This is a genomic window from Bacillus sp. FSL R9-9410 (assembly GCF_038050385.1).
GTDB classification, from domain to species: domain Bacteria; phylum Bacillota; class Bacilli; order Bacillales; family Bacillaceae_G; genus Bacillus_A; species Bacillus_A cereus_U.
The window spans coordinates 288,039-403,381 of the sequence record NZ_JBBOTV010000001.1; the positions used below are offsets into that span (position 1 = coordinate 288,039).

Genomic DNA, 115,343 nt, shown 5'->3' on the forward strand with positions numbered 1-115,343 from the left:
GAATTACCAGAGGTTGAAAATGTTAGACGGACACTTGAAAATCTTGTAACGGGAAAAGTGATTGAAGATGTAATTATCACTTATCCAAAAATAGTGAAACGACCGGACGATGCAGAAATCTTTAAAGATATGTTAAGAGGCGAGATGATCGAGAATATAAAGCGAAGAGGTAAGTTTTTGCTTTTGTATGTAACAAACTATGTAATTGTTTCACATTTGCGTATGGAAGGTAAGTTTTTACTTCATCAAGAGGATGAGCCAATTGATAAACATACACACGTACGTTTCTTATTTACAGATGGAACTGAATTGCATTATAAAGATGTGAGAAAGTTTGGTACGATGCATCTCTTTAAGAAAGGTGAAGAGTTTGCTCAAATGCCTCTTGCTGATTTAGGACCAGAGCCATTTGATGCTGAATTGACACCGCAGTACTTACAAGAAAGATTGCAAAAGACAAATCGCAAAATAAAAGTTGTATTATTAGATCAGCGTCTTTTAGTGGGGCTTGGAAATATATATGTAGATGAAGTATTATTCCGTTCGCAAATTCATCCAGAACGAGAAGCTGCATCTTTAACAGAAGAAGAAGTAGAAAGAATTTATGAGGCGATTGTTACAACGCTGGGCGAAGCGGTTAAGCGTGGCGGAAGTACAATTAGAACGTATATTAATTCGCAAGGACAAATTGGTTCGTTCCAGGAACTTCTAAATGTATATGGAAAAAAAGGAGAACCGTGTGTGACTTGCGGTACGCTATTAGAAAAAACAGTTGTTGGCGGAAGGGGAACACATTACTGCCCAATTTGTCAGCCTAGAATATAGAAAAGGGATAACATCGGATAGGCATTTGTCATATACATAGAGCAGAGCTATGTATAAGGGAGGAGCTTACCGATGTATCTTTATTTATCTCTTATTTTATTAGCTTTTACATTAAGCTTAGATAGCTGTAGTGTGGGGCTAACATACGGATTAAGAAGTGTAAGAATTCCACTAAAATCAATTATAATTATCGGAATCTGTTCAGCGGCTGTCATGCTCGTTTCCATGGGAATTGGACATATGATTGCGAAAATATTTTCACCTGTTATCGCAACGCGTATCGGTGGGTTTGTTCTTATTGGAATCGGGATTTGGGTATTATACCAATTTTTTCGAAGTGATAAAAAAGAAGAACCGAAGCAAGAAGAGAAGGTTTGGAAGTTAGAAATTGCTTCTCTAGGGTTAGTGATTCAAATTTTGCGGAAGCCGACTGTTGCCGATTTTGATAAATCAGGAACTATCTCTGCAGGAGAAGCGTTACTTCTCGGCATCGCTCTTTCTGTAGATTCGTTTGGTGCTGGAATTGGTGCATCTTTATTAGGTTATGCACCGGCGATGATGGCGGTATTAGTCGCGGTTATGAGTTCTTTATTTTTATTTATTGGAATGAAGCTTGGTACGATTTTATCGAATATGAAATGGTTACAAAAATTCACATTCCTGCCTGGGGTATTACTCATTATTATTGGGATTTGGAAAATGTAAGTAGGGGCGTGGAACATTAGTTTCGCGCCTTTGATATTATGAGGAGGATTATTATGACAGTAATAATTGGATTAACAGGAGGCATTGCAAGCGGAAAAAGTACGGTATCAGAAATGTTTCGTGAAATGAGTATACCGGTTATTGATGCAGATATTATTGCGCGAGAAGTTGTAGAACGAGGAAAACCAGCATATAACAAAATTGTAGAGGTGTTTGGAACGGAAGTGTTACAAGAAAATGGGGAGCTGGATCGCCCGAAGCTTGGAAGTGTCGTTTTCTATAATGAAGAAAAACGATTGCAGTTAAACAAAATTGTTCACCCTGCAGTGCGTGAAGAAATGAATGCACAAAAGGAGATGTACATAAAAGAAGGTATGCAAGCGGTTGTGTTAGATATCCCTCTTTTGTTTGAAAGTAAATTAACAAATCTTGTTGATCGTGTTGTAGTTGTAGCAGTCACACCGAATACGCAATTGGAACGTTTAATGAAACGAAATAACTTTTCAGAAGAAGAAGCAACAGCGCGTATTCAATCTCAAATGCCACTAGAAGAAAAAGTAAAGAAGGCAGATGAAGTAATTTATAATGATGGCACAATTATTGAAGCGAAAACACAATTAGCGGCTATTTTGAAAGAATGGAACATTATTGATTAAAAAATTGCGAAATTAATGAAAATGCTTAGTGACATATCTCCTTTTTGTGTTATACTATTATTGGGATTGGAGATAAATAGTATAACGCATTCAAGGGGGACAACATATTATGACTCGTGTGGCAATTAATGGATTTGGACGTATTGGGAGAATGGTATTTCGTCAAGCAATAAAAGAAAGCGCATTCGAAATTGTAGCAATCAATGCAAGCTATCCATCAGAAACGTTAGCACATTTAATTAAATATGATACAGTTCATGGAAAGTTTGACGGAACAGTGGAAGCATTTGAAGATCACCTACTAGTTGATGGGAAAATGATTCGCCTTTTAAACAACCGCGATCCAAAGGAATTGCCTTGGAAAGATCTGGGTGTTGAAGTTGTAATTGAAGCAACTGGTAAATTCAACTCGAAAGAAAAAGCAATTCTTCATGTTGAAGCTGGAGCGAAAAAAGTTATTTTAACAGCTCCTGGTAAAAATGAAGATGTAACAATTGTAGTTGGTGTGAACGAAGACCAATTAGATATTACAAAACATACCGTTATTTCAAATGCATCTTGTACAACAAATTGTTTAGCGCCTGTTGTAAAGGTGTTAGATGAGCAGTTCGGAATTGAAAACGGTTTAATGACAACTGTTCACGCTTATACAAATGACCAAAATAATATTGATAACCCACATAAAGATTTAAGAAGAGCGCGTGCTTGCGGACAGTCTATCATTCCGACAACGACGGGCGCTGCGAAAGCGCTTGCAAAAGTTCTTCCACACTTAAACGGAAAACTCCATGGTATGGCACTTCGTGTACCAACACCAAACGTGTCTCTTGTTGATTTAGTAGTAGACGTAAAACGTGATGTAACAGTTGAAGATATTAATGAAGCATTCAAAACTGTTGCAAACGGTGCGTTAAAAGGAATTGTAGAATTCAGCGAAGAGCCTTTAGTGTCTATCGACTTTAATACAAATACACACTCAGCTATTATTGATGGTTTATCTACAATGGTAATGGGTGAGCGTAAAGTGAAAGTACTTGCTTGGTATGATAACGAGTGGGGCTACTCTCGTCGTGTTGTAGATCTTGTAACGTTAGTTGTTGATGAATTAGCAAAACAAGAAAATGTACAACATATTTAAGTGAAATAGAGGGAGGGCAAGTGAATATTTGCTCTCTTTTTTTATTTTTTTCTGAAAAGAAAAAAATTATATGGGTATATTTTCAAATAGTGGACAGACCAAAAAACGTTGTGATTACTGTATTTGTGAATCGTTTATTTTTTTTAGGGAAAAGTAAAGAGGAAATTATGACAGAAAATCGAAAAAACTGTTGTTGCAAAATGAAAATAAACAAAGTATACTAACACTCGTAAACTTAAGAGCTGAGGTACGTAGTCACTACTTAAAGGGTTAGGACCTCTCTGGACTAACTTTCCCCCGTGGTAGTGGAGCAAGCCAAATTGCAAATTAGTTTTCAATTCGAACAGTTAGAATAAATTTACAAGGGGGAACTGTAGAATGGATACTATGGATACGATGGGTCGTCACGTAATCGCTGAACTTTGGGATTGCGATTTCGACAAGCTTAATGACATGCCGTATATTGAACAATTATTTGTGGATGCAGCACTAAGAGCTGGTGCTGAAGTACGTGAGGTTGCTTTTCATAAATTTGCACCACAAGGTGTAAGTGGAGTAGTAATTATTTCGGAATCACATTTAACAATTCATAGCTTTCCGGAGCACGGTTACGCAAGTATTGATGTTTATACTTGTGGGGATCGTATTGATCCAAATGTTGCTGCAGAATATATTGCAGAAGGTTTAAACGCGAAAACGCGTGAGAGCATCGAGCTTCCTCGAGGCACTGGTAGCTTCGAAATTAAGCAGAGAGAAACAAAAGCTCTTTAAAAAAGAACATAATTGATTTAAAATGTAAAGAGGTGTATAATGCACCTCTTTTTTAGTTTATATAAAATAGGATCACGATATGTAATAACTTAGAGTGGTCATTATAGAAGAATGAGTTATATAATATTGTATATATATTGTCACATGTAGGTGAGTAGCGAAAGAATAAAGATTATAGTGTAAAGGAGTGAATGAATTGCGTTGTCCATCCTGTTTTCATAATGGCACAAGAGTGTTAGATTCGCGTCCGGTAGACGAGGGGCGCTCTATTCGAAGAAGAAGAGAGTGTGAAAGTTGTTTAAGTCGCTTTACGACATTTGAAAGAGTAGAAGAATCACCTCTTATCGTTGTTAAAAAAGAAGGAACACGAGAAGAGTTTAATAAAGAGAAAATTTTACGCGGTTTAATTAAAGCGTGTGAAAAAAGACCTGTATCTTTAAGGCAGTTAGAGGAAGTAACACAAAGTGTGGAGCGTGAACTTCGTAACTTAGGTATATCAGAAGTGAAAAGTGATATGATTGGTGAAATTGTTATGGAAGAACTTCGTGATATTGATGATGTTGCTTACGTACGTTTTGCTTCTGTGTATCGTCAATTTAAAGATTTAAATGTATTTATTGAAGAATTAAAAGATATACTGCAAAAAGAGAGAGAGTAGAAGGAATCCCTTTATATATTGTAAGTAAACGAGATAAGAGAGCTAGAAGCGGAAGCTAATAGCTCTTTTTCGCTAATAAATTATATAATAAAGATAGAACGAGTGAAATGTAGGTTAGATTGGATGAGAGAAAGGAAAAGCAAGAATGGAAAAACAGTCATGGATGGAGCTATTGCCGATTGATCGTTATAAAGTAAGTGCGAAAGGGTTGTTACATAATTACGACCGGAAAGTATTAACGATGTTGTATCAGCCGTTAATAGGTAGTAGAGCTTTTAGCTTATACATGACACTATGGGGAGAGTTAGAGCAAGATCGTGTGTTTGGAAAAGAGAATACACATCACTCCCTTATGGTGACTATGCAAATGCAACTTCCTGAAATATATGGGGAACGAGTAAAGTTAGAAGCGATTGGTCTTTTAAATGTATATATTAAGAAAGAAAAAGATATTCGAATGTTTATATATGAATTGCAACCACCTTTATCTCCGAAGCAGTTTTTTGATGATATTGTTTTAAGTATCTTTTTATATAATCGCTTGAGTCGGACAAAATACAACCAAGTAAAGCAATATTTCTTAGAAGAAGAATTCGATTTTGCTTCTTATGAAAATGTTACGCGCTCCTTCAACGATATATTTGATTCGTTTAACCCAGGTCAGTTTGAATATGCGCAAGAAGAATTGCGTATTCCGAAAACGACAATTATGCCAAGTAACGAGAATGGGGATGCTCCGAAAGTTTGGAATGATTTCTTTGATTTCTCTTTATTTGTAGACGGACTATCAGCGCTTGTTCCTAAAAAGGCGATTACAGATCAAGTGAGAGAATGTGTCATTACACTCGCGTATGTGTACGGTGTAGATGTGTTATCGATGCAAAATATCGTTCTTGGCGCAGTGACAGAGATACAAACAATTGATATCGAAAGGCTTCGGAAGGGAGCACGCGATTGGTATCAATTCGAAAATGGTCAAGCGTTACCTGTATTAAGTGAAAGAGTGCAACCTCATGCTGCTCGTACAATGAAAGAGAAAGAGCCATCTACGCAAGAAGAGATGCTAATGAAGCAGTTAGAGGAAATCTCGCCAAAACAACTATTGAAAGAGATTTCAGGCGGTGCAGAGGCGACGAAAGCGGACTTGCAAATCGTTGAGGATGTAATGATAAACCAAAAGTTAACGCCAGGGGTTGTGAATGTACTTATATATTACGTTATGCTACGCTCAGATATGAAGCTTGCTAAAACGTATGTCGAGAAGATTGCTGGACATTGGGCGCGAAAAAAGGTTGGTACAGTAGGCGAGGCGATGGCGCTAGCGAAAGAAGAGAATCGTCAATATCAAGAGTGGGCTGAGACGAAGAAAAAAGGTCGTACAGCGAAGAAAACAGTGAGAAAAGAAATGGTACCAGATTGGCTTAAAGAAGAGTCGAAAGAAGAAGAGAAAGAACCTGTAAAAAATGACGTAAGTGCGAAAAAAGATGCAAGTACGTTAGAAGATGAACGGAAACGATTAGAAGAAGTATTGAAAAAATATAAGCGTGATTAATAAAAGAAAATGAACGCTCTTTGAGGTGAGAAAATGGAGCATATTCAAAATTCATTTACGAAATTAATGGAAAATAAAAACTTTAAAAATAGATATGAAGTCTTAAAGGCAGAAGTGATGGCGCACCCTCGTGTGAAAGAATTTATAGACGAACATAAAGGTGAAGTAACGACTTCTATGATTGAACGAAGTCTTGTGAAGTTATATGAATATATTGGACAAAGTGTAGGGTGTGCGGATTGTCCAGATTTAGGGTCATGTAAAAATATGCTACAAGGATATGAGCCGAAGCTCGTCATCCAAGGTAAGATGATTGATATTCAATACGATCGTTGTATTAGAAAAGTAGCATATGATGAGAGAAAAAAATATGAAAAACTTGTTCAAAGTGTATATATGCCAGTTGACATTTTGCAGGCAACTATGGAAAATTTAGACCCTTCAGATTTAGATGCACGTATTGATGCAATAGGTGCAACGAATGAATTTTTAAACACATACGAACCAGGTAAAAAAGCACAAGGTTTATATTTGTACGGTAAATTTGGTGTAGGGAAAACGTATCTTTTAGGGGCAATTGCAAATGAGCTTGCGCGAAAGAAAATTAGTTCGATGCTCGTATACTTCCCTGAATTTTTACGTGAAATCAAAAGTTCGATTCAAGATAATTCGATTAGCGGAAAGATTGATGCTGTCAAACGTGTACAAGTATTAATGTTAGATGATATCGGGGCAGAAGCGATGTCAAGTTTTGTACGTGATGATGTACTCGGTGCAATCTTACAGTTCCGTATGTTGGAAAACTTACCGACGTTCTTTACATCTAACTTTGATTTCAAACAGTTGGAACATCATTTAACGTATACACAGCGCGGTGAAGCAGAAGAGATGAAAGCGGCCCGTATTATGGAACGAATTAAATATTTAGCGAAGCCAATCCCAATTGGCGGGAAGAACCGTCGTAATAAGTAAAGAGCGAGCTGAGAAGCTTGCTCTTTTTTATTTTAATCATTTTTTCAGAGTAGCTTGTATCATTTTTTTCTCCCTCCCTTAATATATATAAAATTAGCAAGCCATATCGAGTGGATGTTCTAACAATGGGAGATAGGTTTCTACTAAGAGTGAACTTCCATAGATCGGACTCTTATAGGATTTGTAACGTATAGATGCAATCCTTTAGAGCGGGGATAAAGGGGGGGGACAAAAGTGATTGAAATTTGCTTCGAAGAAAAAAATGATGCTGTGCACGTATACAGACAACTAACGAAAAGAACGGAATCCTTATATAAGGAAACAAGTGTATATTTAAACGAACAAAAGGTTGTTATCCATATACCATTATGTGAATCGAATTATATTGAAAAGATTTTATTGCCAGTATTACTATATTTCATTATGAATGTGAAACAAAATGAATGGATTCACACCATTTTAAAGGAAAAGTTTTTTTATGAAGAACAAGAAGAGTGTCATCAAATATTGCATATGGCACATGAGATTTTAAAGGAAAGAAGAAAAGGAGTAGCTCGTGATTTAACACGTCAAAAATTTGAATCTTATATTGCGTCGTCTTTGAATGATTGGCTTTGTGATCCGCTCTCATTCTCGTTTTCATCATACGTTCGTTTTCGTCTTCGTACATATAGGGAAATGATAGCTAGGCTTGCTGAAGTTGCAATTGATGAGTATAAGATGGAGCAGGAATATCAAATGTTCATTGAGACACTTCGCCAACAAGTAAGTAGCCGGAAATCACGTTTGTCCTGTGTGCATCTTATTTTTGATGAAAGTTTTATTTTCTATGATGATAAAGGTAGACGTTTAAAACAGGATAAATTGGTTCAATATATAGATGAAGAATTATTAAAGAAACAGGATGTATATATTGATACGAAAGTAATTGCACCACTTCTTTCTATTTCGCCGAAAAAGATTTATTTATATACGAAAGAACAAGATCATAATATGATTATTACTTTGCGAAATGTATTTCAGGAACGAGTGCAACTACATGGATTACATGAATTTGAGCGCAACGTGAAAAATTTAAAAAATAAAGGTAACGCCCTTGATTTTCTAAGTTTTTGAGCATATAATTACCTACATAAATGAAATATATCGAAATGTTATGATGAGGACATGGGTAGTTTTCTACGATTTTCAGAGAGGGAAGCCTTAGGGTGCGAGCTTCCTATTACGGGATTATTACTTACCACCTCTAAACTTTAGCAGTGAACGTTTTTCTAGTAATTGCTAACGGACAACACCGTTATGTTGAACTTGAGCAATTAACAATAAGGTTAATTGGAACAAGGGTGGAACCACGAATTCAACACTCGTCCCTTTTTATGGGATGAGTGTTTTTTATTTTGAAAAAAAAGAGGAGTGACCAGTGATGGCAGATGTAGTTAAAATTACTTTCCCTGATGGAGCTGTGAAGGAGTTTCCAAAAGGAGTAACAACTGAAGAAATCGCAGCTTCTATTAGCCCAGGCTTAAAGAAAAAAGCTGTGGCTGGAAAATTAAACGATGAGATGATCGACCTTGTTACACCAATCGAAGAAGATGGTGCAGTTTCTATTATTACATTAGACTCTGAAGATGGCTTATATATTTTACGCCATTCAACAGCTCACCTTTTAGCACAAGCGTTAAAACGTATATATAAAGATGTTAAGCTTGAGCTTGGCATTGGTCCAGTAATCGAAAATGGCTTCTACTACGATATTGATATGGAAGAAGCAATTACAGTTGAAGACTTCAAAAAAATCGAAAAAGAAATGCAAAAAATCGTGAACGAAAACTTAGAAATCGTTCGTCATGAAGTACCACGTGCAGAAGCACTTCGTCGCTTTGAAGAAATCGGCGATGAGTTAAAATTAGATTTAATTAACGATCTTCCAGAAGATGCAGTTATTTCAATCTATGAGCAAGGCGAATTCTTCGACCTTTGTCGTGGTGTTCACCTTCCATCTACAGGGAAAATTAAAGTGTTTAAATTATTAAGTGTTGCTGGTGCTTACTGGCGCGGCGATAGCAATAATAAAATGTTACAACGTATTTACGGTACTGGATTCGTTAAGAAAGCAGAATTAGATGAGCACTTACGTATGCTTGAAGAAGCGAAAGAGCGCGATCACCGTAAATTAGGTAAAGAGTTAAAACTATTTACTAATAGCCAAAAAGTAGGACAAGGTTTACCACTTTGGTTACCAAAAGGTGCAACAATTCGCCGTATTATCGAGCGTTATATCGTTGATAAAGAAGCAAGCTTAGGCTATGATCACGTATACACTCCAGTATTAGGAAGTAGAGAGCTTTATGAAACTTCTGGTCACTGGAACCATTACCGTGATGGCATGTTCCCATCAATGGAAATGGATAATGAAGAGTTAGTTCTTCGTCCAATGAACTGCCCTCACCATATGATGGTTTATAAAAATGATATTCACAGCTACCGTGAATTACCAATCCGTATTGCGGAACTTGGAACAATGCACCGCTATGAAATGTCTGGAGCATTATCTGGATTACAACGTGTACGCGGAATGACTTTAAATGATGCGCACATTTTCGTTCGTCCAGATCAAATTAAAGAAGAATTAAAACGTGTTGTAAACTTAACGTTAGAAGTGTACAAAGATTTCGGTTTAGAAAACTATTCATTCCGTCTATCTTATCGTGACCCAGCAGATACTAAAAAGTATTATGCTGATGATGAGATGTGGGAAAAAGCACAAGGTATGTTAAAAGAAGCTATGGATGAAATGGGTCTTGATTACTATGAAGCTGAAGGTGAAGCGGCATTCTATGGTCCAAAACTTGATGTTCAAGTTCGTACTGCTCTTGGAAAAGACGAAACACTTTCAACTGTACAATTAGACTTCTTACTTCCAGAACGCTTTGAATTAACTTACGTTGGTGAAGACGGTAAACAACATCGTCCAGTTGTAATTCACCGTGGTGTTGTATCAACTATGGAACGTTTCGTAGCCTTCTTAATTGAAGAATACAAAGGCGCATTCCCAACTTGGTTAGCTCCAGTTCAGGCGCAAGTAATTCCAGTTTCTCCGCAAGTACATTTAGACTATGCGAAGAAAGTACAAGATGAATTACGACGTGCTGGTATCCGTGTTGAAGTAGACACTCGTGAAGAGAAAATTGGTTACAAAATCCGTGAAGCACAAATGCAAAAGATTCCGTACATGCTTGTAGTAGGTGACAATGAAGTTACTGAAAATGGCGTTAACGTACGTAAATATGGTGAACAAAAATCAGAAACAATCGCATTAGATGCGTTTGTTGACATGATTAAAGTAGAAGGAAAACGATAAGAAAGAGCCGCGGTATACCGCGGCTCTTTTATATATTATAAAAAAGAAAATCTAGAAAAAATAACCAAACAATACTTATCATAAAAAAGTATTGCAAGTATGCTGGTTGTTTGTTACAATATTTCTTGTTGTTAGTAAAACACATCGCGTCTTCTTGACAGACGTCATGTCCTATGATAAACTCATCAAGGATAATAGAATATGGTTTTGACAAGTAGAAGCACCCGCTTCTCACCTGATGGACGCATTCGCAGTTAGCAGGTAAATGTATTTCTTACTAGAGATATTACAAGTGTGGGTGCCGTGTGCCCGCACTTTTTTTGTTCGGGTTCTACAATTGCAAAACGTATTCTAAGAAAACCTTGGAGGTGGCTTACTATTAGCAAGGATATGATGATTAACGAGCAAATTCGTGCACGTGAAGTACGCTTAGTTGGCGCAAACGGCGATCAACTTGGAATCAAGTCTCGTAATGACGCTTTAGACTTAGCTGCAGGTCTTAATCTTGATTTAGTATTGGTTGCTCCAAATGCGAAACCGCCAGTATGCCGCATTATGGACTACGGTAAATTCCGCTTTGAGCAACAGAAGAAAGAAAAAGAACAGCGCAAAAATCAAAAAGTAATTAGCATGAAAGAAGTTCGTTTAAGTCCAACAATTGATGAACATGACTTTAACACAAAACTTCGTAATGCTGTCAAGTTTTTAGAGAAAGGCGACAAGGTTAAAGCGTCAATTCGCTTTAAAGGACGTGCCATTACTCATAAAGAAATCGGTCAACGTGTTTTAGATCGCTTCTCAGAAGCTTGTGCTGAAGTTAGTACAATTGAATCTAAGCCTAAAATGGAAGGACGTAGTATGTTCTTAGTTTTAGCACCGAAAAACGATAAGTAATAGATAGAGGAGGAAATACCTATGCCTAAACAAAAAACTCATCGCGGCGCTGCAAAGCGTTTCAAAAAGACTGGATCTGGTAAACTGAAGCGTTCTCACGCATACACAAGCCATTTATTCGCTAACAAATCTACAAAAGCTAAACGTAAACTACGTAAAGCTGGTGTAGTTAGCGCTGGTGACTTCAAACGCATTCGTCAAATGCTTGACAACTTAAAATAAGTTCGGCTGATATATAGAACAAACTAGGAGGTAATATTATGCCAAGAGTAAAAGGTGGTACAGTTACTCGTCAACGTCGTAAAAAAGTTATAAAATTAGCAAAAGGTTACTACGGTTCTAAGAGTACATTATTTAAGGTTGCTAACCAACAGGTTATGAAATCTCTAATGTATGCATTCCGTGACCGTCGTCAAAAGAAACGTGACTTCCGTAAATTATGGATTACACGTATCAACGCAGCAGCTCGTATGAATGGTCTTTCTTACAGCCGCTTAATGCACGGTTTAAAAAATGCTGGCATCGAAGTTAACCGCAAGATGCTTGCTGACTTAGCTGTTCATGACGAAAAAGCTTTCGCTGAATTAGCAACAGTTGCAAAAAACAACATTAACTAATTGTTTAAAACCTTAGAAGATCTTTCTTCTAAGGTTTTTTTATTTGTATTCATCATAACCATTCAATAACTTGTAAAATTTCCTGCTTAGTGTCGTCACGATTAAATGAGTTATTTCTCTCTAGTATATTAAGATGTGCTTGTAAGAACTTTTGTAACGATAACAGGGAAGCGTTTACATGGAAGTAGGAAAGATTAACGGATGTGTCGTTATCGATATGACAAAATCAATATAAAAGCTATAGCGATATAAAAGAATATGCATATAAAGTCAGGAGAATCCTCCTGACTTTTTTTATTTGAACTCATTCGTGAGGAAGTGCATCTTTCCTAGCAGAAACGACACTGCTATAATGGAAGGATGATATGGAACTTTCATCAAGTGAACAATCTGTGAGTGATGATTGAAACGTATTTGCAAATTAAGGACAAGCTATCTTTATAAAGATGTAGGTAGCTGACTTGTTAATAAGAAACGAAAAATAATAATGAACTTTGAGATGAAACAACATTGTTGCGGAAAATGCGATGTTGGAGGAGGACAATAGAATGGACTTACTACAACTATTTAAATTACAAAAAGAGTTAGATGACCGTATTGTGAAAGAGCATGACTTACAACCGAAGAAATTGTTAAAAGAAAAAATGTTAGCTCTTCTTGTAGAAATTGGAGAACTTGCAAATGAAACACGTTGTTTTAAATATTGGAGCAATAAACCAGCGTCAGAACGTGAAGTAATATTAGAAGAATACGTAGATGGTTTGCATTTTATTTTATCAATCGGAATCGATTTAGGAATTGATAAAAACTTCTTATTCTATAAATGTGCGCAAACGAATAAAACACAAGTGGAAATTTTCTTAGACACATATGCGAAAGTGATTCGTTTTACAGATCAACCTTCTATCACGAACTATATTGAACTATTTACAAGCTATCTTCGCCTTGGACAAGCGCTTGAATTTGAACAAGAAGAAATTGAAAAAGCATATTTAGATAAAAATGAAGTAAATCATCAGCGTCAAACACAAGGATACTAATTTAATTTTTGAATATTTCAATTTCCTTTTGTATAATAAAGTGACTGAAGAAAAAGGAGGGTGTTGGCAATGATAAAATTAGACGAGACATTGACAATGCTAAAAGAATTAACAGACGCACGCGGTATTGCGGGTAACGAGCGTGAACCACGTGAAGTAATGAAGAAATATATTGAGCCGTTTGCAGATGAACTTTCTACTGATAATTTAGGAAGTTTAGTTGCGAAAAAAGTTGGGGAAGAAAACGGCCCAAAGATTATGGTTGCAGGTCATTTAGATGAAGTTGGCTTTATGATTACGCAAATTGATGACAAAGGCTTCCTTCGTTTCCAAACGGTTGGTGGCTGGTGGTCGCAAGTTATGCTTGCACAGCGCGTAACGATTGTAACGCGTAAAGGAGATGTAACAGGTGTAATTGGTTCAAAACCACCGCACATTTTACCTCCAGAAGCTCGTAAAAAACCAGTTGACATTAAAGATATGTTCATCGATATTGGTGCTTCTAGCCAAGAAGAAGTGATGGAGTGGGGCGTAAGACCAGGAGATCAAGTTGTACCGTACTTCGAATTTCAAGTGATGAAGAATGAAAAGATGTTACTTGCAAAAGCATGGGATAACCGAATTGGTTGTGCAATTGCAATTGACGTATTAAAACAATTAAAAGATGAAAAGCATCCAAACGTTGTATACGGCGTTGGGACTGTACAAGAAGAAGTTGGTCTTCGTGGTGCGAAAACGTCTGCAAACTATATTAAGCCAGATATCGCATTCGCTGTAGATGTTGGTATTGCTGGGGATACACCAGGTGTAACAGCAAAAGAAGCACAAAGTAAAATGGGTGATGGCCCACAGATCATTCTATATGATGCTTCTGTTATTGGTCATACAGGTTTACGTGATTTCGTTGTTGATGTTGCTGATGAATTACAAATTCCATATCAGTATGATTCTGTAGCGGGCGGGGGAACGGATGCAGGAGCAATTCATATTTCTGTAAATGGTATTCCGTCTATGGCAATTACGATTGCGACACGCTACATTCATTCTCATGCAGCGATGTTACATCGTGATGATTATGAAAACGCAGTGAAGTTAATTGTAGAAGTTATTAAACGTCTTGATAAAGAGGCTGTACATAACATTACATTTAATTAATAGAAAAAAGCGAAGGGTAATTTCCTTCGCTTTTTTCATTTTTAAAATGGCCTTTCTAATCCTGCTGCAGTATGAGCGCCTAAAATAATTAAGCGAGTTAATTGCATTGCCATGAAATGCGGGGTATAAATCATGCCTCTTTTTAACCATGACATAATCATTCCGATATGAGCCCCTGTAACATAACTAATAAGAATGTCACGAGGAACCATGAGTTCTTCATCATCAGGCTGTGAAATAGATAAGCTTAATGTTAAATGTGTTTGGACTGTTTTCATCATTTTATAAGAGTAATTTCCAGCGGCTTTATCACCAAGCATAACGTTATAGAAGTTCACATTTTCTGCTATATGTTCAAATAAAGCTAAAAAGGTTGGATGTGGTGAGTCAAATGTGAGCTGAAAATCTTCTTTATTTCGTTTTTGTGGTTTAATTACTTCAGCTAGTTTTTCTAACATTTCTTCTATGCTTTTTTCTAATAAATCATATTTATCATGGTAATGGCTATAAAATGTAGCACGATTTACAGGAGCACGTTCCGCGATATGTTGCACAGTTACATTTTCAAAGCCCTTTTCGCCTACTAAAGCGACAAAAGCATCCTGTATGAGTTGTCTCGTTCGTTTTACACGTGGATCATTTGTATTTTTAATAGACATTTTTACTTCACCTCGTTTAATTTTTTTAACTTAAACAACACACGCGTAGTGTAATGTTGTTTAACCAACATATATGTTTAAATTGTTGGTTGTAGATTTGGGATAATTATTTATAATTATAAACGATAGTCCTTTAGAAATCAGCACCGCTAGGATGCAGACAAAACATAGTTTGCGTCGTAAAAGGTGTGCTTTTTTTGTTTAAAGGTTAATATAATTAACAATTAAACAATATAAACACTAAGGATGTAAATAGTTTAGAAAAAAATTATATGCGATATAAGGAGAGGAATGCAATGAATCAGTTTCGAAGAATGGTAATTATCAACATTATCACATTAATTGTATTAGTTGGCGGCGGTATTGGCGGTTATTACTATTACAATCAAGCGGAAAACTATTTAAAAACAGAAAATGCAAAGATTGACGGGAAAGTAATCCCAATTGTATCACCAGTAGCAGGTAAGTTAACGGACTGGAAAGCTGAAGTCGGAAAAAACTACAATGAGAACGATAAATTAGGTGCGGTTACTGTAGCAGGAGCAAATGGTGAGCAAACAGTAGATGTAACGATTCCGCAAAATGCAACAGTTGTACAATCAAATGCAACAACTAATGCATTCGTTGGAGCAGGTAGCCCGATTGCTTATGCATTTGATATGAGCAATTTATGGGTAACAGCAAATATTGAAGAAACAAATATTGATGATGTTCAAAAAGGCCAAACAGTAGATGTGTATGTAGATGCATATCCAGATACAACATTGACAGGAAAAGTAGAACAAGTTGGATTAACAACAGCGAATACATTCTCGATGTTACCATCAAGTAACGCAACAGCGAACTATACGAAAGTAAAGCAAGTTGTACCAGTTAAAATTTCTTTAGATCATAGTAAATCAGTAAATATTGTTCCTGGAATGAATGTGTCAGTTCGTATTCATAAGTAAGGGGGAGATGAGATGTCCTCAATTGCAATTGTAGGATATGCACTATTTTGTATAATCGTCTTCTTCCTTATAAATCGTCTTTTACGAAAGAAAAAAACGAATGTGGGAGAAGAACAAGTCCCAGCCGTAAGTAAGATAGAAGTAAGTCAAGCAGAAACAGTAGAGAAAGAACTTGAACAAAAACAAGAAACAGAAGCTTCTAACGTAGTGGAATTAGAAACAGGGAAGCAAGAGCAAGTAAAACAGGAAAAAGAAATGCTGAAGAGACAATTGCCGGTAGAGAATGTGAATGTAAAGGCAGTTGTAGCTGTATTAATTCTCGGTATGTTCGTTTCTATTTTAAACCAAACGATCATTAATGTTGCACTGCCTCCATTAATGAATGAATTTAACGTATCAACTTCAACAGCACAATGGTTAATTACAGGCTTCATGCTTGTAAACGGAATTTTAGTACCGATTAGTGCATTTTTAGTTTCACGGTTTACGTATCGTAAATTATTCATAGCAGCAATGTTATTCTTCACTGTAGGATCTATCATTTGTGCTATATCAGGAAACTTCACAATGATGATGACAGGCCGCGTTATTCAAGCGGTTGGTGCAGGTATTTTAATGCCAGTTGGTATGAATATCTTCATGACATTATTCCCTCCTCATAAGCGCGGAGCAGCTATGGGATTACTAGGGGTAGCGATGATTTTAGCACCAGCTATCGGACCAACTGTAACAGGTTGGGTAATTGAAAACTATAGCTGGAACTTAATGTTCTATGGGATGTTTGTTATCGGTTTAATTATTACGTTCTTATCTTTAAAATTCTTTACACTAGCCCAGCCAGTGTCTAAAACTAAGTTAGATGTATTCGGTGTTATTAGTTCAAGTATTGGACTAGGTAGCTTACTTTACGGATTTAGTGAAGCTGGAAATAATGGTTGGACTAGTGCAGAAGTTGTTATAACACTTATCATTGGTGTCATTGGTTTAGCGGTATTTATTTGGAGAGAGTTAACAACAGACAATAAAATGCTTGATTTACAAGTATTTAAATATCCGACGTTCACTTTCACATTAGTAATTAACGCGATTGTAACGATGGCCTTATTCGGAGGTATGTTATTACTTCCAGTATACTTGCAAAACATTCGCGGTTTTACACCGATGGAATCAGGTTTATTATTACTTCCAGGATCATTAATTATGGGAATTATGGGACCAGTTGCAGGTAAACTATTTGATAAGTATGGTATTCGTCCGTTAGCAATTGTCGGATTAGCCATTACAACATTTGCGACATACAAATTTACAACGTTATCGATGGATACACCGTATAGCGTTATTATGACGGATTATATTATACGCTCAATTGGTATGTCATTCATTATGATGCCAATTATGACAGCTGGTATGAATGCACTGCCGATGAAATTAATTTCTCACGGTACAGCAACGCAAAATACGTCAAGACAAGTAGCTGGTTCAATTGGAACAGCGATATTAATCACGCTTATGACGCAACAAACTACTGCTCACGTAGCGGATTACGGCAATATGTTAACAACGTCAAACCCAATTTTAGTTGATAAAGTACACGGCATGGGCCAAAGCCTAGCTGCAGTTGCTGGATCAGCTCAAGCAGGAGATGCGATGAGCACGCAACTATTATTCGGACAAATTTCAAAGCTATCTGCAATTAATGGTATTAATGATGCCTTCTTAATTGCAACAATATTAGCAGGGATTGCTTGGGTGTTATCGTTCTTCTTACCATCCGGCAATAAAACAAATAGAAAAGCAGGGAATTAATTTCCCTGCTTTTTTATTTTGGATATTATTAATAAATATATATAATTTGATAGAAATAAGTAGTAACGATACGAATTAATAGATGTAGAGCACGTTAGAGAGGAGGGGGCATATGAAAATTACAGAAGATAACGTTGCTAATCAGCTAAGGAAAAGGAACGAAAAAGCATTATACTTTATTATCGACCAGTACGGGGGACTTATAAAAAGTATTATTCAGAGGCATTTAGCTGCTTTTCAAGATGTGCAAGAGGAATGTATGGATGATGTGTTATTCGCGATTTGGAATCATATTGAAAAGTATGATGAAGAGAAAAATACATTAAAAAATTGGATTGCAGCCATTACAAAATATAAATCTATCGATTATGCGAGGAAATATGCGAAGGCAGTAAATGAAAAAGGATTAGACCAAATAGGTGAAATAGCGATGCATACCGATACTACTAAAAATGAAATTAGTAATGATATGGAACAGATATTAGATCATTTAAAGAAGAACGATAAAGACATCTTTATGAAGCATTACGTGGAAGAAGATAGTGTAGAAGACATTGCAGAAAAGATGGGGGTGAAAACTTCTTTTGTATACAATCGTTTATCGAGAGGTCGAAAGAAGTTAAGGGCTTTATTTTTACATAACCGAATGAAATAAATAAGAAAAGAGGTGAAGAAAATGAAAGATCCATATGAAATGTTAAATGATATAAAAATGGACGAGAATGAATATGAAGCAGTTAACTTAACTCACATAGAGAAAAAGAAAATAAAAAAGCGAATTCGTAAAAAAATAAAAAAGAATAAAGTTCATACGAAACGGAATGTAGCTATTCTAACATCGGCTGCGGCATTATTTATCATGATGATGACTGTAGATATGAGAAGGATGATTGCGGATATACCGTTAATCGGAAGCAAAATGGAAGACTACGTAAACAGTAGAGGAGAACCTTTAAAAGAGTATAAAACGACAATAGGACAAACAGTTTATGATAACGGTGTAGAAGTACGATTAGATGAGGTGATCATAGATGAGGGACAGATTATTGTTAATAGTACGTTTAAGTCTAGTCGTATCAATTTAGATGGTTCTTATCCTAGCCCTGATATTTATATAAACGGAAAACTGTTAAATGGTAGCGGTAGTGGCGGGGAAAAGAAAATAAATGAGTACACGTATACATTTTTCTCAAATATAGATTTAAAAGATGATGAAATGAATCCTCTAGAAATTCGAGGAGAATGTGATATACAAGTTGTATATAGAGATATTTCTTTAAAAGAGGAAAATTCAACATGGAAAGGAGAATGGGGCTTTTCCTTCAAAGCATCTGGAGATAAATTAAAAGCTGAAACGAAAACAATCCCAATCCATAAACATTTTAAATTGGAAAATGGTCAAAAAATAGAAGTGGAAGATTTAAAAGTTTCTCCTATATCTATGAAGTTGAATTATAAAATGTTGAATGGAACAAAATTAGAGGTGAAATTTATCGCAAAAGATCAAGATGGAAAAGAGTTAATACCACATTCAGGCCTTACATTATCGAAAAATAGTTATTGGCGATTTGAAAAACTAGAAGATAGTGTAACGAAAATTATCCTAACGCCTGTCCTAACTTCTGGTGAAGAGGGAGAAAAGAAAACGAATTATCGAAAAGTGTTAACAGAAGAAGAGTTTGAAGTTGTGATAAAAGAGTAAAAAGAGGTATCACAATGATACCTCTTTTTAACTCAAGAATGCCAACATATTATTCATAATATGAAGTAACATAGCTGGAATAATGGAATTTGTTTTTTTACATAAAATAGCCATCAATAACCCCGTGAAGAAAGTAATTACCATTACTCCGAGTGAGTATGTATGAGCAATACCAAAGAAGAAACTGGTTACAACTGCTGCAATCCAAAATGGAAAGCGTTCAGAGAAGAAGCGAAGTAAAAAACCACGGAAAATAAGTTCTTCGAAAATTGGGGTGAGTATCGCAAAGCTGATAAGTAGTAATATTTGATACTGTTCAAAAACGTCTAAATTTAGTGCGGAAGCTTGTTGCTTTGTTGCGTCTTGGAACACATATTTCAACAAGATATGATTGAGCGCGATGTTTATAGTGAAGAAAAGAAGTAAGTATGCGTATGTGCGCCATTTTTTAAGTGGTGTAAAGTTAAAGGATTGTAGTAATAATTTTTTTGCGGGTTCAAATTTAAAAATGAAGAATAACAACACGGCTAGTTGTAATACGATACTTGCAGTATTTGCAATAGATTCATACAGGGCAATTTGTTTTTTATTTGTAAGACCGGCTGTATAAATTGTTAAGGGCATTGCGAGGAACACAGTAATAAGTCCGGTTCCGAAAAAAGCGAATAAAACGGAGCTAATAAATTGTCCCCATGACATAGAGTATTTCTGTTCATTAGAAAGTTGTGTAGCGGATTGCATTTGTAAAATCACCTCTTTATATTTGTATATTTAATTATAAAGTATTTTGTTTTCGGATGTAATATTTAAATATTACATATAAAGGTGTATTTTTCGTAAAATAATAAAAGAGGTATCACTCTGTAGTGATGCCTCTTTTTCATTGATAACTATGTTCTGCCTTGTCATTCGATTTCTTTTGCTCTATTTGTAATTCACGCTCTACCAATCGGTCTAATTGCTGAATTGCTTTCAATGCTTTTTCATAAGAAATCGTTCTATAATGATGTGCGCCGCCTGGCTCTTCATCGGCTTCATCCGCCCACTTAATAACGTTTTGTAGAGGTGTTCTTTCAAGTGTTTGTTCTAGTAGGAAAGAATCAGTGTGCAGAAGAATTGCAACAGAAATTTCTTTTGCTAGTTTCGGATGTTCTCCTAATCTAATAAGCAATTTATGAGATCTTTCTGCCCCTTTAATCGCATGTATATCATTCTTTTTATACAAGTCATAGTCCCATTCGCCGCCTGTGTACCACGTATGATGTCCGATATCATGAAGGAAGCCAGCCTTTGTCGCAGCATCGACTGAGGCGTGATGCTTTTTGGCTAAGTGAAACGCATGGTAAGCGACAGCAATCGCGTGGACCATTCCAGAACGGTTTACATATTTTTGTGTAATGTGATGTTTAAAAATTTGTTCAAGCGTAATACGGTGCATAAAACATTCACTCCTTTTATCCAATGATGTATATGAAGAAAAATCGATCGGTTTAAATGTATTTTGAACATTGTACTCCATCAATCAGCGTTAGTAAAGTAGAAATGTTTAGGAGAAGAAAAAATTTATAGACATAAAAGGTCACCTTAGTTTTTTTTCTAAGGTGACCTTTTATTGCTTATTTTTTTAAACCTTGCTCCAGTGTTCCTAACATTTCGTGTTTTTCATTTTCATCAGCATTTTTCCAAATGACTTCGAATAAAACGCCAAGACCTGGAAGCATTTTTTCTTCACCGCTTTGAATTGCATCGACAATCGTTTCTTGTAATTGGTCTTGTGAATTTCCAGATACATTCGCTAATACAGCGCCGCGTAAATTAAAACTCATTATCTTCACCTCTTCTTCAGAATTGAAACTGACGTTAGTTTTTGTTCTTTTTTATGTAAATATGTATGAAAAATAGGCTATAATGATAAGACAAGAAGAGAGGGAAATACATATTATGAAAAACATTGATTCAGTACAAAACCCGCGTGTGAAGCAGTGGAAAAAGCTGCAGACGAAAAAAGAGCGCGATAACAAAGGGTTATTTTTTGTAGAAGGATTCCATTTAGTAGAGGAAGCGTTAAAGGCAGGAGTTGTAACAGAACTTATCGTTTCAGATCAGACAGATCTTCCGAAAGATTGGACAGTTAATGATGTTGAAATGTATATTGTGCCTGAAGCAATTGTAAAAATACTTCGCGAAACAGAAACAACGCAAGGCGTATTTGCTGTTTGTGAGAAACATGAGAAAGAAGTAGCTCTTACGGATGGGAAATTTCTTTTATTAGACGGCCTTCAAGACCCAGGTAATTTGGGAACGATTATTCGTACAGCTGATGCAGCTGGTATTCATGCCGTTGTGCTTGGAGAAGGGTGCGTTGATGTTTATAATAGTAAAGTACTACGATCTACACAAGGTTCTATTTTCCACTTACCGGTTGTAAAAGGGAACTTAGAAGAGTGGGTAGACAAGTTAAAAGAAAATAACGTCCCTGTATATGGAACAGCTCTTGAAAATGGAGTTCCATTTGGTGAAGTAACACCGGCCGGAAGTTTTGCATTAATTGTAGGAAATGAAGGAAGCGGCGTACGCCAAGAAATTCTTGCGAAAAGTGATCAAAACTTGTATATTCCGATTTACGGCGGGGCAGAATCATTAAATGTTGCGGTCGCAGCAGGGATTTTAACGTATTATTTACAAAGCCCAGTTGCGAACAAATAAAAAACTTCTTATAATAAGTTGAAGTATATGTTCGTAATGAACATACAATAAAAGTTAAATAACGAAAAACGTTGATAGAGAAGAGTAGCTTGCAAAATCGCCATATAGGGAGAGAGTGCCGTAGACTGAAAGCATTCTTATGGTAGATGGAAGTGAATTCACCTCTGGAGTTGACGCCAGGACCATTTATATGTAAAGGCGTTCCGGTCAGAATTGATCGTTATAACTAATGAGTGGGCAGACTTGTTCTGTCAATTTAGGGTGGTACCGCGAATTTACCTCGTCCCTTTTTGGGAGCGGGGTTTTTTTATTTTTAAAATTAGGAGGGTTCCAAATGGAAGCACGTTTAAAAGAGCTAAAGCAAAAAGCGTTAGAGCTTATTGAAGAAGCGAAAGAGCTAAAGGGCTTAAACGACGTACGCGTAGCGTATTTAGGGAAAAAAGGTCCAATTACAGAAGTATTACGCGGCATGGGAAAATTATCAGCAGAAGAGCGTCCACGTATGGGAGCATTAGTAAATGAAGTACGTGAAGCGATTCAAACGCGTTTAGAAGACAAAATTGGCAACTTAGAAAAAGCAGTAATTGAGGCGAAATTAGCTACTGAAACAATTGATGTTACACTGCCAGGTCGTCCTGTTGAAACAGGTTGTCACCATCCGTTAACAGCAGTTGTTGAACAAATTGAAGATGTATTCATCGGTATGGGTTATGAAGTAGCTGAAGGAACAGAAGTAGAAAAAGACTACTACAACTTCGAAGCATTGAACTTACCGAAAGATCACCCAGCGCGTGATATGCAAGATACATTCTACATTACAGAAGAAACGTTACTACGTACACATACATCTTCTGTGCAAGCACGTACGATGGAAAAGAATAAAGAAAAAGGACCAATTAAAATTATTTGTCCTGGTAAAGTGTATCGCCGCGATGACGATGATGCGACGCATTCACACCAATTCATGCAAATTGAAGGTCTTGTAATTGATAAAAACATTCGCATGAGTGACTTAAAAGGTACACTGCAAGTATTCGTGAAAAAGATGTTCGGTGAAGATCGTGAAATCCGTCTTCGTCCAAGTTTCTTCCCATTCACAGAGCCATCTGTAGAGATGGATATTTCTTGTATGATGTGTCACGGTAAAGGTTGTGGCACTTGTAAAGGGACTGGCTGGATCGAAATTTTAGGAGCAGGTATGGTTCACCCGAACGTACTTGAAATGGCTGGTTATGATTCAACAGAATATCAAGGTTTCGCATTCGGTATGGGCGCAGAGCGTATCGCAATGTTGAAATACGGCGTAGATGACATTCGTCATTTCTATACAAATGATGTACGTTTCTTACAACAATTCAAACGAGCGTAAGGGAAGGAGAGGATAAATATGTTCGTATCATATCGTTGGTTACAAGAGTATGTAGATATTAAAGATGTAACAGCACAAGAACTAGCAGACAAAATCACGAAAAGTGGTATTGAAGTAGAGGGTGTTGAAGTATTAAATAAAGGTGTAAAAGGTGTTGTAGTTGGTCACGTATTAGAATGTGAAAAACACCCGGAAGCTGATAAATTAAGCAAATGCTTAATCGATATTGGTGAAGAAGAGCCAGTTCAAATTATTTGTGGAGCTGCTAATATTGCAAAAGGTTTAAAAGTACCAGTTGCAAAAGTTGGCGCTGTACTTCCTGGTAACTTCAAAATTAAAAAAGCAAAACTACGCGGGGAAGCTTCTCACGGTATGGTTTGTGCTCTTCAAGAGCTTGGTATTGATGGGAAATTCGTTGCGAAAGAATATGCAGACGGTATCTTCATCTTCCCAAGTGATGCTGAAGTTGGTGCAGATGCACTTGAAATTTTAAACTTACATGATGAAGTGCTTGAGCTTGGTTTAACACCAAACCGTGCAGATTGCTTAAACATGTTAGGTGTTGCATATGAAGTAGCTGCTATTTACGGCCGTGAAGTGAAGCTTCCAGCTATCAGCTTACAAGAATCAGCAGAAAAAACAGCTGATTACATTTCTGTAAGTGTAGAAGCGAAAGAAGAAAACCCGTTATACATTGCAAAAATGGTGAAGAACGTAAAGATTGGTCCATCACCAATGTGGATGCAAACTCGCCTTATGGCAGCTGGCATTCGTCCAATTAGTAATGTAGTTGATATTACAAACTACATTTTAATGGAATACGGTCAACCGTTACATGCATTCGATTACGATAAATTAGGTTCAAAAGAAATCGTTGTTCGTCTAGCTAAAGAAGACGAAAAGATTCAAACATTAGATGATCAAGAGCGTAAATTACAAAGCCACCACCTTGTTATTACAAACGGTGAAAAAGCTTTAGCTGTTGCTGGTGTAATGGGCGGGGCGGATTCTGAAGTTGATAGCGAGACAGTAAACGTTCTAATTGAGTCTGCATACTTTGCAGGTCAAACCGTGCGCCGTACATCAAAAGATTTAGGTCTTCGTAGCGAATCAAGTGCACGTTTTGAAAAAGGAATCGATCCAACACGTACATTTGAAGCGATTCAACATGCAGCTGCTTTAATGGGAAAATACGCTGGCGGAGAAGCACTTGAAGGTGTAGTAGAAGCTGATAACTTACAAGTACAAGAACGTACAGTATCTGTTACTGCTGAAAAAGTAAACCGTGTATTAGGTACAGATATTTCTGCGAGTGAAATGGGTACAATGTTCACAAACTTAAAATTCCCATTCACAGAAGTAGAAGGAACATTCCATGTGAATGTACCGGCACGTCGTCCTGACATTACAATTTCAGAAGACTTAGTAGAAGAAGTAGGTCGTCTGTATGGTTATGATCACATTCCAGTTACATTACCATCTGGAACGATGACACGTGGTAAATTAACATCAGCACAAACGAAACGTCGTATAGTACGCCGCTTCCTAGAAGGTGCTGGTTTATATGAAGCAATCACATATTCATTAACAAGCGCTGACAAAGCGAAACAATATATGGTTGAGCCGAACGAAAAAGCTCCTGTCAATCTTGCGCTTCCAATGAGCGAAGAGCGTAGCCAACTTCGTTTAAGCTTAGTGCCACAATTGTTAGAAGCAGTTTCATACAATGTTGCACGCAAAAACGACAGCGTTGCTTTATATGAAGTAGGTTCTATCTTCTTACCAACAGAAGCAGGTCAACTTCCGAAAGAAGAACAACATCTTGCAGGTGTTATGACAGGTCTTGCTCTTCACCATGCATGGCAAGGTGAGAAGAAAGTTGTAGACTTCTTCGTTGTTAAAGGTGTGTTAGAAGGATTATTCGATGTACTTGGCGTTGCAAACCAAATCACTTATGCACCAGCAAAACGTGAAGGTATGCACCCAGGCCGTACAGCTGACGTCGTATTAGATGGTGAAGCAATCGGGTTCATCGGTCAATTGCATCCGGAAACAGAAAAACAATTAGATGTGAAAAATACATTCGTATTTGAATTATCTCTTGCAAAAGTATTCGGTACAGACGCTGAAGAAACTTACTACTCAGCAATTCCACGTTTCCCATCTATGACACGTGATATGGCTGTTGTAGTAACAACAGAAACAAAAGCTGGTGAAATGAAGCAAGTCATTGCTGAAGCTGGCGGAGAACTTCTAAAAGAAGTAACACTATTCGACTTATACGAAGGTGAAAAAATGGAAGAAGGCAAGAAATCACTTGCATTCTCTATGAACTACTTCGATGCAGAACGTACATTAACAGACGAAGAAGTAACAGAAGCACATAGCCGTGTATTAACAGCGGTAGAAGAGAAATTTGGTGCGGAGTTACGTAAGTAATGAGAAATTGCCGGATTAAGTCCGGCAATTTTTTATGGCACGATTGTCGGAAAATGTCGGTAAGTCGATATATTACAAAAATCGCCGATATATTTGGAGTTACGGTCGATATATTGCGAAAATCGCTGATATATTTTTTGGCATCTTGCATCTTTCCCTCGAATGTAGTACATTAATTTTAGTTTAACAAAATGAAAGACGATGATAAGGAAAAGTAGTATATACTATAATCCAAAGCGAGTCAGGGGCGGTGAGAGCCTGATGAGGCGGTATATGTGAAGAACACCTTGGAGTTGCTAACCGAAATTGAAACTTGTATTCAAGAGTAGACTTAGACGGGAATCCGGCCTGTTACAAACCGGGAAGTATGTATTACATACGAGTTAAAGTTGGTCTTTATGACAAATTGGGTGGTACCGCGAAGTTTAACCTTTCGTCCCTTTATGGATGAAAGGTTTTTTTGTATTTAAATATATGAGTAAAGGAGAATTTTACTATGGAAAACACATTAGTAAAAAGTCTGTATAGAGATACAGATAAATACGCAGATCAAACAGTACAAGTATCAGGTTGGATTCGTAACTTACGTGATTCAAAAGCATTTGGTTTCATCGAATTAAACGACGGTAGCTTCTTCAAAGGTGTTCAAATCGTTTTCGATACAGAATTAGAGAACTTCAAAGAAATTGCAAAGCTTCCACTAAGCTCTTCAGTTAAAGTAGAAGGTAAAGTAATTGCAACACCTGGAGCGAAGCAACCATTTGAAATTAAAGCAGAAAAAATTGATATCGAGGGCTTATCAGATTCTGATTACCCACTTCAAAAGAAGCGTCACACGTTTGAATACTTACGTACAATCGCTCACTTACGTCCAAGAACAAATGCATTCTCTGCAACATTCCGCGTGCGTTCTATCGCAGCATTTGCAATTCACCAATTCTTCCAAGAGCGTGGATTTGTACATGTTCACACACCAATTATCACTGGTAGTGATACAGAAGGTGCAGGCGAAATGTTCCGCGTAACAACGCAAGATTTAAATAACGTACCTAAAGGTGAAGACGGACAAGTTGACGAATCAAAAGACTTCTTCGGCAAAGAAACAAACTTAACAGTAAGTGGACAGCTGAATGCTGAAGCTTATGCGTTAGCGTTCCGTGATGTGTACACATTCGGACCTACATTCCGTGCAGAAAACTCAAACACAACTCGCCACGCAGCGGAGTTCTGGATGGTTGAGCCTGAGATTGCATTCGCTGAATTAGGTGATGTAATGGATCTTACAGAAGATATGCTGAAATATGCAATGAAATACGTACTAGAGCATGCACCAGAAGAAATGGACTTCTTCAACAGCTTCGTTGATAAAACAGTTCTAGAGCGCATGAACAACGTGATCAACTCTGACTTCGGTCGCATCACTTATACAGAAGCAATTAAAGTACTTCAAGAATCAGGTGCTGAATTCAAATACCCAGTAGAATGGGGTATTGACTTACAAACAGAGCACGAAAGATACTTATCAGAAGAAATCTTCAAACGCCCTGTATTCGTAACTGACTATCCGAAAGACATTAAAGCATTCTACATGCGTATGAACGAAGATGGTAAAACAGTAGCAGCTACTGACCTTCTAGTTCCTGGCATCGGCGAATTAATCGGCGGTAGCCAACGTGAAGAAAGAATGGACGTTTTAGTAGACAGAATTAAAGAATTAGGTATGAACGAAGAGGACTACTGGTGGTACTTAGAACTTAGAAAATACGGCGGTACAAAACACGCTGGATTCGGTCTAGGTTTCGAGCGCTTCCTAATGTACATCACTGGTATGGCTAACATCCGTGACGTAATTCCATTCCCAAGAACTCCAGGTTCTTCAGAGTTTTAAGATGAAAAAAGCGAGAGCAACTGCTCTCGCTTTTTTTGTTTGGAAAAATGTTGTTCATAGGTTCGTTCATATCTCACATATAGTAAAACGAATGAAATATTTATGGGCAAGGGAAGGGGTTTTTGTACAATGGGGGAGATTCCAAGTCATACAAAGTGGACACTGCATGACAAGTATGTGGTGATTACTGGTGCAACAAGTGGTATTGGATTAGCGGCAGCTAAGGCATTTGCAGAGCGCGGTGCCAAACTAGGAATCATTGCACGTAACGAGGAAAAAGCGAATGCTGCTATTGCTCAAATTAAGGATGTAACGAATGGGGATGTGATGATAGATCTATTTTTAGCTGATATGGCTTCCCAACAATCTATACGCCGGGTAGCTACTGATATTTTGGAAAGGTGTCCGAGAATAGATATATTAGTGAATAATGCTGGTGCTTTATTTCAAACAAGGCAGCTTACAGAGGACGATTTGGAGATGACTTGGGCGGTTAACCATTTAGGTCCATTCCTAATCACTAATTTGCTGTTGGAGCGTTTAAAAGAAAGTGCTCCTGCTCGTGTTATCACCACCGCATCTCACGGTCACAAAATGGCTAAAAAGGGAATTGATTTCGGTGATTTAGATGCAGAACAACTTTATCGTGGTGTTAAGAAATTCATGGGTGGTCCTACAATGCGTTATGCTCAATCAAAACTAGCAAATATTTTATTTACCGCTGAATTGGCAAAGCGGTTGGAGGGGACGGGTGTTAGTGCATACAGCTTCGATCCAGGGCTAGTGGCTACGAATTTCAACCAGGACAATGGTCTAGTTGCTCGCTTAACTATGGCAGCAATGAAACCTTTCTCTCGTACACCCGAGAAAGGTGCTGAAACTCTAATATGGCTAGCAGAATCAACTGAATTTACTGATCATAGTGGTTATTACTATGCCGATAAGCAAATAGGAAAAATGTCTGAAGCTGCCTTGGATAAGGATGCCGCAAAACGTCTATGGGACATTAGTGAAAAACAGACAGGAGGATAAAAGAGTAGCCAGTATATGTTCAGATGGTTATGCTGAATAGTTTTTTACTCTTAAGTGAAAAGTAATCTTGGGGGTGATTGTAATGAGTAAGAAAGTGAAAACAGACCATTCTAGATCAAGCTTAGGTTCTCCGGAAGTGGAAGGACAAGGAACGACTACGCATGAAACGGGTTCTTATAAAGTACCTTCATCAAATAAGAAGCAGAAACGAAGTTAAACATAAAAAGGGAGTCATGGAGACTCTCTTTTTTAGGTGAATAGTAAATGAATATATATCAGATTAAATTTAAATATATAGATATACAGAAGAAGTGCGGCGAAAATAGGAACGTGTGAGATCCTATTTATCCATTTTTCATTCATAAAAGGCGAAAAGAATTCAATTCTTTTCGCCTTGTTTAGTTCATCCATATCCTGTCGATACTAAAAAGTAGTTATTTTTTCAGTAACCGAAACGCCTTCTCTGTATTAGCAAAATGCACTTTCACAAACTCAGGTAGTCTTTCTTTACCGACTTTTTGAATTAATTTAGCAGCGGCAATATCAACTTGTTTACCAGCACCTTTTGGAAGTGGCATACCAGCTTTTTTGCTTAGTTCATCAAATTGTTTTACGAATGAGTAACGAGCTAAAATGGAAGCAGCAGCTACTGCTAAATGGACACTTTCTCCTTTTGTAGCGAAGTAAACATCTTCACGTTGTACCTGTTTTTGTTTCGCTAAATATTTATAGTATGTATCAGGCTGTGTAAATTGGTCGATTAAGATGCCTTCTGGTTTGGTAGGTGCTATTTTCGCTAGTAAGTTTGTAATTGCTTTGTTATGTAGTAAAGCTTTTAGTTTACCTTGGTTGTTTCCTTTATCAAATAGCTCGTTATATTTTTCATTATGAAGAACGAGGGAGCTGTAAGGAACAACGTGAAGGAGTTGTTTTGCAATCTCAGCAATTTGAGCATCATTTAAGTTTTTGGAGTCTTTTACACCGAGTTCTTTTAAAAGTGGAATTTGCTTCGCATCCACATATACAGCAACTACTGTCATCGGTCCGAAATAATCACCAGTACCTACTTCGTCTGATCCTAAAATAGACATTGTGCCGATGGAAGCGGGCGGCGCATAACGATGTGAATTGACCGATTTTTTTACAGCTGATTTTGGTGTTTGAGAGACGGTTTGCCAACGAGAAGCTTCTGCTTCAGCACGTCCACCTTGAAACATCACTTTCCCTGATTTATAAGCTGTAATTGTGCAAGATGGAACCTTTGCCATAAAGATACCGCCTTGCGGAATTTTGGGGCTAAGTGCTTGTTTGTATTGTTGTTTCATGTCTTCAATTACTGTAGAACTTGTTTGTATTACGATAGAATTTGACAAAATGGTCGCTCCTTTTTTATGTTGTTATTTTTATGATATCGGATTGTTCTTTCTGTTTCCATATTATGATGGTTCATGGTATGATAAACTTTAGGATTCTGTACGTGATTGGAGGCCGGTGAGTTGTCACAACAAAAGGGAAATAAAAGTCGAATTAATGTAGAAATATATGGTCAACAATATTCAGTTGTTGGCGATGAAAGTACAAGTCATATCCGCATGGTAGCAGCGATTGTGGATGATAAAATGCGCGAACTCAATGCCAAGAATCCTTCGCTTGATACGAGTAGACTAGCGGTATTGACGGCGGTAAACGTCATACACGATTACATAAAATTAAAAGAAGAACATGAGAAATTGAAAGAAAGTATGACACAAAAAGGAATTGAATAAACATGATTGATATTATTATCATTTTATTGCTTGTTATGGGATTCTTCCTCGGTTTACGCAGAGGATTTATTTTGCAACTTGTAAAGTTAACAAGCTTTATTATCGCATACCTCGTTGCATACTGGTATTGTAAAGATTTAGCGCCAGCACTTGCGAAAATTATTCCGTATCCATTTGATAAGAATGTTTCTGTTCCAGAATGGATAGATGCGAATAATATTGAGGGTGTCTTCTATCAAGCAATTGCGTTTATCGTATTATTTATTATTACAAAAATCGCACTTTCACTACTTGGTAATTTACTGAATATGTTTGCAGAAATCCCAGTTTTAAAGCAAGTCAATGCGGTTGCTGGGGCACTTCTTGGCTTTTTAGAAGTGTATATCATTCTGTTTGTCTTAATTATTGTTGGATCAATTCTTCCAATTGAACAAATACAAACACCATTACAAAAATCATCAATTAGCAAAATAATTGTAGACGATACACCGATTCTTTCTGAAAAGGTGAAGGAACTATGGCAGACAGGTAGCAGAGTGTAACTTCTCTTTTTTCGGAAAGAGAAGTTTTTTTCTATGAAAGAAAGGCGGGGCAATGATGAAAGTGAATAAAAAACAAGTTATCAAATTACTAGAGACAATCGGCCTGTTTATGGAACTAAAGGGCGCAAATCCATTTAAAATATCTGCATTCCGTAAAGCGGCGGCAGCGCTAGAAAGTGATGACCGTAGTCTTTCTGAAATTGAAGATTTCACAAAGATTCCAGGTATCGGAAAAGGAACGGCAGCAGTTATTCAAGAATATATAGAATCGGGAACATCTGAAGTACTACAAGAACTTGAAAAAGAAGTGCCAAGCAGTTTATTACCACTATTAAAATTACCAGGGCTTGGTGGCAAAAAAGTAGCGAAGTTGTATAAAGAGCTTGGTGTTATTGATATGGAAACATTGCAAAAGGCCTGTGAAGAAAATAAAGTACAAGCTTTAGCGGGATTCGGTAAGAAAACAGAAGAGAAAATATTAGAAGCAATTGATCAAGTAGGCTCTCGTCCAGAGCGTTTACCAATTGCGATGGTATTGCCTATTGCCGGGGAAATAGAGGAGAAATTGTCGAATGTTGCTGAAGTAATTCGCTTCTCACGCGCTGGTAGTTTGCGCCGTGTTCGTGAGACAGTGAAGGACTTAGATTTCATCATTGCAACGACAGAGCCAGCAGTAGTACGTGAACATTTACTACAATTTGATAATATGATTGAAGTGATTGCAAGTGGAGATACGAAAGTATCTGTTCGTCTTCAATATGAATATGATATTTCAATTGACTTTCGCTTAGTAAAACCAGAAGAATTTATTACAACTCTTCACCATTTCACAGGATCAAAAGATCATAATGTGAAAATGCGCCAAATCGCGAAAGATAGAGGCGAGAAAATTAGTGAATACGGTGTGGAAATCTTAGAGACAGGTGAAGTGAAAACATTCGAAACAGAAGAAGCATTCTTCGCCCACTTTGGCCTTCCATTCATCCCACCAGAAGTGCGTGAAGATGGAAAAGAAATTGAATTAATTAAAGAGTATCCGAACTTAATTCAGTTCTCTCATATACAGGGTGATTTACATATGCATACAACGTGGAGTGACGGTGCTTTTTCAATTGAGGAAATGGTACAAGCATGTCGTGCTCGTGGGTATAAATTTATGGCAATTACTGATCACTCGCAATACTTGAAAGTAGCGAACGGTTTAACGAAAGAGCGTCTTCGCGAGCAAGCGACAGAAATTGAACGTATGAATGAAAAGTATCCAGACATTACAATTTTGCGCGGAATCGAAATGGACATTTTACCAGATGCAACACTTGATTTTGACGATGAAGTATTAGCAGAACTAGATTATGTCATTGGAGCTATTCACTCTAGCTTCTCACAAGACCGTGAAACGATTATGAAACGACTTCGTACTGCACTTGAGAATAAGCATGTCACAATGATTGCCCATCCGACAGGACGTCTTCTTGGGCGCCGTGAGGGTTACGATGTAGATACAGATTTATTAATCCAGCTCGCAAAAGAAACAAATACAGTTTTAGAATTAAATGCAAATCCAAACCGTTTAGATTTAAGTGCGAAATTATTAAAACAAGCACAAGATGCTGGTGTAAAAGTAGCGATTAATACGGATGCCCATACACTTGAAATGTTAGAAGATATGGAAACAGGTGTAGCAGCAGCGCGTAAAGGTTGGATTCAAAAAGATAACGTGATTAACACATGGGATATTGAACGTTTATTAGACTATATTAAACGTAATAAGTAATACAGGGGGGACCTGCAACATGTTAGAACGAACGTTGCGTGTATTAGAATACAATAAAGTAAAAGAACAATTACTTGAACATACAGCATCTTCACTTGGTCGTGATAAAGTGAAGAATTTAGTGCCAAGCACAGATTTTGAAGAAATTGTGGAACTGCAAGAAACAACGGATGAGGCAGCGAAAGTTATCCGTTTAAAAGGACATGTACCACTTGGAGGGATTTCTGATATTCGCTCCAATATTAAGCGTGCGAAAATTGGAAGTATGTTAAGTCCTCATGAATTAATTGAAATCGCAAGTACGATGTACGGTAGTCGCCAAATGAAACGTTTCATTGACGATATGATTGACAACGGTGTTGAGCTTCCAATTTTAGAAACACATGTCGCGCAAATTGTGTCTTTATATGATTTAGAAAAGAAGATTACAAATTGTATTGGTGACGGCGGTGAAGTAGTCGATAGCGCAAGTGACAAATTGCGTGGTATTCGTAACCAAATTCGTACTGCGGAAAGCCGTATTCGTGAGAAATTAGAAAACATGACGCGTTCTTCAAACGCGCAAAAAATGTTATCAGATGCAATTGTAACGATTCGTAACGAACGCTACGTAATCCCGGTAAAACAAGAATACCGCGGCGTATATGGTGGTATTGTTCACGATCAATCTGCTTCTGGACAAACATTATTTATCGAACCGCAAGTAATCGTGGAATTAAATAACGCACTTCAAGAAGCGCGTGTGAAAGAAAAACAAGAAGTAGAACGCATTTTAATGATGTTAACGGAAGAAGTAGCAGTGGAAGCTGATATCGTTCTATCAAACGTAGAAGTAGTTGCAAATCTTGATTTCATTTTTGCAAAAGCTCTTTATGCGAAGCGAATTAAAGCGACGAAGCCAATCGTAAATAATGAACGCTACATGGATTTAAAACAAGCACGCCATCCGCTTATTGATCCGGAAATTATCGTGCCAAATAACATTATGCTTGGTAAAGACTTCACAACAATCGTTATTACAGGACCGAATACTGGTGGTAAAACAGTTACACTTAAAACAGTCGGTATTTGTGTCTTAATGGCGCAATCTGGTCTTCATATTCCGGTAATGGATGAATCAGAGATATGTGTATTTAAAAACATCTTTGCTGATATCGGTGATGAGCAATCGATTGAACAAAATTTAAGTACATTCTCTTCTCATATGGTAAACATTGTAGATATTTTAGAAAAAGCTGATTTTGAAAGTTTAGTCCTATTTGATGAATTAGGTGCTGGGACAGATCCGCAAGAAGGGGCTGCACTAGCGATTTCTATTTTAGATGAAGTATGTAACCGTGGTGCTCGCGTTGTTGCAACGACGCATTACCCAGAATTAAAAGCATATGGATACAATCGTGAGCAAGTTATTAATGCGAGCGTTGAGTTCGATGTGAATACATTAAGCCCAACGTACAAATTATTAATCGGTGTACCAGGACGTAGTAACGCCTTTGAAATTTCGAAGCGTCTTGGTTTGTCTGATCGCGTTATTGATCGCGCTCGTAACCATATTAGTACAGATACGAACAAAATCGAAAATATGATTGTAAAGCTAGAAGAAAGCCAAAAAAATGCAGAGCGCGAACGAAAAGAAGCGGAAGAACATCGTAAGCAATCTGAAAAACTTCATCGTGAATTACAGCGTCAAATTATTGAATTTAACGATGAGCGTGATGGGAAATTATTAAAAGCGCAAAAAGAAGGGGAAGAAAAAGTCGAAGCTGCGAAGAAAGAAGCAGAAGGCATTATTCATGAACTTCGTCAATTGCGTAAAGCACAGCTTGTAAATGTGAAAGACCATGAGCTTATTGAAGCAAAGAGCCGTCTAGAAGGGGCAGCGCCAGAGCTTGTGAAGAAACAAAAAGTAAATGTGAAAAATACAGCGCCGAAACAACAATTACGATCAGGTGATGAAGTAAAAGTGTTAACGTTCGGTCAAAAAGGTCAATTGCTTGAAAAAGTAAGTGACACAGAGTGGAGCGTACAAATTGGTATTCTGAAGATGAAAGTGAAAGAATCCAATATGGAATACATTAATACACCGAAGCAAACTGAGAAAAAAGCAGTCGCAAGTGTGAAGGGTAGAGATTATCACGTGTCGTTAGAGCTAGACCTTCGCGGCGAACGTTATGAAGATGCAATGATGCGCGTTGAAAAATATTTAGACGATGCACAGCTTGCAAGCTATCCTCGTGTGTCAATTATTCACGGTAAAGGAACAGGAGCGCTTCGCCAAGGTGTACAAGATTACTTGAAGAAACATCGCGGCGTGAAAACATACCGCTACGGTGACATGGGCGAGGGAGGCTTAGGCGTAACAGTTGTCGAATTAAAATAGCAAACAACCAAACAAAAGGGGAAACCATTATATGTTTATGGACAAACTTGCAAAAGTATTGTTAGCTTGTTGCGGAATATTTTTGGTAATTGGGGTTATTTATTTAGTTGTTTTTGCGAAGTAAAGGAGCGTCAATCTTGGCATAATGATATTGCCATGGATTGACGCTTTTAATCTATAAGAAAAGGAAAAAAACATGAAAATCAACCAATACATAAGCGAAGCAAAATCATGCTCTAGACGCGAAACAGACCGTCTTATTAAAGCAGGACGTATCGCGATTAACGGTGAAATTTGTACACACGGTACAATCGTGAGCGATGGTGATGTTGTAACGATTGATGGACAGGTTATTGCAAAGGAAGAGAAAGAAAAGGTGTATATCGTCTTTCATAAACCAGTTGGCATTACTTGTACAGCAGCCGAACATATTGAAGGAAACATTATTGATTATATCGATTATCCAGAACGAATCTTTCCTGTTGGACGATTAGATAGAGCATCGGAAGGACTCATCTTATTAACGAATGACGGTGCGATTGCGAATCAAATTTTGCACGGTGATCATGAGCATGAGAAAGAATATGTTGTCACTGTTGATAAGCCGTTTACAGATTGGTTTATTGATGAGATGTCCAGCGGTGTAAAGATTAAAGATGGAATGACGAAGCCATGTAAAGTGACGAGAGTTAATCAGTCTACATTCCGCATCGTTTTAACGCAAGGAATGAATAGGCAAATTCGTAGAATGAGTCGTGCTTTCGGATTTACTGTAACAAAGTTAAAGCGAGAGCGCATTATGAATATAGAGTTAAATGAACTGGAAGTAGGGAAATGGAGAGATATTACAGCTGAGGAATTAGAAATATTAATAGGGCGGTTATAGGGAGAAAAGTTTTCTTCCTATATTTTTTTGTCAGAAAAAATAAAACTATTGATTTTTTAAAAAATAGCCCATATAATAAAAAACAACAAGTTTCGACAACATATTTTATAAAAGTAATGATGAGGACATGAGTTGTTTTTGACGATTTTCAGAGAGGGAAGCCTTAGGCTGTGAGCTTCCTAATACGGAAAGACAAACTTACCACCTCTAAACTTCAAGAGTGAACTGCAGATGCATTGTAATTCTTGGCGGATAAAACCGTTATCAATTTACACGAGCTATAAAATGAGCTTATTTCGTTATAAATTCATTTTATTAGAATAAGGGTGGAACCACGATTTCAACACTCGTCCCTTTGTTAGGGACGGGTGTTTTTTGCGTTCTTTTACGGGGAAGTATGCTTGAAAGAGGATATGTGACGGATTTTAATTCAGAATATTTTGTCAATAAAATAATTAGGAGGTAGTAGAAATGAAATCATCTTTAAAGTTTTCTGAGATGTTTGCAATAAGCTTAATGTTATTTGCACTGTTTTTCGGTGCCGGTAATATGATTTTCCCACCAGCGTTAGGACAAGGTGCTGGAACAGATGTATGGATCGCATTATTTGGCTTTATCGTAACAGGTGTAGGACTGCCTTTATTAGGAGTTATTGTTATAGCTCTAAAGGGAGATATTAATGAATTAGCAAGACGTGTACATCCTGTATTCGCGCTACTTTTCATTACTGCAATTTATTTATGTTTAGGCGTATTTGTTAGTGTGCCACGTACAGGGACTGTTGCTTATGAAATGAGTGTTGCACCGTTTTTACCAAGTGAGATAGTTGGTCAATCCTATCCACTTGTTATCTTTACATTTATTTTCTTTGCAGTAACTTTCTATTTAGCATTAAACCCATCGAAATTAGTGGGGCGCATTGGTAAAGTGTTAACTCCAATTTTATTAGCTGTTATTGCAATTATTGTAGCGAAAGCAATTATGACTCCAATGGGAGAGTTTGGTGCCCCTACAGAAGCGTATAGTGCCCCGCTCTTTAAAGGTTTTATTGATGGATATTTAACTTTAGATGGATTAGCAGCACTTGTTTTCGGAAATGTTGTGATCAATGCTTTAAAAGCAAAAGGCATTACAAATAAGAACAGTATTGCGAAAGTAACAATCTTTGCAGGATTTATTGCAGCACTTGGCTTACTTCTTGTTTATTTAGCACTTGCTTACCTTGGAGCTTCAAGTGTTTCACTTGGAATGGGAGCAAACGGTGGAATTATTTTAACAAACGTCGTGAATCATTTATTTGGTAGTTACGGAACATTATTACTAGGTATCGCAATTACAGCAGCATGCTTAACAACTTCTGTCGGTATTGTAGCAGCTTGTGGAGAATATTTTTCTTCGTTATTACCAAAGCTTTCTTATCAAAAAGTCATTTTCATTTTCTCTGTATTAGCATTTATGGTAGCAAATCTTGGTTTAACTCAGTTAAACGCATTAGCATTGCCGATTTTAATTGCAATTTACCCAATTGGTATCGTACTGATCGTATTATCGCTTGTTGAAAACTATATTCGTCTTCCATTAGCTATGTATGTAGGCGGTATTGTAGGCGCATTTGCAATTAGCTTCTTTGATGGATTGCATAATGCAAATCTTCAAGTAGCGGCCCTTGCTCCTATTTTAGATAAAATTCCATTATATAGTGTAGGGATTGGTTGGCTAGTTCCGGGTATCATTGGAATTGCAATTGGATATGTAGTTTCTTTATTTCAAAAGCAAGAAATTGCTGTAGAAAAATAAGGGAAAGAGGCTTTCTTTAAAAGAAAGCCTCTTTTTTTGTAGAAAAATTATATATAGAAGAATTCAGATATTAAAAATTTTATACGTAATATAGTTGACAAAAAAATTACCAGTAGGCTAAGATTGACTTAGTTGTGGAAATATTGGAAGGGAAGAGGTTTTCTATGACTATATCATTTTTGTAAGAAGAGGTGATAGAACGATAGAATTAGGCGGTTTATTTTTTTTGAAATTCGTTGAGAATGATAATCAATAAAATGATGAAAGAGTTTTATGTTTATTCTTATAGGAAAAATTGGTGGGATTATTTTTTTGTCTATCAATGAGAATGATAATCAATATATTTCTAACTACATAGTGTTACTCGTTATAAAATAGAGATAGAAAGATTATTTTTTTTCTTATATATTGAGAATAATTATCATTTTCAAAAAAGAAAAACAAGGAGGCAGTAAGGTAAATGAGAAAGTTTTCGGTATTACCCGCTTTTATTATGACATTCGTATGTATGCTAGCTTTTCTCGTAGTGCCATTCGGACAAGCTTCGGCAAATGTAGCTGACGGTACTTACGATATTAACTATGTCATACAAAAAGCAGAAAATGATTCAGCTTCAATGGCAAATGATTATTTTGAAAAACCAGCTAAGTTAATTGTAAAAAATGGTGAGATGAGAGTACAAATTCCTATGAATCATAGTGCTTGGATTACAGAATTTAAAGCACCAGAGAACGGGAACTTTGTTGATGCAAAAGTTGTTAGTAAAGATGAATCTGCAGATAAAAGAACTGTAGAGTTTAAAATAGACGACTTATCTAAACCAGCAGCTGTAAAAATTCATGTTGTTGTACCGAACGTAAATTATGACCATAACTACACAATTCGCTTTGCGTTTGATGCAAATGTAAAAGCAGTAGGTGGAGAGAATAAGGCAACTGCTGCAACAAAAAATGAAGATCAAACTCAAAAAAATACACAAGTAAAAGAAGAAGTGAAGAAAGAAGAGAGCAAAGAAACAAACAAAGATGTAAATAAAGGAACAAATGAAAGTGGGAAAGCTGAAAAAACAGATAACCCAAAAACAAGTGATGAAGCACGTATCGGATTATTTGCAGCATTACTTCTTATTTCAGGTGTTTTCTTAGTTCGTAAAGTGAAGTTAGGTAAATAAATCTTTGGAAGGGCGATGAATATATGTTTAAACAATTTAAAATGATTATTGCCGTATTTGCTGTCTTATTTACGTTTATAGCAACACTAGGGTTACAAGATGCAAAAGCTGCTACACAACTAGCTGATGGAAAATATAATATTGCTTTTACTGTATGGAAAGGCGATAAAGATGAATCATCTAGAATGAATAGTTATTTTGAAAGTCCAGCAACATTAACAGTTAAAAATGGAAAACAATACGTTTCATTGAAAGTGAAAGATAGTGTTTCTATTAAAAGTTTCCAAGTAGAAAAAGATGGTCAATTTTTAGAAACAACAGTCTTAAGTGAAAACAAAAAAGAGAATACTAGAGTAGTAGAATTTGAAGTAGCTGACTTGTCAGAAAAACTAAAAGGAAAGGTGAAAATTAACATCCCAATTATTAATTATAACGCTTCATATGATATTCGTTTTGTATTTGATGGGAACAGCATTAAATAATTGGAAATTTTTTAAAAAGGAGAGTCATTCTATTGAACAGGTATTTTAAAATTGTTGTTGCAATGTTTCTAACGATTTTCACATTCGTATCAACGCTACAACCCCTTGCAGTTCAAGCTGCTAGTCAACTAGCTGACGGTGAATATTCAATCGGTTTCAAAGTTCTTAAAGACACATCAGATGAAGAATCCATGATGAATCAATACTCTGTAAGTCCAGGAACTTTAAAAGTGAAGAATGGGAAAAAGAAAGTATCCTTTACGTTAGAACATAGTTCATGGATTACAAAGTTTGAAACGGAAAAAAGTGGTCAGTTTGTTGCGACAAATGTAATTAGTGAAGATCAAGAAAAAGATACAAGAGTCGTAGAATTTGATGTGGACGATGTAGAGAAGGTATTAAATGCGAAAGTAAAAGTAGACATTGATTTTTTAAATTATCATCATGACTATGATGTGCGTATTGCATTTGATCAAAATAGTATTACACCGATTCATGTAGAACAACCAAATGAAAAAGAGGACCCAGCTAATAAGCCAGATCCAAATGAAAATCCGGATCCGAGTCAGAAGCCCGACCAAAAGCCTGACCCAGATCAACAACCAAATTCTAACACAATTAAAGATGGAGAGTACAGCATTCCATTTAAAGTGTTAAAAGATCAAACAGATGAAGAATCTAAAATGAATACTTACATGGTAAATCCAGGGGTATTAAAAGTAGAAAACGGTAAGAAAAAAGCAATTGTAACGTTAAAAAATAGCTCATTAATTAAAAATTTCCAAACGGAAAAAGATGGCGCATTTGCTGATGCAAAAGTAGTGAGTGAAGATAAAGAAAAAGATACAAGAGTAGTAGAATTTGAAGTAGACGATTTATCTAAAAAACTAAATACAAAAGTATTTATTGAAGTGGCATCACAAGGTTACAAGCAAACACATAATGTACAACTTTTATTTGAACAAGATAAACTTGAACAAATTAAAAATGAAGAGAAACAACCGGAAGTAGAAAAACCAGATACTGAAACAATTAAAGATGGTGAGTACAGCGTTCCGTTTAAAGTGTTAAAAGATCAAACAGATGAAGAATCTAAGATGAATACTTACATGGTAAATCCAGGGGTATTAAAAGTAGAAAATGGTAAGAAAAAAGCAATTGTAACACTAAAAAGTAGCTCATTAATTAAAAATTTCCAAACGGAAAAAGATGGTGCGTTTGTTGATGCAAAAGTAGTGAGTGAAGATAAAGAAAAAGATACAAGAGTAGTAGAGTTTGAAGTAAACGATTTATCTAAAAAACTAAATACAAAAGTATTTATCGAAATGGCATCAAGAAACTATAAGCAAACACATGATGTGCAACTTTTATTTGAACAAGATAAGCTTGAACAAATTAAACATGAAGAGAAACCAGAAGTAGAGAAACCAGAAGTAGAGAAACCAGAAGTAGAGAAACCAGAAGTAGAGAAACCAGAAGTAGAGAAACCAGAAGTAGAGAAACCAGAAGTAGAGAAACCAGAAGTAGAGAAACCAGAAGTAGAGAAACCAGAAGTAGAGAAACCAGAAGTAGAGAAACCAGAAGTAGAGAAACCAGAAGTAGAGAAACCAGAAGTAGAGAAACCAGAAGTAGAGAAACCAGAAGTAGAGAAACCAGAAGTAGAGAAGCCAGAAGTAGAGAAACCGGAAGTAGAAAAACCAGATGGAAACAAAAATCCAGATGCTGAAACCATTAAAGATGGTGAATACAGTATCAATTTCAAAGCTTTAAAAGATCAAACAGAAGAAATTTCAATGATGAACACGTATACAAAGAGTCCAGGCGTGTTAAAAGTGAAAGATGGTAAAAAATATGTATCATTCACATTAACGAATAGCGCTTGGATTACAAAGTTTGAATTTGATAAAAATGGTTCGTTTGTTGATGCGAGTGTATTGAGTGAAGATACGAAAGCTGATACGCGTGTAGTGGAAGTGGAAGTAGCAGATTTATCGAAAAAATTAAACGCAAAAGTAAAAGTCGACATCGATTCAATGAATTATCATCATTTCTATGATATTCAATTTGCATTTGATAAAGATAGCATTAAACCGTTAGATAACCAAGGCGGAAATGATAACCAAGGCGGAAATGATAACCAAGGCGGAAACGACAACCAAGGCGGAAATGATAACCAAGGTGGAAACGACAACCAAGGCGGAAACGACAACCAAGGCGGAAACGACAACCAAGGTGGAAACAACAACCAAGGTGGAAACAACAACCAAGGCGGAAACGACAACCAAGGTGGAAACAACAACCAAGGCGGAAACGACAACCAAGGCAATAATACAACAATTGATCCAAACGCTCTTAAAGACGGTGAATACAGCATTGGCTTTAAAGTATTAAAAGATCAAACAGATGAAATATCAATGATGAATACATACACAAAAAGCCCAGGTGTATTGAAAGTAAAAGATGGTAAGAAATATGTATCGTTTACATTAACAAATAGTACATGGATTACAAAGTTTGATTTTGAGAAGAATGGCTCGTTTGTTAATGCAAAAGTATTAAGTGAAAATAAAGAGCAAAATACAAGAGTAGTAGAAGTAGAAGTAAATGATTTGTCTAAAAAATTAAATGCAAAAGTAAAAGTAGATATTGATTCAATGAATTATCACCATTTCTACGATGTTCAATTTGTATTTGATCAAGATAGTATCAAAGCTTTAGGGAACCAAGGTGGAAACGATAACCAAGGCGGAAACGACAACCAAGGCGGAAATGATAACCAAGGTGGAAACGACAACCAAGGTGGAAGCGACAACCAAGGCGGAAATGACAATCAAGGTGGAAATAATACACCGAAAGTAATAGTTGATCCGAAAAATTTAGTGGATGGTCAATATGATATTACATTTAAAGTGTTAAAAGACAAAACAGAAGAACTTTCAAAGATGCATGACTATACTGTAAATCCAGCAAAATTAATCGTTAAAGATGGTAAAAAGTACATTGAGATGACGCTGAAAAATAGTGCGTGGATTACGAAATTCCAAACAGAAAACAATAGTCTTTTTGCTGATGCAAAAGTAGTAAGTGAAGATAAAAATACAAATACGCGAGTAGTACAATTTGAAGTAGAAGATTTATTTAAAAAATTAAATGCAAAAGTGAAAGTAGACATTGATGAGATGAACTACCACCACTTCTACGATGTACAAATTCAATTTGATACAAATAATATCGGCGCGGTAGGAACTATTAAAGAGGATCCAAAAAATGATCCGAAAAATCCAGTGACTACACCGAAAGTAGATAATGTAAAAACAGTAGGTACTCCTGATTTTAACCGAAATGCAGATGATAAGAAGAAAAAAGAAGATACAAAGAATGATGCGAAAAAAGAGAAAAACTCAAAAACAGCAGATACAGCACAACTTGGTTTATACATGGTGCTACTGCTCGGTTCACTTGCTTTACTAGTTCGAAAATATAGAGCAGGTAGATTGTAATTTTTGGAGTCTTGATGCATGTTTGCATGCATCAAGACTTGTTTCATATTGTTTGGAAAGGAGTGGTGATTAAGAGTGAAGAAAATTGTAAGTGTACTAATGGCTATCATTTTATTAGTGAGTATAGCTGGATGCCAGGCGCCCAAAAAAGAAACAGCGAAGCAGGTAAAGAGTGAGGGTAAAGAGAGGATTGTCGCAACGACAGTTGCTGTTACTGAAATTATGGATGCATTAGAAGTAGATTTAATTGGTGTACCAACAAGTACTAAAGATTTACCAAAGAGATATAAAGGTTTACCTGAAGTTGGGAATCCGATGAGTCCTGATATGGAAAAGGTAAAATCATTAAAGCCGTCAGAAGTATTATCCGTGACAACACTTGAATATGAATTAAAGCCAGTTTTTGATGGTGTAGGTATGAAAGCAAACTTTTTAGATCTAACAAGTTTAAAAAATATGCAAAATTCCATTATTAATTTAGGTAAGCAATATGGACGTGAAAAGCAGGCTGAAGCAGTTGTAACTAAGTTAGATAACAAGGTTGCAGAGATTCAAAAAGCAGTAAAGGGAAAGAAAGAACCGACAGTGCTTATTTTATTAGGTGTACCGGGGAGTTATTTAGTAGCAACAGAGCATTCTTATATTGGAGATTTAGTGAAACAATTAGGTGGTAAAAACATTGTACAAGGTGAACAAGTAGAGTATTTAGCTTCTAATACAGAGTATTTAAAAAAAGCTGATCCAGACATTATTTTACGAGCAGCACATGGTATGCCTGATGAAGTTGTAAAAATGTTTGATAAAGAATTTAAAACAAATGATATTTGGAAACACTTCGCTGCAGTTAAAAATAATCGTGTTTACGATTTAGAAGAGCGTTTATTTGGAACGACAGGAAATTTAGCAGCGACTGAAGCTTTAGATGAATTGAAAAAAATGATGTATCCGTGATGCATTTTAATATAAAGGAAGATTAGCATGAATAAAAAATTTTGGAGTTTCTTTATTGTTACTGTATTACTCATCGTTATGACTTTGTTGTCAGCGACGAAAGGTAGTTTAGAAGTAGGTATTGTTGACCTTGTACAAGGAATATTTACAGGGGCAAATGAAGATGTTGAAGTTATTAAAGATTTACGTTTCCCACGTATTATCATTGCACTATTCACTGGGGCGGCACTTGCTGTTTCTGGTGTGCTCTTCCAAGCTGTCATGAAAAATCCACTTGCGGATGCTGGGGTAATTGGGATATCTTCAGGGGCAAGTTTTATGACACTTGTAATTATTACATTATTTCCACAGTTTTTCTTCTGGACACCGGTATTTGCCTTTTTAGGCGGAGCTTTTGCGTGTTACTTAGTTTATTCATTTTCATGGAAATCTGGATTGAGTCCGTTACGCATCATTTTAATTGGTATTGCCATTAACGCGATGTTTACTGGATTAAATGAATCGTTCATTACGATCTGCGGATACTTCATTAAGAGTATTAAACAAACGACGACTTCAAATATAACAATGAAGACATGGGGAGATGTGGAAATCATCGTCACATACGGAACAATTGGACTTGTTCTTGCGCTGTTTGTAGGAGCGTGGTGTAACTTATTATCATTACAAGATAAGACTGCAAAGAACTTAGGTCTTCATGTGACGAGAGTTCGCCTTATTATTTCCGCAATTGCAGTGTTGCTAGCGGCTGTATCAACCGCCATTGCAGGAGTTATTGCTTTCGTAGGTTTGCTTGTTCCTCATATTTCAAGACAATTTGTCGGTTCAGATCACAAAGTGTTAATTCCATTTTCTGCGCTAGCAGGGGCATTGTTAATTTTGACGGCGGATACGATTGGAAGATTGCTTGTGCCACCTAATGAAATTCCAGCAGCGACAATTATGGCGGTTATTGGCGGCCCATTCTTAATATTCTTGCTGAGAAAGAGTGATAAAGTTCATGGAAATTAAAAATGTAACCTTTTCGTATGACAATGTAACAGATCGTTTAAAGTCTGTTAGTAGTGAAATAGAAATGGGGAAAATCACAACCATTATTGGCCCAAACGGTTGTGGGAAATCAACATTACTTGGTGTTATGTCAAGAAATCACACTCCCCGTAGTGGGGAAGTAATACTTGATGGAAAAGCAATTAGTATGTATAAGCCGAAAGAGTTTGCTAGAAAACTAGCGGTTGTTCATCAACAAAATGAGGCGCCGGCAGATATTACTGTAGAAAAATTAACGAGTTTTGGTCGTATGCCATATAAAAATATTTTTTCTTCACACAATGAGGAAGATAGTGAAGCTATTGAAAGGGCACTTACTTGTACGAATTTACAGAGTAAGCGAGATAAGCCAATTCATGCTTTATCTGGCGGTGAGAGACAAAGGGTATGGATTGCGATGACTTTAGCACAAAAAACACCGATGCTCTTTTTAGATGAGCCAACAACGTATTTAGATATTTATTATCAGCTTGAAATATTAGAGTTAGTGAAAGAATTAAATGAAGTATATGGATTGACGATTGTAATGGTACTGCATGATATTAATCAAGCGATTCGATATAGTGATCACATTATTGTTATGAAAGATGGTGAAATCGTTACGAAAGGTAACCCGAATGATGTAGTAACAGAGGATATGATTAAAACGATATACGGTGTAGATGTCGTTGTAAAGCATGATGAAGATACAGGGTTGTATATGGTACCGATGGGAATTTAAGCACTGATCGCAATCCGTTTTGAGGTGATAATTTGAGTAGTACAGAAAAACAGAAAAAGAATCCTTTTTTTAAACGAATACTTACGGTTGTTTTTTTAGGTATCTTTTTCTACTCAATGTATGAATTAGGCGGCATTTTTATGGACTACTATGAAAATCGTAAAGTAATGGCTGAGGCACAAGGAATTTATGAGCGGAGTCCGGTAGAGGAAAAGGCAAAAGACGGAGAGATACGAAAACAGTTTCAAGATTTACAAAAAATTAACCAAGAAATAGTTGGATGGATTACGATGGATGATACACAAATTAATTATCCAATTGTTCAAGCTAAAGATAATGATTACTATTTATACCGTAATTATAAAGGAGAAGATATGCGAGCAGGCAGTATCTTTATGGACTATCGTAATGATGTGAAGTCGCAAAATCGAAATACAATTTTATACGGTCACCGTATGAAAGATGGTTCTATGTTTGCAAGTTTAAAGAAAATGTTAGATGAAGATTTCTTCATGTCGCATCGTAAATTATATTACGATACATTATTTGAAGGATATGATCTTGAAGTGTTTTCGGTGTATACAACAACAACTGATTTTTATTACATTGAAACGGATTTTAGCAGTAATACGGAATACACATCATTTTTGGAGAAAATTCAAGAAAAATCGCTGTACAAAACGGATACAAAAGTGACAGAAAGTGATCAAATCGTAACACTTTCGACGTGTGACTATGCACTTGATCCGGAAGCGGGAAGATTAGTAGTGCATGCGAAACTAGTAAAAAGACAGTAAATAAAAAAAGTATAGAATATGAGAAGTGATAACGCTCCTCATATTCTATACTTTAAAAAAGAAATATGCTTACTGTGCTGCTGCCATTGGCATACGTACAACCTCAACATTATAGTAAGTGATTTTATTGTCGAGAATATACTCTGGTAGCCCACCTTGATGTGAGTGAGCATCTTTAAATGCTGAGCTCTTCGTCCAACCTTGAAAATCTTCTTTTGAATTCCAGCGAGTGCTAATTGTTACTTCATCGTAATCAACTGTATTTTGTGTTAAAAGAACTTCTAATCCTAAAAAACCAGGCATTGTTTCAACTTTTCCAACTTTATTAAAACGCTCGATTAATTTATGACCATTATCTTTCGTAATTTTAGTTATATTTGCAACAATAATCATGTTTATTCCTCCTATAAAGTTACTTTTAATTTCATGAATTCATATACATTAAATGATAATGAAATTCATTATCATTGTCAATAGTAATAATGAAATATATAAGTTTTTTTTCGATTATGGGGGAGGATGAGCTGGTTGTACTAGCAAAGCGATAATATGGTATAGTGAAACGGGGCTGTTTTTTCAGCCTCGTTTTTTACATTGCTTCCTACTAATTAGAAAGCATTTAAATGGAAAGGAAGACATTACATGCGATCTGAAGTAACTATAAAAATAAAACCGAAGTTTATAAAAGAAATTAAAAGTGGGTATCCACTTATTTTAAAAGATGCGATTCAAAATTTAAATGATGTACGTGAAGAAGGGACAATCATCAACGTAGTGGATGAGAAGAACCAATTCATCGGAAAAGGCTATTATGGAAAACAAAATAAAGGATATGGATGGATTTTAACGAGAAAAGAGAAGGAGGAAGTGAATCAATCTTTCTTTGAAAGTAAAATCAAATCTGCTTTACATAAACGAAAAGATTTTTATAAATCAAATGATACAACAGCGTTTCGTGCCCTGAATGGTGAGGGTGATGGCCTTGGTGGGTTAATCATCGATTATTATGACGGTTATTACGTAATAAGTTGGTATAGTGAAGGTATTTATACTTTCCGCGATGAAATCGTAGCAGCACTTCAAAAAGTAGCAAACTTCAAAGGGATTTATGAGAAAAAACGTTTTGATACGAAAGGAAAGTACATTGAAGGTGATGATTTCGTAACAGGAGAGCACGGTGAGTTCCCACTTATCGTAAAAGAAAACGGTGTAAATTTTGCTGTATATTTAAATGACGGGGCGATGGTTGGTGTATTTTTAGATCAACGTAACGTTCGAAAACAAATTCGTGATAAATATGCAAAAGGAAGAACAGTTTTAAATATGTTCTCTTATACTGGAGCTTTCTCTGTATTTGCAGCACTTGGCGGCGCAAGTAAAACAACAAGTGTTGACCTTGCAAATCGTAGCTTAAGTAAAACGATTGAGCAGTTTAGTGTAAATGAAATTGATTACGAAGCACAAGATATTATTGTAGAAGATGTATTTCTATATTTCAAATATGCTGCTAAGAAAAAGATGAAATTTGATATGGTTGTACTTGACCCTCCAAGTTTTGCACGCTCAAAAAAATATACGTTCAGTGCGGCGAAAGATTATAAAAACTTATTAAAAGAAACAATTGCGATTACAGAAAATAACGGTATTATCGTAGCTTCTACAAATTGTAGCGCATTCGATATGAAAAAGTTTAATGGCTTTATCGATACAGCATTCAAAGAAATGAACGGTAAATATAAAATATTAGAAGAACATTCTTTACCAGAAGATTTCCGTACAATTGATCAATTTAAAGAAGGAGACTATTTAAAAGTGGTTTTCATCGAGAAAATTAAAGGTTAATAAAGAAAAAGGAGCTCAAGTTTAAATGAGCTCCTTTTCTTATTGAATGATATTTTGGACTCTGCCAACTTGCCCGTCCTGCAATCGTACTTTAATGCCATGCGGATGAGAGGGTGAGTTAGTTAAAATATCTTTTACAATTCCTCTTGTTAGCTTGCCTGTACGTTGATCTTGTTTTAACACAATATCAACCGCAAGACCTGGCGCGACGTTAGATCGTTTTTGCCCGCTCATTTATACACCTGTACGTCTACGTTGGTTGTTTGTTTTCTTCGTTTGTTGGTTTTGTAATTTTTTCGTTTCTTGACTTTGACTTCCATTATTTGAGCCGTTTCCATTTCCTTGCTTTTTCTTTGCAAGTTGTTCGCGCATTAAATCAGCTAAGCTTACTTTTTTGTTTTCTGACATGATAAGTCTCCTTTATATAAAGTTAATTATGAACAATAGTAGTGAATTTCATCATATCATTGTTAAGGAAGGAAGGGAAGTTGGTTTAAAAATTCACATAATTGTACCAACTAATTTGCAGTTGCGATACAATTGAATTGTTAATGTTTGTGAAAAGGGGATAGAAATATGTCATATCATATTTTATTAGTTGAAGATGATATCTCAATTCAAGAGATGGTTGAAAAGTACTTGGTAAAAGAAGGCTTTCAAATTACAATCGCATCTGATGGTGAAGAAGGCGTATTATCCTTTTTAAAATCATCATTTGATTTAATTATTCTTGATATTATGATGCCGAAGTTAGATGGATTAGAGGTTGTAAGAATTATCCGTGAGAAGAGTGCTGTTCCGATTTTAATGATGTCAGCAAAAGATACGGATGTTGATAAAGCGATTGGCTTAGGGCTTGGAGCAGATGATTACATTTGTAAACCATTTTCTATGATTGAATTAGCAGCACGTGTCAAAGCTGCAATTCGAAGATCTACAAAGTATTCAGCTACGGAACTGAAAGAGGAGACCATTCAGATTGGGGACTTAATAATTGACCCAATTAATTTTACGGTGGAGAAAAAGGGAAAACAGCTTAAACTTACTTTCAAAGAGTTTGAGATTTTAAAACTATTCGTGAAGAATCAAAAACGTGTATTTACAAAAGCACAAATATATACGCTAGTTTGGAATGAAGAATATTATGGTGATGATAATGTTATTAATGTTCATATGAGGAGATTACGCGAGAAGATTGAAACGGACCCATCTAACCCGGAATATATAAAAACACTGTGGGGAATTGGCTATAAATTGGAAGTGATGTAGTATGGTTATATTTTTAACAGTGGTGATTATTATATTGCTTATCGTTATTTACGTGCAATATAAAATTAGGAAAAATAGTAGTAGGAATTTACGCTACACGTATGAGAAGTTAAATCGAATTGTAAAAGAACAAACTGGTGAGAAGCTATTAATTATGACAGATGATCTAGAATTGCAAAAGTTATTAGTGGCGATTAATCATTTATTAGATGCAAAACAGAAAACGAATGCAGATCATGCGAAAGTGGAAATTTCGATGAGAAAAATGCTTTCAAATATTTCACATGATTTGAAAACACCACTAACAGTTATTCTTGGATATACCGAAATGTTAAATAAGGATAAAACGATAAATGAGAAAGAGCAGCAAATATTACTCGAAAAGGTGCATGTAAAAACACTAGAAGTGATGGAACTGATTCATAAGTTTTTTGATTTAGCAAAATTAGAATCCGGTGACAAAGCAATCGAGATGACAAAAGTAAATATGAATGAAGTTTGCCGAGAGAAGATTTTATCTTTTTATGATTTAGTGACGACGAAAGGTTTTCATGTCCATATTGATATAGCAGAAAGAAATATATATGCACTTGGAAATGTAGAAGTATTAGGCAGGGTATTGAATAATTTAATATCAAATGCGATTACATATGGGGACGATGGAAAGACAATTGGTATGACTTTAAGAGATGATGAAACGAGTGTGTATATAGACGTATGGGATAAAGGAAAAGGAATTGATGAATCTCATATTGATAAAGTGTTTGAGCGTATGTACACACTTGAAGATTCAAGAAATAGATTGTACCAAGGAAGTGGTCTAGGGTTAACGATTACGAAAAGGCTTGTGGAAGCGATGGATGGAGAAATTTATCTTTCTAGTAAGCCGTATGAAAAAACGGTTTTTACAGTTGTATTAACAAAGATGCAGTTTTAGCTTGTAGAGAAGTAGATTCTACAAGCTTTTTTGAACGTAAGGAATTTGTAAGGAACGGGTAAGAAAAAAGAGATTTCCGTTGTCTATTATAGAAATATAGAGCAGTGCGAAAGGGGAAAGTGACATGACATATATATTAAAAACGAACCAGTTAACGAAAGTGTTTAAAGGGAAAGAAGTTATTTCTAGTGTTAATATGCATGTGAAAAAAGGAGAGATTTACGGCTTTTTAGGACCGAACGGCGCGGGTAAAACAACGATTATGAAAATGATTACAAATTTAATAAAACCGACGAGCGGTGATATTGAAATTTTCGGTGAGAAGTTAACAGACACATCTTATGAAGTATTAAAAAGAATGGGGACAATTATTGAATATCCAATCTTTTATGATAAATTAACGGCGAAGGAAAACTTAGAATTACATTGTGAATATATGGGATATTACGATAAAAACGCAATTGATCATGCTTTAAATTTAGTGAAACTGCACGGTATAGATAATAAAAAAGTAAAAGATTTTTCATTAGGAATGAAACAACGACTTGGTATTGCAAGGGCGATCATGACAAAGCCAGAATTACTCATTTTAGATGAACCGATTAATGGTTTAGATCCAATTGGTATTAAAGAGTTACGAGACTTATTTAAAATGCTTTGCAAAGAATATGGCATTACGTTATTAGTTTCTAGTCACATTTTAGGTGAGATGGAACAAATGGCAGATACAATCGGTGTGATTCAAAATGGAAAACTAATAAAAGAAGTTTCAATGAAGAGTATTAACGGAAAACAAACAGAGTACATTGAAATCACTGTTCCTGACGTAAAACGTGCAGCTTATATTTTAGAAGATAAACTTGGTATAAAAAACTACAAAATAATGAGTGGAAACATGATTCGTGTTTATGAAGTGGCGGTGACGCAGCAGGCAATTTCAAAAGCACTTATTATGAACGATGTAGAAATTGAAAGTATTAATAAGAAACATAGTTCTTTAGAAGAGTATTTCTTAAATGTAATGGATGGAGAAGGTATTCATGCTTAATGGACTGTGGCTGAACCTGGTAAGTGGATTAATCGTAATGTTTATAAGTGGAATTCTCTATTATAGGAAACCAGAGCGGAAATGGTTGTTAATTCTACCAGTGATAGGAATGTTAAGCGTAGTTACTGCTGGAATTAGAATGTTAGCAGCGTAGAGAGAGTTATATAAAGAATGGAGGCGTGGTTTGTATGCTTAGATTAATGAAGCTAGAGTGGAAAAAACATCAATTATCTAGTTACTTTAAAAGTGTAGCAATTTGTATTATAGCAATTTTTATTGTAGTAAATCTTATGGCGTTGGGAGTGAAAGGCGAGGTAGATTTGCTACTCTCTGACTTCACACAACAAATGGCTTTAATAAACATTTTTATTAGGATAACATTCATTACTTTTAGTTCAGTCCTTTTATCACGTTTAGTAATTGATGAGTATAAGAACAAAACGATGCAACTATCGTTTATGTACCCGCTACAAAGGAAAATGCTAATGAGGGCGAAATTAACAATTGTTTTTTGTTTTTGTTTTGTGAGCACGATTATTGCTACTTTCATTATTAGTTTGCTCGTATATTTTGTGAGTCCAATGATCGGACTGATTGAAACGCCTGCTACGATAGGCGAATTAATAGCTAGCGTTCCAACTACTATTATAAGTGCATTTATGATATCTGGTATAAGTTTAATTCCTTTATTTTTTGGGATGAGAAAAAAATCGACACCGACAACAATTACTTCTGCAGTAATAATTGGGATGCTAATTAATGGTAACGTTGGTTCTGGAAACGGTCAAGTAAGTATGTTTAATTTTATCGCTATTCCAATAGTGCTCTGTTTATTAGGGATTTTTATTAGTTATCTTTCATATCGTAAAATCGACAAAATTGATGTGGCGTGAAGTAAGCTTAAAACAACAACGAACTGGGGTATGAATAGTGAAAAAAATAATAGTAATTGCAAGTTTACTTATTACAATTGCTAGTGTGGTTTTTGGTTTTAAGGTGTTTCAGGGGAAAGATTTTAAGAAAGAAAAGTCTTTTGAGATAAATAATATAAAAGAAATAGAAATAGACAATGAAAACTGGGATATTGAATTTAAAAGTACAGACTCTAATAAAATAGTAGTTTCCGCCCAAGGTCAACAAGTAGATAAAGAGATAGATCCCGTCAAAATAGAAAATGACGGTAATAAAGTTGTGATTAAGCAAAAACAAAAGGTGACCAAATTTTTTAATGGTTTTACATTTAGGAAGAAAAATAGTATATCTATAGCTGTTCCGAAGAAAGAAATAGATAAAATTGTATTAAATAATAAATCGGGTGATGTGAAAATAAGCGATATAGTAGTAAAAAGTATCGTGACAAAAGGCAAGTCTGGAGATGAAATGATTGTAGGACTATCGGCAGATAAGGGTGAGTTCACATCCGAAAGTGGAGATTTAATGTTAAAAGATAGTTCATTACAAGAAGTAAATATAACTTCTACTACTGGCGATAATTATGTGAAAAATATAAAAAACGAAAATATGAACATCACTTCAACATCCGGGGAAGTATTACTGAAAGATATGACAGAAGGAAAATCATTATTTGTAGAAACAAAATCAGGTGATATTGGCGTAAGGTACAAAGATGTCCCAGCTTCATTGAAGCTTACGGCTAAAAGTAATTCGACTGACATAATGATAGATTTAAAAGGACTTAAGAAAGATAAAAATACAGAAAAGATAAAAGAAGGAACCATCGGTGATGCAAAAAATGATGTGAAGATTTTAAGTAAAACAGGAGGAATTTATATCGATTAAAATTTAAATAAAAGGAGGACTATCATGCTACGTCTTATGAAGCTAGAACTGAAGAAGTTTAAGCTCGGATGGTATGTGAAGAGAGCAGTTATTGCAAATATCATTATACTGGCACTACTAATTTTCGTTAGTTTCGTTGCTCAAATAGAAGGAGATCCTGAAATAAAAGATCCACAGAAAATTTTGTTGATGGCTAGCACATTAGTAAGAGCAACATTTATTATTTTTGGTGGCGTACTAATAGCCAAGTTAATAATTGATGAATATAAAAACAAAACAATATTACTCATGTTTTCTTATCCAATTAACCGAAAGAAAATGATGGTTAGTAAGTTGGCCATTACAGCAACATTAACATTTATAACAGTTATTTTATCGAACATTTTAGTAGTAGGAATTTTCTTTGGGATAGATAGTTATTTTTCAATTCTTCCTAATCCATTTACAGTAGATCAATTGATGCAAGAAGGAATAAAACTGGTTCCTTTAGCCATTGCAACTGCGGGAATGAGTTTAATCCCATTATATTTCGGAATGCGTAAACGTTCAGTGCCAACTACAATTGTTTCATCCCTTATCGTTGTATCAATTGCAATGAATAGCAACCCAACGTTTCCTACAGCAACTTTTCTTCCCCTTCAACTAGCATTGGCAGCAATTGGAGTTGCGATTGCATATTACGGAATTAAAAATATAGAGAAGGAAGATATAACAGTATGACAAGAATACGTAAAAAAGAGTTGGCGTTATACCAACTTTTTTTTGTATATGTATGCTTCGTTACTACTCTGTAAATTTATAGTGTTTGCTTAAATACTCTTGCACTCCTGGAGAAATGTTAAAGTTATTAGGACTTTTATATTCGATAGTAAACTCTCCGTCTGTATTTGTTTCAAAAGAGATCGCATAGCTATTCATTTTAGAATCATAAGAAGTATCTTTGACTTTTGTATTTAAATTGAAGTATTTTGTAATATAACTTTTTGATTCGGCAATTGCTGTTTGTTTTCCCCATGGTGTGCCATAACATGTGAAGTAAATAGATACACCGATAACTCCAATGATTGAAGTTAGTAAAAGAGTTCCCAATGTTATTTTTTTATTCTTTGTATTCAATACGGTTCCCCTTTCCTAATAATATGAATTTATTTTAACGTATTTTCCTCATAAAACAACTATTTAGTAGAAAATAGTTTCACATGAAACAAGTTACAGAAAAAGACAAGGTGATAGGACACCTTGTCTTTTTCTGTCATTACATTTTTGGAGCTTCCATTCCAGCTGCAGCCCATTCTTCTTTCGAAGGGCCGTATACGCCAGGGACTTTTAATCCAGCTTGACGCATTAAAACAGTCATCTGCCCGCGGTGGTGATTTTGATGATTAATGAGTGTTATTAAAAATATAGAATTCGGCATAGGACGACCAAAGAAGTCATTAATAGTAGCTAAGTCTTTATCAGTCCATTCGCTTTGAAGTGCTTCAACAAAAGCTACATTTACTTTACGGTACTCATCTGTAATTGTTTTTGCTGAAGTTGGTACAGGATAATCCTTTGTTTCACCTTCAAACTTTAACCCTGTCCCTGATAGAATAACAGGAATTGCAGTAACGATATGCCAAGCAACTCTTCCTAACGTCCAGTGTTCAGGTGCAATTTCTTGTGACAAAGATTCATCTGTTAATGCATCGAGCATCTTTTGAGTAGACTCAGCCTCGTATTTCCATGATTGTAAAAAGCCTTCAATTGTTTGGTACATGTTATCCCTCCTAGTTATGTTCATGGGTTAAATTCGTGAAAAACAGTTAGTTTCCTGTTAGGCTATGAAAATGAATAATAAAAAAAGAGGCTTCCAATACAAGAAGCCTCCTTTTTAATTAACTTTCTTCCCACTTTTCCTCATTAACCATAAGAAATACGGAGCTCCAAGTACAGCAACAACAAGCCCAGAAGGTATTTCTTTCGGATATGCAATTGTTCGTCCGAGTAAGTCAGCAACGGAAAGAAGGATTGCTCCAAACAGTGCTGAACAAACGAATAGTCTTTGATGATTCATGCCAACAACGATCCGCGCTAAGTGCGGTGCAACAAGGCCTAAAAAGGCGATAGTACCGACAGCAGCGATATTGACTGATGCAAGTAGTGTCGCTAAAACAATTAGAGCAAGACGCGTTTTATTTACAGGCTGCCCGAGTCCGGTTGCTAAATCATCGCCAAGCACAAGAACGTCAAGTTGTTTCATTAAGAAAAAGATAATTAGCACAAGAATCAGCGATGGATATAGAATGATATTTTCTAAGTGATTCCATCCCCTTGCATAAGTACTACCTGACAACCATGTTAAAGCAGCAGCCACATTCAAATTCGCTTTAACGATAAAGATTTGAATAATCGCTGAACCGAGCGCCGAAATGCCAATTCCTATTAAAGCGAGAGCTGTTGGACTAAATCCTGATTTCCATGAGAAGAAAAGGACAATTCCAACTGCAAGCAGTCCACCAATAAATGCACCAATTGGTAGGAAGAAACCAGGAAGTGCAGGGAAGACATACATAATGGTTAAAGCACCTACACCGGCTCCAGACGAAATTCCGATAATAGATGGATCAGCCAGTGGATTTCGTAATATGCCTTGGAAAACAAGTCCGCTTATCGCAAGACAGGCTCCAGCAATAGCGGCAACGAGCATTCTTGGTAAACGAAGATTCATCATCATATTTTTATCAAATTGTGTTAATTGTCCTGTTATGACATTTGTAATGTTTTCGATATAAGAGTTGCTACCGATTGCAACGCCAAGAGAAATCGTCACAATACAAAGCATGATAGATATAATGATTACCTTTTTATAAGAGTAATAGCGAGAACTAGCTCCAGCTGCATTAGCTCCATTATCATTCATATATTGTTTCGATTTCATCATGCGATACACTAAATAAATAAGCCAAGGTGATCCAATCATTGCTGTAACTGCCCCGACAGGTAATTCTGCGCCAGTTGGATCTATTAATCTACCGACAACATCTGCTCCTAGTAATAATATTGCTCCCCATAAGAATGAGGAGAGAAGGAGGGTAAAGTGTTGACGATAACCAATAAGGCGCATTAAGTGTGGTGCAACTAAGCCGACAAACCCAATCGGTCCAACAACAGTTACAATTACTGCTGTTAAAAAGATTGCAGCGATGAATGCAATAAACCGTGTTACTGCGGTTTTCTCTCCAAGTGAAACAGCTACATCATCGCCGAGTAAGAGGATATTAAGCTTACGTGACATGAATAGTAAAACTAGGAAAGAAATAATGATAAATGGAAAAGCAAATTGAACGCCATCCCAGTTATTTTGAATAAGAGATCCAGCTCCCCATAAAAATAAACCTGCTGTTTCATTTTCATAGAAAAGCTGCATCGTTCCAGTAAAGGCAGAAAGCATTAATGTAACGACCATCCCAGCTAGCGCCATTCTAAGTGGGGTTCCCTTTTTCCCACCAGAAATACGGTATACAAATAAAGCAGTAATTGCACCACCGATAAATGTGAAAAGAAGTGAGTTAATTTGCAAACCTTTCGGTAAAAAAATAGTAGCTGTTACTAAAAAGAAATATGCTCCAGAGTGAATTCCCATTGTACTGGCTTCAGCAAGTGGATTTTTCGTTAAAGTTTGTAAAATGACCCCAGATGCAGCAAGAGCCCCTCCAGCTAAAATAGCAATTACAGCTCTAGGTAATCGAAGCATGATTAAAGTTTGATGCTCTAGAGATTGGTTCGGTGAGATAAGAGCGTCGATAATCATACTATAGGAAATATTTGCTTGTCCCTGACCAATATGAATAAAGAAAAGGAGGAGCAAGAGAGCTGCTCCTCCTCCGAATACAAGACTTGCTCGAAGTGTATGTTGAAAGCTATTCATCGTTCAATCACTTCTTCGCAGTCATTACATCTGCTACTTGTTTTGCTAATGATTTTGCAGATTCAGGACCACCGAAAATCCAAGTGTCGCCTTTTAATTTATACATTTTGTTTTCTTTTTTGAACTTTAACTCTTCCCAAGCAGGGTTCCCTTTTAATTGAGTATCAAAAATGTTATCTTCATCAGCTACAATGTAAATGAAGTTTGAATCTTGTACACTTTGTAATGATTCTACAGTTGTTTGTTTAAAACCATCTGCCTCAGATTTACCTGGTTCAAAAGTATTTGTTAAACCTAATTTTTTTGTAACCTGTAAAGCTGTAGAATTGTCAGTTAAAATACGGAATGTTGGCACATTTTTAGCTGTAAATGCTTGTGCCATTGCAATATTTTTATCTTTTAAGCCTGCTTTGTCAATTTTTGCTTTTGCATCAGCAAATGTTTTATCCATATCAGCTAATACTTTTTTACCTTCTTCTTCTTTTCCAACTGCTTTTGCAATTTGTTTAAATGTTTCTGTCATTTCTGCAAAGTGATCGTTATTGCTTGTTGATGGATCAAACATAACTGTTGGTGCAATTTGTTCTAATTCGTTTTTAATAGCTTTACTACGGAATGAAGCTGTGATAATTAAATCTGGTTTTAGACGGCTAATTTCTTCTAAGTTTGGTTGTTGACGTGTCCCTACGTCTACAACATCTTTACCTGGTTTTGTTTCTGTATTTACCCATTTATTATAATTCTTAATGTCTGCCATCCCTACTGGCTGAACACCAAGTGCTAATAAGTCTTCTGAATATACCCACTCAAGTACAACAACTTTTTTCGCTGGTTTATCTAACTTTGTTTCCCCTTCAGCATGTTTAATTGTTATAGCTTGATTTTTATTGTCCGCTTTTGTTTCTTTTTTCTCTTCTTTCTGTTGTCCGCATCCGACAACGAATAGAAGAACTACCATGAAAATGCTAAGAATTTTCTTCATCTTCTGCCCCCAAATGAATTATTTTATATGCAATGCACGATATTGAAAATCGTTATCAATTACAACAACCAAATCATACTATGAGGATATTTTAAGTGTCAATATTTTTTTAAAATTTCGACGAAAAATAACGAATTATACGAATTTTGATATATGAGATTGAAATCCATATGTGTATGAAAAATGCAGAAAAGGAATTTCGTTTAAGCAGGAAGGCGAATGTACAAGCAAAAAGAGAGAGTGTCGCATGTAATAATTACTAGAATATAGGGAATAAACCTGTGTTTATCTCCATTGATGAAAGTTTCTCTTTATTATTCGATAGATGTATTTTAATTCGTTGCTTATATTTAAAAGATTGAATTTGAAGGAAGGGATCAACATGTCTTCATGGCGCAATGATACAAATGGATATTGTGGGTGTAATCAAAACGGTGTACATGTTGATTCATGCTGTTTTAGTTGCGATGGGACAGTTCCTAAGCTTGGTCCAACAGGTCCAACGGGGGCGACAGGAGCAACAGGCCCAACAGGTGACACAGGTCCAACAGGAGCGACAGGAATAACGGGAGCAACAGGAATAACGGGAGCGACAGGAATAACGGGAGCAACAGGAGCAACAGGTCCAACGGGAGCGACAGGAATAACGGGGGCAACGGGGGCAACGGGAGCAACGGGAGCAACGGGAGCAACGGGAGCAACGGGAGCAACGGGAGCAACGGGAGCAACAGGAGCAACGGGAGCAACGGGAGCGACGGGAGCGACGGGAGCAACAGGATCAACGGGAGTAACGGGAGCAACAGGAGCAACAGGAGCAACGGGAGTAACGGGAGCAACGGGAGCAACAGGAGTAACGGGAGCAACGGGAGCAACGGGAGCAACGGGAGCAACAGGAGCAACGGGAGCAACGGGAGCAACAGGATCAACGGGAGCAACAGGAGCAACAGGAGTAACAGGAGTAACGGGAGCAACAGGAGCAACGGGAGCAACAGGAGCAACGGGAGCAACGGGAGTAACAGGTGAAACGGGAGCAACAGGATCAACGGGAGTAACGGGTACAAGTATAACTGCGACGTATGCATTTGCGAATAATACATCAGGAGCGGCAATATCAGTGCTTCTTGGTGGAACAAATGTCCCACTTCCAAATAATCAAAATATCGGTCCAGGAATTACAGTATCGGGGGGGAACACAGTATTTACGGCCGCAAATGCGGGGAATTATTATATTTCATATACAGTTAATATAACGGCTTCATTATTAGTTAGTTCGCGAATTACAATTAACGGTGCACCGCTTGCGGGGACTATCAATTCCCCTGCATTAGCAACGACATCATTTAGTGCAACAATTATTACGACTCTTGCAGCGGGGAGTGCAATTAGTTTGCAGTTGTTTGGATTGTTAGCTATTGCAACATTATCAACGACTACACCTGGTGCAGTTTTAACGATTATAAGATTAAGCTAATTAACGATAACTCTCTTATTCTTTTAAAATTAAGAGAGTTTCTACATATAATAAGAAGTTAACGAAGTAAAGCATAGTTATAAAGAAGTCAGAATATTATGATTGTAACGATGTTCTGACTGTAATATAATGAAAACAATCATCATGAATGAACATTCATTTATTTTCACAAGTATTGGAAGGGGGAATGAGAGTGGAAAAACCTTGGCTGCAGAGTTATCCGGATGAAATTCCAGGGACAATTTCTTATGATATTCAGCCACTTCATGGATATTTAGAGAAAATGGCTTCTCGTTATCCAGAAAAGAAAGCGCTTCACTTTTTAGGGAAAGATGTTACATTTTCAGATTTCCATGACAAGGTAAAAAAATTTGCGAATTACCTTCAAAGGCTTGGTATTGAAAAAGGCGATAGAGTTGCGATTATGTTACCGAATTGTCCGCAATCTGTAATTGGTTATTATGGTACTTTGCTTGCGGGGGGGATTGTCGTACAAACGAATCCTCTTTATACAGAAAGAGAGCTTGAGTACCAACTTCATGACTCAGGGGCAAAAGTTATTCTTTGCCTTGATTTAGTGTTTCCGAGAGTTACTAACGTTCAAACTGCAACAAAGCTTGAGCACATTATCGTAACCCGTATTGCAGATTTTTTACCATTTCCTAAAAATTTACTTTATCCATTTGTACAAAAAAAGCAGGCAAATCTTGTTGTGAATGTGTCGGAAAGCGAAACGATTCATCTTTGGAAATCGGTAGAAAGGGAAAGTAGTGCTAATGTTGAAGTTCCATGTGATCCTGAAAATGATCTAGCCCTTTTGCAGTATACAGGGGGAACGACAGGGTTTCCAAAAGGGGTTATGTTAACGCATAAAAACCTCGTTTCGAACACTTTAATGGGAGCGCATTGGTTATATAATTGTAAAGAAGGAGAAGAGGTAATTCTTGGTGTTCTTCCATTTTTTCATGTGTACGGGATGACAGCTGTAATGAATTTAAGTATTATGCAAGGATATAAAATGGTGCTTATTCCGAAGTTTGATATGAAAATGGTTTTTGAAGCAATTAAGAAACATAAAGTTACACTATTTCCAGGAGCACCAACCATTTATATTGCTCTATTAAATAGTCCTCTTTTAAAAGAATATGATATTTCTTCAATTCAGGCTTGTATTAGTGGTTCTGCACCGCTTCCTGTAGAAGTGCAGGAGGAGTTTGAGAGAGTTACAGGTGGTAAATTAGTAGAAGGTTATGGATTAACAGAGTCATCACCAGTTACACATGGGAATTTTTTGTGGGAAAAGCGTGTACCGGGAAGTATTGGGGTACCGTGGCCGGATACAGAGGCAATCATCATGTCACTTGAAACAGGAGAGTCATTACCTCCAGGTGAAATTGGTGAAATTGTTGTAAAGGGCCCACAAATTATGAAAGGGTATTGGAATAAGCCAGAAGAAACGGCAGCTGTACTGCAAGATGGCTGGCTCCATACAGGTGATGTAGGATACATGGATGAGGATGGCTTTTTCTATGTGAAAGATCGTAAGAAAGATATGATCGTTGCTAGTGGTTTTAACGTATATCCTCGTGAAGTAGAAGAAGTGTTATATGAACACGAAAAGGTGCAAGAAGTGGTAACAATCGGTGTTCCTGATCCGTATCGAGGGGAAACTGTAAAAGCGTTTGTTGTTTTGAAAGAAGGCGCTGAGTGTTCTGAAGAAGAATTAGATCAGTTTGCACGTAAATATTTAGCAGCTTACAAAGTTCCGAAGGTATATGAGTTTAGAAGTGAGTTGCCGAAGACGACAGTCGGAAAAATTTTACGCCGTGTCCTAATAGATGAAGAGAAGAGAAAGAATGAGGATGAGCAAACGGGCTAAGGCCCTTTCTTTTTGAAAAAATAGGATTGACACTTTTCTAAATAGTCAGTATTATAAGAATATGAATGACTATTCATTCAGTCATCTTCTTGAAGGGGACAGTAAAGTGAAGAAAAACAGACCGAAATACAATCAGATTATTGATGCAGCAGTCATTGTGATTGCGGAGAATGGATACCATCAAGCGCAAGTTTCTAAAATTGCAAAGCAAGCTGGAGTAGCTGATGGCACGATTTATTTATATTTTAAAAATAAAGAAGATATATTAATATCCTTATTCCAAGAGAAGATGGGAGAATTTGTTGAAACAATTCGTCAAAAAATAGCAGGAATTGAAAGCGCTGTAGCGAAGTTATTCATGTTGGTAGAAACGCACTTCTTGCTGTTGTCACAAAATGATCCTCTTGCTATCGTTACGCAATTAGAACTAAGGCAGTCCAATCAAGACTTGCGCCTTAAAATAAATGAAGTATTAAAAGGCTACTTACAAGTTATGGATGAGATTTTAGAGACAGGTATAAAGCAAGGTGAGTTTCAGGCGGATTTAAATGTTCGCGTGGCAAGACAAATGATCTTTGGAACAGTAGATGAAGTTGTGACCAATTGGGTAATGAGCGATCATAAGTATGATCTGGTCGCACTTTCAAAAACGGTACACGGGCTACTTATTGCAGCTTGTGGTTATCGTCAATAATGGGAGGGATCATGTTGAAATTCCTATCTGTAAAAGTTGAAGATTATATCGCGGTGGCGACGTTAAATCATGCTCCAGCTAATGCGATGTCTTCACAAGTTATGCATGACGTTACTGAATTAATCGATCAAGTGGAAAAGGATGATAACATTCGTGTTGTTGTTCTACATGGTGAAGGACGCTTCTTCTCAGCGGGGGCAGATATTAAAGAATTTACATCTGTTACTGAAGCGAAGCAAGCAACAGAGTTAGCACAGCTTGGACAAGTTACGTTTGAGCGTGTTGAAAAATGTTCAAAACCAGTTATTGCGGCAATTCATGGAGCGGCACTTGGCGGTGGCCTTGAGTTTGCTATGTCTTGCCACATGCGCTTTGTAACTGAAAGTACAAAGCTTGGTTTACCTGAATTAACACTTGGATTAATTCCTGGTTTTGCAGGTACACAACGCTTACCACGTTATGTTGGTAAAGCGAAAGCTTGTGAAATGATGTTAACAAGCACACCAATTACTGGTGCAGAAGCATTGCAATGGGGACTTGTTAACGGAGTGTTTTCTGAAGAATCCATTTTAGAAGATACGCTTAAAATTGCAAAACAGATTGCTGGAAAAAGCCCAGCAACAACTCGTGCTGTGCTAGAGTTATTACAGACGACAAAATCGTCTCATTATTATGAAGGTGTACAGCGTGAATCACAGATTTTTGGTGAAGTATTTACGAGTGAAGATGGAAGAGAAGGTGTAGCAGCGTTTTTAGAAAAACGTAAGCCTTCATTTAGTGGTAGGTAGTCCAATTATTTTTTTAATAAAAATTAACAGAATTTTAAAATTGATAGAATCTTTCTGAAAAATAAGGGGGTAAATGGAATGAACATCTACGTACTCATGAAACGAACATTTGATACAGAAGAAAAAATCGTAATTAAAAACGGTGCAATTTACGATGGCGAAGCGGAATTCATCATCAACCCTTACGATGAATATGCGATTGAAGAAGCGATTCAAGTAAGAGATGCACAAGGTGGAGAAGTTACTGTTATAACAGTTGGTGGCGAGGATAGTGAAAAAGAACTTCGCACAGCATTAGCGATGGGTTGCGATAAAGCGGTACTAATTAACATTGAAGATGATGTTGAGAATGGTGACCAATTTACAACAGCAAAAGTGCTTGCTGAATATTTAAAAGATAAAGAAATTGACTTAATTTTAGGCGGGAACGTTGCGATTGACGGTGCATCTGGACAAGTTGGTCCACGAGTAGCTGAAGCGTTAAATATCCCATACGTAACGACGATTACGAAGCTTGAAATTGATGGTACAAATGTGAAGATTGAGCGTGATGTTGAAGGGGATACAGAAGTAATTGAATCATCATTACCTCTTCTAGTAACAGCGCAACAAGGTTTAAATGAACCGCGTTACCCATCACTTCCAGGTATTATGAAAGCGAAGAAGAAGCCATTAGAAGAAGTAGAATTAGATGATTTAGATTTAGAAGAAGAAGATGTGGAAGCAAAAACAAAAACAATTGAAATCTATTTGCCTCCTAAGAAAGATGCAGGAAAAGTGTTACAAGGCCAGCTGCAAGATCAAGTAAAAGAACTTGTATCGTTGCTCCACACAGAAGCGAAAGTAATCTAATAAAATACGAAATTATATATGCAGGAGGGAAAATCTATGGCTCGTAAAGTATTAGTAATGGGTGAAGTTCGTGATGGATCGCTACGTAACGTTTCGTTTGAAGCGGTAGCAGCAGCAAAAACAATTGCAGAAGGCGGTGAAGTGGTAGGTCTTCTAGTTGGAGACAGCGTTGCCTCTTTTGCAAATGAATTGATTCATTACGGTGCAGATCGCGTTGTGACAGTTGAAAATGATAAATTAAAATCATATACATCTGATGGTTATGCACAAGCATTTTTAGCTGTATATGCTGAAGAAAATCCAGAAGGCATTGTATTTGGACATACAGCACTTGGTAAAGATTTATCACCAAAATTAGCAGCGAAGCTCGAAGCTGGTTTAATTTCTGACGTAACTGCTTTAGAAATTGAAGGTGGCAATGTTATCTTTACTCGTCCAATCTATTCTGGTAAAGCATTTGAGAAGAAGATTGTAACAGATGGTATATTATTTGCGACAGTGCGCCCAAATAATATCGCAACTCTTGAAAAAGACGAGTCTCGCACAGCTGACGTGTCTTCTATTACAGTAGATGTGAAAGATTTACGTACAATCATTCAAGATGTTGTCCGTAAAACTGCAGAAGGTGTTGATCTTTCTGAAGCGAAAGTTATTATCGCTGGTGGACGCGGTGTGAAGAGTGAAGAAGGATTTAAACCGTTAAAAGAATTAGCTGACGTACTCGGCGGCGCAGTTGGAGCATCACGTGGTGCTTGTGATGCAGAGTACTGTGATTATTCATTACAAATTGGTCAAACGGGTAAAGTTGTTACACCAGACCTATACATTGCATGCGGGATTTCTGGTGCGATTCAGCATTTAGCTGGTATGTCTAATTCAAAAATAATTGTTGCGATTAATAAAGATCCAGAAGCTAGTATCTTCAAAGTAGCTGACTATGGTATCGTCGGTGATCTATTTGAAGTATTACCTCTTTTAACAGAAGAGTTTAAAAAGTTAAAAGTACATTCATGATTTGAGTACCCTTGAGTTCCAAGTGAAGTACCCCTATATATAGAAAAAGGTGAGAGATCCCCTGTCTCTCATCTTTTTAGTATTTCATCCATATTTTTATATAGTATAAAGGAACATTTTTTTGTTACAATACATAACGATACATAATATTCGCCACGTATAAAAGTTAATGATATACTCTTGGTAGAATATACTTGAAGGAGGAAATAAAATGGCAATTATAAATGCAAATGACCAAAGCTTCGCAGCTGAAACTAGCGAAGGTGTTGTATTATTAGATTTCTGGGCGCCTTGGTGCGGACCTTGTAAAATGATCGCTCCTGTATTAGAGGAAATCGATTCAGAGTTAGGCGAGAAAGTAAAAGTAGTAAAAGTGGACGTTGATGAAAACCAAGAAACTGCTCGTCAATTCGAAGTAATGAGCATTCCAGCTCTTTTCGTATTAAAAGACGGTAAAGTGGTTGATCAAGCGTTAGGATATAAACCGAAAGAAGCGTTAGTAGAATTAGTTTCTAAACACTTCTAAAATAAAGAAGCTGCCATTTGGTAGCTTTTTTTATTTTCTTTTTTACAACCTTTCCGTTACAATAAAAGAACGTATGTTGGGTGTTTTGGCATAGTATGTTTTTATGTAAAAATAAAAATGATAAGCATGTTGAAATGGAGGGAGACGAGTGCACGAGCATTTAAAAGAGAAGTTAGCAATTTTGCCCGATCAACCTGGTTGTTATTTAATGAAGGATAAGCAGGGAACGGTTATATACGTCGGAAAAGCAAAGGTACTCAAAAATCGTGTGCGCTCGTACTTTACTGGTTCACATGATGGGAAAACACTCCGGCTTGTTGGAGAAATTGTTGATTTTGAATATATTGTGACTTCCTCAAATTTGGAGGCTCTTATTTTAGAGTTAAATTTAATAAAAAAATATGATCCAAAATATAATATTCAATTAAAAGATGATAAAACATATCCTTTCATTAAAATTACAGCTGAAAAACAGCCGCGCTTACTCATTACGCGAAATGTAAAAAAGGATAAAGGAAAGTACTTTGGGCCTTATCCAAATGCGCAATCGGCACATGAAACAAAGAAATTATTAGATCGTATGTATCCACTTCGTAAATGTTCAAATATGCCAGATAAAGTTTGCTTGTATTATCATATGGGTCAATGTTTAGCACCTTGTGTGAAAGAAGTAACGGATGAGCAAAATAAAGAAATTGTTGATGAAATTATTAAATTCTTAAACGGTGGGCATAAAGAAATTCGTTCAGAATTAGAAACGAAGATGTATGAGGCCTCAGAGAAACTAGAATTTGAACGGGCGAAAGAGTTGCGAGATCAAATTGCTCATATTGATGCAATTATGGAAAAGCAAAAGATGATTATGAGTGACTTAGTGGATCGTGATGTGTTTGGATATGCAGTTGATAAAGGGTGGATGTGTGTTCAAGTTTTCTTCGTTCGAAAAGGAAAGTTAATTGAGCGCGATGTTTCCATGTTCCCGATATATGATGAACCTGAAGAGGGTTTTTTAACTTTTATCGGTCAATTTTATGAAAACAGTAGTCATTTCAAGCCGAAGGAAATTGTTGTTCCAGGAAGTATCGATTCAGAATTAGTAGAGTGCTTTTTAGAAGTTGAAGCGACACAGCCGAAGCGTGGGAAGAAAAAGGATCTTGTGGAATTAGCAAATAAAAATGCAAAAATTGCACTAGAAGAGAAATTTCACTTAATTGAACGTGATGAAGAGCGAACGATTAAAGCTGTAGATCATTTAGGAAAGCAGCTCGGTATTGAAACACCTTATCGTATTGAAGCGTTTGATAATTCAAATATTCAAGGGACAAATCCTGTTTCAGCAATGATTGCTTTTATCGATGGGAAACCAGCGAAGAAAGAATATCGGAAATATAAAATTAAAACAGTCCAAGGGCCAGATGATTACGAGTCTATGAGGGAAGTTGTGAGACGTCGTTATACGAGAGCATTGAAGGAAAATTTACCTTTGCCAGATTTAATAATTATCGATGGGGGAAAAGGACATCTCGGGGCTACAAGTGATGTTCTTGAAAACGAGCTTGGATTATATATTCCAATGGCAGGGCTTGTAAAAGATGAAAAACATAAAACATCACATTTAATCATTGGAGATCCGCCTGAACCTGTGATGCTTGAGAGGAATAGCCAAGAATTTTATTTATTGCAGCGCATTCAAGATGAAGTGCATCGATTTGCAATTACATTCCATCGTCAATTACATGGGAAATCTGTTATTCAATCCGCGTTGGATGAAATTCCGGGAATCGGTGATAAACGAAAAAAGGTATTGCTAAAACATTTTGGTTCATTAAAAAAGATGAAAGAAGCTTCCATATCGGAATTTGTCGAAGCGGGTATGCCGAAAAATGTAGCGGAGACAATTTATACTTATTTAACAGATAAGAAGACGTTGTAGTTTACAACGTCTTCTGTTTTTTGGTATAATTTCTGAAGATTTAAAATAAACACACCTGAATGAATATACAAAAAAGTCAACTAAACTTATATGTCTAGTTGACTGTAGGTAGATGCTACACTTCAATGAGATCTTTTATATCCCATTTAACAAGAAATGTAATAGAGTCTGAACGTTTTTTCTGTTCTTCGTAGGACTCTGCAACGACGTTTCTTTGTCTTTGAATTTGCTCGGCGATAAATCCAGCTTCTAATTGATAAGATGAATGTCTTTTTTGTTTTTGACGCTCAGTAATAAGTGTACCTTTAAGTTGAAATTGCATTTCACGACGTTTATGTTCAATGATGCTTAAAGTACCCCAACCAGCCTTTTCAAAAAACTGAATGACTTCTTCAATTGTTTCTAGTGGATATTTTCTCGCAAGGTTTCTACCGGCCCAGTATAAAATACCATCTAAATCGTTACCAATTAAATCAGGTAGTAATTCTTCACGTAGCAATTCATAAGCGAAGGCGTTCAATGAAACATCTTCTAAAGATGTTATATCGATTGTATTTTTGCTCACAATATTCCCCTCTTTCTATAGGGCTTATTATATAACATTTTTCATTTATAAAAACAGATTTTTCTTAGGGGAAATCTGAATATATAAGAAGAAAAAAAGAATTGGCAAATTATATGCAAATTATGTATACGTTTTCTTGACGCTTCGACAAAAATAGGGGTAAAATGAACTTGGAATCAAATTATGCTGAAATATTTTGAATAATTTTTTCAGTTTTTCTTATGCCAATAGTGAAAAAACATTATTGTTGTAAATTAATCTGAAAACAGCAGTCAAACATTCAAGGGGGTAATGGGGACATGAAAGGCCGCGAGTATACGTTTCGTAAGTGGCACTCATTAATGGGGGTCATCCCGGTTGGTGTCTTTTTGACGCAACATTTAATTGTAAACAACTTTGCAACAAGAGGAGCAGAGGCTTTTAACAAAGCTGCAGGCTTTATGGAGCTCCTTCCATTCCGGTATGCGCTAGAAATCTTTATCATCTTTTTACCTATACTGTACCATGCTATATATGGCTTATATATTGCATTTACAGCTAAGAACAATGCGGTATCTTACGGCTATTTCCGTAACTGGATGTTCGTCTTCCAACGAATTTCAGGTATCGTTACGCTGATCTTCATTTCTTGGCACGTCTGGGAAACTCGTATTCAAGCATTGTTAGGTAAAGAGGTAAACTATGATATGATGGCAGATATTTTAAACAACCCATTTATGTTTGGTTTCTATTTAGTTGGTGTTGTTTCAACAATTTTCCACTTTGCAAATGGACTATGGACATTCTGCATAAGCTGGGGAATTACAGTATCTCCACGTTCACAAAGAATCTCTACTTATGTAACATTAGCTATTTTCTTAGGTCTATCTTATGTAGGTGTGAGTGCATTATTAGCGTTCATCGATCCACAGCTAGCAAACCAGTAAGGAGTGGGAGAGCATGAAAGGGAAACTTATAGTAGTCGGCGGTGGCTTGGCCGGCTTAATGGCAACGATTAAAGCGGCAGAAGCAGGAGTAAATGTGGAACTATTTTCTTTAGTACCAGTAAAACGTTCACATTCTGTATGTGCCCAAGGTGGAATTAACGGTGCCGTAAATACAAAAGGTGAAGGGGATTCTCCATGGATCCACTTTGACGATACAATTTATGGTGGGGACTTCTTAGCGAACCAACCACCAGTTAAAGCGATGTGTGATGCAGCACCTGGTATTATTCATTTAATGGACCGCATGGGTGTTATGTTCAACCGTACGGAAGAAGGACTTCTTGATTTCCGTCGTTTCGGTGGAACACAACATCATCGTACAGCATTTGCTGGCGCAACAACTGGTCAACAATTACTATATGCATTAGATGAGCAAGTACGTCGTCATGAAGTAGCAGGACTTGTAACGAAATATGAAGGTTGGGATTTCTTACGAGCTGTTGTGGATGATGAAGGTGTGTGCCGAGGAATCGTCGCGCAAGACTTACAAACTATGGAGATAAAAAGTTTCCAAGCTGATGCCGTGATTATGGCAACAGGGGGCCCTGGTATCATCTTTGGAAAATCAACAAACTCTATTATTAATACAGGTACAGCAGCGTCTGCTGTATATCAACAAGGTGCATATTATGCGAACGGTGAGTTCATTCAAATCCATCCAACGGCAATTCCTGGAGACGATAAGTTACGTCTTATGAGTGAATCTGCACGTGGTGAAGGTGGACGTGTTTGGACGTATAAAGATGGTAAGCCATGGTACTTCTTAGAAGAAAAATATCCAGCTTACGGAAACCTTGTACCTCGTGATATTGCAACGCGTGAAATCTTTGATGTTTGCGTAGAGCAAAAACTAGGTATTAACGGTGAAAACATGGTGTACTTAGATCTTTCTCATAAAGATCCGAAAGAACTAGATATTAAACTTGGTGGAATTATTGAAATCTATGAGAAATTTACGGGTGATGATCCTCGTAAACTACCAATGAAAATCTTCCCAGCGGTTCACTATTCAATGGGCGGATTATGGGTTGATTATAAACAAATGACAAGTATTCCAGGTTTATTTGCAGCAGGTGAGTGTGATTATTCTATGCACGGTGGTAACCGTCTAGGTGCGAACTCACTATTATCAGCAATTTACGGTGGTATGGTAGCAGGACCGAACGCGATTGAGTATATGAAAGGTCTTTCTAAATCATCTGATGCTGTTTCATCTACTGTATATGAGCAAAATGAATTAATTGAAACAGAGAAATTTAACAATATTTTAACGCTTGATGGTAACGAAAATGCATATGTTCTTCATAAAGAGCTTGGAGAATGGATGACAGATAACGTTACAGTAGTTCGTGAAAATAAAAAGTTACTAGAAACTGATGCGAAAATTGAAGAGTTAATGGGGCGTTACAAACGTATTAACATTAACGATACAGCGAGATGGAGTAACCAAGGTGCTTCATTTACACGCCAACTTGCAAATATGTTCGAGTTAGCACGTGTTATTACAATTGGCGCATATAACCGTAATGAAAGCCGCGGAGCGCATTACAAACCAGAATTCCCAAATCGTGATGATGCAAACTTCTTAAAAACTACGATGGCGAAATTTGAGGGAGAAGGAAATGCACCAGCATTCCATTACGAAGAAGTGGATGTTTCATTAATTAAACCACGTAAACGTGATTATTCCTCAAAACATGATGTAGCTGCTAAGGGTAAAGAGAAGGGGGATAAGCAACATGTCTGAGAAAACAATCCGCCTCATCATTACGAGACAAGATGGACCAGATGCACAAGAGTTTGACCAAGAGTTTGAAATTCCATATCGTCCAAATATGAATATTATTTCGGCACTGATGGAAATTCGTCGTAATCCTGTTGATTCAAAAGGAAACCAGACTACTCCGATTGCATGGGATATGAACTGTTTAGAAGAAGTATGTGGTGCTTGTTCGATGGTGATTAACGGAAAACCACGTCAATCATGTACAGCTCTTATTGACCAGTTAGAACAACCAATTCGCTTAAAGCCGATGAAGACATTCCCGATTGTACGTGACTTACAAGTTGACCGTAGCCGTATGTTTAATGCGTTAAAACGTGTTAAAGCTTGGATTCCAATCGACGGTACGTACGACCTAGGACCAGGTCCAAGAATGCCAGAGAAAAAGCGTCAATGGGCATATGAACTTTCGAAATGTATGACATGTGGTGTTTGCTTAGAGTCATGTCCGAACGTAAACAGTAAGTCTGACTTTATTGGCCCAGCACCGCTTTCACAAGCACGTTTATTCAACTCGCATCCAACTGGTGAAATGCATAAAGCAGATCGCTTGCGTGCAATTATGGGTGATGGAGGACTTGCAAACTGTGGTAACTCTCAAAACTGTGTGCAATCATGTCCGAAAGGTATTCCATTAACAACTTCAATTGCAGCATTAAACCGTGATACAACAATTCAATCGTTCAAAGATTTCTTTGGTAGCGACAATAACTATTAATAAATATTGCCTCTTCATGTTGAAGAGGCAATATTTATAACTTTATATTTCTGTTTATTCTGTTTATTTTAAAGGCGAAAAGGAGAGGGAACGATGAAGAGAATTTCTTATATTGAAGACTTTGAGCAATGGGAAAGTGGTTTTTCATTTTATAATCCTGTCAAAGTTCGTTTTGGTGAAGTAGATATGTTTGGACATGTAAATAATGTCGTTGCTTTTACATATTTTGAAGAAGCTCGTATCGCATTATTTAAAGAACTTGGATTTATGCAAGAATGGACACATGAATCATCAGAAACGATGATCGTTGTTGCAGATTTACAATGCAATTTTATTAAACAAATTTATTTTGATGAGCAGTTGAAAATATATGTAAAGGCAGGAACAGTTGGGAACTCCTCTTTAGATTTACACTATATGGTCAAAAATGCAGAAGGAGAAGTTTGTTTAGTTGGACGCGGTATGATGGTCCAAGCATCGAAAAAAACTGGAAGAGGCGAACCGTGGCCTGAGGAATGGAAGAAATTATTACAATAATAGAATAAAAGAAAAATAAGAGAGCGATTCGCTCTCTTATTTTTTGTCCTTCGTTGCCTCTTCTAATGTTAGATGGTGCTTATATATGTATGCGGCATATGGATTGCCAACGTAGCGTAAGTGCCACGGTTCGTATGAATACTCTGTTGTCTCTGTTTTATCCTCTAAATAACGAATGACAAATCCGAACTCATGGGCATGTTCTGCAACCCATTTTCCTTCTGCTGTCTCTCCGAAGATTGGTTCTAATTGGAATTTAGCAGATTTTGAGCTAATATCCATTGCTAGACCAGTTTGATGCTCGCTTGTTCCAGGAATTGCACTTACCGAATCAGCCTCAGCTTTTCCTTGGCGTTTAATATATGTATTATGTAATGACTGTTGGCGTTTGTAAGAACGGTAACCTGAAACTGCTGTAAGTTTTAAACCTTCTTCTTTCGCTGCTTGGAACATTTTTTCAAGAGCGTCTGCAGCATCTTTGCGAAGTAATGTTTTCTCTTTATCTTTTGGACTAGTAAATGGTACGTTTGGTTTCGTCAAATCTTCTGGAATGTACCCATCTGGTAATTTACGATGTTTATTGACTAATACAAGAGCAGAATCTGGATTTGTTACAACGGAAAAATTATCATCTAGTTTCTTTGCATTATGATCAGCTTTTTGAAAAGCAGGAATCTCTTCTTTTTGGTGGTTATTATGTTTTTGACTTTCGACAGCTTTCGCTTCGTTTTGTAGTGGTGATTTAGAACCAAAGTAAACGAAAGATGTGATACCGATTACAATAGTAGCGGCAGAAATAATTATTATTTTTTTCATGATGCCCTGTAATCACAGTCCTCTCTTAATAAAATATGTATCGTTTTTATTATAGGTCTAGTTTGTTGAAAAAGAAATATAAGAGTCGTAACGTAATAGAAATGCAAAGAAAATGTCAGAAAATGTGTGAAAATGTAGTATTTTTTCATATAATTCATTTCTTATCTTTCATGAAGTTCATTTTTTATGTAATATATGTATATAAGAAGATGTAGCGATTATCAAGAATAAAAGACTTCTTGTATAGACTAGGAGTGAATGGGAATGGATTTTGCAACAATTATTGGAATCATTTTAGGAGTATTAGCGGTAGTCGTAGGGATGGTCGTCAAGGGCGCTGACATAACAGCCTTACTAAATCCTGCCGCAGCACTAATTATTTTCGTCGGTACATTTGCTGCAGTGTGTATTGCATTTCCGATGAATCAACTAAAAAAAGTTCCAAAATTATTTAAAGTTCTTTTTGGTTCAAATAAAAAAGATTTAAGTTATGAACAATTGCTAGAATTATTTGTTCATTGGACATCTGAGAGTAGAAAATACGGTATTTTGTCTTTAGAGCAACAATTAGATAAAATTCAAGATGAATTTCTTTTGCGTGGTATGAAATTTGTTATTGATGGCGTATCTGCGGAAGATTTAGAACAAATTTTAGAAGCCGAATTAGAAGCAATTGAAGAGAGGCATGCAAAAGGAGCTGCTATTTTCTCACAAGCTGGTACATATGCACCTACATTAGGGGTTTTAGGTGCTGTTATTGGTCTTGTAGCTGCTCTTGGTAATTTAACTGATATTGACAAGTTAGGACATGCTATTTCAGGTGCGTTTATTGCAACGATTTTTGGTATTTTTTCAGGTTACGTATTATGGCATCCATTTGCAAATAAGTTAAAGCAAAAATCTGCAGCTGAAATCGAGAAAAAGCGTTTAATTATTGATTGTTTATTAATGTTACAAGAAGGTACATATCCGTTTATTATGAAGAACCGCATTTTAGGTGCACTTTCTGCAACTGAGCGTAAAAAGCTAGAAAAAGGAGCAGAAAAAAATGCGGAGTAAGAAAAATAGAAGAGGCAAAAAGAAAAAACATGATGAGCATATCGATGAAACTTGGTTAATTCCATATTCTGATATGTTAACGTTGTTATTTGCATTGTTCATCGTATTATTCGCAATGAGTAGTATAGATGCTGCGAAGTTTAAACAGATGGCAGTTGCTTTTCGAAGTGAGTTAGCCGGTGGAACAGGAAATAAAGAATTTTTAAGTGATCAAAAACCAAATGAGGAAAAAGAATTATCGGCAAGTAGTTTGGAATCTGAGAAGATCAAAAAAGATGCTGAAGCTGAAGTGAAAAAGCAAGAAATGAATGAATTAAAAGCAGTACAAAAAGGTATTGATAAGTATATTGAGGAAAAGCAATTATCTTCTTCTTTTAAAACTGATTTAACCGAAAAAGGTTTAATGGTAACAATATTAGAAAATGTACTATTTGACTCAGGGAAAGCAGATGTGAAATTGGAATCGTTAGGGATTGCAAAAGAGATGTCTAACCTACTTGTTTCAGCATCACCTCGTGAAATTACCGTATCGGGCCATACAGACAATGTTCCTATTTCAAACGCACAGTTTGCATCGAATTGGGAATTAAGTACGCAGCGTGCAGTTAATTTTATGCAGGTGTTACTTCAAAATAAAGAATTGCAACCAGAAAAATTTAGTGCAGTTGGTTATGGAGAATACCGTTCAATTGCACCAAATGATACGCCAGAAGGAAAAGCGAAAAATAGACGTGTTGAAGTGTTTATCTTGCCTTTAACAAGAAATATGCAATAAAAGAGGATGGCGCAAGCCATCCTCTTTGTTATTTTGCATCAAATGATTTTAAGTTTTCATGACGAATTTTGTCTTTTTCTGCATCTGATTTTTTGAAATTATAATCGTATAAAGCGCCTTCCCAGTCACCGTACATTGGGTTAGGGAAAATGATGAATTTTTCACCAAATTGTGCTTTTGATTCTGCCACTGTTTCATTGCGATCTTTTACAGATTTTCCATCAAAACCAGTGAAATCAGATAAGTTGTCACCGAAGAATAGGACGATGTCATGTGTTTGAGAAACAAGTTCACGACGCTTTTCTTTCCCTTTTTCTTTCGGATCTTGTAATAAGATATGCTCTTTTGTTGCTTGTGGAGCACCAACGCGCTCAAGGTTTTTAATAGTTGCATCTAGTTGATTCGTTTTGCGATTTGAGATGTAGTAAATATCTACACCTTTAGACTCTGTATATTTTAAGAAATCAATCGCGCCTGGAAGAGCTTCAGCTTCAGCTTTATTAATCCAATCGTCCCATTTATAAGGATAGCCTTTTCCTGTTTTTACGCTCATTGCTTGATGGGGACTGTTATCTAAAACAGTTTCATCTAAATCAAGTACGATAGCAGGTTTTTTGTTTGTGCCTTTTGCAAGAGCTGCATCAAGCTTCAATTGACCAAGATTATATCCTTGGTAGTATAGTGCTTTCGTTTCACCAGCTGTTTGATACCATAAATCAGCCATCAATTGCTGGTCTGTTAATTTTACTTTTTCTTCTTTCGCCACTGTTTTCTCAGCTGTTCCTGAACATGCTACAAGCGATGTGGAAAGAACGGCTACAGATAATAAAGTGGTAATACCCCTCTTCATCTTCATATGTATCCTCCTTGATGTTAGTAAATCATTTAATATTATATATTAAAATATAATGCTTTTTATATTTTTTTTTATGAACATTTGCATATTGTCTTTTGTATATGTAGTAGTTTGTCCTATATTAGAAAGATGGGTTAAATAATAATAATTATTTTGACAAGTTTTATTGTCGTAATGACAATTATAATTGACAAAAACAGGATTTTTATTTACAATTTTAACTAAATGAAACAAATGATGGGTTAGGTGTAGTGATACATATAAGAGAATGAAATATAGTACTATATTTCATTCTGAACAATCATAGGCTTTAACAGAAGGTACGAATGATACTAAAGGGGAGGCTTTATACATTGAGTTTACAAATTCAAAAATTAACAAAAATATTCGGAGAATCTAAAGCAGTTAATGGTTTGCAAATCTCGTTACCGAAAGGTGAAGTGTTAGGGTTACTTGGCCGAAATGGTGCAGGGAAAACAACGACAATTAAAATGTTACTAGGCTTATTAACGCCAAATGAAGGTTCTATTACGTGGGATGGAAAATCATTTGGTGATAGCGGGGTAACAATTGGATATTTACCAGAAGAAAGAGGATTATATACAAAAAGTAGAGTAATAGATCAGTTGCGATATTTTGGCAGATTAGAAGGAATGACGAAGAAAGAAGTCGATCTTGCAATTGATCACTGGTTAGAGCGATTAGCAATCCCAGAATATAAATTTAAAACGGCAGGGGAGCTTTCGAAAGGGAATCAACAAAAAATTCAATTGATTGCTGCTCTTCTTCATGATCCAGAACTTCTTATTTTAGATGAACCATTTAGCGGACTTGATCCAGTTAATGCGGGAATGTTAGCTAATATTATTGGAGAACAAGTACAGAGCGGAAAGACAATTATTTTATCAAGTCACCGTATGGAGCAAGTAGAGGCTTTTTGCCAACATGTATGTATTTTGAAAAAAGGCGAAGCGGTCGTAGAAGGACAGTTAAGTGATATTAAGAAAGAATACGGTTTCCGTAATTTAACTATTGAAGATACAGTAGAGAATGAAAAGGGATTAGAAGCTATACACGTTCCGTATGAAAAACAACAAGGCCTTCTTTATGTAAAAGTACAAGGCGATGCAGAAGCTCTAAAGATTTTGCAACAGTTGCAAGAGCAAGGTATTAGCTTACGACAATTTAAAATGTTAGAGCCGACGTTAAACGAAATCTTTGTAGAGAGGGCGAAATAAAGATGCGTAAATTTTCTCATGTATTTTCATTTTATTTTAAGGAAGCGTTTTTATCTAAAAAATCATTAATTACGAGTGCGATTTTATTTTTAGTTGTGTTTGGAATTTTTGCATTTAATCATTTTACTTCAGGCGATGATAAAAATAAGGATAAAGATAAAATTGCAGTTGTAGTAGAGAGTTCCACATACAAAGTACAAAAAGAAGAGCTAAATAAGTTATTGCCATCAGCAAAAATAACGGTCGGTTCAAAGGGTGATTTTGATAAACTGCATAAGCAAGTAGAAGAGGGCGATTTAGATGGTCTATTCCATGTGACGGAAAAGGATGGGGCTCCAGCAGTTACATATATGTATAATGGATTTCCAAGCCAAGCAACTTCTGCGATTATGGCGGGTTATTTAAAACAACAATATACGCTGGTGACGATTGCAAAAAATAATGTTTCACCAGAAATTGCGCAGCAATTACAGGCAGAAATTCAAGTGAAGCAAGAAGCGATAAAAGATCGCACATCTTCTTTCGGAATTGCATATTTCTTTACATTTGCTTTGTATATGTTTATTGTAGCTTTCGGAAATACAATCGCAATGAATATTGCATCTGAAAAGGCGTCACGTGTAATGGAAGTAATGCTTCCGAAAGTAAAACCTCTTACGATGATGTATGCGAAAATTTTGGCGGTTGTTTCAACGGCGTTATTACAACTTGTAATATTGGCGTGTGGTTATCTTATTCCTTATTTGTTAGGTTGGGTCGATTTAGAAAGTGCCTCATTGTTTGGTGTTCCAATTGACTTTACAAAATTAGATGCAAAGGTTATAAGTATGTTTCTTGTTTATTTCATTACAGGGTATTTACTTTATGCGATGATGTACGCTGCGGCTGGAGCTGTTGTGTCTAAGACAGAGGATTTACAAGCTGTATCTTTCCCGGTAATGATTTTGATCATGGCTGCATTCTTCATTAGTATTAAATCATTAAGTGATCCGAATAGTACTATTGTTGTTGTAAGTTCGTATGTTCCGTTTTTTACACCGATGGTTACCTTCTCGCGGATTGTAGCTGGTGAAGCAGGTATGTTAGAGATTACGATAACATTAGTAGTTTTATTGGCGACGATTGGTATATTAAATGCTATTACAAGCCGTATCTATGTAAACGGTGTAATGAATTACTCAGACAAAGTGAAATTTAAAGATTTAGCGAAATTTATAAAGCGTCAATAATGAGAGAAAAGCATGATTTCCTATTGAAATCATGCTTTTTCTTTACCCCGCTATTTGCGGGCAGTAAAACTCCCATCTCAAAATTCAGCTGGAGCAAAGAAGTTAGGTGGAAGCCCTGCTGCCCGTAAACGCCCGATTGGTGAGGGCTGATAATCAGTGGGGGATGAACAAAACCCCCACTGATTAAAGTTTCACTTTATGTATAAATTAAAAATAGTATATAATAATAAGAGTTGTCTTTTAGTAGAATGAATAAAAAGGAGGGTGTGCAGATGGGAATTAGTAGTCGTTTTACAGTAGGTGTTCATATGTTAACGTTACTTGCAATAGATCGAAACTCTCGCTGTACCTCTGAATGGATTGCTGGTAGTGTGAATACAAATCCAGTTGTGATTCGTCGCATTACAGGAATGTTGAAGAGAGCAGGACTTGTTGATGTACAAGCTGGTAAAGGTGGTACAACACTTGCTCGTGATTTAGATGAAATTACATTACTTGATGTATATAAAGCTGTGGAAGTTGTAGAAGAAGGACATCTATTTTCTTTCCATGAAAATCCCAACATTGAATGTCCAGTAGGAGCTAATATTCAGTCGGTATTAGAGATTGTTTTAATACAATCGCAAGAAGCGATGGAAAACGTACTTGCAAATGTAACGGTGCAGCAGTTAGTTACAAATTTAAAGTCGAAAATTAAAGAATAAAAAAGCGAGCTTCCTCACGATGAGGGCTCGCCTTTTTTATTCGGAAATATTGGAAATTCTATTTTTCAGTATTTAAAATAAACTTCCCTACAACAGCTGCTACGATACCACCAAGAATTGGGGCAACGATGAACACCCATAGTTGAGAAATTGCTTCTCCGCCAGCGAATAGAGCTGGTGCGATACTACGAGCTGGGTTAACAGATGTTCCAGTTAACGGAATACCTAATAAGTGAATTAATACTAATGTGAAACCAATTACTAATCCAGCTAAAGAAGAACTTCCCTTTTTACCTGTTACAGCAACGATAACTAAAACAAATACGAAAGTTAAAATGAATTCAACTAAAAATGCTCCTGATAAACCAAGAGTTCCAAAACTATTTTGTCCTAAATTATCTAAAGGTAATTTAGCAGATCGTAAAATTGTTACTAACGTTGCAGTTCCTAATAAACCACCTAAAATTTGAGCTAATAAATAATAGCTAAGTTCCATAGCGTTCATTCTTTTGTTGATGAACATAGCGATTGATACTGCGGGGTTAATATGACACCCAGAAATTGTTCCAATACTATATGCCATAGCCACGATAGATAATCCGAAAGCCATAGCGATACTTAACGTTCCAATTCCTTCAATTCCGCCACCAATGACAGCTACTCCAGTTCCGAATAATACAAGTACAAATGTACCAATAAATTCAGCAGTTGCTTTTTTTAACATAATTTACCTCCTATTAATGCACATGAAACGTATTATAACATAGGTTTTAGTGTAAACAGCTAATGAAATACTATTCTGATAAGGCGAAATAGGGAGACAATAAAAATAGATATGGTTCTATGAAGAAGAACCATATCTATTTTTATGCTGCTTTTTTTTGTTTAATGACTGGAACAGAACGGTTTAAAACACTATTTACGATCATTCCTAACATTATAATCATCATCCCAATCAGTGACAGACCGCTAGGGAATGAACCATTTAAGAAAATAATCTCACCAAGCACAGTGAAGACCATCGTTCCAGCTTGTGTTGCTTCAACAGCTCCAAGTAAAGCGAGATTGTCTTTTGCTAAGTCAGTAGCAAAGAAAAATGTCATCGTCGCAATAACTCCGGAACATAATGCTAACAAAAATCCTTGCATCATTTGACTTGATGATGGAATACCAGTAGTGGAAAATCCATATATAGCAAGTAGAATTGTAATAGGGAGACTTCCGATTGCCATTCCTAATACACGTTGGAATGTATCAAGACGCCCGCCAACAAGTTCCATCATTTTTCGGTTACCGAACGGATATAAGAAAGCTGCTAAAACGACAGGTAAAAATCCCGAGATGAACTGAGTCATTGTAATATGACCTGCTGCAGTCGCTTGCATACAAATTACACCAAGTAAAATAAATAATGCTACATATAAACTGCGAAGTGGAATTTTTCCGCGTACAAGTTTTGTACCTGATTTCGTTTCTATTTTAACGAAAAATAATGGTGATAGTAGTAAACCTGCTAATATCGTAACTTGCCAAGTTCCAGCAACGAGCCAAGCTGGAGAAAAAACAGCTGCGAAGCTTAATAAGGAATAGAAGCCGATGCCAGCGACCGAGCCCCACCCGATCCATACAAATGGATGTTTTTTTAATTCTTCCCATAAAGCTCCTAAGTTTTTGCGAAATAAAACGATAAGGAATAAAATAGGGAGAGCAAATAGAAAACGGAAGGAAGCAGTCCAAGCCCAGCTTGTTCCAGATACATTCATTGCTCTGTTAATAATAAAGGTTGCAGAAAAAAAGGCCGATGATAAAAGACCTAGTAATATTGCGCGCATGAAGTATGGCACTCCTTTCGTGATTGAGTATTTATGTATAGTATAATATACTTAAGGTGAATAAAAGTAAACTATTTTATATTTTAAGGTGGTTTTTATATATGAAAGAAAATGAAGATATGCAAACAAAAGAAGTAATTCAGCAAGTAGGTCAGTTATTAAGACAAATTCGAAATGAACAAAAATTAAGTTTAGAAGATTTAGCCCAAAAGACAGGTGTTAGTAAATTAACGTTAGGAAAAATTGAAAGAGGTGAAACGAATCCAACATTAGCTGTCATTTGGAAAATTACGAAAGGGTTATCAATTCCTTTATCGAGATTGATGGTTGTTGGAGAGCCTGTAGCTGTTGCGCGCTGCGGAGAAGGCTTTGCAGTAGATGTAGGACAAGCGTGGCACTTAGAAACAATGTTCCGTTACACGAAAGAAACGGGGATGGAAATGCACCGAGCTTGTTTAAGAGCGGATAGTATATATGAACCTGAAGCTCATCATGAAGGGGCAATCGAACTTGTAACAGTAATGAAAGGGAAAGTTTCTATTCAAGTGGAGAACGATGTGTACGTGCTAAATGAGTTTGATTCCATTCAATTTGAAGCGAATAAGAAACATAGTTATAAAAATGAAGAGGATGAAGTGGCCGTATTACATTTAACGATGAAATATTCTTCATGAAACAAAGCCTATAGAAAAAGATTCTATAGGCTTTGTTTTCAATTTGTATATTCTGCTTAAGTATAGTGAAAGGAGTATTGTTAATCAGGATAATATTAGTAAGAACGTGGTATGAGTAATAAACAAATGAGATAAACTAAAAACCCCGTTCCAAAACATAAAATAGCAATGACCCACATAATACGAATGAGAGTAGAGCTAATATCAAAATATTCTCCTAAACCACCGCATACACCAAATAACATTTTGTCAGTTTCGGATTTGCATAATTTCTTCGACATATAATGATCCTCTCCTTTTCATATCACCGCCGTTATGTATGAGTGATACAGTATTCTTTTATTCTATATGGAAATTTATGAGAAGACCATTAGGTTATATTACATTTTTTTTGTGAAGGGACAATATAGCGTATTAATTGTCTTAATTTTCAGTTGATATTAAAATGAAAATGAGGGTGTGACGTATTTTCTAATATAAGGTGGGGAAATAGTAATGACATTGTATTGGTTGACTAATGTAAAGCTTGAAGCAGGTTATACATATGAAGAAGCGAAAATTTCACAAACGGAAACTGAGATATGCAGTCTTCTTATTGAAGATGGGCGAATTAAAAGAATTATATCGGGAATTGTTCACGAGGAAGGAACATTAACTTTTGATGCTAATCGTTTATTAGTTTTACCAGCTTTTGAAGAGATGCATATTCATATTGACAAAACGTATTATAGTGGGCCTTGGAAAGCTTGTATGCCAGCAGAAAATATTTTTACACGTTTTAATGAAGAAAAAACGATTTTACCAAAGCAATTAGCAACTGCTCAACATAGGGCGGAAAATATGTTAGAGTTACTGCTCCGAAATGGCTCAACGAATATTAGAACGCATTGTAATGTTGATCCAATTATTGGGCTGGGTAATTTGGAAGCAACATTAGCGGCTTTAGAAACATATAAAGATCGGTTGTCTGGTAGAATAGTTGCATTTCCGCAACATGGATTGTTGCGCAGTAATTCTGTGCAACTTGTAAAAGATGCGATGCGTATGGGGGCGCATCTAGTTGGCGGAGTGGATCCAGCTACAGTAGATAATGACATTGAAAAATCATTACATACGATTATGGACATTGCGGTAGAATTTAACGCGAATGTTGATATTCATTTGCACGATGCGAATAATCTTGGAACGTTTACAATGAAGAGATTGGCAAGCCTAACGGAAGAAGCAGGATGGCAAGGTCGTGTAACGATTAGTCATGCGCTTGGACTTGGAGGCGTTACTGATAAAGAAGCTGAAGAAGTGGCAGAAAGACTAGCAGCATTAAAGATTGATATCACTTCAACCGTTCCAATTGGTAAACAAGTAATCCCAATTCCATTATTAGATCGAAAAGGAGTTAAAGTTTCATTAGGAAATGATAGTATTACAGATCATTGGTCTCCATTCGGAACGGGAGATATGCTTCAAAAAGCAAATCGATTGGCAGAACGATTTGGTTGGAGTGATGAAAGGTCTTTAGGGAAAGCTCTTCGTTTTATTACTGGAGGGAAAGAAACATTAAATAATGAAGGGAAACGAGTATGGCCGAATGTAGGGGATGAGGCAAGTTTTGTTTTAACGAATGCAACATGCGCCGCTGAAGCAGTAGCTCGTCAAACAGAGAAGCGTGTAGTTGTATATAAAGGAAATGTTGTTATAGGGGATTTAGATCAAGTGAAATCTGATAATCTTGTATAGGGGAATCGTTTAGATGTTTTTAGAAGGGTTCTAATTGTGAAAATAGAACCCTTCTTTTGTATTCAGTAGAAACAGGATAACGCTATACTTCCTTATAGGAAAGCTAGAAGGGATGAAAAATTTGGACAATCAACATAATCAAAATCACATTATGGGAACTTTGCAATGGTTTATTTTTTTATTAGCGAACTCAATCGCACTACCAATTGTCGTTGGCGGATTATTTCATCTTACGACGGAAGAAGTATTTTATTTAATGCAGCGTACGTTTTTCGTAGTTGGTATATCTTCTTTTTTACAAGGGTGGCTTGGACATAAGCTTCCGATTGCGGATGGGCCAGCTGGATCTTGGGTTGGTGTATTTACCGTACTTGCTTATGCAACTGTAGGACAAGATCAATTACATAGTACGTTGCAAATTTTAGAATTAGGAATGATGGTTGCAGGAGTTGTTTTAATAGGACTAGGAGTAACGGGGTTTATCGGGCGTATTTTATTTTTATTTACGCCGCTCGTGACAGGGACGTTCTTACTTCTATTATGCTTGCAATTAAGTGGTGTGTTTTTAAAAGGGATGTTAGGAATTACAGCTACTGTTTCTCAAATCGATGGATTTACAGCGTTGATCGCTTTTTGCATATTTTTGTTCGTGGTCATACTCTCCAATTTTGGAAAAGGTTTTGTTAAAAGTTATGCGGTTTTAATAGGACTGATTAGCGGTTGGATTATTTTTCTGATTGCAGGAAAAGTGACGATTCCATCTCAAGTAACTCATTTTGTGCAACTTCCACATATATTTGCTTGGGGACTTCCAAAATGGAATACAGGTATGGCTGTATCAAGTTTCGTTATGGTATGTATTTTAGTTTCAAATACAGTGGCAGCTATTATAGCAATCAATCAAGCTACGATTCATAAAGCGACTGTTGAACAAAAACAGTTGAGAAATGGTACGTGGGTCGGAGGGATTTCGCATATGATTTCCTCTTTGTTTTCAACTGTAGGTGTCGTTCCGTTACCAGCAACGGCAGGTTTCATACGTTTAACAAATCAAAAGTACATGCGTTCATTCTTATTTGCATGTGTACTATTAGTCGGTATGTCGCTATTTCCAAGTATTATCCGCTACTTAGCCTCTCTGCCATCCGCGGTCGCATCTGCGGTTTTAATGGCTTCGTTCGTGCAGCTCATTGGAATTGGATTTCATAATATAAAACAAGTGCCACTTAGCGAACGGAATGTAACGATCTTAGGAGTTGCGGTATTGTTTGGCTGCGGCATTATGTTTTTACCGTCTGTAGCACTTCAATCGTTGCCTTCTGTTATGCAATATATATTTGGTAATGGTTTGTTTGTAGGTACTGTTGTAAGTATATTGCTAGAACAAATATGGCGCATGGAGAAGTGAATGTATAAAATAAGTGCATAAACCGTATAAAAGTCTAAAATAACATAAGAAATAAAGCCCATTTTCATTCACCACCTGCACATTTCGTTCATACAATATCTTGACTAAATAAACACCCAACTTACACATATACAGCTCTGGCTTAGGCAAGGAGGGTTATACCAGTTGAAGGAAAAAGCGTATCAATCTAAACCGTTACTCACAAAGAGAGAAAGAGAAGTATTTGAATTACTGGTTCAAGATAAAACGACGAAGGAAATTGCAGGTGAACTGTTTATAAGTGAAAAAACAGTACGTAATCACATCTCAAACGCAATGCAAAAGCTAGGGGTTAAAGGACGTTCACAAGCAGTTGTTGAGCTTCTTCGTATGGGAGAACTCGAACTATAAGAAAGCAGCCGACTTTTATACAAAGAGTCGGCTATTTTTCTGTTTGTTTCATGCTCCATATGAATGATAAGAATGTTTCATATATAAATAGGTAAGGCTATAAAGAACGCGATAAATAAAATATAGAAATAAAACTCCCGCTATTAATAAAGGTAGCGGGAGTTTTGTTTTGAATGGGCATTTTATATAGAAGAAACCGACTTTCATATAGAAGGTCGGTTATTTTTCTGTCTTGCAAATTATGAAAAAAAGGAGCAAAATAAAAAAGGTCCTGAACTATACAGGTACAAATGAAAATTTTTATACAGGGGCACTTTAAGTTAGCGAACTTAAAGTGTGTAAAATATACTGATAAACATAAAAGATGATGAATGAGAAAACGGGTGATTAAGTTGAATAGAGCGATCGGTGTTATTGATTCAGGAGTGGGCGGTTTAACAGTAGCGAAGGAATTAATTCGTCAGTTGCCGAAAGAGCGTATTATATATTTAGGAGATACAGCACGTTGCCCTTATGGCCCGCGTTCTCGTGAAGAAGTGCGTCAATTTACGTGGGAAATGACGGAGCATTTATTAGATTTAAATATCAAAATGTTAGTGATTGCGTGTAATACAGCAACTGCGGTTGTATTAGAAGAAATGCAGAAACAATTACCAATTCCAGTAGTTGGAGTTATTCATCCAGGATCACGTACAGCTTTAAAAGTGACAAATACGTATCATGTTGGGATTATTGGAACGATTGGAACAGTAAAAAGTGGTGCCTATGAAGAGGCGCTAAAGTCTATTAATAACCGTGTTATGGTAGAAAGTTTAGCGTGTCCACCTTTCGTTGAGCTTGTAGAGAGCGGGAATTTCGAAAGTGAAATGGCGTATGAAGTTGTAAGAGAAACGTTGCAACCGTTGAAAAGTACTGACATTGATACACTTATTTTAGGGTGTACACATTATCCGATTTTAGGTCCTGTTATTAAAAAGGTAATGGGGGATCAAGTACAATTAATTAGTTCGGGTGATGAAACAGCGCGTGAGGTAAGCACGATTTTATACCATAGTAAGGTGTTAAATGAGGGAGAAGAACAAAGTGATCACCTCTTCTTAACGACTGGTAAAATAGGTCTGTTTAAAGAAATTGCATCAAAATGGTTCGGTCAGCCGATTGAAAATGTGAAGCATATTAATTTAGAAACAGAATAATAGTAGATTCATATAAGAGAACTCCTGAGAAATCAGGGGTTTTTTCTGTGTAAGTGGCTATAGCTTGTTCTAAAATATGAAACAGCTCGTATACATAATAGTACAAACTTAGATTTTAGGGGGGAATGGCATGCCTAAATCCACTTTTAAATGGGTTGTTGGTGCTACTGTGAGTGCGATTTTATTATCAGGGTGTGGCTTGTTAAATCAAGAGAAAGCGACAGAACAAATTGATCCGCCAAAAAAAGTTACGTATACAGAAGGTGAAAAGAAAGAAACAGCTAAAAAAGATAAACAAGGGCAAACAGTAAATAGAGAGTTATACCTCGTTGATAAAAATGGATATGTCGTACCGCAAACTATTGCAATGCCTACTCCGAAGGCAAATGAAGTTGTACAGCAAACATTAGAGTATCTTGTGAAAGATGGACCAGTCACAAATTTATTGCCGAATGGATTTCGAGCAGTCCTTCCAGCGAATACGACGATGACCTTGAATTTGAAAAAAGGCGGGACAGCAGTAATTGATTTCTCTAAAGAAATGAAAAATTATTCAAAAGAAGAAGAACGTCAAATTGTTGAATCGGTAGCGTGGACTTTGACTCAATTTACAGAAATAAAACAAGTGCAGTTCCAAATAAATGGTGAAAAGTTAGCGAAGATGCCTGTTGCGGGTACACCGCTTGGTGAAGGTGTAAGTCGTGCGAATGGAATTAACTTTGATGATGAACAAGTAGCAGATGTAACGAATACAAAACCGGTTACACTTTACTTTATGGCGCAAAATAATAATAAGCAGCAATATTACGTACCGGTAACAAGACGCGTTGCAGAAGGAAAAGAAAATGATTACTCGGCAATTGTGAATGAGCTTGTAAAAGGTCCGATTCACGGTTCGTTACTAAATGATTTTAATCCGGGAGTTAAGCTTATTACGAATCCGAAAGTGGAGAACGGAAATATTACATTAAACTTTAATGAAAATATATTTGTGAACCAAGACAAAAGTATGATTTCAAATTACGTATTGAAGTCGTTAGTCTTATCTTTAACGGAAAAACAAGGTGTGAAAAATATTTCTATTGAAGTGAATGGGAAAGCAAACCTTACGGATGAGAAAGGTGAAAAGTTAATAAAACCTGTCGATCGTCCACAAAACGTAAATACAGGTAGTTTTTAATCGGGAATAATTTGATATACTTATGTAAGAAAGGGGAATTGCTTTTTGAGTTCCCCTTCTTTTATTGTTATACATATCGTACATTTAAATTTGGCTATACTAATGAGAGTATTTATGAGGGGGTTATTTTTATGCGAGTAGATGGTAGAGGACAAGCAGAGTTACGCCATATACATATTCATACAAATTATTTAAAACATCCAGAGGGATCGGTACTAATTGAAGTTGGGGATACAAAGGTAATTTGTTCAGCGACAATTGAAGAGCGTGTACCGCCGTTTATGCGTGGAGAAGGAAAAGGATGGGTAACAGCAGAATACTCAATGATTCCACGTGCGACAGAGCAACGTACAATCAGGGAGTCAAGTAAAGGGAAAGTAACAGGGCGCACAATGGAGATACAGCGTTTAATTGGACGAGCATTGCGTGCGGTTGTTGATTTAGAAGCGCTTGGTGAAAGAACGGTTTGGATTGACTGTGATGTAATTCAAGCGGATGGCGGAACGAGAACAGCTTCTATTACAGGTGCTTATGTAGCGATGGTATTAGCTTTTGAAAAATTATTGCAAGCAGACAAAGTATCTAAAATTCCAGTGAAAGATTATTTAGCGGCAACGTCAGTAGGTGTTGTTGAAGAACAAGGTGTCGTTTTAGATTTAAATTATGCTGAAGATTCTAAAGCAGACGTTGATATGAACGTTATTATGACTGGAAAAGGTCAGTTTGTTGAAGTACAAGGAACTGGAGAAGAAGCGACGTTTAGCAGAGCTGAATTAAATGAATTACTTGATGCTGCTGAACAAGGGATTTTCCAACTTGTTGAAAAGCAAAAAGAAGCATTAGGTGACATCGTATCTCATATAGAGTAGAGGTGGAAAATATGAAGCAAGTTGTTGTAGCGACGAAAAATCTTGGGAAAGTACGTGAGTTTGCTGAGTTATTTGAGAGATTTGACTTAGAAGTGAAATCTTTACACGATTTTCCTCATATTGAAGAAGTCGAAGAAACTGGTGAAACATTTGAAGAAAACGCAATTTTAAAAGCGGACAGTCTTAGTAGACAATTGAATTCCGTCGTAATTGCGGATGACTCTGGTCTTATTGTAGATGCCTTAAACGGGAAGCCAGGTGTATATTCAGCTCGTTTTGCTGGAGAGTCGAAAGATGATCAGGCGAATATAGATAAAGTGTTACAAGAGTTAACTGACGTCGATTTAGAAAAACGTACAGCTCGTTTTTACTGTGCGTTAGCAGTTGCTTTCCCTGAAGCTGATAAAGAGCCGGTTATTGTAAACGGAACGTGCGAAGGGAAAATTCTAGAACAGCGCCGCGGGGAAAATGGTTTCGGATACGATCCGATTTTTTATGTAGAAGAATATAAAAAGGCGATGGCGGAGCTAAGCTCAGATGAGAAAAATGCGATTAGTCACCGCGGGCGTGCTCTTCGTAAATTAGAAGAAAAAATCCCGGAATGGTTTTTAGAAGAATAAGGGAGAGAGATTGATGAAAGCTTTAATCGTAAGCGATAGTCATAGCTCTGTGAAGGAATTACAGCAATTAAAAGAGAATTACGAAGGGAAAGTAGATGTCATGATTCATTGTGGTGATTCAGAGCTAACACCTGCTCACGAAGAGCTGCAAGGTTTCCATGTTGTAAAAGGGAATTGTGATTATGCTAACTTTCAAGGTGAAATTGTAACTGATGTAGATGGAATTCGTTTTTTAGTTGTACACGGTCATCGTCATAATGTGAAAATGACGTTACAAACGTTAGCGTATCATGCAGAAGAAGTAGGAGCGCAAGTAGCATGCTTTGGACATTCTCATGTATTAGGGGCAGAATTAATTGATGGGATTTTATTTATTAATCCAGGAAGTATTTTGCTCCCGCGCTCTCGTGTGGAAAAAACATTCGCTTTATTAGAAATGGATGAAAATCATATAGAAGTTCGTTTTGAAACATTAGACGGACAGCTGGTGGAACAAGCAATTTTTAAAAGAGGATAAGGAAAATTATCCTCTTTTAAAAAAGTGTTGACTTTATAAGTGGTTATGAATATAATAAATATTGTCGATAGGGCAACGGCGCTAACGAAGAAAAATAAAATAACATATGCGGGTGTAGTTTAGTGGTAAAACAAGAGCCTTCCAAGCTCTGGTCGAGAGTTCGATTCTCTTCACCCGCTCCATGTCCCAGTAGCTCAGCCGGATAGAGCATACGCCTTCTAAGCGTACGGTCGGGAGTTCGAATCTCTCCTGGGACGCTAACAAAACCTTTGCGGTGACGTCAAGATCCGCGATATATAAGCTCTCTAATTCGTCAGTTGAATCGTACAATGTGCGGTCGCTAACGAGTTAGGGGGCTTATTTTTTTATGTCCAAAAGACGTGATTCTTTAACGATTGGTGAAGACTTATCGAATATTTTTAACGATAGATTGAAAAGTGATCCACGGAAGAAAGAGACCGCAGAGGGTCGTTATACGTTTAATTTAACAATCGACAAAGCGCTCGAGATAGTTGTACGTCAAATGAAGGCGACTGGCTTACGTGAGCGTACGATAAATGACTACTATTTACACGTTAGTCACTTTACGAAGATAACAGATACGCAATACTTAGAAGAATTAAACGTTAATCATATTTACGAGTGGCTATCGTCTATGAACGTTAGTAATCAAACGAAATTAACCCGTTTGAAGTGTCTAAAGGCGTTTCTAGGACGCTGCCACGATAACGGGTGGATTGATATTAACTTTTGGCGGAATGTGAAAATAAAAGTCGATACGCCTGTTAAAGAAGGTGCGACAGACCGTGAAATTAATATCCTGTTATCAGTGCTCGATTTAACACGATTCTTAGATTTACGGGATGCTACCGCTATCTTACTTATGTATCAGACGGGAATACGTGTCGGTACATTAGCGCAATTAGAACATAAGCACGTTGATTTAGATGCGAAAGTATTAAGTATTGATGGCGGTATTATTAAGAATCACGAATCAATATATCTGCCGTTTGATGATGCTCTCGCACGATTGCTAGACGTTCTAATGAAACAAAACGAAATCATTCGCAGAGAGTATAAAGCGAAAAATGATTATCTCTTTATTACGAAGAGTGGCGGAAGTGTCGTAACTAGTCCGACGAATAATATTATATCAAAACGAATGACTAAACATGCGAAGGAATATGGACTAAAAAACATCAATCCGCATGCCATACGTAGAGGTTTTGCGAAGAATCTTCTAAAGAAAGGTGCAAATGTCGCGCTGATATCGAAAGCGCTAGGGCATAGTGATATATCTGTTACAACGCGTTATCTGCACTTAGATAAAAATGAAGTAGCGGAAAGTCTACGGAATTTCTTGTAAATAAAAAGTCCCCGATTGCCGTCGGAGACTCAAAACATACACAAATCAAACTGAATACAGGACAATCCGCATCAGTCCGAATTTCTACCTTCATTCTATCGAAAAAAATCGAGGATTGCAAGGTGTCTTTAGTGATGTCTTTTTTAGGTATTGATGCGGTAAGTCAAAAAGCGGAAGCCGTACCGCTATAACAACGTAAAAGGGGAGCTGAACCGCCGCACACATCAGCGCTATACACTCCAACGCATATCATTCCCCGTGCGTCGTATAGGACTAGCCGATTGCGGGCATTGTACGGCAAGGGTGGAAATACGTTGTTACTACGGTAACAAGGTGTATCGAAAGATTTACGCACTATGGGACGTTTTGTAGTGTAGAAAGTCGATATGTGCGAAAGCACAAGGACGGGGAATGCGTTACTGAAAACCTCACACAACGAGCCGACGCTAGTTGTTAACGCCTTACCTCTATTTGCATTGATATACACGAAATCTGACGAAGTTTAACCGCTTCGTTATTTTTTATCTATGCGAATAGGGGTGAAAACTGCGCCCTGCTTCCTACGACTTCCTCGCCTCTGCTAGTCGATGCGTCACCGATTGTCAATAGCATAAATTCGATATTGAACGCCACTAGCGGAGTGAGTTGAATATCGGGGGTACAGGTGCTATAAAAGGTGGAAGACTTACGTATGCAGAAACGACTTACTATCGGACAGTACGCAAATGAAGGCGAAAATATAAAAGAAACATTGAATAGAATAGCGATACTAGCTAAAAAAGAAGTGGAAGATTATTACATAGGAATATACAATAATAAAAATAGAACGATGATAAAAGCGCATTACATACCGTTAATAGAACGACTAGCCAACGATAATTGGCATCGTATAAACAATGAGATACATTTCATTGATGATTGTTTCCGTAGAATAAGATATGCAATTAGAACGTTTGATGTAGAGCGAGGAGACTTCGACAAAAGAGTGAAGTACTTTATCTATCGATCGTTACGAGATTATTGCGGAAGAAGAGGAGAAAAACGATACAAGATAACGCTTATAGAAGATAGTAACACATTTAAAGCGTTGGACTGTACAGATACTACGGAAGAAAAAGCAATCGATAATATGAGTACATACGAAGAGACATACGCAAGGTTATACGAGAATATATGCGTGAAGGAAATAGATTTTATTGTATTAGACACTATGATACATACCGCGAAGAATTACGATAAGGTTACGGAGGCTGAAATCTCTAGAGCACTATCGAAAAAGACGGGGCGATCATTTGATTCCGCTAGAAGTACGATAAGAAGTTTTAAGAAGAGACTGCGAAAAAGGAACGTCAGAAGGGAGGATATAGCGTGAAGAGAAAGTGGAAAGAGAAAAATGCTAGGGCTAACCTGTTAATAGTTGCGTTCGTACTTTTGATAGTTACGAAAATAATAGGGAACGTCATTATAGGGGGACTGGCGGTATTATTTGCAATGGCGGTAGTTGCATCGGTTATTATGCGAGAATAGGAGACGTTAGGCGGAAGAGAAAGAAGTAAGAGGACATATAAAGGTTCGGAAAAAGACGGAGGAATTATACTATGAAAAATAATCGTAAAGTAACGTACCTAATCGTATTCGCATTTTTATTTATGACCGCAGCGAAGGCGTTCGGCAATCTATACGTAGCAGCATTCGGCGTGGCGTTTGGATTATCGATAGGTTTGGCGTGTTTAACCGAAATCATATCGAGAAAAAGAGGCAAAGGTACTCGTGAGTGATCGATTAGGGGGACGTTTTTTTATTTTGAAAGGATGGAGATTGTATGCGTATTAGCGTAGAGAGGAAAGCGGAATTGTTTCAGGGGCTTTTAAACCGTTTACGAAGTGACCAAACTATTATGATAGGAAGTCTTTCTCGTTTTAACTTATCTAATGGAAATACAATAAGAAAGCTACATATTATTCGTAATATGGATACTAAAACAATCTATTGTCGTAAATTAGGCGTGGCTAGGGGGTATATCCAACCTTTGAACTCAAAGGAAATACGTTTGTTTTCAGGTGGGGTTTGCAGATTATGTGTGAAAAGGTGGATCAAAGAAGAGTTTGAGAAGTTATTGCAGGAGGAAAAAGAAGAGGGACATTAAGTCCCGTCTTAGTCACTAAGGGCGATTCGAGCTATATCACCAATCTTTATAACTTTATCTCCTGTTTTTCTCCCTGATATTTCACTCTCATTTATATCAATTTTTTCTATGTGTGTCTTCGTTTCTGTAGTTCCTGCCATTCCACCAAGTCCAGCTACACTACTAGAAATTGCTTTTTGAAGAGGGGAAGGGTGGTATATCTTTTCAGTTACTACCTTTTGACAAACCGTAAATTCTGAATATACCTCGGTAACCTTTAAAGTATCTTTTATGAAGTCAAGCGTTCCAAGTATTTTATTATCGTTAAATGGATCGGATATTTCATCTCCTTCTAAAAATATTTCAATGTCATCCCCTATTGAAATATCTTCATTTAGTCCGCCATTTATTACGATGCTATATTCATCAATAATCTTAATTACTCTGAACGTTGTATAACTGCTCATCAAAATCCCTCTTTTCTTTATTTATTACCTCAATTGTTCTACTTTTCACATTCGTCGTAAGCACTCTTAATTCTTGATGTTTCTGTCCTCTGTATGAATCTTTTACATGAACTTCAAACTCAGTGATTAATACACCTAACTCAGGTAAATCATGATGTATAAATAACTTTCTTTTATGTACAAAATTATCATACTTATCAATTGATTCATCAGAATTCTTATTTGTGTTTTTTAGCTGGGTAAGTTCAGCATTCAAGGAATTCAAATCTTTTTGAGATCGAGATAGTTTTTTGAGCAAATGTATCACAAATAATAGAAAATAAAGAGTAGAAAACCCGAATATCAAAAGAAACTTCTCAGTATTGTTCCATGAAAGGGAAAAGAAGCCTACAATTCCAAAGAACCCAGGTAATGCAGTTAAAAGGAAGTTTTCTAACTGTTTCAATTCATTTCACCCCCTTTAATTAGAAGTTTAATAGTTCACTGGCATTCCCCATTTAAAATTATTATACATTTTTTCTTAGTATAATAATAACTGTATATGCTTGATTCTTCCAAGTGAAATTGATTGTTTATATCCGAATGTATTGAAATGAATTTATTTATAGTGAAATGTAGTATCATCCACCGATTTAAACGCAATATTAATTGGAGAAATATTCGTTTATAGAAAAGTGTAGTCGAATGTAGCGAATGAAATGGAATGTAAACTATACGATTATTTAACGCAGGGTGATCGAATCCCTTTCGGCTCTAAGGTTTACGGTGGTTTACGTGTAACGCAAATAGTTACAACTGGTTACATATATACGAAACTCATAGGGATTGGTACATTTCGGTAGTACTTCGTATATATCGCTAGTAATTTATGATAGATTGCGCATAGTAATCGTTGTACATCGATACATATGTGTAGTTATCGGCAGTGATTGCTATACGTCAGCAAATTTCCGTTTTGGAAGAGCGATCGAAATTTCAGGGGGTCTGCGCATTCTGTTCGATTTCAGCAAATAAAAAAGACGCCGATTAATTCAGCGCTTGTTGTCGTTGTTTTCTCGCATATCGTTCTAAGGTCGATAATGAAATGCCTGTCATTTCTGCGGTCTTTTTCATCGACCACTTCATTTTATCTCGCATTTCCATCGCCTCTTTTAACTTCGAATCCCCGTGTTGCTTCGGACGTCCTTCTTTATAGTCGGGGCGCTGCTTAGCGATTGCCTTGCCTTCCTGCGTTCTCTCGACGATCATATCTCGTTCAAATTCTGCGAACGCGGCGAATACATTAAACATTAATTTACCCGATGCGGTTGATCGATCAATGAGACCAATATTTAATACGTTAACCTTTACGCCTTTTTCGTACAGATCCGTTACAAGTTCGATCGCATCCTTTGTTGAACGAGCAAAGCGGTCTAGTTTCGTTACGACCATCGTATCACCTTCGTTTAGTTGCTGCATTAATTCGTTTAGCTGCGGTCGATCCTTCGTTGTACCCGTAAACTTCTCCGAGTAGATATATTCACATCCCGCCTTCTGTAAAGCGATTTCCTGTGTTTCTAAATCCTGTCCGATCGTACTAACTCGTGCATATCCGTATACTGTCATAATAATTCGCCCCTTTTTGCATCCTTCTGCGCCTACACTTTTGAAGGTAAGTTATGAAGGTGTCTCGTACACCGATATTATCACACGTCAAAAACACCGTCAATACTTGAAAGTTATGAAGGTTACTCAAGGTTACCAAGTTATCATTTCTATAAGGAATAGGGCGTATGTATGTGCCGTATTCGTCATATCTATTTCACAGGGCACACCATGTACGGTTTTATAGGGCATATAGGGTAAGTGTCATAGGGCGTACCACATAGACTTATACAGGCGCGTATATCTGTGTGCATATAACCGCTATCGAATGTCTAACGGCTCTCCTGTGATGCCTTAGCCGCGTTTAACCGATAGAACTATTCGTATTACATCGTACCAATATTACCCGCCAATCCGCGCCATATCGTACCGTACCACATCTATATACTATATCGAACATCATTTATCGTCAGTAATATATGTGAGTATTTGCGTTGAGTCTTTCGAAAGAGTCATCGAAAAGATTCTATTAATCTTTCTATCGCAAAGAGTTAAGAAGGATTCGAAGAGTTATTCGAAAGCAATTGACTTTCTTTATTCATTCCTTTACTCATTCGATTGAAACTTTCTGCGTTAAAAGAATGCTTTTAAATCAACGTTTCTTTTAATGTATAAAACTTATTCGAAATGTTTTGTTCATCGAAAGTCTTGCGAATGCTTTTAAATCAACGTTTAAAACGAATTATCGAAAGTAACAAAAGTCACTTCTGTCACATTCGTTATGCATCGAAATGAATGTCGCATTCGCCGTCGAGTTATCCAGTATCGAGAAAATTCTCTCGACCCCCAACGCCCACCACTGATCCTCGTACGCAACCTCTAACACCTAGCGTATTCAAATTTTGACTCAGGGGGTTAATTCCCGCGGTAGTTAAAGAAGCCTATCGACTACCACGGCAACCAAATTTGCATAAATTCCGCAGACTTGACCGCAGAAAAAAGTCGATGCCCCTATATAAATAGAAGCGTAAAAATAAAATACAGAGATTAACCGAACTGTATATAATCACTGCGTCTATGTTTACGTAGCGATAAAGTGGCGATCGATAAAAAAATTTCGCAGACTTGACCGAAACAGATTGGCTCACGGCGTTTATATTAACGTAAGCAGATTGGCAGCGATTATTATTTAGATGAACTTCGCCTTTCCGTTCCTTCTTATGCGTAACAATTTTATTGAATTGATGATTTTATGCGTTATTAATTTATTGATTGAATATGCCTTTTTATATTCGATCAACTGCGATAGCAGTCGGTATATAACTATCGTTATATATATAATCTAGTTCAATAAATTTAGTTACTTATAAATCTAGTTACCATGCAAAATGACGTATGTTAAGACATGCAGATTAGCGTAATGCCGTGTGCAAAATGACGTAATCCCATGTGCAAAATAGCGTATGTAAATTATCAACAATGGGGGAGATCTTGAAAATGAAAGAGATAATAACAGACCTACTAAACGGTGAACAACTTGAAACAAAATTTGAAGCGTTCCCGCAGTTCAAAAAACAGGCGTTATCTGCCGAAAGGATCACGGAGCAACATAAGAAACAACCAACATTCGATAAGTCAGTGATGCCTGAAAAAGGTAATCATACACTCGAATTTATCAAAATGCCGACGGATTTGCGCTACTATGCGTATATGTCCGAATACGGCGTAAATGATTCAGTATTAATGTTGTATCAACTGATTATCGATTTCTATAATGTTGATCAAAGGAAAGCATTTCCCTCGCAGTATCGTCTAGCTATGCAAACGGGAAAGAGCCTGCGAACGATCATAAACAATCTTAAAGTATTGCGTCAGGTAGGTTTAATTCAAATCAAGAAAACGGGAAGCGGATCGAATAACGAATACCGCCCATTATTGCCGTTACCACCTGCGCAGCTATTCGAGAGATATCCGAAAGCATTAGAAAGGCTTATTAAACAAAATAAATCAGTCGTAGCGATCCGACAACGTGATGAAAAGCGACGAAAGAGGAAAGTTGAGACGGCGGAATGGCAATAAAATTCGAAATGTCTAAAACCAACCTAAAAGAAACCGATCAACGACACTAAAAATACATGAAACCTACAAATTCTAGGAGGAATCAAAATGACAAATAAAACCAACAACAAAACAACTAATTCAACGGAAAAATTAAAGAAGTGCTACCGATGTAAAAAACTAAAACTAGAGCGGGAGTTCCATGTGTGCAACAGTCGAGAGGACAAGTTGCAACTATACTGCAAGCCATGCAATAACAATACGAAATATACGGGGAAATTATCGGTGATCTTCGTAGAAGTAGACGGTGATCAGATCGAATGCAAGAAATGTAATACCTGCAAAGAGATTAAACCGCTATCGGCATTTAATAGTAACGGGACGCAGCGCGGCAAATATTCTCGTCGTGGATCGTGTGGACAGTGCGAATACGAAAAGAAAGTAAAGTCGAAAGTAATAAAAAAGGCATTGCAGCATAAATAAAATTCATAATTTATACGGAGGTATCGCAAATGAAAACTATATATAGAACTCACGCAACGTGGACGAAAGAAAGTGGCTATGATCCGCGACGTATATTATCCGACATCAATCCTATGCGTAACGAAAAGAAAACTAAAACACACCGAGATGCTGATATAACGGCACTCTTAGAGAAAGCTCGTCAAAAGTATGGAAGCGATTTTGTACTTATAAACGAAGGTCGCGAAGTAGATCCAAATTGGATGATCAAACATCAGCCGCCAAAAGGAAACGGTGGTATTCGTGAAAGGGGGTTGCTCTATATAAGACTGCATAGATTACGTGGAAGATGTGGGATCTGTCCGAAAGAAAAATAACAAAATAAAAAAAGTTTCAATACATATACAAAAAAATACTAGATAGTCGCACATATATTATGAGGAAACAAGGGTGTTTTCCTTACACCTCACCTGCGTTTGCCGCGAGATCCTATGTTAGTGCGCGGTGGTGGTTGCCCGCCTTCACCGCATTTCTTTTATTTAAAATTAAACTCATTTTTTAATATGAAGGAGGTTACAAGGATGAATACAAATGTAATAAAGCTATTTATGTCAATAGCTCAGATCAATCAATATCAATTAGCGAGATTGCTTGGCGTACATCAAACGGCGGTAAGTGGTTGGTTAACTAGAAAGTGCGGTATGTCAGATGACAATGTATCTAAGCTAATGGACATCATCGGTGAGCAAAACGTCCGCACATTAAAGAATCTATGTAATTCGCTAGCGATAGATGAATGGCGAGAAGCCGTTAAACAAAAACTAGCGGCTGAGAAAGGTGGAAGGTAGTATGTCAGAAAAAAAGCTAGTTAATGCAGTCCGTCCATTATTCGTAACAAACTACCATACGTTACACGGCACGAAGTTTTTAGTTTCGTTCCTATATGTCGATGGACAATCAGTAGCACAGTTTGTAACGGAAGAAAGCGAATTCGAGAATCCGATAGATAAACTAGGCGACTACCTGATCGCAAACTTCGATCTATCTAGTTTTGGAGTTTTAACGGCAACGGAGGAAATCTATGTATCTTCAATAACTGCGGAGGACGTTTTCGCACATTTAGTGGATAAAGAAGAAGTGAGCGAGACCTTTCGACTGTTCGAAAGAAAAGACGTAAAACAATCGTTGATTGTTATCCACGACTTGGTAGATCCTACTACAGTGCCAAAAGAGCCGATTAAAGAACCGACAAAATTCGAAAAGATCTTAATCGCAGTATTGTTAAAACTTGCGAATGGATTAAATGGCGTGTCAACAAAACTACAAACAAAAAGGGGTAAATAATTATGGGAAACACTAAAACTATCAAGGAACTAATTACGGAAGCATACGGAATCAAAAGCGGTACAGCTAGCTATGTACAAGGTTTATTACGAGGGCAGGATGGATTATACGAAATGCTTGCGAAAATCGAAGGTGATAACAGCCTATCATATAAGGGGAAACTCGAAAAGAGAGAGCGGGTGAAAAAGATGGCTGAATATACGTTAATGGTGGAAATGAAAGACCGCCGAGAGAAGTATAATGCGTTGCTAGACGAAGCTGAAAAGCAAGTGCGAGCGAAGTTAACGCCTGATTACGAAGACCTAGAGGCAACCGACCGTATTCTATATGATGCGGAAATCAAAGACCTAAAAACAAAGGTGCTACTAGCGTCCGACCAAAAACTAACTATGAAATATCTAGACCGCATGGTAGAACTAGCGAGTGGTAACGGAAAGACGGCGTTAGAAATTCAAGACTATTTTACAGGACAACTGGCGGAACTAGTAGGCAAGGGTCATAACCTCACACACATTCGCCCGCAACTTCTAGTAATGTCGAACAAACTAACGAAGGCGTCACAGGTCGATAATTTCGATGGTATCAAAGCGCAACTAAGAGACATTAATCAAATGAAACAAGGCTCATTCGCCGTAGGGGCAACACAAACGGCAATCACGGATAATATCGGGCACGTTGCGGGGCAATACGTAAACAAGTCTGCTACCTATTTCGAAGACCATGCGGAAACGGTCGCATTCGTAGAAAAGAAAGTCGAGAATCATAGACGATTTGGGCACGACTTATATAGCGAGTAATACGGGAGCGAGAGGATTTTTATCCTCTCTATCATATCGATATAACGGGAAGGATGCGATAATATGGTAGAAATCAAGAAAGATGCGAAGAAGGTTAATGAGGAATTAGGCGAAGAGGTGACAGAAGTACAAGAGCCGATGCTAACAAATGAGGAAGCAAAAGCAATGTTCGCGCCGAAGCGACGACCAGGAATGGTGTACGCGAGATGGAGCGACCAACCTGTAACCGATCCGAAAGTGAAAAAGAAAGCTACGGTTATTCAAGGCATGGTGTCAGCACGCCACTTAAATGCGAATTAAATAAACGATGACAGGTGTTCTCCAATGAGGGGAGCGCCTTTTTTATTGTGTTAAAAGAATGAAGAAAGGAATGATTAAAAAATGGCGAACGCGGGAGAAGTAAGAGCGAAACTCGTACTAGATAACGCTCAGTTTCGACAGGGCGTAAATCAAGCAAGACAAGATATGCAAGGGCTAGGAAAGGGAGCGCAAGACACCTCGAAAGGTATATCGACATTAAACAAAGCATCGGCAGCCGCAGGGATAGCTATAGTAGCTTCGGTAGGTGCATCGGTTAAAGCTGCGGCAACCTTTGAGCAGTCAATGGCGAAGGTTAAGGCGATATCAGGAGCTACAGACGTCGAATTCAAGGCGCTAGAAAATACGGCGAAGGATCTCGGAGCGTCTACACAGTTCAGCGCAAGTCAGGCGGCGGACGGTTTAGCGTTCTTATCTTTAGCGGGATTCAAGGCGCAGGACTCAATCGACGCAATTCCATCTGTATTAAACCTAGCTGCGGCAGGTGCAATCGATCTAGGGTCTGCGGCGGACATCGCATCGAACATTATGACGGGGTTCGGATTGTCTGCGCAAGATACAAGTTTTGCAACCGATGTTTTAGCAAAGACATTCACAACTGCGAATACTGATATGAATCAATTAGGCATGGCTATGAAATACGTTGCACCAGTAGCAAACGCATTAGGTTGGGATATCACCGACGCAGCTGCGGCAGTAGCGAAAATGTCCGATGCAGGTATTCAAGGATCGCAAGCAGGTACGTCTCTACGTGCTGCATTACTATCTTTAGCGAATCCGACAGGACAAACCGCAAAAGCCTTCGATAAGTTAGGGATCAGCGTAGTAGACGCAAATGGACAATTCAAGCCATTACCCGAGTTGATCGGTCACATTAGCGGAAAAATGGAAGGCATGACAGACGCACAAAAGACCGTAACAGCAGCGCAATTAGTTGGGACGGAAGCGTCGGCGGGATTCTTAGCGTTACTAGCACAAGGACAACCTGCACTACAAAAGTATAAAACGACATTAGAAGAATCGGGCGGAACTGCGGAACGTGTAGCGAAGATCCAACAAGATACGCTAATTGGCGCATGGAATCAAGTTAAGTCTGCGTCAGAAGGTTTAGCGATCAATCTAGGACAGGCGCTATTACCTGCTTTTACTGCGGTAGCACAGGGAGCAGCGATGCTAATCGGCGGACTATCTCAATTAGATCCTGCATTCTTAGCGGGTGGACTAGCGGCAGCAGCCTTCGCGTCAGGCGCGATGTTAGTCGCAAATAACATGAATAAAGTTATCGCAGCGGTTAGGTTACTAGGCGCTACATTATTAACGAATCCTGCTACGGCATGGGTCGCAGGTGTATCGCTAGCGGTCGGAGCTTTAACGACTGTACTTATGAAAGCGTCGGGGTCTACACGAGAATACAAAGAGGTCTCACTAGATACGTATAAATCGTTAGGTGAGCAAGCGGATTCAATGAATAATCTGGCTAATAAACATGATGAATTACGCGGGAAGATCGGTCTAAGTACAGACGAGTTACTGCGATATAAGGACTTACAAAACGAAATCGCAAAAGCCGAAGAGGGCGACAGTAAACAAAAAATGATCGAAGAGTACGAGCAGTTAGGTCAAAGAGCGGGCGTAACTAAAGAGGAAATGAACGAATATTTATCGGTCAATTCCGAGATTATCGCAAAAGCACCTGCTACTGCGACGGCATTCGATAGCAAAGGAAATGCGATCGTTAAAACTGCGGACGAAGCGCGAAAACTATCTGAATCATATAAGGAAATGCAACGTATCGAACTAGAGTTACAACAAACGCAGCTTATGATTAATCAGAAAAAGGATCTCGAAGACATGGTCGAGGCATCGAAGAACTATCAAGAGTCGTTAAAAGAGCGTGGGAATCTAGAAAAGGCACAAGCCGAAGCGCAATCTCGCTACGATAGTATGCGAAAGCAGCATCAAGACGCTATAAACCGCGGCGACGAAAAAGGGATCGAGAATACGGCGAAACTTTTAGACAATCGCAGAAATACGTTAATGAATGCTAATGCAGAACTAGCCGCAAACAAGGCAGCAGGTACAGAATTAAGAGGTCATTTAAATTCTGCGCAACAAAAGTTACAAATGAGCGAAAGAACTACAGATCTAATCGTACAAGAGCAACTAGCGTCGATAGGCGTACAAGCTGCGACAAAAGATGCAGTAGCAGCGATTCAAGAAAAGTTAAATGCGGAGCAGAACGTCGTAAAAGAACTCGAAGCACAAAAAGAGGCAGCGGGCGGATTAACTGACGAGCAACAAAAGACGCTAGATGCAGCATCGCAAAATGTAGATAAGTTAAACGAAGCGAAAGACGCAATCAATAACGCCAAGTCTAATCAAGATATGTATAAGCAAGGATTCGAAGATACGCTAGGGGTTATCGAGGATATGAACGACGGTCTAGAAAAGCCTATCGATAAAAAAGTAAATATGAACGTAGACAAGGCGAAGAAAGATGCGGAGGATCTCCAAGCCAACGCAGAGCGGGAAGCGACGAAGAAGACGAAAGGTGACAACTCGCACGCTAATAATGAGGCGGACAAGACCGACAAAAAGGCGCAAAAGGAAAACACGAAGAAGACGAAGGGTGATAACTCTCATGTTAACGCTGAAATCGAAAAAAGCGATAAGAAGGCGCAGAAGGAGAACACCAAAAAGACTAAAGGCGACAATAGTCATGTAAATTCTGAAATCGATAAAACTGATAACAAGGCGAAGAAAGAAAATACGAAGAACCTAAAGGGGAATAATTCCGATGCTAATGCGAAGATCGATGAAACAGATCGCAAAGGTAAGCAGGAAGTGACGAAGCCTTTAGATATGGACGACAAGCAGGCGAAAGCACGTCTTGACGAGATCAAGCGAGAGGCGACGAAACCTGAAAGGAAAAGCATATTCCTCGATATCAAAGAGTCGATCACACGAACGGTAAACAACATCTTCGGAAACGCAGAGAAGCGACATAACGGCGGGACTCTTCATCAAGTAACGAAGAAACCGAAGTATCATAACGGCGGATCGCCTCGCGGTCTAGTCGCAAATCGACCGAAGTTCGACGAAGTAGATGCGCGACTACTTAAAAACGAGATGGTATTAACGCAGGCACAACAGGCGGGTCTATTTAACCTTCTTCGTACTGCGAATCGACCTTCTACGGTATCGGCGTTCTCTAAACCGCAAGGCGATCAGGTCGGAAATACTACGATGAGTGTGAACATCAATGTTGCCGAAATGAGCGTACGTGACGATCAGGATCTTCCGAAGTTAGCTCAACAGGTAAGTCAGGAAATGGCGAAGCAGCAGCGAAGTCTAGAGCGATCAAGAGGTCGATAAGTTTAGCGAAGATTGGCGGGGAATATCCCGCCTTTCTTTCTTTTTGTAGACTATATGCAAAAAACCACGATACCAAGAATGACGGCACTCTATATATCTTAGGCGACGAAACTGTCAAGGAAGAAGAAGTCGTTAAGGCGTTAGCTAAAACGAAATAATCGAAAATGATCGGCTAGGGCTTCGGCTCTAGTCGCTTTTTTATGCGTAAACGATATAGATTGGTAACGAATGGGATCGCATCGTTTAGCGTAGCTGGCATCGGCTCATTCACATTCAAAGAAAATAACGTTTCTAGTGTGATTTGGCAGCCGTTATCGGAACTTATCCCCGACAGTGTGTTACAATTAAACGAAGCGGAAAGCGAGGATCTCCAATTGACTGGACGTGTGATTGGTTGGACAGTTTAAGAAGGTTGTATAAAAAAGGGAGATGGCGCAAAGATGGCGAGAGCAAACGAGAATGATATAACGGAGAAATTGGCAGAAGGTCACCGAAAATATGGTGACGGCAACTTTACAATACAGAACATCGGTGATGAAACTAACCCAAATTGGACTGTCTTAAAAAACGTGAGGAAGGGAGCGGCGGGTATTCACGAGGGCGAAGATATATTTAGCCTGCGATCAAAATATATAAAATAGTGCGGAGATGGGCGGGCATCACTTCGTCTGTCTTTCTTTTTATAGACTATATGCGTTCTATTTCGATTTAATTAGATTAAGAGACGGGCGGAAGTGAGGTGAGCGGCAGATTTGCTACACCTTTTTTATTATTTATGTGATATATTTAGAAGATAATATTGTAAAAATTAGATAATACAATATTACGCAAGTTGCGTAATAAGAAGAAGGAGATGATCATGTGAAAATCGAGGAAGTAATAACGTCGTTGAAAGAAAGTAACGCTAAGGAAGTTGGAAAAAAAATTGGCATGTGTGATAAAAGGTTGCTAAAGGGGCTAAACAACGCAGGGTATAAACATAGTAAAAAAGGTGGTATAGGTTGGTATTTTACAGGAGAAGGAGAGGCGCCTTTAAAAGCGGATATCCGAGAATTTGTAAAGGTTGCCGATGCAAAGAAGCCAGAAACTACAAATGATGCACATACGAAAAAAGAAGTAAATACGTTAGGAAAGCTCATGAGCGAATTGGTTACGATTAAAAACGCAGTTAATGAGATCAAGCAAGAAAAGGAAAAGATTTTGGCACAGAAGAATACTAATCCAATTCATTCGTTGCATGAACGCATTAGAGAAAGTGGATCGAAAGAAAAGGTTAGCAGGACGGTGAATATCGGCAAGGAGATATGTTCGAAATTAGGTACAGTCGAAGATGTGCTTCGAATCAATCGTGATGATATTATAGAGATTGCGCTTCGTGAGTTCTTTGAGAGGCTTAAGGTGTAATAGCGGTGAGAGGGACGTGGATTTTGTATCTACGTCTTTTTTCGGCTATAAGTTCGGAAAGGCGCGCTGAGAAACACAATTTGAGACGATTATCTTGTCTTCCGTGGATATAGTATCATCTAAATGCGTCAGAATCGTCGATAGGAAAATCGGTAGAATAAAAGAGTTTTCAACGTTGACGTAGAGCCGTACTATAGCGTATAATATTAATTAACAAAAACGGTCAGTTGACCGCCCAAATGAACGTTCAGCAAACGATGAAAGAGTCGTTTATATATCGTAGGTAAATGACGGAACGGGAGTTCGAATCTCTCCTGGGACGCTAACAAAACCTTGTTATCTTTTGATAACAAGGTTTTTTGTTTGTTTTAAATTAGTTATTAATAAACTTTTCAAAGACAAAACCGTAATCTTTCACATTATATTGCTTTTTCGTATCAACGAGCCAGTTAAAGGCGATATCGTTCATTTCTTTAAACTGTTCTGCTAAATTTACTTGTGCATTTGAAATACGGCTGAAAGCGTTAGATGCCATATCTAAACTTTTATGTGCATACTGCAATGTAATGTCGTTGTCGTATGAGATTTCTTCGATTTTAAGTAAAGCCTTATATAAATCTTTTAATTCTTCAATATGTTTTTTATGAACATCAATTGAGTAATGCTCATCTCCCATTTGAAATTTAATTTCTACATCTAAATCAATCGTTCCTGCAGTTTCGAGTGCTACGTTTTTAATTTGATATTTACTATAGCTAAAGCGGCGTAATGTACGTTTTTTGCTTGTGGCACTTGTACCATCTAGATGAATTAATCCTTTGTTTGTGAAACAATATTCATCCGATTTTGATTTAATAAGAAAATAAATTTTCTCTCCATCTTCATGCATAACGTAATCATCAGCATCGACCTTATCGTAATCTTTCGGTGTGATGACAGAACCTACATCGCTTAAACCTAAAACATCAGCAGCCATTTTTTTGAACATATATAATCCCCCTTGTAAATTAAATTCTTAATTGTACAAAAATATATTAACATGATTTTAAACTTATTTTTGAAATCTTACAACTCTGTAAGGTAAGTGTAAGGAAGTTCGATGGTAACAAATTACTAATCCTATATAATGAAGATAACAACGATACATGAGGAGGAAGAGATGATGAAGGGATTAATCGTAACGGGTTTAACAGTAGCTTTTGGGTTTGTGGCGTATGAAAAGTTAACATATGTAATTGATGTTGTAAAACATTTAGTAGCGTAGAAAAAACTGCCATGAGAGGGAAAGGGAATGAGTGAATGGATGGAATGGTTATTTGGAATTATAGGTACTTGTAGTGTAGTTTTATTGTTCTTTGTCCCGAGTGGTATACTTAGTTCGACAACAAGTTTGTTCTTTTTAAGTTTGTTTGCTTGTACGATGCTTATTATTATGTTTTTAATGAAGCGAAGTAAACCGATCTTCTATTTTAGCATGATTGTTATGGCAATTATTGTTCTCCAAATTATTACCCTTGTTATATACCCCACAATTATAAAAGCTTTCCGTTAATGATGAATCCTCTGCGTCTGTTGCTGAGGGTTTTTGTTTGTGAAAAATGAATTTCATTTAAAAGTTTGTTGCTTTTCGTTACGAAAATAGAATATTCCTATATTTCAAATAAATAATTTTGGAATGTTGTGTTCTCATTACGCATTTGATATATTTACTTTGAAGATCATTAAAATCTAAAAAAAGAGGCGGACGTATGGATAAAAAAGAAAATACGGTCGTATTGTTTCCGCAACTATCAGAACGCTATATTGATAAAGGTTTTTTAGCGTTGAAAGAGCGGGAATTCGAAGATGCATTGCGCTGCTTTGAAATATTACGTCAGTATAATGCAGAAACGGAACAAACAGAATTAGCTTCAGTTATTTGTTTGCTAGAATTAAAACGTATGGAAGAAGCGAAAGAAAAATGTAAGCAGTTGCTTGAAATAGGAGCTGTATTATTTGGTGATATTCTTGAAACGTATGTAACTATTTTAGTTCAAACAAATGATTATGAAGGTGTCATCGAAACTGTTGAGGAAGTTTTGCAAACGAAAGATATAATTCCTGAGCAAAAGGAAAAATTGGCGCAGCTTGCTTTGTTTGCGCAAGGGATGCTGAATGAAGAAGATATACCGCTAGTGGATTCGAATTTTGAATTAGAAGAATTCGCCAATTTGCTTTTTGGAGAAAACTTTGGTCAAAAGCTAAGGGTGATCCAGAAACTTTCGTTAAAAGACCTGGATCTCGCACTTCCTACTTTAAAGAAATTTTTAATAGACGAAGATCAGCACCCTTATTTAAAAACTTCTATTTTGTATAAAATGGTAGAAAATCAAATAGAAGAAGAGATTGAAGTAGAGAAGTTTGGGAATACGATAAAGGTGATTCCAGCATTTGTAGGTCATAATGAGGAGCAATCCGATAAAATTATACATAAATTCTCAAACCGGTTAGAGCAAAATTATCCGGATATATTTGATGCAATGGTTACATACTGGAAAGAATTACAAATTAGCATTTTCCCATTCCCTCTATTAATGGATAAAGTAGAAATTTGGGCTGCCGTCTTAGAGAGAATTGGAAGAAAGCGTTTCGGATTGGCTATTGATGAAGAAGAACTTATGACAGCATACAATATTGAGTTTGAGGAATTTCATATTGCCTATCAATGGTTACTGCGCATTGAAAGAGAAGGGTATTTGCCCGTATAATTATGAAAAAGAATCGTTCAGTTATTGAAACGAGCACATTCTATGTTATAATGTAAGGGTTGCAAAAGGCAGAAATCTGCCTGTTTGTAAGAGAAGAGGAGTATAATTCTCTTACTTAATATGTTTCATATTAGTCTCGAACAAAATATACCGTAGTTGTCTTTTAGACAATTAGTAGATTGGAACATTGTATCTGAAAGCTTTTTGCTAGAGGGTTATTTGTACATTTGTTATTTCAAAAAAGAGATAATAAAAATCTTAATCTATAGAGGTATGTGCATACATTATTATAGTTGGAGGGAAAGAATAAATGTCTACGAAATGGGAAAAATCAGAAGGTAACGTTGGCGTTTTAACAATCGAAGTTGATGCTAAAGAAGTAAATAACTCTATCGACGCTGCATTCAAAAAAGTAGTAAAAACAATTAATGTACCAGGTTTCCGTAAAGGAAAAATGCCTCGTCCATTATTCGAACAACGCTTTGGTATTGAATCTTTATACCAAGATGCTTTAGATATCATCTTACCAAAAGCATACGGTGAAGCAATCGATGAAGCTGGTATCTTCCCAGTTGCTCATCCTGAGATTGACATCGAGAAATTCGAAAAAGGCCAAAACTTAATTTTCACTGCAAAAGTTACTGTAAAACCTGAAGTTAAATTAGGTGATTACAAAGGTTTAGCAGTAGAAAAAGTTGAAACAACTGTAACTGACGAGGATGTAGAGAACGAAGTAAAAGCTTTACAAGAGCGTCAAGCTGAACTAGTTGTTAAAGAAGAAGGAACTGTTGCAGATGGTGATACAGCTGTAATCGACTTCGAAGGTTTCGTTGATGGCGAAGCATTTGAAGGCGGAAAAGGCGAAAACTATTCTCTTGCAATCGGTTCTGGTACTTTCATCCCAGGTTTCGAAGAGCAAGTAATTGGTCTTAAATCTGGTGATTCTAAAGAAGTTGAAGTATCATTCCCAGAAGAGTACCATGCTGCTGAATTAGCTGGTAAACCAGCGAAATTCAACGTAACAATTCACGAAATCAAAACAAAAGAACTTCCTGAGTTAAACGACGAGTTCGCTAAAGATGCTGACGAAGAAGTTACAACTCTTGATGAATTAAAAACAAAACTTCGTACAAACTTAGAAGAAGGCAAGAAGCACGAAGCTGAGCACAAAGTACGTGACGAAGTAGTAGAATTAGCTGCTGCTAACGCTGAAATCGACATTCCAGAAGCTATGATCGACACTGAGTTAGATCGTATGGTTCGTGAATTCGAGCAACGTTTAAGCCAACAAGGTATGAACCTTGAGCTTTACTACCAATTCACAGGTACTGACGCTGACAAATTAAAAGAGCAAATGAAAGAGGATGCACAAAAACGTGTAAGAATCAATCTTGTTCTTGAAGCTATCATTGAAGCTGAAAACATCGAAGTTACTGAAGAAGAAGTAACTGCAGAAGTTGAAAAAATGGCTGAAATGTACGGTATGCCAGTAGACGCTATCAAGCAAGCTCTTGGAAGCGTAGACGCTTTATCTGAAGATCTTAAAGTGCGTAAAGCTGTAGACTTCTTAGTAGACAACGCTGCATAATAAAATAACAAGGCACGATTTTAATCGTGCCTTGTTTTATAAATATAGAAATATATTTATAAAACTTTTCGATGAAGAAGGAAAAGTTCCTTTGTAAGTCGAATATACATATTTCAAAAGTTTTAAAATTTTTTTATTTGTACATAACTAGTCATATTATTTGTATTTCTCGCCACGTAGTGACATAATATGTATTTACATACGATACATTTATCGTGTACATACGAAGGCAAGAGGTTAGCACTTTGTAAGGGGTGTGAAAATATGTTTAAATTTAATGATGAAAAAGGTCAATTGAAATGTTCTTTCTGTGGTAAAACACAAACGCAAGTTCGAAAGCTAGTTGCAGGTCCAGGTGTTTACATTTGTGACGAGTGTATTGAGCTTTGTACTGAAATTGTACAAGAGGAGCTTGCGAAGGACGAAGAAGTAGAATTCAAAGATGTACCGAAACCGGTAGAAATTCGTGAAATCTTAGATGAGTATGTCATCGGACAAGATAACGCGAAAAAAGCACTAGCGGTAGCGGTATATAACCATTACAAACGCATTAATTCTAACAGCAAAATTGATGATGTAGAATTGGCGAAGAGTAATATTTCACTTATTGGGCCAACTGGTAGTGGTAAAACATTATTGGCACAAACATTAGCGCGTATTTTAAATGTTCCATTTGCGATCGCGGACGCAACATCTTTAACAGAAGCTGGATATGTAGGGGAAGATGTAGAAAACATCTTACTAAAATTAATCCAATCAGCTGATTATGATGTAGAGAAAGCGGAAAAAGGAATCATTTATATTGATGAGATTGATAAAGTGGCACGTAAGTCCGAAAATCCATCAATTACACGTGATGTATCTGGTGAAGGCGTACAGCAGGCACTTCTGAAAATTTTAGAAGGTACTGTAGCAAGCGTTCCACCTCAAGGTGGTCGTAAGCACCCGCATCAAGAGTTTATTCAAATTGATACAACGAACATCCTATTCATTTGTGGTGGAGCGTTTGATGGCATCGAGCCTATTATTAAACGTCGCCTTGGTGAGAAAGTAATTGGATTTGGTGCTGAGAAGAAAAATGCTGATGTAAATGAGAAGCATGTTTTATCTCACGTTTTACCAGAGGATCTTTTAAGATTCGGTTTAATTCCGGAGTTTATCGGTCGTCTTCCAGTTATTGCGAACCTAGAGCCGCTTGATGAAGATGCTCTTGTAGATATTTTAACTAAACCGAAAAATGCACTTGTTAAGCAATTCCAAAAACTATTGGAGCTTGACGATGTTGAGTTAGAGTTTGAAGAAGGTGCACTAGTTGAGATTGCGAAAAAAGCAATTGAACGTAAAACAGGTGCTCGTGGACTTCGTTCTATTATTGAAGGCTTGATGCTTGATGTAATGTTCGAACTGCCATCTCGCAAAGATATCGAGAAGTGTATTCTTACGAAAGAAACAGTAGTTGATAATGAACCGCCAAAATTGGTGTTACAAGACGGTACTGTACTTGATACAAAAACATCTGCATAATGCGAAGAAGAAACAGCAATTTTTATAATTGCTGTTTTTCTTTATGTTTAGCACTATTCCTCCCAGGAAATACTAAAAGGTAAAACATAGCGGGAGGAAATGAATTATGAGCTGGACAAATATATTTTTACTTGTTCAACTTGTTTTTGGCGTAATTGTCGGATTGTACTTTTGGCATTTACTTCGAAATCAGCGAACACAAAAAGTTTCAATTGATCGAGAATCGAAAAAAGAATTAGAGCAGCTTCGTAAGATGCGTGAGGTTTCTTTAACAGAGCCACTTGCGGAAAAGGTACGTCCTACATCCTTTGTAGACATTGTAGGGCAAGAAGACGGGATTAAGTCGTTAAAAGCGGCTCTTTGTGGTCCTAATCCGCAACATGTGATCATATACGGTCCGCCAGGTGTCGGAAAGACAGCGGCAGCACGCCTTGTGTTAGAAGAAGCGAAACGAAATCCGAAATCTCCATTTCGTACAAATGCAACATTTATCGAACTTGATGCAACGACAGCCAGGTTTGATGAGCGTGGTATTGCGGATCCATTAATTGGTTCAGTGCATGACCCGATTTATCAAGGAGCAGGTGCAATGGGGCAAGCGGGTATCCCGCAACCGAAAAAAGGGGCTGTAACAGATGCGCATGGTGGTATTTTGTTCATTGATGAGATTGGTGAATTACATCCAATTCAAATGAATAAAATGCTAAAGGTGTTAGAAGATCGGAAAGTATTTTTGGAAAGTGCGTACTATAGTGAAGAAAATTCGATGATTCCAACGTATATACATGATATTTTTCAAAAAGGTTTACCTGCAGATTTTCGCTTAGTTGGTGCAACGACGCGTTCACCAGAGGAAATTCCTCCTGCAATTAGGTCGCGTTGTTTAGAAGTGTTCTTCCGTGAGTTAGATACAGAAGAAATTCAAAAAGTAGCGAAAAATGCAGCTGACAAAGTGGAAATGCAAGTAGGTGAGAACGGTATCGAAATGATTGGAATGTATGCAAGAAATGGACGAGAAGCAATTAATCTCGTGCAAATTTCTGCTGGTATGGCGATAAATGAAGAACGACCTTTCATTAAAGATGAAGATATTGAGTGGGTTGTTCATTCTAGTCAGCTTACACCAAAGTACGAAAAACGTATTTATCCAATTCCGAGAATCGGTCTTGTGAACGGGCTTGCTGTATATGGGCCGAATACAGGTACGTTATTAGAAATTGAGGTAACAGCTATTCCTGCGAAAGATAAAGGGTCAGTAAATGTCACTGGAATTGTAGAAGAGGAAAGTATTGGTAGCCAAACGAAATCAATCCGCCGTAAAAGTATGGCGAAAGGTTCTGTTGATAATGTGTTAACAGTACTTCGTTCTCTAGATGTGTTGCCAGAAGGGTATGATATACATATTAATTTTCCTGGTGGTATCCCGATTGATGGTCCTTCAGCAGGTATTGCTATGGCAACAGGTGTCTATTCAGCGGTGCATCGTACGTATGTGAATAATGAAGTAGCGATGACAGGTGAGATAAGTATCCATGGAGAAGTGAAGCCTATTGGTGGTGTGTATGCAAAAATAAAAGCTGCGAAAAAAGCGGGAGCTAAGAAAGTCATCATTCCGGCTGAAAACATGCAACCATTTTTGTATACAATAAAGGGAATTGAGATCATTCCTGTTCGCAAATTAAAAGAAGTATTTGAATTAACATTTATGCAGGAAAATATGCATCGTGAGCTTGATGCACATACTGCTTTGGATGAAACAGATGCGCAATCAATGTGAGAATATACAATAATAAAAATTTGCCAGACTTCGTTTAAGTTTGTATGCTTAAGCGAAGTCTTTTTTCTTTTCGTGAGGCACAAAAAAACAGGAGATTTACAATTGCGAAGAATCTCTGCAATTGCATCTAGATGTATTGTAATATAAAATAGTTGAACAGGAGTTTAATTTATTATGGAGGTGCTATGTCTAGTATGAATACGAATGAAAGAATTGTACCCCTCCTACCATTAAGAGGCATTCTCGTATATCCAACGATGGTTCTGCATCTTGATGTAGGACGTGATAAATCGATACAAGCACTAGAGCAGGCGGCAATGGATGAAAATATCATCTTTTTAGCAATGCAAAAAGAAATGAATATCGACGATCCTAAAGAAGATGACATATATAGTGTAGGTACAGTGGCGAAAGTGAAGCAAATGTTAAAATTGCCGAACGGTACGCTTCGTGTCCTTGTAGAAGGTTTACATAGAGCAGAAGTAGTAGAGTTTATCGAAGAAGAAAGTCTGGTACAAGTTTCTATTAGAACAGTAGCTGAAGAAGTAGAAGATGATTTAGAAGAGAAGGCTCTTATGCGTACGTTACTGGAGCATTTCGAACAATATATTAAAGTTTCGAAAAAAGTTTCAAATGAAACATTTGCAACGGTAGCTGATGTAGAAGAACCCGGAAGACTAGCTGATTTAATTGCTTCTCACTTACCGATTAAAACGAAGCAGAAACAAGAGATTTTAGAGATTGTATCTGTGAAAGAACGACTACATACACTTATTTCAATTATTCAAGATGAACAAGAGTTACTTAGCCTAGAAAAGAAAATTGGACAAAAAGTGAAGCGTTCAATGGAGCGCACGCAAAAAGAATATTTCTTACGTGAGCAAATGAAGGCGATTCAAACTGAACTTGGTGATAAAGAAGGCAAGGGCGGGGAAGTTGAAGAACTTCGTGAGAAAATTGAACAGTCGGGAATGCCTGAAGAAACAATGCAGGCTGCACTGAAAGAATTAGATCGTTATGAAAAGTTACCTGTAAGTTCTGCTGAGAGTGGTGTCATTCGTAATTATATTGATTGGTTATTAGCTCTCCCATGGACAACAGCAACAGAGGATATGATTGACCTCGCTCATTCGGAAGAAATTTTAAATAAAGATCATTACGGTCTTGAAAAAGTGAAAGAGCGAGTACTTGAATATTTAGCTGTACAGAAGTTAACGAATTCATTAAAAGGACCAATTCTTTGTCTAGTAGGACCTCCTGGGGTTGGGAAAACATCGTTAGCACGTTCTATTGCAACATCGTTAAATCGTAACTTTGTACGTGTTTCTCTTGGTGGTGTGCGCGATGAATCTGAAATTCGTGGTCACCGTCGTACATATGTAGGAGCGATGCCAGGACGTATTATTCAAGGTATGAAAAAGGCAAAAACAGTTAATCCAGTCTTCTTATTAGATGAGATTGATAAAATGTCTAACGATTTCAGGGGAGACCCATCAGCGGCGTTACTTGAAGTGTTAGATCCAGAACAAAACCATAACTTCAGTGATCATTACATTGAAGAGCCATATGATTTATCGAAAGTTATGTTCGTTGCAACTGCTAATACACTTGCAAGTGTTCCTGGCCCATTGCTTGACCGTATGGAAATCATTTCGATTGCTGGTTATACAGAACTTGAAAAGGTGCACATTGCTCGTGAGCATTTATTGCCGAAACAATTAAAAGAGCACGGTTTGCGAAAAGGTAATTTGCAAGTGCGTGATGAAGCGCTTCTTGAAATTATTCGTTATTATACACGCGAGGCTGGTGTTCGTACGTTAGAGCGTCAAATTGCAAAAGTTTGCCGTAAAGCAGCAAAAATTATCGTTACAGCAGAACGCAAGCGCATTGTTGTAACAGAGAAAAATATTGTTGATTTACTTGGTAAGCATATATTCCGTTATGGTCAAGCTGAAAAAACAGACCAAGTTGGTATGGCAACAGGTCTAGCATACACAGCAGCGGGCGGCGATACACTGGCAATTGAAGTGTCTGTAGCGCCAGGAAAAGGGAAATTAATTTTAACAGGGAAACTTGGGGATGTTATGAAAGAATCCGCACAAGCCGCGTTTAGCTATATTCGTTCTCGTGCAGAAGAACTTCATATTGATCCGGATTTCCATGAGAAAAACGATATTCATATTCATGTTCCAGAAGGAGCAGTTCCAAAAGATGGACCGTCAGCAGGTATTACGATGGCAACGGCACTTATTTCTGCACTAACAGGTATTCCTGTAAGTAAAGAAGTTGGTATGACAGGTGAAATTACACTTCGTGGTCGTGTATTACCAATTGGTGGTTTGAAAGAAAAAACATTAAGTGCTCACCGCGCGGGATTAACAAAAATTATTTTACCGGCGGAAAATGAGAAAGATTTAGATGATATTCCAGAGAGCGTAAAAGAAAACCTTACGTTTGTGCTTGCATCTCATTTAGACGAAGTATTGGAGCACGCATTAGTAGGAGTGAAACAATGAAAGTAACAAAAGCAGATATTGTAATTAGTGCCGTTAAACCGGAACAATATCCAGACAGTGATTTACCAGAAATTGCCTTAGCAGGTCGTTCTAATGTCGGGAAGTCTTCCTTTATTAATAAAATTTTAAATCGTAAAAAGTTAGTACGTATTTCTTCTAAACCAGGAAAAACGCAAACGCTGAACTTTTTCTTAATCAATGAAATGATGCATTTTGTTGACGTTCCAGGTTATGGATATGCGAAAGTATCTAAAACAGAGCGCGCGGCATGGGGCAGAATGATTGAGACTTACTTTACAACACGTACGCAATTAGACGCAGCTGTATTAGTAGTTGATTTACGTCACCAACCAACAAAAGATGACATTATGATGTATGATTTCTTAAAGCATTATGAAATCCCAACAATTATTATTGCAACGAAAGCCGATAAAATTCCGAAAGGGAAATGGCAAAAGCATTTAAAAGTTGTAAAAGAAACGCTTGCTGTTGAAATTGGCGATGAAATCGTTCTATTCTCTTCTGAAACAGGACTTGGAAAAGAA

General features: G+C 37.0%; 116 protein-coding genes, 2 tRNA genes, 1 pseudogene and 5 other annotated features (2 of these 124 cut by a window edge). Of the genes and pseudogenes, 97 read left to right on the top strand and 22 right to left on the bottom strand.

The window, feature by feature from the left end; translation table 11 throughout:
* The 15 genes from mutM to MKX77_RS01675 form a co-directional block, all read left to right on the top strand.
* Positions 1 to 825, top strand: the 3' portion of a protein-coding gene (gene mutM / locus MKX77_RS01605; protein ID WP_341305647.1) for a DNA-formamidopyrimidine glycosylase. The gene continues 6 nt to the left of window position 1, outside the view; only the last 825 of its 831 coding nucleotides appear in the window; its start codon lies beyond the left edge, outside the window; the stop codon is at positions 823 to 825.
* 72 nt (positions 826 to 897) lie between these two features.
* Complete coding sequence (gene ytaF, locus MKX77_RS01610; protein WP_215554368.1) at positions 898 to 1,530, top strand: sporulation membrane protein YtaF; 633 nt, start codon at positions 898 to 900, stop codon at positions 1,528 to 1,530.
* 53 nt (positions 1,531 to 1,583) lie between these two features.
* Positions 1,584 to 2,186 (top strand): dephospho-CoA kinase, encoded by a 603-nt coding sequence (coaE, locus tag MKX77_RS01615; protein ID WP_341305648.1) that lies wholly within the window; start codon positions 1,584 to 1,586, stop codon positions 2,184 to 2,186.
* A gap of 109 nt (positions 2,187 to 2,295) precedes the next feature.
* A complete protein-coding gene (locus MKX77_RS01620; RefSeq protein WP_215554366.1) occupies positions 2,296 to 3,324 on the top strand; it encodes a glyceraldehyde-3-phosphate dehydrogenase in 1,029 nt (342 codons plus the stop codon).
* 387 nt (positions 3,325 to 3,711) lie between these two features.
* On the top strand, positions 3,712 to 4,095 hold the full coding sequence (gene speD / locus MKX77_RS01625) for an adenosylmethionine decarboxylase (RefSeq protein WP_002003660.1): 384 nt from the start codon (positions 3,712 to 3,714) through the stop codon (positions 4,093 to 4,095).
* A gap of 196 nt (positions 4,096 to 4,291) precedes the next feature.
* Entirely contained in the window at positions 4,292 to 4,753 is a 462-nt protein-coding gene (gene nrdR / locus MKX77_RS01630; protein ID WP_001203686.1) for a transcriptional regulator NrdR, read from the top strand.
* Positions 4,754 to 4,898: 145 nt separating this feature from the next.
* Entirely contained in the window at positions 4,899 to 6,305 is a 1,407-nt protein-coding gene (locus tag MKX77_RS01635; RefSeq protein WP_002160267.1) for a replication initiation and membrane attachment family protein, read from the top strand.
* 33 nt (positions 6,306 to 6,338) lie between these two features.
* Positions 6,339 to 7,277, top strand: coding sequence for a primosomal protein DnaI (gene dnaI / locus MKX77_RS01640; RefSeq protein WP_002015473.1), 939 nt, complete (start codon positions 6,339 to 6,341; stop codon positions 7,275 to 7,277).
* A gap of 234 nt (positions 7,278 to 7,511) precedes the next feature.
* Positions 7,512 to 8,393 carry a putative sporulation protein YtxC gene (ytxC, locus tag MKX77_RS01645; RefSeq protein ID WP_002112187.1) on the top strand — a complete coding sequence of 294 codons (882 nt, stop codon included), beginning with the start codon at positions 7,512 to 7,514 and terminating at the stop codon, positions 8,391 to 8,393.
* Positions 8,394 to 8,424: 31 nt separating this feature from the next.
* Positions 8,425 to 8,652 (top strand) — a binding site (T-box leader).
* Positions 8,653 to 8,700: 48 nt separating this feature from the next.
* Complete coding sequence (thrS, locus tag MKX77_RS01650; protein WP_215554364.1) at positions 8,701 to 10,638, top strand: threonine--tRNA ligase; 1,938 nt, start codon at positions 8,701 to 8,703, stop codon at positions 10,636 to 10,638.
* Positions 10,639 to 10,844: 206 nt separating this feature from the next.
* Positions 10,845 to 10,965 (top strand) — a sequence feature (ribosomal protein L20 leader region).
* Between the two features lie 63 nt (positions 10,966 to 11,028).
* Positions 11,029 to 11,532, top strand: a complete 504-nt coding sequence (gene infC, locus MKX77_RS01655; RefSeq protein WP_002015470.1) for a translation initiation factor IF-3 — start codon at positions 11,029 to 11,031, stop codon at positions 11,530 to 11,532.
* A gap of 21 nt (positions 11,533 to 11,553) precedes the next feature.
* The gene (gene rpmI, locus MKX77_RS01660) at positions 11,554 to 11,754 is read left to right on the top strand and encodes a 50S ribosomal protein L35 (protein WP_001125945.1); all 201 of its coding nucleotides are present in this window, start codon (positions 11,554 to 11,556) and stop codon (positions 11,752 to 11,754) included.
* A 38-nt stretch (positions 11,755 to 11,792) separates the two neighbouring features.
* On the top strand, positions 11,793 to 12,149 hold the full coding sequence (gene rplT, locus MKX77_RS01665) for a 50S ribosomal protein L20 (RefSeq protein ID WP_001138364.1): 357 nt from the start codon (positions 11,793 to 11,795) through the stop codon (positions 12,147 to 12,149).
* Between the two features lie 548 nt (positions 12,150 to 12,697).
* A complete protein-coding gene (locus MKX77_RS01670) occupies positions 12,698 to 13,189 on the top strand; it encodes a dUTP diphosphatase (protein WP_000365057.1) in 492 nt (163 codons plus the stop codon).
* Positions 13,190 to 13,258: 69 nt separating this feature from the next.
* Positions 13,259 to 14,344 carry a M42 family metallopeptidase gene (locus MKX77_RS01675; RefSeq protein ID WP_002160270.1) on the top strand — a complete coding sequence of 362 codons (1,086 nt, stop codon included), beginning with the start codon at positions 13,259 to 13,261 and terminating at the stop codon, positions 14,342 to 14,344.
* Between the two features lie 41 nt (positions 14,345 to 14,385).
* On the opposite strand, the gene MKX77_RS01680 is transcribed toward MKX77_RS01675, so the two are convergent.
* Complete coding sequence (locus MKX77_RS01680) at positions 14,386 to 15,003, bottom strand: TetR/AcrR family transcriptional regulator (protein WP_002067422.1); 618 nt, start codon at positions 15,001 to 15,003, stop codon at positions 14,386 to 14,388.
* Between the two features lie 296 nt (positions 15,004 to 15,299).
* Between MKX77_RS01680 and MKX77_RS01685 the strand changes: the two genes are divergently transcribed.
* The 4 genes from MKX77_RS01685 (at position 15,300) to MKX77_RS01700 (ending at position 19,461) form a co-directional block, all read left to right on the top strand.
* The gene (locus tag MKX77_RS01685; RefSeq protein WP_215554363.1) at positions 15,300 to 15,953 is read left to right on the top strand and encodes an HlyD family secretion protein; all 654 of its coding nucleotides are present in this window, start codon (positions 15,300 to 15,302) and stop codon (positions 15,951 to 15,953) included.
* Positions 15,954 to 15,965: 12 nt separating this feature from the next.
* Complete coding sequence (locus tag MKX77_RS01690) at positions 15,966 to 17,759, top strand: DHA2 family efflux MFS transporter permease subunit (RefSeq protein ID WP_341305649.1); 1,794 nt, start codon at positions 15,966 to 15,968, stop codon at positions 17,757 to 17,759.
* A 112-nt stretch (positions 17,760 to 17,871) separates the two neighbouring features.
* Entirely contained in the window at positions 17,872 to 18,414 is a 543-nt protein-coding gene (locus MKX77_RS01695) for a sigma-70 family RNA polymerase sigma factor (protein ID WP_341305650.1), read from the top strand.
* Between the two features lie 21 nt (positions 18,415 to 18,435).
* The gene (locus tag MKX77_RS01700; protein ID WP_341305651.1) at positions 18,436 to 19,461 is read left to right on the top strand and encodes a DUF4179 domain-containing protein; all 1,026 of its coding nucleotides are present in this window, start codon (positions 18,436 to 18,438) and stop codon (positions 19,459 to 19,461) included.
* 27 nt (positions 19,462 to 19,488) lie between these two features.
* Here the strand turns inward: MKX77_RS01700 and MKX77_RS01705 are convergent, their stop codons facing one another.
* From MKX77_RS01705 to sspI, 3 genes are all read right to left on the bottom strand, one after another.
* Positions 19,489 to 20,202, bottom strand: a complete 714-nt coding sequence (locus tag MKX77_RS01705) for a CPBP family intramembrane glutamic endopeptidase (protein WP_341305652.1) — start codon at positions 20,200 to 20,202, stop codon at positions 19,489 to 19,491.
* 139 nt (positions 20,203 to 20,341) lie between these two features.
* A complete protein-coding gene (locus MKX77_RS01710; protein ID WP_078179653.1) occupies positions 20,342 to 20,899 on the bottom strand; it encodes an HD domain-containing protein in 558 nt (185 codons plus the stop codon).
* 178 nt (positions 20,900 to 21,077) lie between these two features.
* A complete protein-coding gene (gene sspI / locus MKX77_RS01715) occupies positions 21,078 to 21,287 on the bottom strand; it encodes a small acid-soluble spore protein SspI (RefSeq protein ID WP_000009511.1) in 210 nt (69 codons plus the stop codon).
* A gap of 82 nt (positions 21,288 to 21,369) precedes the next feature.
* Here sspI and MKX77_RS01720 point away from each other — a divergent pair, with 82 nt between their 5' ends.
* The 6 genes from MKX77_RS01720 to MKX77_RS01745 all read left to right on the top strand — a co-directional run bounded on the left by MKX77_RS01720 (position 21,370) and on the right by MKX77_RS01745 (position 29,112).
* Positions 21,370 to 22,167 carry a TrmH family RNA methyltransferase gene (locus MKX77_RS01720; protein ID WP_341305653.1) on the top strand — a complete coding sequence of 266 codons (798 nt, stop codon included), beginning with the start codon at positions 21,370 to 21,372 and terminating at the stop codon, positions 22,165 to 22,167.
* Between the two features lie 62 nt (positions 22,168 to 22,229).
* Positions 22,230 to 22,458 (top strand) — a binding site (T-box leader).
* A gap of 43 nt (positions 22,459 to 22,501) precedes the next feature.
* Positions 22,502 to 23,536, top strand: a complete 1,035-nt coding sequence (gene pheS, locus MKX77_RS01725) for a phenylalanine--tRNA ligase subunit alpha (RefSeq protein ID WP_016106312.1) — start codon at positions 22,502 to 22,504, stop codon at positions 23,534 to 23,536.
* An 18-nt stretch (positions 23,537 to 23,554) separates the two neighbouring features.
* Positions 23,555 to 25,975, top strand: coding sequence for a phenylalanine--tRNA ligase subunit beta (gene pheT / locus MKX77_RS01730; RefSeq protein WP_341305654.1), 2,421 nt, complete (start codon positions 23,555 to 23,557; stop codon positions 25,973 to 25,975).
* Positions 25,976 to 26,167: 192 nt separating this feature from the next.
* Positions 26,168 to 26,419: a binding site (T-box leader), on the top strand.
* A 52-nt stretch (positions 26,420 to 26,471) separates the two neighbouring features.
* Positions 26,472 to 27,863, top strand: a complete 1,392-nt coding sequence (gene asnS, locus MKX77_RS01735) for an asparagine--tRNA ligase (RefSeq protein ID WP_002034242.1) — start codon at positions 26,472 to 26,474, stop codon at positions 27,861 to 27,863.
* A gap of 129 nt (positions 27,864 to 27,992) precedes the next feature.
* Complete coding sequence (locus MKX77_RS01740) at positions 27,993 to 28,895, top strand: SDR family oxidoreductase (protein ID WP_085312480.1); 903 nt, start codon at positions 27,993 to 27,995, stop codon at positions 28,893 to 28,895.
* Positions 28,896 to 28,977: 82 nt separating this feature from the next.
* Positions 28,978 to 29,112: a YuzL family protein gene (locus MKX77_RS01745; RefSeq protein WP_002112167.1), complete on the top strand. Its 135-nt coding sequence runs from the start codon at positions 28,978 to 28,980 to the stop codon at positions 29,110 to 29,112.
* A gap of 217 nt (positions 29,113 to 29,329) precedes the next feature.
* Here the strand turns inward: MKX77_RS01745 and rnhC are convergent, their stop codons facing one another.
* Positions 29,330 to 30,268: a ribonuclease HIII gene (gene rnhC / locus MKX77_RS01750; RefSeq protein ID WP_204208444.1), complete on the bottom strand. Its 939-nt coding sequence runs from the start codon at positions 30,266 to 30,268 to the stop codon at positions 29,330 to 29,332.
* 123 nt (positions 30,269 to 30,391) lie between these two features.
* Between rnhC and zapA the strand changes: the two genes are divergently transcribed.
* From zapA to srtB, 13 genes are all read left to right on the top strand, one after another.
* Complete coding sequence (zapA, locus tag MKX77_RS01755) at positions 30,392 to 30,661, top strand: cell division protein ZapA (RefSeq protein WP_002112165.1); 270 nt, start codon at positions 30,392 to 30,394, stop codon at positions 30,659 to 30,661.
* 2 nt (positions 30,662 to 30,663) lie between these two features.
* Positions 30,664 to 31,203 (top strand): CvpA family protein, encoded by a 540-nt coding sequence (locus tag MKX77_RS01760; RefSeq protein WP_002015450.1) that lies wholly within the window; start codon positions 30,664 to 30,666, stop codon positions 31,201 to 31,203.
* Positions 31,204 to 31,258: 55 nt separating this feature from the next.
* Entirely contained in the window at positions 31,259 to 32,977 is a 1,719-nt protein-coding gene (gene polX / locus MKX77_RS01765; RefSeq protein ID WP_341305655.1) for a DNA polymerase/3'-5' exonuclease PolX, read from the top strand.
* Positions 32,978 to 32,996: 19 nt separating this feature from the next.
* The gene (locus MKX77_RS01770) at positions 32,997 to 35,357 is read left to right on the top strand and encodes an endonuclease MutS2 (protein ID WP_341305656.1); all 2,361 of its coding nucleotides are present in this window, start codon (positions 32,997 to 32,999) and stop codon (positions 35,355 to 35,357) included.
* Between the two features lie 196 nt (positions 35,358 to 35,553).
* Complete coding sequence (locus MKX77_RS01775; RefSeq protein ID WP_341305657.1) at positions 35,554 to 36,243, top strand: 23S rRNA pseudouridine(2604) synthase RluF; 690 nt, start codon at positions 35,554 to 35,556, stop codon at positions 36,241 to 36,243.
* 107 nt (positions 36,244 to 36,350) lie between these two features.
* Positions 36,351 to 36,601, top strand: a binding site (T-box leader).
* 113 nt (positions 36,602 to 36,714) lie between these two features.
* Positions 36,715 to 38,040 carry a branched-chain amino acid transport system II carrier protein BrnQ6 gene (gene brnQ6 / locus MKX77_RS01780; protein WP_341305658.1) on the top strand — a complete coding sequence of 442 codons (1,326 nt, stop codon included), beginning with the start codon at positions 36,715 to 36,717 and terminating at the stop codon, positions 38,038 to 38,040.
* Between the two features lie 460 nt (positions 38,041 to 38,500).
* Complete coding sequence (isdC, locus tag MKX77_RS01785; protein WP_016102984.1) at positions 38,501 to 39,211, top strand: heme uptake protein IsdC; 711 nt, start codon at positions 38,501 to 38,503, stop codon at positions 39,209 to 39,211.
* Positions 39,212 to 39,234: 23 nt separating this feature from the next.
* Positions 39,235 to 39,693, top strand: coding sequence for an NEAT domain-containing protein (locus MKX77_RS01790; protein ID WP_002067448.1), 459 nt, complete (start codon positions 39,235 to 39,237; stop codon positions 39,691 to 39,693).
* A 32-nt stretch (positions 39,694 to 39,725) separates the two neighbouring features.
* Complete coding sequence (locus tag MKX77_RS01795) at positions 39,726 to 43,193, top strand: NEAT domain-containing protein (protein WP_341305659.1); 3,468 nt, start codon at positions 39,726 to 39,728, stop codon at positions 43,191 to 43,193.
* Positions 43,194 to 43,268: 75 nt separating this feature from the next.
* A complete protein-coding gene (gene isdE, locus MKX77_RS01800; protein WP_341305660.1) occupies positions 43,269 to 44,144 on the top strand; it encodes a heme ABC transporter substrate-binding protein IsdE in 876 nt (291 codons plus the stop codon).
* A gap of 27 nt (positions 44,145 to 44,171) precedes the next feature.
* A complete protein-coding gene (locus tag MKX77_RS01805; RefSeq protein ID WP_341305661.1) occupies positions 44,172 to 45,155 on the top strand; it encodes a FecCD family ABC transporter permease in 984 nt (327 codons plus the stop codon).
* Positions 45,145 to 45,915 (top strand): ABC transporter ATP-binding protein, encoded by a 771-nt coding sequence (locus MKX77_RS01810; protein ID WP_341305662.1) that lies wholly within the window; start codon positions 45,145 to 45,147, stop codon positions 45,913 to 45,915. Before MKX77_RS01805 ends, MKX77_RS01810 begins: the two co-directional genes overlap by 11 nt.
* Before the next feature lie 32 nt (positions 45,916 to 45,947).
* Entirely contained in the window at positions 45,948 to 46,712 is a 765-nt protein-coding gene (gene srtB, locus MKX77_RS01815; protein WP_341305663.1) for a class B sortase, read from the top strand.
* Positions 46,713 to 46,781: 69 nt separating this feature from the next.
* Here the strand turns inward: srtB and isdG are convergent, their stop codons facing one another.
* On the bottom strand, positions 46,782 to 47,105 hold the full coding sequence (gene isdG / locus MKX77_RS01820) for a heme oxygenase (RefSeq protein WP_215554346.1): 324 nt from the start codon (positions 47,103 to 47,105) through the stop codon (positions 46,782 to 46,784).
* Between the two features lie 249 nt (positions 47,106 to 47,354).
* Between isdG and MKX77_RS01825 the strand changes: the two genes are divergently transcribed.
* The gene (locus MKX77_RS01825) at positions 47,355 to 48,554 is read left to right on the top strand and encodes a class I SAM-dependent rRNA methyltransferase (protein WP_215554345.1); all 1,200 of its coding nucleotides are present in this window, start codon (positions 47,355 to 47,357) and stop codon (positions 48,552 to 48,554) included.
* Positions 48,555 to 48,593: 39 nt separating this feature from the next.
* Here MKX77_RS01825 and MKX77_RS01830 read toward each other — a convergent pair whose 3' ends face one another.
* Complete coding sequence (locus MKX77_RS01830) at positions 48,594 to 48,788, bottom strand: YwbE family protein (RefSeq protein WP_002160297.1); 195 nt, start codon at positions 48,786 to 48,788, stop codon at positions 48,594 to 48,596.
* Positions 48,789 to 48,962, bottom strand: a complete 174-nt coding sequence (locus MKX77_RS01835) for a hypothetical protein (protein WP_002015431.1) — start codon at positions 48,960 to 48,962, stop codon at positions 48,789 to 48,791.
* 168 nt (positions 48,963 to 49,130) lie between these two features.
* On the opposite strand from MKX77_RS01835, the gene MKX77_RS01840 reads away from it, so the two are divergent.
* The 7 genes from MKX77_RS01840 to MKX77_RS01870 all read left to right on the top strand — a co-directional run bounded on the left by MKX77_RS01840 (position 49,131) and on the right by MKX77_RS01870 (position 54,328).
* Positions 49,131 to 49,823: a response regulator transcription factor gene (locus MKX77_RS01840; RefSeq protein ID WP_215554344.1), complete on the top strand. Its 693-nt coding sequence runs from the start codon at positions 49,131 to 49,133 to the stop codon at positions 49,821 to 49,823.
* A gap of 1 nt (position 49,824) precedes the next feature.
* Complete coding sequence (locus tag MKX77_RS01845) at positions 49,825 to 50,760, top strand: HAMP domain-containing histidine kinase (RefSeq protein ID WP_341305664.1); 936 nt, start codon at positions 49,825 to 49,827, stop codon at positions 50,758 to 50,760.
* Positions 50,761 to 50,884: 124 nt separating this feature from the next.
* Positions 50,885 to 51,808 carry an ABC transporter ATP-binding protein gene (locus MKX77_RS01850; RefSeq protein WP_341305665.1) on the top strand — a complete coding sequence of 308 codons (924 nt, stop codon included), beginning with the start codon at positions 50,885 to 50,887 and terminating at the stop codon, positions 51,806 to 51,808.
* The gene (locus MKX77_RS01855; RefSeq protein WP_341305666.1) at positions 51,801 to 51,962 is read left to right on the top strand and encodes a hypothetical protein; all 162 of its coding nucleotides are present in this window, start codon (positions 51,801 to 51,803) and stop codon (positions 51,960 to 51,962) included. Before MKX77_RS01850 ends, MKX77_RS01855 begins: the two co-directional genes overlap by 8 nt.
* Positions 51,963 to 51,996: 34 nt before the next feature.
* Positions 51,997 to 52,701, top strand: a complete 705-nt coding sequence (locus MKX77_RS01860; RefSeq protein WP_341305667.1) for an ABC transporter permease — start codon at positions 51,997 to 51,999, stop codon at positions 52,699 to 52,701.
* 37 nt (positions 52,702 to 52,738) lie between these two features.
* Entirely contained in the window at positions 52,739 to 53,608 is an 870-nt protein-coding gene (locus tag MKX77_RS01865) for a DUF4097 family beta strand repeat-containing protein (protein ID WP_341305668.1), read from the top strand.
* A gap of 24 nt (positions 53,609 to 53,632) precedes the next feature.
* Positions 53,633 to 54,328, top strand: coding sequence for an ABC transporter permease (locus MKX77_RS01870; protein WP_341305669.1), 696 nt, complete (start codon positions 53,633 to 53,635; stop codon positions 54,326 to 54,328).
* Between the two features lie 63 nt (positions 54,329 to 54,391).
* Here the strand turns inward: MKX77_RS01870 and MKX77_RS01875 are convergent, their stop codons facing one another.
* The 4 genes from MKX77_RS01875 to MKX77_RS01890 all read right to left on the bottom strand — a co-directional run bounded on the left by MKX77_RS01875 (position 54,392) and on the right by MKX77_RS01890 (position 58,500).
* Positions 54,392 to 54,724 (bottom strand): YfjL-like protein, encoded by a 333-nt coding sequence (locus MKX77_RS01875; protein WP_341305670.1) that lies wholly within the window; start codon positions 54,722 to 54,724, stop codon positions 54,392 to 54,394.
* Positions 54,725 to 54,863: 139 nt separating this feature from the next.
* Positions 54,864 to 55,367, bottom strand: a complete 504-nt coding sequence (locus tag MKX77_RS01880; RefSeq protein WP_088079449.1) for a DinB family protein — start codon at positions 55,365 to 55,367, stop codon at positions 54,864 to 54,866.
* Between the two features lie 114 nt (positions 55,368 to 55,481).
* Entirely contained in the window at positions 55,482 to 57,518 is a 2,037-nt protein-coding gene (fhuB, locus tag MKX77_RS01885) for a Fe(3+)-hydroxamate ABC transporter permease FhuB (RefSeq protein WP_341305671.1), read from the bottom strand.
* A 7-nt stretch (positions 57,519 to 57,525) separates the two neighbouring features.
* Complete coding sequence (locus tag MKX77_RS01890; protein WP_341305672.1) at positions 57,526 to 58,500, bottom strand: ABC transporter substrate-binding protein; 975 nt, start codon at positions 58,498 to 58,500, stop codon at positions 57,526 to 57,528.
* A 382-nt stretch (positions 58,501 to 58,882) separates the two neighbouring features.
* On the opposite strand from MKX77_RS01890, the gene MKX77_RS01895 reads away from it, so the two are divergent.
* From MKX77_RS01895 to uvrC, 8 genes are all read left to right on the top strand, one after another.
* Positions 58,883 to 59,971 (top strand): BclA C-terminal domain-containing protein, encoded by a 1,089-nt coding sequence (locus MKX77_RS01895; protein WP_341305673.1) that lies wholly within the window; start codon positions 58,883 to 58,885, stop codon positions 59,969 to 59,971.
* 193 nt (positions 59,972 to 60,164) lie between these two features.
* Positions 60,165 to 61,850, top strand: a complete 1,686-nt coding sequence (locus MKX77_RS01900; RefSeq protein ID WP_341305674.1) for a long-chain-fatty-acid--CoA ligase — start codon at positions 60,165 to 60,167, stop codon at positions 61,848 to 61,850.
* Between the two features lie 106 nt (positions 61,851 to 61,956).
* Positions 61,957 to 62,544, top strand: coding sequence for a TetR/AcrR family transcriptional regulator (locus tag MKX77_RS01905; RefSeq protein WP_012261773.1), 588 nt, complete (start codon positions 61,957 to 61,959; stop codon positions 62,542 to 62,544).
* An 11-nt stretch (positions 62,545 to 62,555) separates the two neighbouring features.
* Entirely contained in the window at positions 62,556 to 63,332 is a 777-nt protein-coding gene (locus MKX77_RS01910) for an enoyl-CoA hydratase (protein ID WP_215554332.1), read from the top strand.
* 78 nt (positions 63,333 to 63,410) lie between these two features.
* Positions 63,411 to 64,184, top strand: a complete 774-nt coding sequence (etfB, locus tag MKX77_RS01915) for an electron transfer flavoprotein subunit beta (RefSeq protein WP_341305675.1) — start codon at positions 63,411 to 63,413, stop codon at positions 64,182 to 64,184.
* Positions 64,185 to 64,220: 36 nt separating this feature from the next.
* On the top strand, positions 64,221 to 65,198 hold the full coding sequence (gene etfA, locus MKX77_RS01920; RefSeq protein WP_341305676.1) for an electron transfer flavoprotein subunit alpha: 978 nt from the start codon (positions 64,221 to 64,223) through the stop codon (positions 65,196 to 65,198).
* Positions 65,199 to 65,409: 211 nt separating this feature from the next.
* On the top strand, positions 65,410 to 65,724 hold the full coding sequence (gene trxA / locus MKX77_RS01925) for a thioredoxin (RefSeq protein ID WP_000974757.1): 315 nt from the start codon (positions 65,410 to 65,412) through the stop codon (positions 65,722 to 65,724).
* 148 nt (positions 65,725 to 65,872) lie between these two features.
* Positions 65,873 to 67,657: an excinuclease ABC subunit C gene (gene uvrC / locus MKX77_RS01930; RefSeq protein WP_341305677.1), complete on the top strand. Its 1,785-nt coding sequence runs from the start codon at positions 65,873 to 65,875 to the stop codon at positions 67,655 to 67,657.
* A gap of 115 nt (positions 67,658 to 67,772) precedes the next feature.
* Here the strand turns inward: uvrC and MKX77_RS01935 are convergent, their stop codons facing one another.
* Positions 67,773 to 68,222 carry a YslB family protein gene (locus tag MKX77_RS01935; protein ID WP_002015405.1) on the bottom strand — a complete coding sequence of 150 codons (450 nt, stop codon included), beginning with the start codon at positions 68,220 to 68,222 and terminating at the stop codon, positions 67,773 to 67,775.
* Positions 68,223 to 68,521: 299 nt separating this feature from the next.
* On the opposite strand from MKX77_RS01935, the gene sdhC reads away from it, so the two are divergent.
* The 4 genes from sdhC (at position 68,522) to MKX77_RS01955 (ending at position 72,246) form a co-directional block, all read left to right on the top strand.
* On the top strand, positions 68,522 to 69,148 hold the full coding sequence (gene sdhC, locus MKX77_RS01940; RefSeq protein ID WP_002015407.1) for a succinate dehydrogenase cytochrome B558: 627 nt from the start codon (positions 68,522 to 68,524) through the stop codon (positions 69,146 to 69,148).
* A 13-nt stretch (positions 69,149 to 69,161) separates the two neighbouring features.
* Positions 69,162 to 70,955 carry a succinate dehydrogenase flavoprotein subunit gene (sdhA, locus tag MKX77_RS01945; protein WP_215554329.1) on the top strand — a complete coding sequence of 598 codons (1,794 nt, stop codon included), beginning with the start codon at positions 69,162 to 69,164 and terminating at the stop codon, positions 70,953 to 70,955.
* Positions 70,948 to 71,709: a succinate dehydrogenase iron-sulfur subunit gene (gene sdhB, locus MKX77_RS01950; RefSeq protein WP_002088861.1), complete on the top strand. Its 762-nt coding sequence runs from the start codon at positions 70,948 to 70,950 to the stop codon at positions 71,707 to 71,709. Before sdhA ends, sdhB begins: the two co-directional genes overlap by 8 nt.
* Positions 71,710 to 71,802: 93 nt before the next feature.
* Positions 71,803 to 72,246 carry an acyl-CoA thioesterase gene (locus MKX77_RS01955; RefSeq protein WP_341305678.1) on the top strand — a complete coding sequence of 148 codons (444 nt, stop codon included), beginning with the start codon at positions 71,803 to 71,805 and terminating at the stop codon, positions 72,244 to 72,246.
* Positions 72,247 to 72,282: 36 nt separating this feature from the next.
* Here the strand turns inward: MKX77_RS01955 and MKX77_RS01960 are convergent, their stop codons facing one another.
* Positions 72,283 to 73,062 carry a M15 family metallopeptidase gene (locus tag MKX77_RS01960; protein WP_341305679.1) on the bottom strand — a complete coding sequence of 260 codons (780 nt, stop codon included), beginning with the start codon at positions 73,060 to 73,062 and terminating at the stop codon, positions 72,283 to 72,285.
* A 264-nt stretch (positions 73,063 to 73,326) separates the two neighbouring features.
* Between MKX77_RS01960 and motA the strand changes: the two genes are divergently transcribed.
* Together motA and motB are read left to right on the top strand one after the other, a co-directional pair.
* Positions 73,327 to 74,121, top strand: coding sequence for a flagellar motor stator protein MotA (gene motA, locus MKX77_RS01965; protein ID WP_341305680.1), 795 nt, complete (start codon positions 73,327 to 73,329; stop codon positions 74,119 to 74,121).
* Positions 74,111 to 74,896 carry a flagellar motor protein MotB gene (gene motB / locus MKX77_RS01970; RefSeq protein WP_341305681.1) on the top strand — a complete coding sequence of 262 codons (786 nt, stop codon included), beginning with the start codon at positions 74,111 to 74,113 and terminating at the stop codon, positions 74,894 to 74,896. Before motA ends, motB begins: the two co-directional genes overlap by 11 nt.
* 28 nt (positions 74,897 to 74,924) lie before the next feature.
* Here the strand turns inward: motB and MKX77_RS01975 are convergent, their stop codons facing one another.
* Positions 74,925 to 75,752 (bottom strand): 5'-nucleotidase, lipoprotein e(P4) family, encoded by an 828-nt coding sequence (locus tag MKX77_RS01975; protein WP_215554328.1) that lies wholly within the window; start codon positions 75,750 to 75,752, stop codon positions 74,925 to 74,927.
* A 353-nt stretch (positions 75,753 to 76,105) separates the two neighbouring features.
* On the opposite strand from MKX77_RS01975, the gene MKX77_RS01980 reads away from it, so the two are divergent.
* The 3 genes from MKX77_RS01980 to MKX77_RS01990 all read left to right on the top strand — a co-directional run bounded on the left by MKX77_RS01980 (position 76,106) and on the right by MKX77_RS01990 (position 78,923).
* On the top strand, positions 76,106 to 76,990 hold the full coding sequence (locus MKX77_RS01980) for an ABC transporter ATP-binding protein (RefSeq protein WP_219920428.1): 885 nt from the start codon (positions 76,106 to 76,108) through the stop codon (positions 76,988 to 76,990).
* Between the two features lie 2 nt (positions 76,991 to 76,992).
* Complete coding sequence (locus MKX77_RS01985) at positions 76,993 to 78,219, top strand: ABC transporter permease (protein ID WP_341305682.1); 1,227 nt, start codon at positions 76,993 to 76,995, stop codon at positions 78,217 to 78,219.
* A gap of 272 nt (positions 78,220 to 78,491) precedes the next feature.
* Positions 78,492 to 78,923: an Rrf2 family transcriptional regulator gene (locus MKX77_RS01990; RefSeq protein ID WP_002112095.1), complete on the top strand. Its 432-nt coding sequence runs from the start codon at positions 78,492 to 78,494 to the stop codon at positions 78,921 to 78,923.
* Positions 78,924 to 78,981: 58 nt separating this feature from the next.
* On the opposite strand, the gene MKX77_RS01995 is transcribed toward MKX77_RS01990, so the two are convergent.
* The gene (locus tag MKX77_RS01995) at positions 78,982 to 79,647 is read right to left on the bottom strand and encodes an MIP/aquaporin family protein (protein WP_215554325.1); all 666 of its coding nucleotides are present in this window, start codon (positions 79,645 to 79,647) and stop codon (positions 78,982 to 78,984) included.
* Between the two features lie 142 nt (positions 79,648 to 79,789).
* Complete coding sequence (locus tag MKX77_RS02000; RefSeq protein WP_215554324.1) at positions 79,790 to 80,755, bottom strand: DMT family transporter; 966 nt, start codon at positions 80,753 to 80,755, stop codon at positions 79,790 to 79,792.
* Between the two features lie 101 nt (positions 80,756 to 80,856).
* Between MKX77_RS02000 and MKX77_RS02005 the strand changes: the two genes are divergently transcribed.
* Positions 80,857 to 81,429: a helix-turn-helix domain-containing protein gene (locus tag MKX77_RS02005; protein ID WP_002112092.1), complete on the top strand. Its 573-nt coding sequence runs from the start codon at positions 80,857 to 80,859 to the stop codon at positions 81,427 to 81,429.
* A 95-nt stretch (positions 81,430 to 81,524) separates the two neighbouring features.
* On the opposite strand, the gene MKX77_RS02010 is transcribed toward MKX77_RS02005, so the two are convergent.
* The gene (locus tag MKX77_RS02010) at positions 81,525 to 81,710 is read right to left on the bottom strand and encodes a PspC domain-containing protein (RefSeq protein ID WP_215554323.1); all 186 of its coding nucleotides are present in this window, start codon (positions 81,708 to 81,710) and stop codon (positions 81,525 to 81,527) included.
* 214 nt (positions 81,711 to 81,924) lie between these two features.
* On the opposite strand from MKX77_RS02010, the gene MKX77_RS02015 reads away from it, so the two are divergent.
* The 15 genes and pseudogenes from MKX77_RS02015 (at position 81,925) to MKX77_RS02085 (ending at position 92,858) form a co-directional block, all read left to right on the top strand.
* A complete protein-coding gene (locus MKX77_RS02015) occupies positions 81,925 to 83,166 on the top strand; it encodes an amidohydrolase family protein (protein ID WP_341305683.1) in 1,242 nt (413 codons plus the stop codon).
* 112 nt (positions 83,167 to 83,278) lie between these two features.
* Positions 83,279 to 84,574 (top strand): purine/pyrimidine permease, encoded by a 1,296-nt coding sequence (locus MKX77_RS02020; protein ID WP_341305684.1) that lies wholly within the window; start codon positions 83,279 to 83,281, stop codon positions 84,572 to 84,574.
* Positions 84,575 to 84,739: 165 nt separating this feature from the next.
* Positions 84,740 to 84,964, top strand: a complete 225-nt coding sequence (gene gerE / locus MKX77_RS02025; protein ID WP_000659484.1) for a spore germination transcription factor GerE — start codon at positions 84,740 to 84,742, stop codon at positions 84,962 to 84,964.
* 383 nt (positions 84,965 to 85,347) lie between these two features.
* The gene (gene racE / locus MKX77_RS02030) at positions 85,348 to 86,160 is read left to right on the top strand and encodes a glutamate racemase (protein ID WP_341305685.1); all 813 of its coding nucleotides are present in this window, start codon (positions 85,348 to 85,350) and stop codon (positions 86,158 to 86,160) included.
* 130 nt (positions 86,161 to 86,290) lie between these two features.
* On the top strand, positions 86,291 to 87,340 hold the full coding sequence (locus tag MKX77_RS02035) for a GerMN domain-containing protein (protein ID WP_215554320.1): 1,050 nt from the start codon (positions 86,291 to 86,293) through the stop codon (positions 87,338 to 87,340).
* Positions 87,341 to 87,471: 131 nt separating this feature from the next.
* On the top strand, positions 87,472 to 88,209 hold the full coding sequence (rph, locus tag MKX77_RS02040) for a ribonuclease PH (RefSeq protein WP_001261778.1): 738 nt from the start codon (positions 87,472 to 87,474) through the stop codon (positions 88,207 to 88,209).
* An 11-nt stretch (positions 88,210 to 88,220) separates the two neighbouring features.
* Positions 88,221 to 88,829 (top strand): XTP/dITP diphosphatase, encoded by a 609-nt coding sequence (locus MKX77_RS02045; protein ID WP_341305686.1) that lies wholly within the window; start codon positions 88,221 to 88,223, stop codon positions 88,827 to 88,829.
* A gap of 13 nt (positions 88,830 to 88,842) precedes the next feature.
* Positions 88,843 to 89,346 carry a metallophosphoesterase gene (locus tag MKX77_RS02050; RefSeq protein WP_215554317.1) on the top strand — a complete coding sequence of 168 codons (504 nt, stop codon included), beginning with the start codon at positions 88,843 to 88,845 and terminating at the stop codon, positions 89,344 to 89,346.
* Positions 89,347 to 89,454: 108 nt separating this feature from the next.
* A tRNA-Gly gene (locus MKX77_RS02055) sits at positions 89,455 to 89,528 on the top strand.
* Between the two features lies 1 nt (position 89,529).
* Positions 89,530 to 89,603, top strand: a tRNA-Arg gene (locus tag MKX77_RS02060).
* A gap of 110 nt (positions 89,604 to 89,713) precedes the next feature.
* On the top strand, positions 89,714 to 90,712 hold the full coding sequence (locus tag MKX77_RS02065) for a tyrosine-type recombinase/integrase (RefSeq protein WP_341305687.1): 999 nt from the start codon (positions 89,714 to 89,716) through the stop codon (positions 90,710 to 90,712).
* Between the two features lie 691 nt (positions 90,713 to 91,403).
* Entirely contained in the window at positions 91,404 to 92,084 is a 681-nt protein-coding gene (locus MKX77_RS02070) for a hypothetical protein (protein ID WP_341305688.1), read from the top strand.
* Positions 92,081 to 92,268: pseudogene (locus tag MKX77_RS02075) on the top strand (hypothetical protein). Before MKX77_RS02070 ends, MKX77_RS02075 begins: the two are co-directional and overlap by 4 nt.
* A gap of 42 nt (positions 92,269 to 92,310) precedes the next feature.
* Entirely contained in the window at positions 92,311 to 92,490 is a 180-nt protein-coding gene (locus MKX77_RS02080; protein ID WP_341305689.1) for a hypothetical protein, read from the top strand.
* A gap of 44 nt (positions 92,491 to 92,534) precedes the next feature.
* On the top strand, positions 92,535 to 92,858 hold the full coding sequence (locus MKX77_RS02085) for a hypothetical protein (RefSeq protein ID WP_341305690.1): 324 nt from the start codon (positions 92,535 to 92,537) through the stop codon (positions 92,856 to 92,858).
* Between the two features lie 8 nt (positions 92,859 to 92,866).
* Here the strand turns inward: MKX77_RS02085 and MKX77_RS02090 are convergent, their stop codons facing one another.
* The 3 genes from MKX77_RS02090 to MKX77_RS02100 all read right to left on the bottom strand — a co-directional run bounded on the left by MKX77_RS02090 (position 92,867) and on the right by MKX77_RS02100 (position 94,909).
* Positions 92,867 to 93,304, bottom strand: a complete 438-nt coding sequence (locus MKX77_RS02090; protein ID WP_341305691.1) for a hypothetical protein — start codon at positions 93,302 to 93,304, stop codon at positions 92,867 to 92,869.
* Entirely contained in the window at positions 93,273 to 93,749 is a 477-nt protein-coding gene (locus MKX77_RS02095) for a hypothetical protein (protein WP_341305692.1), read from the bottom strand. Before MKX77_RS02095 ends, MKX77_RS02090 begins: the two co-directional genes overlap by 32 nt.
* Before the next feature lie 581 nt (positions 93,750 to 94,330).
* Positions 94,331 to 94,909 carry a recombinase family protein gene (locus MKX77_RS02100; protein WP_341305693.1) on the bottom strand — a complete coding sequence of 193 codons (579 nt, stop codon included), beginning with the start codon at positions 94,907 to 94,909 and terminating at the stop codon, positions 94,331 to 94,333.
* 1,428 nt (positions 94,910 to 96,337) lie between these two features.
* Between MKX77_RS02100 and MKX77_RS02105 the strand changes: the two genes are divergently transcribed.
* From MKX77_RS02105 to MKX77_RS02155, 11 genes are all read left to right on the top strand, one after another.
* The gene (locus MKX77_RS02105) at positions 96,338 to 96,967 is read left to right on the top strand and encodes a helix-turn-helix domain-containing protein (protein ID WP_341305694.1); all 630 of its coding nucleotides are present in this window, start codon (positions 96,338 to 96,340) and stop codon (positions 96,965 to 96,967) included.
* Between the two features lie 183 nt (positions 96,968 to 97,150).
* Positions 97,151 to 97,429 carry a hypothetical protein gene (locus MKX77_RS02110; protein WP_341305695.1) on the top strand — a complete coding sequence of 93 codons (279 nt, stop codon included), beginning with the start codon at positions 97,151 to 97,153 and terminating at the stop codon, positions 97,427 to 97,429.
* A 29-nt stretch (positions 97,430 to 97,458) separates the two neighbouring features.
* Positions 97,459 to 97,785, top strand: a complete 327-nt coding sequence (locus MKX77_RS02115) for a hypothetical protein (RefSeq protein WP_341305696.1) — start codon at positions 97,459 to 97,461, stop codon at positions 97,783 to 97,785.
* Positions 97,786 to 97,989: 204 nt separating this feature from the next.
* On the top strand, positions 97,990 to 98,256 hold the full coding sequence (locus MKX77_RS02120; protein WP_341305697.1) for a helix-turn-helix domain-containing protein: 267 nt from the start codon (positions 97,990 to 97,992) through the stop codon (positions 98,254 to 98,256).
* Position 98,257: 1 nt separating this feature from the next.
* Positions 98,258 to 98,752 carry a hypothetical protein gene (locus MKX77_RS02125; RefSeq protein WP_341305698.1) on the top strand — a complete coding sequence of 165 codons (495 nt, stop codon included), beginning with the start codon at positions 98,258 to 98,260 and terminating at the stop codon, positions 98,750 to 98,752.
* Positions 98,753 to 98,754: 2 nt separating this feature from the next.
* Positions 98,755 to 99,549 carry a hypothetical protein gene (locus MKX77_RS02130; RefSeq protein ID WP_341305699.1) on the top strand — a complete coding sequence of 265 codons (795 nt, stop codon included), beginning with the start codon at positions 98,755 to 98,757 and terminating at the stop codon, positions 99,547 to 99,549.
* A 63-nt stretch (positions 99,550 to 99,612) separates the two neighbouring features.
* Entirely contained in the window at positions 99,613 to 99,849 is a 237-nt protein-coding gene (locus MKX77_RS02135) for a hypothetical protein (RefSeq protein WP_341305700.1), read from the top strand.
* A gap of 81 nt (positions 99,850 to 99,930) precedes the next feature.
* A complete protein-coding gene (locus MKX77_RS02140) occupies positions 99,931 to 103,242 on the top strand; it encodes a phage tail tape measure protein (protein ID WP_341305701.1) in 3,312 nt (1,103 codons plus the stop codon).
* Positions 103,243 to 103,442: 200 nt separating this feature from the next.
* Complete coding sequence (locus MKX77_RS02145) at positions 103,443 to 103,649, top strand: hypothetical protein (RefSeq protein ID WP_341307992.1); 207 nt, start codon at positions 103,443 to 103,445, stop codon at positions 103,647 to 103,649.
* A 33-nt stretch (positions 103,650 to 103,682) separates the two neighbouring features.
* Entirely contained in the window at positions 103,683 to 103,883 is a 201-nt protein-coding gene (locus tag MKX77_RS02150; protein WP_201031839.1) for a cytoplasmic protein, read from the top strand.
* Between the two features lie 220 nt (positions 103,884 to 104,103).
* Positions 104,104 to 104,646: a CopG family transcriptional regulator gene (locus MKX77_RS02155; RefSeq protein WP_341305702.1), complete on the top strand. Its 543-nt coding sequence runs from the start codon at positions 104,104 to 104,106 to the stop codon at positions 104,644 to 104,646.
* 373 nt (positions 104,647 to 105,019) lie between these two features.
* On the opposite strand, the gene MKX77_RS02160 is transcribed toward MKX77_RS02155, so the two are convergent.
* Positions 105,020 to 105,634, bottom strand: coding sequence for a PH domain-containing protein (locus MKX77_RS02160; protein ID WP_002112079.1), 615 nt, complete (start codon positions 105,632 to 105,634; stop codon positions 105,020 to 105,022).
* 315 nt (positions 105,635 to 105,949) lie between these two features.
* On the opposite strand from MKX77_RS02160, the gene MKX77_RS02165 reads away from it, so the two are divergent.
* From MKX77_RS02165 to yihA, 7 genes are all read left to right on the top strand, one after another.
* On the top strand, positions 105,950 to 106,198 hold the full coding sequence (locus MKX77_RS02165) for a hypothetical protein (protein ID WP_215556637.1): 249 nt from the start codon (positions 105,950 to 105,952) through the stop codon (positions 106,196 to 106,198).
* Between the two features lie 196 nt (positions 106,199 to 106,394).
* Positions 106,395 to 107,393: a hypothetical protein gene (locus MKX77_RS02170; protein WP_215554316.1), complete on the top strand. Its 999-nt coding sequence runs from the start codon at positions 106,395 to 106,397 to the stop codon at positions 107,391 to 107,393.
* A 310-nt stretch (positions 107,394 to 107,703) separates the two neighbouring features.
* On the top strand, positions 107,704 to 108,981 hold the full coding sequence (gene tig, locus MKX77_RS02175; protein WP_215554315.1) for a trigger factor: 1,278 nt from the start codon (positions 107,704 to 107,706) through the stop codon (positions 108,979 to 108,981).
* A 264-nt stretch (positions 108,982 to 109,245) separates the two neighbouring features.
* Positions 109,246 to 110,505: an ATP-dependent protease ATP-binding subunit ClpX gene (clpX, locus tag MKX77_RS02180; protein ID WP_215554314.1), complete on the top strand. Its 1,260-nt coding sequence runs from the start codon at positions 109,246 to 109,248 to the stop codon at positions 110,503 to 110,505.
* 106 nt (positions 110,506 to 110,611) lie between these two features.
* A complete protein-coding gene (gene lonB / locus MKX77_RS02185) occupies positions 110,612 to 112,282 on the top strand; it encodes an ATP-dependent protease LonB (RefSeq protein WP_215554313.1) in 1,671 nt (556 codons plus the stop codon).
* 185 nt (positions 112,283 to 112,467) lie between these two features.
* On the top strand, positions 112,468 to 114,798 hold the full coding sequence (lon, locus tag MKX77_RS02190; RefSeq protein WP_341305703.1) for an endopeptidase La: 2,331 nt from the start codon (positions 112,468 to 112,470) through the stop codon (positions 114,796 to 114,798).
* Positions 114,795 to 115,343, top strand: the 5' portion of a protein-coding gene (yihA, locus tag MKX77_RS02195) for a ribosome biogenesis GTP-binding protein YihA/YsxC (protein ID WP_215554311.1). 48 nt of this gene lie beyond the right edge of the window; the window shows 549 of its 597 coding nt (coding positions 1-549); the start codon lies at positions 114,795 to 114,797; the stop codon falls past the right edge of the window. Before lon ends, yihA begins: the two co-directional genes overlap by 4 nt.

Bases quoted from the DNA above. Each gene is read 5' to 3' on its own strand.
- sdhA (WP_215554329.1), top strand. From the start codon at position 69,162: ATGAAAGGGAAACTTATAGTAGTCGGCGGTGGCTTGGCCGGCTTAATG.
- isdC (WP_016102984.1), top strand. From the start codon at position 38,501: ATGAGAAAGTTTTCGGTATTACCCGCTTTTATTATGACATTCGTATGT.
- rph (WP_001261778.1), top strand. From the start codon at position 87,472: ATGCGAGTAGATGGTAGAGGACAAGCAGAGTTACGCCATATACATATT.
- infC (WP_002015470.1), top strand. From the start codon at position 11,029: ATGATGATTAACGAGCAAATTCGTGCACGTGAAGTACGCTTAGTTGGC.
- MKX77_RS02160 (WP_002112079.1), bottom strand. From the start codon at position 105,634: ATGTTCAAAAAAATGGCTGCTGATGTTTTAGGTTTAAGCGATGTAGGT.
- MKX77_RS01840 (WP_215554344.1), top strand. From the start codon at position 49,131: ATGTCATATCATATTTTATTAGTTGAAGATGATATCTCAATTCAAGAG.
- MKX77_RS02100 (WP_341305693.1), bottom strand. From the start codon at position 94,909: ATGACAGTATACGGATATGCACGAGTTAGTACGATCGGACAGGATTTA.
- MKX77_RS01805 (WP_341305661.1), top strand. From the start codon at position 44,172: ATGAATAAAAAATTTTGGAGTTTCTTTATTGTTACTGTATTACTCATC.
- MKX77_RS01740 (WP_085312480.1), top strand. From the start codon at position 27,993: ATGGGGGAGATTCCAAGTCATACAAAGTGGACACTGCATGACAAGTAT.
- MKX77_RS02090 (WP_341305691.1), bottom strand. From the start codon at position 93,304: ATGAGCAGTTATACAACGTTCAGAGTAATTAAGATTATTGATGAATAT.
- lonB (WP_215554313.1), top strand. From the start codon at position 110,612: ATGAGCTGGACAAATATATTTTTACTTGTTCAACTTGTTTTTGGCGTA.
- MKX77_RS01790 (WP_002067448.1), top strand. From the start codon at position 39,235: ATGTTTAAACAATTTAAAATGATTATTGCCGTATTTGCTGTCTTATTT.
- MKX77_RS01890 (WP_341305672.1), bottom strand. From the start codon at position 58,500: ATGAAGAAAATTCTTAGCATTTTCATGGTAGTTCTTCTATTCGTTGTC.
- MKX77_RS02045 (WP_341305686.1), top strand. From the start codon at position 88,221: ATGAAGCAAGTTGTTGTAGCGACGAAAAATCTTGGGAAAGTACGTGAG.
- MKX77_RS01635 (WP_002160267.1), top strand. From the start codon at position 4,899: ATGGAAAAACAGTCATGGATGGAGCTATTGCCGATTGATCGTTATAAA.
- MKX77_RS01705 (WP_341305652.1), bottom strand. From the start codon at position 20,202: ATGCAATCCGCTACACAACTTTCTAATGAACAGAAATACTCTATGTCA.
- MKX77_RS01775 (WP_341305657.1), top strand. From the start codon at position 35,554: ATGAAAATCAACCAATACATAAGCGAAGCAAAATCATGCTCTAGACGC.
- MKX77_RS02120 (WP_341305697.1), top strand. From the start codon at position 97,990: ATGAATACAAATGTAATAAAGCTATTTATGTCAATAGCTCAGATCAAT.
- tig (WP_215554315.1), top strand. From the start codon at position 107,704: ATGTCTACGAAATGGGAAAAATCAGAAGGTAACGTTGGCGTTTTAACA.
- MKX77_RS01895 (WP_341305673.1), top strand. From the start codon at position 58,883: ATGTCTTCATGGCGCAATGATACAAATGGATATTGTGGGTGTAATCAA.
- MKX77_RS01670 (WP_000365057.1), top strand. From the start codon at position 12,698: ATGGACTTACTACAACTATTTAAATTACAAAAAGAGTTAGATGACCGT.
- polX (WP_341305655.1), top strand. From the start codon at position 31,259: ATGAAAGTGAATAAAAAACAAGTTATCAAATTACTAGAGACAATCGGC.
- sspI (WP_000009511.1), bottom strand. From the start codon at position 21,287: ATGAGTTTTAATTTACGCGGCGCTGTATTAGCGAATGTATCTGGAAAT.
- MKX77_RS01830 (WP_002160297.1), bottom strand. From the start codon at position 48,788: ATGAGCGGGCAAAAACGATCTAACGTCGCGCCAGGTCTTGCGGTTGAT.
- MKX77_RS02035 (WP_215554320.1), top strand. From the start codon at position 86,291: ATGCCTAAATCCACTTTTAAATGGGTTGTTGGTGCTACTGTGAGTGCG.
- pheT (WP_341305654.1), top strand. From the start codon at position 23,555: ATGTTCGTATCATATCGTTGGTTACAAGAGTATGTAGATATTAAAGAT.
- MKX77_RS01955 (WP_341305678.1), top strand. From the start codon at position 71,803: ATGAAGAGAATTTCTTATATTGAAGACTTTGAGCAATGGGAAAGTGGT.
- MKX77_RS02080 (WP_341305689.1), top strand. From the start codon at position 92,311: ATGAAAAATAATCGTAAAGTAACGTACCTAATCGTATTCGCATTTTTA.
- MKX77_RS01960 (WP_341305679.1), bottom strand. From the start codon at position 73,062: ATGAAAAAAATAATAATTATTTCTGCCGCTACTATTGTAATCGGTATC.
- MKX77_RS02015 (WP_341305683.1), top strand. From the start codon at position 81,925: ATGACATTGTATTGGTTGACTAATGTAAAGCTTGAAGCAGGTTATACA.
- MKX77_RS01825 (WP_215554345.1), top strand. From the start codon at position 47,355: ATGCGATCTGAAGTAACTATAAAAATAAAACCGAAGTTTATAAAAGAA.
- motA (WP_341305680.1), top strand. From the start codon at position 73,327: ATGGATTTTGCAACAATTATTGGAATCATTTTAGGAGTATTAGCGGTA.
- MKX77_RS01850 (WP_341305665.1), top strand. From the start codon at position 50,885: ATGACATATATATTAAAAACGAACCAGTTAACGAAAGTGTTTAAAGGG.
- MKX77_RS01810 (WP_341305662.1), top strand. From the start codon at position 45,145: ATGGAAATTAAAAATGTAACCTTTTCGTATGACAATGTAACAGATCGT.
- MKX77_RS02070 (WP_341305688.1), top strand. From the start codon at position 91,404: ATGCAGAAACGACTTACTATCGGACAGTACGCAAATGAAGGCGAAAAT.
- MKX77_RS02010 (WP_215554323.1), bottom strand. From the start codon at position 81,710: ATGTCGAAGAAATTATGCAAATCCGAAACTGACAAAATGTTATTTGGT.
- lon (WP_341305703.1), top strand. From the start codon at position 112,468: ATGTCTAGTATGAATACGAATGAAAGAATTGTACCCCTCCTACCATTA.
- etfB (WP_341305675.1), top strand. From the start codon at position 63,411: ATGAACATCTACGTACTCATGAAACGAACATTTGATACAGAAGAAAAA.
- MKX77_RS01620 (WP_215554366.1), top strand. From the start codon at position 2,296: ATGACTCGTGTGGCAATTAATGGATTTGGACGTATTGGGAGAATGGTA.
- MKX77_RS01845 (WP_341305664.1), top strand. From the start codon at position 49,825: ATGGTTATATTTTTAACAGTGGTGATTATTATATTGCTTATCGTTATT.
- thrS (WP_215554364.1), top strand. From the start codon at position 8,701: ATGGCAGATGTAGTTAAAATTACTTTCCCTGATGGAGCTGTGAAGGAG.
- rplT (WP_001138364.1), top strand. From the start codon at position 11,793: ATGCCAAGAGTAAAAGGTGGTACAGTTACTCGTCAACGTCGTAAAAAA.
- asnS (WP_002034242.1), top strand. From the start codon at position 26,472: ATGGAAAACACATTAGTAAAAAGTCTGTATAGAGATACAGATAAATAC.
- coaE (WP_341305648.1), top strand. From the start codon at position 1,584: ATGACAGTAATAATTGGATTAACAGGAGGCATTGCAAGCGGAAAAAGT.
- MKX77_RS01910 (WP_215554332.1), top strand. From the start codon at position 62,556: ATGTTGAAATTCCTATCTGTAAAAGTTGAAGATTATATCGCGGTGGCG.
- MKX77_RS02130 (WP_341305699.1), top strand. From the start codon at position 98,755: ATGGGAAACACTAAAACTATCAAGGAACTAATTACGGAAGCATACGGA.
- MKX77_RS02145 (WP_341307992.1), top strand. From the start codon at position 103,443: ATGCGTAAACGATATAGATTGGTAACGAATGGGATCGCATCGTTTAGC.
- MKX77_RS01685 (WP_215554363.1), top strand. From the start codon at position 15,300: ATGAATCAGTTTCGAAGAATGGTAATTATCAACATTATCACATTAATT.
- MKX77_RS01855 (WP_341305666.1), top strand. From the start codon at position 51,801: ATGCTTAATGGACTGTGGCTGAACCTGGTAAGTGGATTAATCGTAATG.
- MKX77_RS01690 (WP_341305649.1), top strand. From the start codon at position 15,966: ATGTCCTCAATTGCAATTGTAGGATATGCACTATTTTGTATAATCGTC.
- MKX77_RS01745 (WP_002112167.1), top strand. From the start codon at position 28,978: ATGAGTAAGAAAGTGAAAACAGACCATTCTAGATCAAGCTTAGGTTCT.
- MKX77_RS01880 (WP_088079449.1), bottom strand. From the start codon at position 55,367: ATGTACCAAACAATTGAAGGCTTTTTACAATCATGGAAATACGAGGCT.
- MKX77_RS01770 (WP_341305656.1), top strand. From the start codon at position 32,997: ATGTTAGAACGAACGTTGCGTGTATTAGAATACAATAAAGTAAAAGAA.
- speD (WP_002003660.1), top strand. From the start codon at position 3,712: ATGGATACGATGGGTCGTCACGTAATCGCTGAACTTTGGGATTGCGAT.
- MKX77_RS02115 (WP_341305696.1), top strand. From the start codon at position 97,459: ATGAAAACTATATATAGAACTCACGCAACGTGGACGAAAGAAAGTGGC.
- MKX77_RS02005 (WP_002112092.1), top strand. From the start codon at position 80,857: ATGAAAGAAAATGAAGATATGCAAACAAAAGAAGTAATTCAGCAAGTA.
- MKX77_RS02140 (WP_341305701.1), top strand. From the start codon at position 99,931: ATGGCGAACGCGGGAGAAGTAAGAGCGAAACTCGTACTAGATAACGCT.
- isdG (WP_215554346.1), bottom strand. From the start codon at position 47,105: ATGATTATTGTTGCAAATATAACTAAAATTACGAAAGATAATGGTCAT.
- MKX77_RS01680 (WP_002067422.1), bottom strand. From the start codon at position 15,003: ATGTCTATTAAAAATACAAATGATCCACGTGTAAAACGAACGAGACAA.
- MKX77_RS02125 (WP_341305698.1), top strand. From the start codon at position 98,258: ATGTCAGAAAAAAAGCTAGTTAATGCAGTCCGTCCATTATTCGTAACA.
- MKX77_RS02170 (WP_215554316.1), top strand. From the start codon at position 106,395: ATGGATAAAAAAGAAAATACGGTCGTATTGTTTCCGCAACTATCAGAA.
- ytaF (WP_215554368.1), top strand. From the start codon at position 898: ATGTATCTTTATTTATCTCTTATTTTATTAGCTTTTACATTAAGCTTA.
- MKX77_RS02065 (WP_341305687.1), top strand. From the start codon at position 89,714: ATGTCCAAAAGACGTGATTCTTTAACGATTGGTGAAGACTTATCGAAT.
- dnaI (WP_002015473.1), top strand. From the start codon at position 6,339: ATGGAGCATATTCAAAATTCATTTACGAAATTAATGGAAAATAAAAAC.
- MKX77_RS02000 (WP_215554324.1), bottom strand. From the start codon at position 80,755: ATGCGCGCAATATTACTAGGTCTTTTATCATCGGCCTTTTTTTCTGCA.
- MKX77_RS01870 (WP_341305669.1), top strand. From the start codon at position 53,633: ATGCTACGTCTTATGAAGCTAGAACTGAAGAAGTTTAAGCTCGGATGG.
- MKX77_RS01675 (WP_002160270.1), top strand. From the start codon at position 13,259: ATGATAAAATTAGACGAGACATTGACAATGCTAAAAGAATTAACAGAC.
- etfA (WP_341305676.1), top strand. From the start codon at position 64,221: ATGGCTCGTAAAGTATTAGTAATGGGTGAAGTTCGTGATGGATCGCTA.
- MKX77_RS01835 (WP_002015431.1), bottom strand. From the start codon at position 48,962: ATGTCAGAAAACAAAAAAGTAAGCTTAGCTGATTTAATGCGCGAACAA.
- MKX77_RS01975 (WP_215554328.1), bottom strand. From the start codon at position 75,752: ATGAAGATGAAGAGGGGTATTACCACTTTATTATCTGTAGCCGTTCTT.
- MKX77_RS02150 (WP_201031839.1), top strand. From the start codon at position 103,683: ATGGCGAGAGCAAACGAGAATGATATAACGGAGAAATTGGCAGAAGGT.
- brnQ6 (WP_341305658.1), top strand. From the start codon at position 36,715: ATGAAATCATCTTTAAAGTTTTCTGAGATGTTTGCAATAAGCTTAATG.
- rpmI (WP_001125945.1), top strand. From the start codon at position 11,554: ATGCCTAAACAAAAAACTCATCGCGGCGCTGCAAAGCGTTTCAAAAAG.
- MKX77_RS02165 (WP_215556637.1), top strand. From the start codon at position 105,950: ATGGAATGGTTATTTGGAATTATAGGTACTTGTAGTGTAGTTTTATTG.
- MKX77_RS01860 (WP_341305667.1), top strand. From the start codon at position 51,997: ATGCTTAGATTAATGAAGCTAGAGTGGAAAAAACATCAATTATCTAGT.
- clpX (WP_215554314.1), top strand. From the start codon at position 109,246: ATGTTTAAATTTAATGATGAAAAAGGTCAATTGAAATGTTCTTTCTGT.
- motB (WP_341305681.1), top strand. From the start codon at position 74,111: ATGCGGAGTAAGAAAAATAGAAGAGGCAAAAAGAAAAAACATGATGAG.
- sdhB (WP_002088861.1), top strand. From the start codon at position 70,948: ATGTCTGAGAAAACAATCCGCCTCATCATTACGAGACAAGATGGACCA.
- trxA (WP_000974757.1), top strand. From the start codon at position 65,410: ATGGCAATTATAAATGCAAATGACCAAAGCTTCGCAGCTGAAACTAGC.
- MKX77_RS01760 (WP_002015450.1), top strand. From the start codon at position 30,664: ATGATTGATATTATTATCATTTTATTGCTTGTTATGGGATTCTTCCTC.
- MKX77_RS01695 (WP_341305650.1), top strand. From the start codon at position 17,872: ATGAAAATTACAGAAGATAACGTTGCTAATCAGCTAAGGAAAAGGAAC.
- sdhC (WP_002015407.1), top strand. From the start codon at position 68,522: ATGAAAGGCCGCGAGTATACGTTTCGTAAGTGGCACTCATTAATGGGG.
- MKX77_RS02085 (WP_341305690.1), top strand. From the start codon at position 92,535: ATGCGTATTAGCGTAGAGAGGAAAGCGGAATTGTTTCAGGGGCTTTTA.
- MKX77_RS01995 (WP_215554325.1), bottom strand. From the start codon at position 79,647: ATGTTAAAAAAAGCAACTGCTGAATTTATTGGTACATTTGTACTTGTA.
- fhuB (WP_341305671.1), bottom strand. From the start codon at position 57,518: ATGAATAGCTTTCAACATACACTTCGAGCAAGTCTTGTATTCGGAGGA.
- MKX77_RS01710 (WP_078179653.1), bottom strand. From the start codon at position 20,899: ATGCACCGTATTACGCTTGAACAAATTTTTAAACATCACATTACACAA.
- MKX77_RS01700 (WP_341305651.1), top strand. From the start codon at position 18,436: ATGAAAGATCCATATGAAATGTTAAATGATATAAAAATGGACGAGAAT.
- MKX77_RS01720 (WP_341305653.1), top strand. From the start codon at position 21,370: ATGATAAGACAAGAAGAGAGGGAAATACATATTATGAAAAACATTGAT.
- MKX77_RS02050 (WP_215554317.1), top strand. From the start codon at position 88,843: ATGAAAGCTTTAATCGTAAGCGATAGTCATAGCTCTGTGAAGGAATTA.
- MKX77_RS01985 (WP_341305682.1), top strand. From the start codon at position 76,993: ATGCGTAAATTTTCTCATGTATTTTCATTTTATTTTAAGGAAGCGTTT.
- MKX77_RS01990 (WP_002112095.1), top strand. From the start codon at position 78,492: ATGGGAATTAGTAGTCGTTTTACAGTAGGTGTTCATATGTTAACGTTA.
- MKX77_RS02020 (WP_341305684.1), top strand. From the start codon at position 83,279: ATGAAAAATTTGGACAATCAACATAATCAAAATCACATTATGGGAACT.
- MKX77_RS02135 (WP_341305700.1), top strand. From the start codon at position 99,613: ATGGTAGAAATCAAGAAAGATGCGAAGAAGGTTAATGAGGAATTAGGC.
- pheS (WP_016106312.1), top strand. From the start codon at position 22,502: ATGGAAGCACGTTTAAAAGAGCTAAAGCAAAAAGCGTTAGAGCTTATT.